Source organism: Luteibacter yeojuensis (genome assembly GCF_011742875.1).
Classification (GTDB): domain Bacteria; phylum Pseudomonadota; class Gammaproteobacteria; order Xanthomonadales; family Rhodanobacteraceae; genus Luteibacter; species Luteibacter yeojuensis.
Genome location: NZ_JAAQTL010000002.1, coordinates 340,274 through 454,520, shown reverse-complemented (window position 1 = coordinate 454,520; position 114,247 = coordinate 340,274). Strand labels below are relative to the sequence as shown.

General features: G+C 67.7%; 104 protein-coding genes, 1 tRNA gene and 1 riboswitch (2 of these 106 cut by a window edge). Of the genes, 60 read left to right on the top strand and 45 right to left on the bottom strand.

Going from position 1 to position 114,247, the window contains the following annotated elements; genetic code table 11:
* Both HBF32_RS16990 and HBF32_RS16985 read left to right on the top strand, forming a co-directional pair.
* On the top strand, positions 1 to 6 hold the 3' end of the coding sequence (locus HBF32_RS16990) for a GNAT family N-acetyltransferase (protein WP_166700967.1). 1,074 nt of this gene lie to the left of the window's left edge; the window shows 6 of its 1,080 coding nt (coding positions 1,075-1,080); its start codon lies off the left edge, out of view; the stop codon is at positions 4 to 6.
* Positions 3 to 878, top strand: coding sequence for an arginase family protein (locus HBF32_RS16985; protein ID WP_166700966.1), 876 nt, complete (start codon positions 3 to 5; stop codon positions 876 to 878). The genes HBF32_RS16990 and HBF32_RS16985 overlap by 4 nt, the downstream gene beginning before the upstream one ends.
* Before the next feature lie 3 nt (positions 879 to 881).
* Here HBF32_RS16985 and HBF32_RS16980 read toward each other — a convergent pair whose 3' ends face one another.
* From HBF32_RS16980 to HBF32_RS16945, 8 genes are read right to left on the bottom strand one after another with little or no spacing between them, the layout of a single operon-like run.
* Positions 882 to 2,096, bottom strand: coding sequence for a DegT/DnrJ/EryC1/StrS family aminotransferase (locus HBF32_RS16980; RefSeq protein ID WP_240148018.1), 1,215 nt, complete (start codon positions 2,094 to 2,096; stop codon positions 882 to 884).
* A gap of 5 nt (positions 2,097 to 2,101) precedes the next feature.
* Entirely contained in the window at positions 2,102 to 2,500 is a 399-nt protein-coding gene (locus tag HBF32_RS16975; protein ID WP_166700964.1) for a DMT family transporter, read from the bottom strand.
* A complete protein-coding gene (locus HBF32_RS16970; protein WP_166700963.1) occupies positions 2,497 to 2,856 on the bottom strand; it encodes an EamA family transporter in 360 nt (119 codons plus the stop codon). Before HBF32_RS16970 ends, HBF32_RS16975 begins: the two co-directional genes overlap by 4 nt.
* Complete coding sequence (locus HBF32_RS16965) at positions 2,844 to 3,698, bottom strand: alpha/beta fold hydrolase (protein ID WP_166700962.1); 855 nt, start codon at positions 3,696 to 3,698, stop codon at positions 2,844 to 2,846. Before HBF32_RS16965 ends, HBF32_RS16970 begins: the two co-directional genes overlap by 13 nt.
* A 47-nt stretch (positions 3,699 to 3,745) precedes the next feature.
* Positions 3,746 to 4,672 (bottom strand): HlyD family secretion protein, encoded by a 927-nt coding sequence (locus HBF32_RS16960; RefSeq protein ID WP_166700961.1) that lies wholly within the window; start codon positions 4,670 to 4,672, stop codon positions 3,746 to 3,748.
* Positions 4,669 to 5,412 carry an ABC transporter ATP-binding protein gene (locus tag HBF32_RS16955; RefSeq protein WP_166700960.1) on the bottom strand — a complete coding sequence of 248 codons (744 nt, stop codon included), beginning with the start codon at positions 5,410 to 5,412 and terminating at the stop codon, positions 4,669 to 4,671. The genes HBF32_RS16960 and HBF32_RS16955 overlap by 4 nt, the downstream gene beginning before the upstream one ends.
* A complete protein-coding gene (locus HBF32_RS16950; protein WP_166700959.1) occupies positions 5,409 to 6,542 on the bottom strand; it encodes an ABC transporter permease in 1,134 nt (377 codons plus the stop codon). Before HBF32_RS16950 ends, HBF32_RS16955 begins: the two co-directional genes overlap by 4 nt.
* Positions 6,542 to 7,867, bottom strand: a complete 1,326-nt coding sequence (locus HBF32_RS16945) for a TolC family protein (protein ID WP_240148017.1) — start codon at positions 7,865 to 7,867, stop codon at positions 6,542 to 6,544. The genes HBF32_RS16950 and HBF32_RS16945 overlap by 1 nt, the downstream gene beginning before the upstream one ends.
* 546 nt (positions 7,868 to 8,413) lie before the next feature.
* Here HBF32_RS16945 and HBF32_RS16940 point away from each other — a divergent pair.
* Positions 8,414 to 11,422: a TonB-dependent receptor gene (locus tag HBF32_RS16940; protein WP_166700958.1), complete on the top strand. Its 3,009-nt coding sequence runs from the start codon at positions 8,414 to 8,416 to the stop codon at positions 11,420 to 11,422.
* A 37-nt stretch (positions 11,423 to 11,459) separates the two neighbouring features.
* Here HBF32_RS16940 and HBF32_RS16935 read toward each other — a convergent pair whose 3' ends face one another.
* Genes HBF32_RS16935 through HBF32_RS16900 form a run of 8 tightly spaced genes read right to left on the bottom strand, consistent with a single transcriptional unit; the run spans position 11,460 to position 19,922 of the window.
* Positions 11,460 to 12,221: a COG4705 family protein gene (locus tag HBF32_RS16935; protein WP_166700957.1), complete on the bottom strand. Its 762-nt coding sequence runs from the start codon at positions 12,219 to 12,221 to the stop codon at positions 11,460 to 11,462.
* A 46-nt stretch (positions 12,222 to 12,267) separates the two neighbouring features.
* On the bottom strand, positions 12,268 to 13,395 hold the full coding sequence (locus HBF32_RS16930) for an NAD(P)/FAD-dependent oxidoreductase (RefSeq protein ID WP_166700956.1): 1,128 nt from the start codon (positions 13,393 to 13,395) through the stop codon (positions 12,268 to 12,270).
* Positions 13,392 to 14,627 carry a dicarboxylate/amino acid:cation symporter gene (locus HBF32_RS16925; protein ID WP_166700955.1) on the bottom strand — a complete coding sequence of 412 codons (1,236 nt, stop codon included), beginning with the start codon at positions 14,625 to 14,627 and terminating at the stop codon, positions 13,392 to 13,394. Before HBF32_RS16925 ends, HBF32_RS16930 begins: the two co-directional genes overlap by 4 nt.
* Complete coding sequence (locus HBF32_RS16920) at positions 14,624 to 15,385, bottom strand: L,D-transpeptidase family protein (protein ID WP_166700954.1); 762 nt, start codon at positions 15,383 to 15,385, stop codon at positions 14,624 to 14,626. Before HBF32_RS16920 ends, HBF32_RS16925 begins: the two co-directional genes overlap by 4 nt.
* An 11-nt stretch (positions 15,386 to 15,396) precedes the next feature.
* Positions 15,397 to 16,242 (bottom strand): MurR/RpiR family transcriptional regulator, encoded by an 846-nt coding sequence (locus HBF32_RS16915; protein WP_166700953.1) that lies wholly within the window; start codon positions 16,240 to 16,242, stop codon positions 15,397 to 15,399.
* A 10-nt stretch (positions 16,243 to 16,252) separates the two neighbouring features.
* On the bottom strand, positions 16,253 to 17,344 hold the full coding sequence (locus HBF32_RS16910) for a dipeptide epimerase (protein WP_166700952.1): 1,092 nt from the start codon (positions 17,342 to 17,344) through the stop codon (positions 16,253 to 16,255).
* 21 nt (positions 17,345 to 17,365) lie between these two features.
* Positions 17,366 to 18,760 (bottom strand): C40 family peptidase, encoded by a 1,395-nt coding sequence (locus tag HBF32_RS16905; protein ID WP_166700951.1) that lies wholly within the window; start codon positions 18,758 to 18,760, stop codon positions 17,366 to 17,368.
* A gap of 13 nt (positions 18,761 to 18,773) precedes the next feature.
* Positions 18,774 to 19,922 carry a DUF819 family protein gene (locus HBF32_RS16900; RefSeq protein WP_166700950.1) on the bottom strand — a complete coding sequence of 383 codons (1,149 nt, stop codon included), beginning with the start codon at positions 19,920 to 19,922 and terminating at the stop codon, positions 18,774 to 18,776.
* 251 nt (positions 19,923 to 20,173) lie between these two features.
* Here HBF32_RS16900 and HBF32_RS16895 point away from each other — a divergent pair, with 251 nt between their 5' ends.
* From HBF32_RS16895 to HBF32_RS16870, 6 genes are all read left to right on the top strand, one after another.
* Positions 20,174 to 21,628 (top strand): transglutaminase-like domain-containing protein, encoded by a 1,455-nt coding sequence (locus HBF32_RS16895; RefSeq protein WP_166700949.1) that lies wholly within the window; start codon positions 20,174 to 20,176, stop codon positions 21,626 to 21,628.
* A gap of 45 nt (positions 21,629 to 21,673) precedes the next feature.
* Entirely contained in the window at positions 21,674 to 24,667 is a 2,994-nt protein-coding gene (locus tag HBF32_RS16890) for a TonB-dependent receptor (RefSeq protein WP_166700948.1), read from the top strand.
* A gap of 108 nt (positions 24,668 to 24,775) precedes the next feature.
* Complete coding sequence (locus HBF32_RS19655; RefSeq protein WP_166700947.1) at positions 24,776 to 27,418, top strand: membrane dipeptidase; 2,643 nt, start codon at positions 24,776 to 24,778, stop codon at positions 27,416 to 27,418.
* A complete protein-coding gene (locus HBF32_RS16880) occupies positions 27,378 to 28,079 on the top strand; it encodes a M15 family metallopeptidase (protein WP_166700946.1) in 702 nt (233 codons plus the stop codon). The genes HBF32_RS19655 and HBF32_RS16880 overlap by 41 nt, the downstream gene beginning before the upstream one ends.
* A 2-nt stretch (positions 28,080 to 28,081) precedes the next feature.
* Positions 28,082 to 29,119, top strand: coding sequence for a serine hydrolase domain-containing protein (locus HBF32_RS16875; protein ID WP_166700945.1), 1,038 nt, complete (start codon positions 28,082 to 28,084; stop codon positions 29,117 to 29,119).
* Between the two features lie 61 nt (positions 29,120 to 29,180).
* Positions 29,181 to 30,797, top strand: coding sequence for an NAD+ synthase (locus HBF32_RS16870; RefSeq protein WP_166700944.1), 1,617 nt, complete (start codon positions 29,181 to 29,183; stop codon positions 30,795 to 30,797).
* Between the two features lie 25 nt (positions 30,798 to 30,822).
* Here HBF32_RS16870 and HBF32_RS16865 read toward each other — a convergent pair whose 3' ends face one another.
* Positions 30,823 to 31,650: an outer membrane protein assembly factor BamD gene (locus tag HBF32_RS16865; RefSeq protein ID WP_166700943.1), complete on the bottom strand. Its 828-nt coding sequence runs from the start codon at positions 31,648 to 31,650 to the stop codon at positions 30,823 to 30,825.
* A gap of 69 nt (positions 31,651 to 31,719) precedes the next feature.
* Here HBF32_RS16865 and rluD point away from each other — a divergent pair, with 69 nt between their 5' ends.
* Entirely contained in the window at positions 31,720 to 32,694 is a 975-nt protein-coding gene (rluD, locus tag HBF32_RS16860) for a 23S rRNA pseudouridine(1911/1915/1917) synthase RluD (RefSeq protein WP_166700942.1), read from the top strand.
* On the top strand, positions 32,691 to 33,446 hold the full coding sequence (pgeF, locus tag HBF32_RS16855; RefSeq protein ID WP_193570543.1) for a peptidoglycan editing factor PgeF: 756 nt from the start codon (positions 32,691 to 32,693) through the stop codon (positions 33,444 to 33,446). The genes rluD and pgeF overlap by 4 nt, the downstream gene beginning before the upstream one ends.
* Positions 33,447 to 33,546: 100 nt before the next feature.
* Here the strand turns inward: pgeF and otsA are convergent, their stop codons facing one another.
* Both otsA and otsB read right to left on the bottom strand, forming a co-directional pair.
* Positions 33,547 to 34,962: an alpha,alpha-trehalose-phosphate synthase (UDP-forming) gene (otsA, locus tag HBF32_RS16850; RefSeq protein ID WP_166700940.1), complete on the bottom strand. Its 1,416-nt coding sequence runs from the start codon at positions 34,960 to 34,962 to the stop codon at positions 33,547 to 33,549.
* The gene (otsB, locus tag HBF32_RS16845; protein WP_338039823.1) at positions 34,959 to 35,744 is read right to left on the bottom strand and encodes a trehalose-phosphatase; all 786 of its coding nucleotides are present in this window, start codon (positions 35,742 to 35,744) and stop codon (positions 34,959 to 34,961) included. Before otsB ends, otsA begins: the two co-directional genes overlap by 4 nt.
* Positions 35,745 to 36,034: 290 nt before the next feature.
* Between otsB and clpB the strand changes: the two genes are divergently transcribed.
* From clpB to queC, 19 genes are all read left to right on the top strand, one after another.
* Entirely contained in the window at positions 36,035 to 38,617 is a 2,583-nt protein-coding gene (gene clpB, locus HBF32_RS16840; protein WP_166700939.1) for an ATP-dependent chaperone ClpB, read from the top strand.
* A 79-nt stretch (positions 38,618 to 38,696) separates the two neighbouring features.
* Positions 38,697 to 39,002 (top strand): FmdB family zinc ribbon protein, encoded by a 306-nt coding sequence (locus HBF32_RS16835; RefSeq protein WP_166700938.1) that lies wholly within the window; start codon positions 38,697 to 38,699, stop codon positions 39,000 to 39,002.
* 160 nt (positions 39,003 to 39,162) lie between these two features.
* Positions 39,163 to 39,714 carry a DUF3011 domain-containing protein gene (locus HBF32_RS16830; protein ID WP_166700937.1) on the top strand — a complete coding sequence of 184 codons (552 nt, stop codon included), beginning with the start codon at positions 39,163 to 39,165 and terminating at the stop codon, positions 39,712 to 39,714.
* An 84-nt stretch (positions 39,715 to 39,798) separates the two neighbouring features.
* Positions 39,799 to 41,571 (top strand): aspartate--tRNA ligase, encoded by a 1,773-nt coding sequence (aspS, locus tag HBF32_RS16825; RefSeq protein ID WP_166700936.1) that lies wholly within the window; start codon positions 39,799 to 39,801, stop codon positions 41,569 to 41,571.
* 13 nt (positions 41,572 to 41,584) lie between these two features.
* Positions 41,585 to 42,211, top strand: a complete 627-nt coding sequence (locus HBF32_RS16820) for an esterase/lipase family protein (protein WP_166700935.1) — start codon at positions 41,585 to 41,587, stop codon at positions 42,209 to 42,211.
* A 148-nt stretch (positions 42,212 to 42,359) separates the two neighbouring features.
* Positions 42,360 to 43,103, top strand: coding sequence for a YebC/PmpR family DNA-binding transcriptional regulator (locus tag HBF32_RS16815; protein WP_166700934.1), 744 nt, complete (start codon positions 42,360 to 42,362; stop codon positions 43,101 to 43,103).
* A 40-nt stretch (positions 43,104 to 43,143) separates the two neighbouring features.
* The gene (gene ruvC / locus HBF32_RS16810; protein WP_166700933.1) at positions 43,144 to 43,665 is read left to right on the top strand and encodes a crossover junction endodeoxyribonuclease RuvC; all 522 of its coding nucleotides are present in this window, start codon (positions 43,144 to 43,146) and stop codon (positions 43,663 to 43,665) included.
* On the top strand, positions 43,662 to 44,261 hold the full coding sequence (gene ruvA, locus HBF32_RS16805) for a Holliday junction branch migration protein RuvA (protein ID WP_166700932.1): 600 nt from the start codon (positions 43,662 to 43,664) through the stop codon (positions 44,259 to 44,261). The genes ruvC and ruvA overlap by 4 nt, the downstream gene beginning before the upstream one ends.
* 2 nt (positions 44,262 to 44,263) lie before the next feature.
* The gene (locus HBF32_RS16800; RefSeq protein ID WP_166700931.1) at positions 44,264 to 46,165 is read left to right on the top strand and encodes a KUP/HAK/KT family potassium transporter; all 1,902 of its coding nucleotides are present in this window, start codon (positions 44,264 to 44,266) and stop codon (positions 46,163 to 46,165) included.
* 105 nt (positions 46,166 to 46,270) lie between these two features.
* Positions 46,271 to 47,311 carry a Holliday junction branch migration DNA helicase RuvB gene (gene ruvB / locus HBF32_RS16795; RefSeq protein ID WP_166700930.1) on the top strand — a complete coding sequence of 347 codons (1,041 nt, stop codon included), beginning with the start codon at positions 46,271 to 46,273 and terminating at the stop codon, positions 47,309 to 47,311.
* Entirely contained in the window at positions 47,308 to 47,712 is a 405-nt protein-coding gene (ybgC, locus tag HBF32_RS16790) for a tol-pal system-associated acyl-CoA thioesterase (RefSeq protein ID WP_166700929.1), read from the top strand. The genes ruvB and ybgC overlap by 4 nt, the downstream gene beginning before the upstream one ends.
* Before the next feature lie 28 nt (positions 47,713 to 47,740).
* A complete protein-coding gene (gene tolQ, locus HBF32_RS16785) occupies positions 47,741 to 48,424 on the top strand; it encodes a protein TolQ (RefSeq protein ID WP_166700928.1) in 684 nt (227 codons plus the stop codon).
* A gap of 14 nt (positions 48,425 to 48,438) precedes the next feature.
* Entirely contained in the window at positions 48,439 to 48,882 is a 444-nt protein-coding gene (tolR, locus tag HBF32_RS16780; protein ID WP_166700927.1) for a protein TolR, read from the top strand.
* Positions 48,869 to 49,810 (top strand): cell envelope integrity TolA family protein, encoded by a 942-nt coding sequence (locus tag HBF32_RS16775; RefSeq protein ID WP_166700926.1) that lies wholly within the window; start codon positions 48,869 to 48,871, stop codon positions 49,808 to 49,810. Before tolR ends, HBF32_RS16775 begins: the two co-directional genes overlap by 14 nt.
* Before the next feature lie 121 nt (positions 49,811 to 49,931).
* Positions 49,932 to 51,248 (top strand): Tol-Pal system beta propeller repeat protein TolB, encoded by a 1,317-nt coding sequence (gene tolB, locus HBF32_RS16770; protein ID WP_166700925.1) that lies wholly within the window; start codon positions 49,932 to 49,934, stop codon positions 51,246 to 51,248.
* A gap of 244 nt (positions 51,249 to 51,492) precedes the next feature.
* Positions 51,493 to 52,002 carry a peptidoglycan-associated lipoprotein Pal gene (pal, locus tag HBF32_RS16765; protein ID WP_166700924.1) on the top strand — a complete coding sequence of 170 codons (510 nt, stop codon included), beginning with the start codon at positions 51,493 to 51,495 and terminating at the stop codon, positions 52,000 to 52,002.
* Between the two features lie 3 nt (positions 52,003 to 52,005).
* Positions 52,006 to 52,854: a tol-pal system protein YbgF gene (gene ybgF / locus HBF32_RS16760; protein ID WP_193570518.1), complete on the top strand. Its 849-nt coding sequence runs from the start codon at positions 52,006 to 52,008 to the stop codon at positions 52,852 to 52,854.
* Positions 52,855 to 52,858: 4 nt separating this feature from the next.
* Positions 52,859 to 53,551, top strand: coding sequence for a 7-carboxy-7-deazaguanine synthase QueE (gene queE / locus HBF32_RS16755; protein WP_166700923.1), 693 nt, complete (start codon positions 52,859 to 52,861; stop codon positions 53,549 to 53,551).
* Positions 53,552 to 53,566: 15 nt separating this feature from the next.
* Complete coding sequence (queC, locus tag HBF32_RS16750; protein WP_166700922.1) at positions 53,567 to 54,250, top strand: 7-cyano-7-deazaguanine synthase QueC; 684 nt, start codon at positions 53,567 to 53,569, stop codon at positions 54,248 to 54,250.
* 22 nt (positions 54,251 to 54,272) lie between these two features.
* Here the strand turns inward: queC and HBF32_RS16745 are convergent.
* The 9 genes from HBF32_RS16745 to HBF32_RS16705 form a co-directional block, all read right to left on the bottom strand.
* Positions 54,273 to 54,348 (bottom strand) — tRNA-Lys (locus tag HBF32_RS16745).
* 56 nt (positions 54,349 to 54,404) lie between these two features.
* Entirely contained in the window at positions 54,405 to 55,349 is a 945-nt protein-coding gene (locus tag HBF32_RS16740) for a VTT domain-containing protein (RefSeq protein ID WP_166700921.1), read from the bottom strand.
* A gap of 82 nt (positions 55,350 to 55,431) precedes the next feature.
* A complete protein-coding gene (locus HBF32_RS16735; protein WP_166700920.1) occupies positions 55,432 to 56,742 on the bottom strand; it encodes a sensor histidine kinase in 1,311 nt (436 codons plus the stop codon).
* A gap of 178 nt (positions 56,743 to 56,920) precedes the next feature.
* Positions 56,921 to 57,916 (bottom strand): phosphate/phosphite/phosphonate ABC transporter substrate-binding protein, encoded by a 996-nt coding sequence (gene phnD / locus HBF32_RS16730; protein ID WP_338039822.1) that lies wholly within the window; start codon positions 57,914 to 57,916, stop codon positions 56,921 to 56,923.
* Between the two features lie 2 nt (positions 57,917 to 57,918).
* A complete protein-coding gene (locus HBF32_RS16725; protein ID WP_166700919.1) occupies positions 57,919 to 58,605 on the bottom strand; it encodes a LuxR C-terminal-related transcriptional regulator in 687 nt (228 codons plus the stop codon).
* Positions 58,606 to 58,693: 88 nt separating this feature from the next.
* Positions 58,694 to 60,616, bottom strand: coding sequence for an ATP-binding response regulator (locus HBF32_RS16720; protein WP_166700918.1), 1,923 nt, complete (start codon positions 60,614 to 60,616; stop codon positions 58,694 to 58,696).
* Positions 60,617 to 60,697: 81 nt separating this feature from the next.
* On the bottom strand, positions 60,698 to 61,405 hold the full coding sequence (locus HBF32_RS16715) for a TVP38/TMEM64 family protein (RefSeq protein WP_338039821.1): 708 nt from the start codon (positions 61,403 to 61,405) through the stop codon (positions 60,698 to 60,700).
* Positions 61,406 to 61,432: 27 nt separating this feature from the next.
* The gene (locus tag HBF32_RS16710) at positions 61,433 to 61,990 is read right to left on the bottom strand and encodes a nucleoside deaminase (RefSeq protein ID WP_166700917.1); all 558 of its coding nucleotides are present in this window, start codon (positions 61,988 to 61,990) and stop codon (positions 61,433 to 61,435) included.
* On the bottom strand, positions 61,990 to 63,717 hold the full coding sequence (locus HBF32_RS16705) for a glutamine--tRNA ligase/YqeY domain fusion protein (protein ID WP_166700916.1): 1,728 nt from the start codon (positions 63,715 to 63,717) through the stop codon (positions 61,990 to 61,992). Before HBF32_RS16705 ends, HBF32_RS16710 begins: the two co-directional genes overlap by 1 nt.
* Before the next feature lie 904 nt (positions 63,718 to 64,621).
* Here HBF32_RS16705 and HBF32_RS16700 point away from each other — a divergent pair.
* Both HBF32_RS16700 and HBF32_RS16695 read left to right on the top strand, forming a co-directional pair.
* On the top strand, positions 64,622 to 64,894 hold the full coding sequence (locus tag HBF32_RS16700; protein WP_166700915.1) for a putative signal transducing protein: 273 nt from the start codon (positions 64,622 to 64,624) through the stop codon (positions 64,892 to 64,894).
* 27 nt (positions 64,895 to 64,921) lie between these two features.
* Positions 64,922 to 65,440: an adenine phosphoribosyltransferase gene (locus HBF32_RS16695; RefSeq protein WP_166700914.1), complete on the top strand. Its 519-nt coding sequence runs from the start codon at positions 64,922 to 64,924 to the stop codon at positions 65,438 to 65,440.
* A 9-nt stretch (positions 65,441 to 65,449) separates the two neighbouring features.
* Here HBF32_RS16695 and HBF32_RS16690 read toward each other — a convergent pair whose 3' ends face one another.
* Positions 65,450 to 66,055, bottom strand: a complete 606-nt coding sequence (locus tag HBF32_RS16690; protein WP_166700913.1) for a hypothetical protein — start codon at positions 66,053 to 66,055, stop codon at positions 65,450 to 65,452.
* 11 nt (positions 66,056 to 66,066) lie between these two features.
* Positions 66,067 to 67,026 (bottom strand): DNA-binding transcriptional regulator OxyR, encoded by a 960-nt coding sequence (gene oxyR, locus HBF32_RS16685; RefSeq protein WP_166700912.1) that lies wholly within the window; start codon positions 67,024 to 67,026, stop codon positions 66,067 to 66,069.
* 148 nt (positions 67,027 to 67,174) lie between these two features.
* Here oxyR and HBF32_RS16680 point away from each other — a divergent pair, with 148 nt between their 5' ends.
* The 4 genes from HBF32_RS16680 (at position 67,175) to HBF32_RS16665 (ending at position 71,782) form a co-directional block, all read left to right on the top strand.
* Positions 67,175 to 67,723, top strand: a complete 549-nt coding sequence (locus HBF32_RS16680; RefSeq protein ID WP_166700911.1) for a peroxiredoxin — start codon at positions 67,175 to 67,177, stop codon at positions 67,721 to 67,723.
* Positions 67,724 to 67,883: 160 nt separating this feature from the next.
* Positions 67,884 to 68,426, top strand: coding sequence for a carboxymuconolactone decarboxylase family protein (locus HBF32_RS16675; RefSeq protein ID WP_166700910.1), 543 nt, complete (start codon positions 67,884 to 67,886; stop codon positions 68,424 to 68,426).
* Between the two features lie 171 nt (positions 68,427 to 68,597).
* Complete coding sequence (locus HBF32_RS16670; RefSeq protein WP_166700909.1) at positions 68,598 to 68,957, top strand: DUF1428 domain-containing protein; 360 nt, start codon at positions 68,598 to 68,600, stop codon at positions 68,955 to 68,957.
* 140 nt (positions 68,958 to 69,097) lie between these two features.
* Entirely contained in the window at positions 69,098 to 71,782 is a 2,685-nt protein-coding gene (locus HBF32_RS16665; protein WP_166700908.1) for a M1 family metallopeptidase, read from the top strand.
* Positions 71,783 to 71,863: 81 nt separating this feature from the next.
* Here the strand turns inward: HBF32_RS16665 and HBF32_RS16660 are convergent, their stop codons facing one another.
* Positions 71,864 to 72,772 (bottom strand): alpha/beta hydrolase, encoded by a 909-nt coding sequence (locus tag HBF32_RS16660; RefSeq protein ID WP_166700907.1) that lies wholly within the window; start codon positions 72,770 to 72,772, stop codon positions 71,864 to 71,866.
* A gap of 38 nt (positions 72,773 to 72,810) precedes the next feature.
* On the opposite strand from HBF32_RS16660, the gene prmC reads away from it, so the two are divergent.
* The gene (gene prmC / locus HBF32_RS16655; RefSeq protein WP_166700906.1) at positions 72,811 to 73,629 is read left to right on the top strand and encodes a peptide chain release factor N(5)-glutamine methyltransferase; all 819 of its coding nucleotides are present in this window, start codon (positions 72,811 to 72,813) and stop codon (positions 73,627 to 73,629) included.
* A gap of 4 nt (positions 73,630 to 73,633) precedes the next feature.
* Here the strand turns inward: prmC and dxs are convergent, their stop codons facing one another.
* Both dxs and HBF32_RS16645 read right to left on the bottom strand, forming a co-directional pair.
* Positions 73,634 to 75,529: a 1-deoxy-D-xylulose-5-phosphate synthase gene (gene dxs, locus HBF32_RS16650; protein ID WP_166700905.1), complete on the bottom strand. Its 1,896-nt coding sequence runs from the start codon at positions 75,527 to 75,529 to the stop codon at positions 73,634 to 73,636.
* Between the two features lie 180 nt (positions 75,530 to 75,709).
* Positions 75,710 to 76,312, bottom strand: coding sequence for an HNH endonuclease (locus HBF32_RS16645; RefSeq protein WP_166700904.1), 603 nt, complete (start codon positions 76,310 to 76,312; stop codon positions 75,710 to 75,712).
* Between the two features lie 274 nt (positions 76,313 to 76,586).
* Between HBF32_RS16645 and HBF32_RS19420 the strand changes: the two genes are divergently transcribed.
* Complete coding sequence (locus HBF32_RS19420) at positions 76,587 to 77,345, top strand: SapC family protein (protein WP_166700903.1); 759 nt, start codon at positions 76,587 to 76,589, stop codon at positions 77,343 to 77,345.
* A gap of 147 nt (positions 77,346 to 77,492) precedes the next feature.
* On the opposite strand, the gene HBF32_RS16635 is transcribed toward HBF32_RS19420, so the two are convergent.
* The 3 genes from HBF32_RS16635 to HBF32_RS16625 all read right to left on the bottom strand — a co-directional run bounded on the left by HBF32_RS16635 (position 77,493) and on the right by HBF32_RS16625 (position 80,464).
* Positions 77,493 to 77,969, bottom strand: a complete 477-nt coding sequence (locus tag HBF32_RS16635; protein ID WP_166700902.1) for a GNAT family N-acetyltransferase — start codon at positions 77,967 to 77,969, stop codon at positions 77,493 to 77,495.
* A gap of 202 nt (positions 77,970 to 78,171) precedes the next feature.
* Positions 78,172 to 79,947: an acyl-CoA dehydrogenase C-terminal domain-containing protein gene (locus HBF32_RS16630; protein ID WP_166700901.1), complete on the bottom strand. Its 1,776-nt coding sequence runs from the start codon at positions 79,945 to 79,947 to the stop codon at positions 78,172 to 78,174.
* Between the two features lie 16 nt (positions 79,948 to 79,963).
* Positions 79,964 to 80,464 (bottom strand): hypothetical protein, encoded by a 501-nt coding sequence (locus tag HBF32_RS16625; protein ID WP_166700900.1) that lies wholly within the window; start codon positions 80,462 to 80,464, stop codon positions 79,964 to 79,966.
* 146 nt (positions 80,465 to 80,610) lie between these two features.
* On the opposite strand from HBF32_RS16625, the gene HBF32_RS16620 reads away from it, so the two are divergent.
* Positions 80,611 to 81,093 (top strand): SET domain-containing protein, encoded by a 483-nt coding sequence (locus HBF32_RS16620; RefSeq protein WP_166700899.1) that lies wholly within the window; start codon positions 80,611 to 80,613, stop codon positions 81,091 to 81,093.
* Between the two features lie 103 nt (positions 81,094 to 81,196).
* Here HBF32_RS16620 and fusA read toward each other — a convergent pair whose 3' ends face one another.
* On the bottom strand, positions 81,197 to 83,236 hold the full coding sequence (gene fusA / locus HBF32_RS16615; RefSeq protein ID WP_166700898.1) for an elongation factor G: 2,040 nt from the start codon (positions 83,234 to 83,236) through the stop codon (positions 81,197 to 81,199).
* Positions 83,237 to 83,538: 302 nt separating this feature from the next.
* Here fusA and HBF32_RS16610 point away from each other — a divergent pair, with 302 nt between their 5' ends.
* Both HBF32_RS16610 and HBF32_RS16605 read left to right on the top strand, forming a co-directional pair.
* Positions 83,539 to 84,552 (top strand): hypothetical protein, encoded by a 1,014-nt coding sequence (locus tag HBF32_RS16610; protein ID WP_166700897.1) that lies wholly within the window; start codon positions 83,539 to 83,541, stop codon positions 84,550 to 84,552.
* A gap of 37 nt (positions 84,553 to 84,589) precedes the next feature.
* Positions 84,590 to 86,593, top strand: coding sequence for a hypothetical protein (locus tag HBF32_RS16605; RefSeq protein WP_166700896.1), 2,004 nt, complete (start codon positions 84,590 to 84,592; stop codon positions 86,591 to 86,593).
* A 141-nt stretch (positions 86,594 to 86,734) separates the two neighbouring features.
* Here HBF32_RS16605 and HBF32_RS16600 read toward each other — a convergent pair whose 3' ends face one another.
* Positions 86,735 to 87,220 carry an RDD family protein gene (locus tag HBF32_RS16600; protein ID WP_240148016.1) on the bottom strand — a complete coding sequence of 162 codons (486 nt, stop codon included), beginning with the start codon at positions 87,218 to 87,220 and terminating at the stop codon, positions 86,735 to 86,737.
* Positions 87,221 to 87,288: 68 nt separating this feature from the next.
* Between HBF32_RS16600 and xerD the strand changes: the two genes are divergently transcribed.
* From xerD to HBF32_RS16575, 5 genes are all read left to right on the top strand, one after another.
* Entirely contained in the window at positions 87,289 to 88,206 is a 918-nt protein-coding gene (xerD, locus tag HBF32_RS16595; RefSeq protein ID WP_338039820.1) for a site-specific tyrosine recombinase XerD, read from the top strand.
* Between the two features lie 89 nt (positions 88,207 to 88,295).
* On the top strand, positions 88,296 to 89,069 hold the full coding sequence (locus HBF32_RS16590) for a DsbC family protein (protein ID WP_166700894.1): 774 nt from the start codon (positions 88,296 to 88,298) through the stop codon (positions 89,067 to 89,069).
* 81 nt (positions 89,070 to 89,150) lie between these two features.
* Entirely contained in the window at positions 89,151 to 93,014 is a 3,864-nt protein-coding gene (gene purL, locus HBF32_RS16585) for a phosphoribosylformylglycinamidine synthase (RefSeq protein ID WP_166700893.1), read from the top strand.
* Between the two features lie 16 nt (positions 93,015 to 93,030).
* Entirely contained in the window at positions 93,031 to 93,885 is an 855-nt protein-coding gene (locus HBF32_RS16580) for a glycosyltransferase family 2 protein (protein WP_166700892.1), read from the top strand.
* The gene (locus HBF32_RS16575) at positions 93,882 to 94,784 is read left to right on the top strand and encodes an EamA family transporter (RefSeq protein ID WP_166700891.1); all 903 of its coding nucleotides are present in this window, start codon (positions 93,882 to 93,884) and stop codon (positions 94,782 to 94,784) included. Before HBF32_RS16580 ends, HBF32_RS16575 begins: the two co-directional genes overlap by 4 nt.
* 40 nt (positions 94,785 to 94,824) lie before the next feature.
* Here HBF32_RS16575 and HBF32_RS16570 read toward each other — a convergent pair whose 3' ends face one another.
* A complete protein-coding gene (locus tag HBF32_RS16570; RefSeq protein ID WP_166700890.1) occupies positions 94,825 to 95,955 on the bottom strand; it encodes an aldose epimerase family protein in 1,131 nt (376 codons plus the stop codon).
* Between the two features lie 130 nt (positions 95,956 to 96,085).
* Between HBF32_RS16570 and HBF32_RS16565 the strand changes: the two genes are divergently transcribed.
* Positions 96,086 to 96,793, top strand: a complete 708-nt coding sequence (locus HBF32_RS16565; RefSeq protein WP_166700889.1) for a FadR/GntR family transcriptional regulator — start codon at positions 96,086 to 96,088, stop codon at positions 96,791 to 96,793.
* A 74-nt stretch (positions 96,794 to 96,867) separates the two neighbouring features.
* Here the strand turns inward: HBF32_RS16565 and HBF32_RS16560 are convergent, their stop codons facing one another.
* Both HBF32_RS16560 and HBF32_RS16555 read right to left on the bottom strand, forming a co-directional pair.
* The gene (locus tag HBF32_RS16560; RefSeq protein WP_166700888.1) at positions 96,868 to 97,074 is read right to left on the bottom strand and encodes a YbdD/YjiX family protein; all 207 of its coding nucleotides are present in this window, start codon (positions 97,072 to 97,074) and stop codon (positions 96,868 to 96,870) included.
* Between the two features lie 9 nt (positions 97,075 to 97,083).
* A complete protein-coding gene (locus tag HBF32_RS16555; protein ID WP_166700887.1) occupies positions 97,084 to 99,159 on the bottom strand; it encodes a carbon starvation CstA family protein in 2,076 nt (691 codons plus the stop codon).
* A gap of 180 nt (positions 99,160 to 99,339) precedes the next feature.
* Between HBF32_RS16555 and def the strand changes: the two genes are divergently transcribed.
* Positions 99,340 to 99,876, top strand: coding sequence for a peptide deformylase (def, locus tag HBF32_RS16550; RefSeq protein ID WP_166700886.1), 537 nt, complete (start codon positions 99,340 to 99,342; stop codon positions 99,874 to 99,876).
* A 96-nt stretch (positions 99,877 to 99,972) separates the two neighbouring features.
* Here the strand turns inward: def and HBF32_RS16545 are convergent, their stop codons facing one another.
* The 4 genes from HBF32_RS16545 to HBF32_RS16530 all read right to left on the bottom strand — a co-directional run bounded on the left by HBF32_RS16545 (position 99,973) and on the right by HBF32_RS16530 (position 104,206).
* The gene (locus HBF32_RS16545; protein WP_166700885.1) at positions 99,973 to 100,356 is read right to left on the bottom strand and encodes a DNA-binding protein; all 384 of its coding nucleotides are present in this window, start codon (positions 100,354 to 100,356) and stop codon (positions 99,973 to 99,975) included.
* 122 nt (positions 100,357 to 100,478) lie between these two features.
* On the bottom strand, positions 100,479 to 101,291 hold the full coding sequence (gene pyrF / locus HBF32_RS16540) for an orotidine-5'-phosphate decarboxylase (RefSeq protein ID WP_166700884.1): 813 nt from the start codon (positions 101,289 to 101,291) through the stop codon (positions 100,479 to 100,481).
* A 148-nt stretch (positions 101,292 to 101,439) separates the two neighbouring features.
* Entirely contained in the window at positions 101,440 to 103,098 is a 1,659-nt protein-coding gene (gene ettA, locus HBF32_RS16535) for an energy-dependent translational throttle protein EttA (protein WP_166700883.1), read from the bottom strand.
* Positions 103,099 to 103,231: 133 nt separating this feature from the next.
* On the bottom strand, positions 103,232 to 104,206 hold the full coding sequence (locus HBF32_RS16530; protein WP_166700882.1) for a hypothetical protein: 975 nt from the start codon (positions 104,204 to 104,206) through the stop codon (positions 103,232 to 103,234).
* Positions 104,207 to 104,432: 226 nt separating this feature from the next.
* Here HBF32_RS16530 and glyA point away from each other — a divergent pair, with 226 nt between their 5' ends.
* From glyA to HBF32_RS16470, 12 genes are all read left to right on the top strand, one after another.
* Positions 104,433 to 105,689 carry a serine hydroxymethyltransferase gene (gene glyA / locus HBF32_RS16525; RefSeq protein ID WP_166700881.1) on the top strand — a complete coding sequence of 419 codons (1,257 nt, stop codon included), beginning with the start codon at positions 104,433 to 104,435 and terminating at the stop codon, positions 105,687 to 105,689.
* Between the two features lie 3 nt (positions 105,690 to 105,692).
* Positions 105,693 to 106,208 (top strand): transcriptional regulator NrdR, encoded by a 516-nt coding sequence (nrdR, locus tag HBF32_RS16520; RefSeq protein ID WP_166700880.1) that lies wholly within the window; start codon positions 105,693 to 105,695, stop codon positions 106,206 to 106,208.
* A 38-nt stretch (positions 106,209 to 106,246) separates the two neighbouring features.
* Positions 106,247 to 107,335 (top strand): bifunctional diaminohydroxyphosphoribosylaminopyrimidine deaminase/5-amino-6-(5-phosphoribosylamino)uracil reductase RibD, encoded by a 1,089-nt coding sequence (ribD, locus tag HBF32_RS16515; RefSeq protein WP_166701101.1) that lies wholly within the window; start codon positions 106,247 to 106,249, stop codon positions 107,333 to 107,335.
* Positions 107,332 to 108,378, top strand: a complete 1,047-nt coding sequence (locus HBF32_RS16510; protein WP_166700879.1) for a Gfo/Idh/MocA family oxidoreductase — start codon at positions 107,332 to 107,334, stop codon at positions 108,376 to 108,378. The genes ribD and HBF32_RS16510 overlap by 4 nt, the downstream gene beginning before the upstream one ends.
* 150 nt (positions 108,379 to 108,528) lie before the next feature.
* Positions 108,529 to 108,678: riboswitch (FMN riboswitch) on the top strand.
* 123 nt (positions 108,679 to 108,801) lie between these two features.
* Positions 108,802 to 109,443: a riboflavin synthase gene (locus tag HBF32_RS16505; protein WP_166700878.1), complete on the top strand. Its 642-nt coding sequence runs from the start codon at positions 108,802 to 108,804 to the stop codon at positions 109,441 to 109,443.
* A 15-nt stretch (positions 109,444 to 109,458) separates the two neighbouring features.
* Entirely contained in the window at positions 109,459 to 110,550 is a 1,092-nt protein-coding gene (gene ribBA / locus HBF32_RS16500) for a bifunctional 3,4-dihydroxy-2-butanone-4-phosphate synthase/GTP cyclohydrolase II (protein ID WP_166700877.1), read from the top strand.
* Positions 110,547 to 111,482: a muramoyltetrapeptide carboxypeptidase gene (gene ldcA / locus HBF32_RS16495; RefSeq protein ID WP_166700876.1), complete on the top strand. Its 936-nt coding sequence runs from the start codon at positions 110,547 to 110,549 to the stop codon at positions 111,480 to 111,482. The genes ribBA and ldcA overlap by 4 nt, the downstream gene beginning before the upstream one ends.
* A gap of 46 nt (positions 111,483 to 111,528) precedes the next feature.
* Positions 111,529 to 111,996 (top strand): 6,7-dimethyl-8-ribityllumazine synthase, encoded by a 468-nt coding sequence (ribH, locus tag HBF32_RS16490; RefSeq protein WP_166700875.1) that lies wholly within the window; start codon positions 111,529 to 111,531, stop codon positions 111,994 to 111,996.
* The gene (gene nusB / locus HBF32_RS16485; protein ID WP_166700874.1) at positions 111,993 to 112,439 is read left to right on the top strand and encodes a transcription antitermination factor NusB; all 447 of its coding nucleotides are present in this window, start codon (positions 111,993 to 111,995) and stop codon (positions 112,437 to 112,439) included. Before ribH ends, nusB begins: the two co-directional genes overlap by 4 nt.
* 72 nt (positions 112,440 to 112,511) lie before the next feature.
* Complete coding sequence (gene thiL / locus HBF32_RS16480; RefSeq protein ID WP_166700873.1) at positions 112,512 to 113,465, top strand: thiamine-phosphate kinase; 954 nt, start codon at positions 112,512 to 112,514, stop codon at positions 113,463 to 113,465.
* Complete coding sequence (locus HBF32_RS16475) at positions 113,462 to 113,959, top strand: phosphatidylglycerophosphatase A family protein (RefSeq protein ID WP_166700872.1); 498 nt, start codon at positions 113,462 to 113,464, stop codon at positions 113,957 to 113,959. The genes thiL and HBF32_RS16475 overlap by 4 nt, the downstream gene beginning before the upstream one ends.
* 23 nt (positions 113,960 to 113,982) lie before the next feature.
* A protein-coding gene (locus HBF32_RS16470) for a potassium channel beta subunit family protein (RefSeq protein ID WP_166700871.1) crosses the window boundary here: on the top strand, positions 113,983 to 114,247 show its start. 704 nt of this gene lie beyond the right edge of the window; 265 of the gene's 969 nt are visible here — the first part of the coding sequence; its start codon is at positions 113,983 to 113,985; the stop codon falls past the right edge of the window.

The window sequence follows — 114,247 nt, the reverse complement described above, 5'->3', positions numbered from 1 at the left end:
CGATGACGGCGCCTGTCGTGCTCGACATCGACCGGTCCGTAGGTCGCCTTGCCGGTGCCCACGTCCTGCCGCTGGGCGAGTGGCAGGAGGCGCTTCGCTTCGGCTGTGCGGTGCGCACGCTGCGGCGTTTCGGGCGGCTGCTGGATGGCCTGCTCCCGGACGAGAGGGCGACCGTCATGCTGGGCAGCGGCGATTTCCACCATCTGAGCTGGCCCCTGATCGCCCGCGTATCCGAGCGGAAGCTGTTCCAGGTGGTGGTTCTCGACAATCATCCGGACAATATGCGCTTTCCGTTCGGCGTGCATTGCGGTTCGTGGGTACGCCGGGTCGCTGCGCTGCCGCAGGTCAGTCACGTGCATGTCGTCGGCATCGGTTCGTCGGATATCGATCGCGAGCATGCGTGGGAGAACTATGCCACGCCGTTGAAGCTCGGCCGGTTGACCTACTGGAGTATCGGTGTCGACGTGTCCTGGGCCAGGCGCACCGGTTTGCGCGACGCGTTTCGCGATTTCGATACAGCCGACGAGCTGGTCCAGGCCTTCTGCGCGTGGCAGGAGCATCGCCTGGAGGCAACCTACCTGTCGATCGACAAGGATGTCTTCGCGCCGGAAGTGGTCACGACCAACTGGGACCAGGGCTGGCTGCGCATCGGGCATGCGCTGGCGATCATCGGAAGCCTGCGCGGTGGCCTGGTGGGCAGCGACATCACCGGCGAGGTGTCGTCGTACCGCTATCGCCGCTGGTGGAAGCGTTGGCTATCGTCCATCGACGCCCAGCCGGCCATCGATCCCTCCGACCTGCCATCGTGCCAGGCCCGCCAACACGCGCTGAACGCGATCCTTCTCGAAGCCATCGCCCGCCGCGTCGAACCCGGTTAGCGATCAGGGTGTCCTCAATGCGCCGGCGATTTCGCTCGCGATGTTTTCGAACAGGTCGTCGTCGAGCCATGGACTGTTCGTGATCGTCAGCGTGCGGCTCGCGAACTCGCGCGCGTTGGGCGTGGCGACCTGGGGTACGCGGTCTTCCAGGTAGGCGTAATCGCCCAGGGCGTGCACGAACAACCGGCTGACCCCGACGCCACCGGTCCAGAGGCGGGCAAGCACCGCGTCGCGGCTCGCCTCGCTCGGCAGGTGGAGGAGCAGGAGCGGCCAGCTGGCTTCGCTGTCGGCGCGCGGAACGAGCACATCGACGGCGTCGATGCGTTGCAGCCGGGCAACCCTCGCGAGGGCCTGTGCGCGGCGTCGCGCCAGGAAGGCCGGCCAGCGCGCCGCCGCGCGGGTTCCCACCCCCTGTCGCCAGCGGCCCACACGGTGCAACGGGATCTTGGGCCCGAAGGCGTCGCCCACCGCCGCCACCGCATCGCCCCGGCGAAGATGGCGCCGCAGCGGATGGCCATAGGCGAGGCCAAGGCCGAGGGGACGATACAACGCCGCCAGTCCAAGCAATTCAACGCAGCGGCGTAGTTCCCACCCCGGATGACGCGGCACCAGCGCGTCGTGGGTCCGGTGCAAGGCCATGCGCAACGACGGATCGCTTGCGACCAGCAGTCCGCCCTCGTAGATGGAGAGTCCCTTGCCCGCCGCGAGGCTGAAGAATCCGATGTCGCCACGCAGTCCGACGCTTTGTCCGCGATCCTGCGCGCCCAGCGCCTGGGCAGCATCCTCGATGACCCACGCTCCCTTTGCATGCGCCACGGTACAGGCCCACGCGGTGTCCGCCACGAGCCCGCCCAGGTGCGTCGGAATGACGGCTAGCGTGTCGGCGGTGCAGGCACGTGCAAGGGCCTCGGGGTCCATGTCGAAATGCCCGGGTCGGGTATCGCAAAGACGCAGGCCGAGACCGAGGGTATGCACCGCGATGGCGACCAGCGGGCAGGTATAGGCCGGCACGACGACGACACGGCGATCCGGTGCCCGCTCCTTCAGCGTGGCCAGGGCGATCAGCAGCGCGGCCGTGCCGGACGACGTCAGCAGCGGCACCGGAATGCCGAGTTGTCCGGCGAGCAAGCCGGGTAAGTCGCCGCGCCTCGGCAGCAAGTCGGTGGCGCGCAGGGGCAGGCCCGCCGACGGGGGAATCTCGTGAAAGCGGCGGCGCATGGTACTCATCCCACCGCGGCAGGCCGGGCCGCGTGCATGCCGCGTTCGGCCAGGCCGAGGCACACGATGCCGGCGACGATCGCCACGGCGCCGACGATCCTCGTCGCCGTCAGCGGCTCGTGCAGCAACCAGACCGACAGCAGCATCACGCTGACCACCTCCAGGTGCGACGCGGCAAACGCCGGTCCGATGGGAGCGTGCTTCAGAAGGCTGATCCATGTGAAGAACGCGCCGAGGTATCCGGTCAGCGCGCCGTAGATCCAGGGTTGCCCGAACACACGCAGCAGCCAGCCCAGGTCGGCCGAAAGGGGCAGGGCGTGTTCGCCGGCCAGCTTGAAGGACAGCTGGGCCAGCGTGTCGAAGCTCATCAGCAGCAGGAAACCGATCAGGTAAAAGCGCTTCATCCACCCACTCCCACGATGGCCACGCCGATGGCGACCAGTCCTGCGCCGACGAGGCGCAGCGGCGTGAGTTTTTCGCCGAACAACATGCGCCCCGCCAACATCACCGCCACGATGTTGATCGAGCCGAGCAACACGCCCTTCGATAGCGGCACGAGCGAGAGGAAGGCGATCCAGACGAGGAATTCCAGGCTGTAACAGCCGATGCCGAGCCAGAGCCAGGGGCGCACGGCCATATGCCGCCAGCGCGCCGCGCCGTCGCCGGCGTCGGGATCGCAGGCGGCGGTCTTGAAGGCGAGTTGCCCGACCGTGTCGAGCAGGAGATTGGCGGCCCATAGCGCGAGGGTCAGCGGCTCCATGGCGCGGGTTCCGTCGGCGTGGGCGGGCTTCCCGGGGGGACGATGGCGTCGAAGAAGCGCACCGAGTGATCGATCAGCATCCGTCGCTGCCGGTCGATCGTGATCATGTGGTAGCTGTCGTCCAGGAGGAGGAGTTGCGCCGGCGCGTTGATATTTTCCATGACGATCTCGGCGTTGCGCACGCTCGCCACGTCGTCGTCGCTGGCATGGGCGACGAGGCAGGGCGAGACGACCTTCGGGAGCTGGCGGCGTACCGTGCCCGATAACAGGTGGAGGTCGGCGAGCGAATGCCAGGGATTGCCGAGCAGGCCGGCGATGGTGCTGTCGCCGCTGCGCATGGCGGCGCTGACCTGCTCGCGCAGGCGTTCGTCGCGCAGGCCGTAGGGGTGCTGTTCGACGAAACTCCGCGTGCGCGCGAACCCGAAGCGCTTGAGCATGGGGAGAAGGAACGAAAGCCGTGCCTGCCAGGGGATGCTCCACCCGTCATAGCGGAAGGTGGCACCGTAGACACCCACCCCGGCGATCTGCCCGGGACGGTCGGCCGCGAGCTTCAGGGCGAGCAGGGCACCCATCGAAAGACCGCCCACGAAGAGGTGGTCGACCTTGTCGCGCAGGGCATCGGCGGCTTTCTCGACGCTTGCGTACCAGTCGCGCCAACCTGTCGCCAGGAGGTCGTTGGTCGTGCCGCAATGGCCCGCCAGCTGCATGCCGTGGACCGTGAAGCCGGCATGGTTCAGGCCTTTGCCGAGCAGACGCATTTCCATCGGCGTGCCGGTCAGGCCGTGGATCAGGAGGACACCCCGGCGGTCGCCTTCCAGGAAAAAATCGGTTTGCCGGATCACCGGGCTACTCCCGCAAGATAGGGTGGAAAGGCTCGCATCGCGTCGTTTCACCGGCCTTTCTTGCGACTGGGGGGCATGGCCGCGCCAAAACGCACGATCACGCGTTCGCCGACGCGCGGCGTTGGCGTGCCGTCAAAGGCGAGGACACATTCGACCGTGCGGCTGTTGGCACGTTTCTCCGGATCGTCTTCCAGCTTGGACGTACCGAACATCGGACCGATCCGCAGGACATGCGCGGGCCATGGCTTGTCCTGGGCACTGGCGTCGGCCGTTACCAGGGCCGGAGATCCGGGCCGCACCGCGTCGACATACGCTTCGCCCAGTTCCGCACGCACGATCCGCGCGGTGCGTGGCAGCAGGGTGAACGAGACGCCGGATTGGGGAGAGACGCTGATACCGGGATGGATGGCTACCCGAACCACGTCGGCCTCGACGGGCGCGCGGAGTACACCTTGCGATGCTTCGAAACGCGCGGCGGCCAGTTTCTGTTCGGCCGCCGCGACCCCTGCCTTGGCCGCCGCGTACTGCCCGCCGAGTTCCCTCGCCGCGTCGCGCGCGTCGTCGGCACTCTGTCCGTCGCCCGCACCGTCGCGTTCCGCCTCGGCGAGACGCCCGGCCCGTCGTCTGGCGCCGGCCAGCCGGTCGCGAAGGAGGCCCAGCTGGGCCCGTGCCTGGTCGACCTCGGCCTGCGCGGCGGCGATGGCGAGGCGGGCGGGTTCGCGGTCCAGCGCGGCCAATACCTGGCCACGCCGCACGTGGTCTCCCTCGTGGACGTCGACGTCGGCCACCACGCCTTCGCGTGGCAGGGTGAGGTCGAGGACGCCACCTTCGACATCGACCCGGCCCCGGGCGACCGCCGCGTAGCGGGGCGCTTCGGCGGGGGCGGCGGTTTCGGCCGGCCGCGAACACGCGCCGAGCAGAAGGGCCAGCAACGAGGCGAATGCCGTGCCGCGACGGAGCGGGAGCGAAATCATGGCGCGGTCTCTACGTCGAAGGAGGCCGGCTCGGCCAGGCGCCGGTCGCTCAGGATGCGGCCGTCCTCCATGGTTAACAGGCGATCGGCGTGGCCGATCAGGCGGGGATCGTGACTGACGCAAAGCACGGTGGTGCCGTGCGTGCGCGCGACGCGATGGAGTATGTCGATGACGATCTGGCCACTGGCCGCGTCGAGCGCACTCGTGGGTTCGTCGGCGAACAGCAGCTGCGGTTCCTTGGCCAGGGCCCGGGCGATGGCGACGCGCTGCTTTTCGCCGCCCGACAGCTCGGCGGGCTTGAGTGTCATGCGCTGGACGAGCCCCACCTCGTCGAGGGCACGCACGGCGCGTACCTTGGCCTGGGCTGCGGACAATCCGAGGTAACGCAGCGGCAGCGCCACTTGCTCGAGGGCGTCCAGGGCCGGAAAAAGATTGAAACCCTGGAAGACGAAACCGGTATGCAGGAGCCGGAAGCGTTCCAGCGCGGTGCGGTTCATCGTGTGCAGCGCGTTCCCGAGCGCGTGGACCCGCCCCTCGTCGGCCTGCTGCAGACCGCTGAGGATGGCGAGCAAGGTGCTTTTGCCGCAGCCGGACGGTCCGGCGACCAGCGTCAGTTCGCCCGCATGAACGGACAGCGACAGGCCGTGCAGGATGCGGGTGGTCAGCTTGCCTGCCAGGAACGATTTGCCCACGCCTTCGGCGCGCAGGGCAACGGGAGGGAGGGACGACGCGGCGGTCATCGGAGCAGGCTCACGGGATCGGCCTGCCTCAGCACGCGGATGGCGGCGAGGCCGGACGCGGCTGCCAGGACCATGACGAGGACGGCGCAGGCCACCGCGGTCGGCAGGTCGAGGGTGACCGGCACATCGAGCGTGCGGGCGAGGCCAAGCAGCGCGGAGCCCAGCGCGCCGGCGCCCAGCATGCCCAAGGCCCCGACCCAGAAGGCCTGTTCCAGCACGATGCGGCGCAAGGCGGATGCGCCGATTCCCAGCGCGTTGAGCGTGGCGTACTCGCGCACGGAGCCGCCGATAGCGGCGACGAGCGTCTGGCTGGTGATGATGGCACCCGCCAGAAACACGGTCGCCGCGAGGAACAGCACGCCGGCACCGGCGCCGGTGTCGAACAGCCAGTAGAGCGCCGAACGGCGGGCGAACGCGCTGGCTGTCCACGCTTCGTAACGTCCGAATGCGGCATCGGTATCCAGGCGTCGCGCTACGGCTCCCGCGTCGGCGGGATCGCGCAGGCCGGCGACGAAATAGGTAGGTCGTCCGCCGTCCTCCGGATCGGCATCGAGCTGGCGTGCCGTGGCGAGCGAACTGACGACGTTGACGCCACCCAGCGCGCGCAATCCGCTGCTGACACCCACGACGCGCACGGTATGCCCGTTGATGGCCGCCGTGCCGCCGACCGCCACGCCGAGCTTGTCGATGTCGGCGCGATCCACGATGACGGCATCCGGCTCGTCGAGGCGCGCGCGCAGACCAGGCGGAAGCACGTGCGCGAACATCAGGCCGTCAGGCCGCGTATCGATGCCGGAGACGAAGACCGATTCGCTGCCGTCTCTGGCGCTTCCCCGCCAGTCCCCATCCAGGCTGAAGAAGGGTTCGACACGGGCGACGGCGGTATCCATCCACAACCGTGCTTCGATATTGGGATCGATGGCGCGGCCAAGGTTGACGCTCTGCGTGCCGGGATACCCCACCCAGATATCCGCGGACGAACCGGTGACGGCGACGGCGGCGGTGCCGAAGATGCCCAGCACCAGGGCCGCCTGAAGCAGTTGCAGCAGGCCCGCGAAGCCCACGGCGACGATGGCGGGCAGGAAGCGGCGCCATTCGTGCAATAACGTCTTGCGTGCCAGGGCGACCATCAGTCGGTTTCCGTGGGCAGGGGCGCTCCCCCGAAAGCCTTGAACAAGGCCACGAAACCAAGCCCGCGGCTCGCCCTGGCCTGGACCAGCGCAAGGGCCGCCTGGTCGTGCGCCAGGCTGCTTTCCGCCTGTTCCATCGGACCGGCCAGCTTCAGTGCGACGCGGCGCACGACGATCGCATGGGCAGCATCGGTCGCCGCCGCGCTCTCGGCCATCCGCTGCTCGTAGTCGGTTTCCCGGCTCAGCCTGCCGAGGGCCGTCTCGACTTCGGCGACGCCGTGGAGAACGGCAGCCCGATAGGCCAGGACGCTGGCCTTGAGCTCATGCGCCTTCGCGTCGGCCGCCGCCGCGCGCATGCCCCAATCGAAGAGCGGTATGTCGACAAGAGGGCCGAGTGCGGGAATCGCGCTGCCGCCGGACCAGTACAGGGAGCCGCCGATGGCGAGACTGGGATAGCGGTTCGCGCGGGCCAGCCCTGCTTCGCCAGCCGCGTGCAGCACGTCGGCTTGCGCGTGCAGGATTTCGGGACGCGAGCGGAGGAGGTCGGCCGGCGCGGCATCGAGGTGCCAGTTCCCGAGCGTCGGCATGGGCGCGGCCTGGAACCAGGCCGGATCGGGTTCCGGCTGGCCGAGCAAGACCGCCAGTTGCTGGGCGCTCGTATCGATCTCATCGCGCGGTTCGACCAGTGCGGCCTCGGCCAGGGCGAGCGCCGCCCCGGCGCGTTGCACGTCGCCTTCGTTCGCCAGGCGCAAGCGCCGGCGCGTCGTCAGCATGCCGTATTGCCGCGCGCGGATGTCGCGAATGCGTGTCAGCCACTCCGCCTGTTCCTGCGCCGCTCGCAAGCTCAGCCATGTGCGGGCGACTTCGGCCACCAACGACACCTGTGCGGCGCGCAGGTCCGAGGCGGCGCCATCCAATGCGCCGCGTGCCACGTGCCGGGTCGCCTCGCCTCGCCCGAACAGATCGAGTTCCCATGTGGCATCGAAGCCGGCCACGAAGGACGAGGACCTGGTGTCGGGATTGGTGAAGTTGTCCGTCCTGGCGTCCAGCTGGGGCCGGAAGCGCGCGTCGGCCGTGCCATGCAACGCACGCGCCGCGCGCAGGCGCTCGATGGCTTCTTCCAGCCCGAGGTTGCTGGCCAGGGCCTCGTCGACCAGCGCGTTCAGCGTGGTATCGCCAAACGCGTGCCACCAGCCGTGCAGGTCGGTGGGGGTGCCGGCGCCCCTTGCGGCATGCCGCCAGTCCGCGGGGGTCGGGGCGTGAAGTTCCGGCACGGGCACGCCGGCGCAGGCGGCCAGGAGGGCCGCCAGGGTCAAGACCAGCATGTTCCGCATCGCCACAGTTCGCATCGCATGATCCGGGAACTCGAGTGCATTGTCGGGGCGATATCTTTCGCGACGGTTCCGCCTCGTGAAATATCGCGGGGCCGGGTCCCTCGCCCCGGCGAGATTCCTTAGCGCAAGCTTCGGCCGCTATGCGGCGGGCGTGGGGCGTCGATATCTTCCATCGAGCCATCTAGACGTCCAAATGCTTGACACGGCCATGTTGTCCCGTGTTACGGTGGCGCACCGCAGCAAAAAACGAGGGGTCGTCATGCGTCACCCTGAACTCGTTAATTCCTACTCCGCGCGCGCGCATCACGCCGCCGCGCGATGTTGTTGTCGTCGCCGCTGATCCAGCGGCGTGGGGCGCTGACCGGCCGCGCCGGGCACGGCGTCTCCTCCTGACTCTGTTTCGATCCATCGACGCCGCGCAGGCGTAACGGGCGGTTGCGCCCGTACACCGGCAAGCCACTGCGATCGACCCATCGCCCTCGCAAGGGGAAGGCGGTGCGGCCGGGGTTTGCCCAACATCCACGATCAAGGGTTTCCATGAACAAGTTGTCGTTGCAGCGGTCGTTGCTGGCCGTCGCGGTGTTTTCCGCGTTCTCGGGGGCCGTGCTGGCGCAGTCCACCACGGGTTCGATCTATGGGCAGGTGCAGGCGGGCGAAGGCGATGTCGTCCGTGTCGTGAACGACACGGGCCTCACGCGCGACGTGCCGATCGACGCGCGGGGCCGTTATTCGGTGGCGCAGTTGCCGTTGGGTACCTATACCGTATCCGTGATCCATGCAGGCGCTGCGGTGCGGAGCCGGGAGAACGTGGCGCTGCGCGTGGGCTCGGGTGTGGAAGTGTCCTTCGCGGCACGGTCGGTGCAGGATCTGGGCGGAGTGAATGTCTCCGCGAACGCCTTGCCGGCCATCGACGTGTCCACGGTCGACTCGCGCACGGTCGTTACCTCGCAGCAGCTGGCAAGGCTTCCGTTGGGGCGCAGCTCCGAAGCCATCGCGCTGCTGGCTCCCGGCGCGGTGAACAATAGCGGCAGCTATACCGGTGCCACCGGCAATTCCCTGGTGTCCTTCGGCGGTTCCGCCGCCAGCGAGAACGCGTACTACGTCAACGGCTTCAACACGACCGATCCATTGCGAGGTTTCGGCGGGATCTCGCTGCCCTATGGCGCCATCGAGCAGCAGGAAGTCTATACAGGCGGGTATAGCGCGCAGTACGGTCGTTCCGACGGCGGCGTCATCAACGTGGTCGGAAAGCGCGGCACGAACGACTGGCACGCCGGTGCGCAGCTTATCTGGGAGCCGAACGGCCTGCGTGCGAAGGAGAAGGACAGCTACTACACGAACGGTCTCCCGCCGCAACCGAAGGCCGGCAACCTCTACGCGCCGAACCGCGCCAACAGCGTAACTTCGACCACGGCGAGTCTTTATGCCGGCGGCCCGCTCATCAAGGACAAGCTGTTCCTCTTCGCCGCCGCCGAGGTGGAGCGGCAGACCGGCGATACCGTGAGCAACGTGACCCTGCCGCAGTCGCCCGACCGTTCCTACCGGTATCAGTTGCCGCGCTGGTACGCGAAGCTGGACTGGAACATCGACGACTCGAACATCCTCGAGGTGACCGGCGCCTCCGACAAGACCGAACGCTCGGGCACGATCTACGACTACGACTATGCGAACCGCCGGCGCGGCGAAAGGCTTTCCGGAGCCAACGACGAAAAGTTCGGCGGCGACGTCTATACGGCGAAGTACACCGGCTACCTCACCGACAACCTCACGATCAGCGCGCAGTACGGCAAGATGCGAACGGTGAACTACGTGGTCCCGTCCGGCTACAACCCGGACGCCGTGTATATCGCCGGCCAGGATTTCCAGAACCCGGCCTATACGGGCGGGGTGGCCCGCGAGAACGGACAGACGATTTCCTCGCTGGCGAACCCGAACCGCGGCAACGAGACGACGAACACCCGCTTCGACATCCACTACACGCTCGGCGACCACACGATCACCGCCGGCATCGACAACCAGCAGGCCCGGGCGCGCGACCAGGGCACGTCGAGTTCCGGGCCGGGCTACATCTGGACCTATGGACAGGGCTCGCCGGACCTTCCGATCTCCACCGGACTCGGCGTGGACGCGCCCGGCAACTATCCCGGTGGCGAAGAAGGCTACTACGTGGTGCGCGGCGTCTCGTCCAGCCTTGCCACGGTGCGTTCGAGCCAACGCGCGCAATACGTCGAGGACGCCTGGCAGGTCACCGACCGCTGGCTGCTGACCCTCGGCCTGCGCAACGACCAGTTCACCAACTACAACGCCGACAGCCAGGTCTACATCAGGCAGACGTCGCCGCAATGGGCGCCGCGCCTCGGCTTCAGCTGGGACGTGAATGGCGACGCCACGTTCAAGGTCTACGGCAATGCCGGGCGCTATTACCTCGGCCTGCCACTGAATCCGGCGCTCAATGCCGCGGGTGGCGCCTTGTCGACCTCGCAGTACTTCACGTACACCGGCATCGCCGCCGACGGCCAGCCCACCGGACTCACGGCGATCGCGCCGGGGGTGCCGGTGTCGTCGAACAACTACTTTGGCCAGCTGCCGGACCCTAAGACCGTGGCGGCGAAGGGCATGAAAGCCGAGAACCAGGATGAGTACATCCTCGGTTTCACCAAGACCTTCGGCACCGACTGGGTATACGGCGCGAAACTCACTTACCGCAAGCTGCGCAATGCGATCGACGATTACTGCGACATCGACCGCATCGTCGCGAAGGGGCAGTCGCTGGGACTGGACATCGACACCAACCAGGTCAACAGCTGCTACCTGTTCAATCCGGGACAGGCCAATACCTTCACGCTGCTGGACACGGCGGGCAACCACGTGGCGGTACCGGTCAGCAACGAGGAACTCGGTTTCCAGGGGCTGAAGCGCAAGTACTACAGCCTGGAGCTTCTGCTGGAGCATCCGTTCGACGGCACCTGGTACGCGCGGGCCAGCTATGTGTTCTCGCGCAGCTACGGCAACACGGAAGGCCAGCTGCGCTCGGACCTCAACCAGACCGCGGCATCGACCAGCGAGGACTGGGACAACGCGGAGGTGATGGAGCACACCAACGGCCCGCAGAGCAACGACCATACGCACCAGTTCAAGGTGTTCGGTTACTGGCAGATCGCGCCGGAATGGCTGGCTTCGGCTAACGTCAGCCTCGTGTCCGGCACGCCGCGGCATTGCCTCGGCTACTACGGCGCGGACCATTCCGATCCCGCCGGCTACGAGGGCGACTACCACTATTGCAACGGCGAGCCCTCGCCCCCGGGGGAGCAGGGGCGGCTGCCGTGGATCCGCCAGATCGATCTCGGCGTGACCTGGCGCCCGTCGTTCGGCGCCGGGAAGCTGGCCTTCAATGCGAACGTGTTCAACCTGCTCGACGAACGCCGCGCGTTGCAGAAGTACCCGTATTCCGAGGCAGGCCCGGGCGTGCCGGAGCCGGCGTATGGCGTGATCACCGCACGGCAGGAACCGCGCTATGGGCGCCTGAGCGTTTCCTACGATTTCTGAGCCGGGGCATCGCCGGCAGAGTCGCTTCCCGCCGGGCCTAATGCCGGTTTGGCGGGAGCCGGCCCTGTCGGCGGTGGGTGTACGCGATGCATAGCAGGATCAGTCCGAGCAACACCGCCGATGCCGAGAAGCGATCGAGCGCAAGTCCTCCATGGCTCACCGGCTTGTCGAGCAGGTCGCCGACGACGGCACCCAGTGGACGGGTGAGGACGAACGCAACCCAGAACAGCAAGGTGTGCGATACCCGCGTCCAGGCATAGGCCATGGCGGCGAACGCGATGAGCGCACCGAACACGAGGGCGGCACCCATGTAGCCGAGACCCATGCTGTCGGCCGTCCAGTCCCCGAGGGCGGTGCCCAGCGTCTGCGAGAACATGATCGTGGCCCAGTAGAAGGCCTCGCTGCCGGGCGAGCCGATCGAATCCACGGCGATGCTGCCGAGGGTGCGGTACCAGGCGAACAGCGAGGCCAGGAGCATCGCAAGCAGTAAGCTCGCGCCACCGGCGTATCCGATGCCAAGCGAGCGGTCGGCAAAATCGGCCAGCGTGGTTCCCACCGTGGTGGTGGCGATGATCGTGGTCCAGTACAGCAAGGGATGGAACCGGGTGGCGCGGATCTGCAGCGTCACGGCGACGACAAAGACCAGCGCGAAGATGCCGGTGCTCAACAGGTATCCGAGTTGCATCGACATGGACACCGCGTCGCCGCCCGTTTCGCCGAGCGTGGTGGCGAGGATCTTGATGATCCAGAAGCCTGGCGTGACCTCCGGTACCTTGCTGACAGTTCGCCTGGCCTGCACGTGACGTCGCCTCGCGGATGTTTTCCGCAAGCCTAAGTCTCCGTCCTTAGATTGGCCCTAGGGACAATCTTGCGTGGCCCAGCAGTTCGGGTGTGATGCCCTGGTCCAGCAGGTGCCATGGCATCGGCCGGCCCAGGATGATCGATGCGCAGGCCTCGGCCATCGCCGCGCTGGTCTGGATGCCGTAGCCGCCTTGCGCCGCGAGCCAGAAGAAGCCCTCCGCATCCGGTGCGAAGCCGCCAACGAGGTCGCCGTCCGCGACGAAGCTGCGCAGCCCTGCCCATGTACGCGTGGGCCGGCGGATCGTCATCGTGGTGGCTTCCTCGATGCGATGGATGCCGAGGGCGATGTCGAACTCCTCGGGCTGCACGTCGTGCGGAAACGTCGGATCGGCGTTCGCCGCCGAACCGAGCAGCAGGCCGGCATCGGGCTTGAAGTAGAAGGTCTCGTCGATGTCGACGACGAACGGCCACGCGGCCGCGTCGATACCGTCGGGTGCCGCGAACGTGAATGCGGAACGCCGGCGAGGTTCGAGCCCGATGGGCGCGACGCCGGCCTTGCGGGCCAGGACGTCGGCCCAGGCGCCGGCGGCGTTCACCACGACGGGCGCGCGCCATGTCTCGTTGACGATCCAGTCGCCGCCCTCGCGGCGGATCGAGGTCACGTCGGTATCGACATGCAGCGCCACGCCGTTGGCCTTCGCGCCGCGCAGGAAGCCCTGGTGCAGTTCGTTGACGTCGATATCCGCGGAGTCGGGTTCGAAGAAGGCGATGCGTGCGGCTTCGGGTCGAAGCACCGGCACGAGATCCAGGACCGCCGAGCCATCCAGCAGGGACAGCGACGGCGTGAACCGGCGGACGGCCTCGTATTCCTCGCGCACGCGATCCGCCTGGTCGGCGCTGCCTATGACGAGCGCGCTGCGCGGCTGGAGGATGGGGTGCGCCGAGAAGCCGGAGGGTGGCCGTTCGAGGAAGGGGCGGGTGGCACGGCTCAGTGCGCGTACCTGCGCCGAGCCATAGCTTTCGCTGAAGTGCGCGGCGGAACGGCCCGTGGTGTGGAAGCCGGCGAACGACTCCCGCTCGAGCACGGCCACACGCGCGTGCGGTGCAAGGAACCATGCCACCGAGGCACCGGCGATGCCGGCGCCGACGACGATCGCGTCCAGGTGTTTCATGCCCTGTCCTTGGCGGATTGGGCGGCGACCACGCTGGTCGCCGCGAGGTCGGCGGTGACGTTGCCGAGTGTCGCGAGGGTGTCGGGCAGCGTATCCACGGCGAGCATCAGCCCGAGCGGACCCACCGGCAATCCCATCGCCTGCGCGACGGGAACGTTGGTCGCGATGAAGGTGACCTGGCCCGGCAGGCCCACCGAGCCCAGGCTGATCACCACGGCGAGCGCGGCGCCCGCCGCCAGTTGGGCGGCGCCGAGGTCGATGCCGAGCGCCCAGGCAATGAAGCTGGCCGAGACGATGTACTGCACGGGGCTGGTGAGCCGGAACAGCGAGACGGCCATCGGAAGCACCAGCGAGGTGATCGCGGTGGGATAACCGAGCCGGCGGTCCGCGCTCTCGATCATTGCCGGCAGCGAGGCCAGCGAGGACTGCGTGCTGAACGCGACGACCTGCGCCGGGGCGATGGCCGAGGCGAAGCGGACGAAGGGTTCGCGTCCCCACACGCGCGCCACGACGAGCATGAGCGCCGTCACCAGGAGGTAGACGATGCATTCCACCAGCACGTAGACGCCGAGCGCACCGAGCATGTGCAGGCCCGCGCGCGCGCAGACGGCGAGGATGAGGGCGAAGACGCCGAAGGGCGCGAGCATCAGCACCCAGCGAACCACGACGATCATGGCGTCGGCGATGGCGCGGAAGAATTCCACGACCAGCGCACGCCGTTCGGCCGCGATGCGGGTCAGCGCGAAGCCCAGGAACATCGCGAAGACCACCAGCGGCAGCATCGCGCTCTCGGCGGCCGCCATCACCGCGTTGGTGGGCACGATGCCGGCGAGCCAGTCGGCCCAGCCGACGGGCTTCGTCGACGGCAGGTGTCCCGTGGCCGTCTCGAGCGCCGCACGCAGCGAATCGCTGCGCGGGAAGAGCAGGAACAGCTCCGGCGCGGCGATGGCGGCGACGGCGGCACCGAGGGCCAGCAGCAGGAGGAACACGACGATCGCGCGACGGGCGATGCGTCCGGAAGCGGCGGCGTCCGTCGCGGTGTTCGCGCCGACCACCACAAGCGAGAGCACCAGCGGTACCACGGTCATCTGCAGGGCGCTGAGCCAGAGCTTGCCCAGCGGCTGCACCGCGTCGGCCACGCGTACGGCGGCCTCGGGTGTCCAATGGGCGAGGGCGATGCCGGCGGCCGCGCCGAGGGCGAGGCCGAGGAGGATGCGTTGGGTCGAGGTCATGGGGCCGGGAGATTCCAAGCTTCGCGCAGTCGCGCGTATTCGGTCTTGGGGAGCAGCACGAAGACGGGCTTCTTGTCGGGGTCGAGCCAGCCCAGCAGGCGTTCCATCGTGGTGTCGGTCATGGCGGTGCAGCCGGCGGTCGGCGAGGTGGGCGACTTCCACAGGTGCGCGAAGATGCAGCTGCCCGCGCCCTTGCGGCCGTCGGGATTGTGCTCGATGACAAAACCGATGCGGTATGCGCGGTCGCCGTCGAAATGCAGGTCGCGACGCATCGGCTCGGTGGCGCCGGCCACCGCCTTCTCGCCGACCTTCTTCGCGTCGACGATCTGGTTGTAGTACGGCGACGAATTCACGTCGACGCAATAATCGGAGGCGGTGAGCCCGCGGTAAGGCAGGGCGGTGGCATTGCTGTCCGCATAGCCGAAGGCTTCGCCGATCCGGAATACGCCGGCAGGGCTGCGCCCGTCGCCTTCCTTCTTCACCGGACCGCCGTGCCCGGGGGGATTGAGACCGACGCCCCAGGCGCTGCCGTGCCGGCCGATCGTGACCTCCGCGGCCGGTCCGACCGGCGTCCAATGCGTGCCTTCGCGCACGTAGGCACGCAGCGTGCCGTGGTCGACGTCCCAGCCGTCGGTGGTCACCACGATCATTTGCCGCGAGACCGACCAGGCGGCCGGTGTCTCGAAGGCGCCCGCGGAAAAGGTCGCGGCGAACGCGAAGAATCCGAGGAGGCGAGGAAGGAGGCTGGGCGGCGGCATGGCGGCTCCGGTCACGGTTCGAGCATCTGGTGGATGCGGTCGAGGTTTTCCACCAGGCGGGCGTGGCGGGCTTCGTCGCCCTCGCAAAGGTGCACGAAGACGGTGTCGAGCAGCTGCTGCACGGTGGACTGGTAGATCAAGGATTGCACGTAGGAGGCATCGTCGTGGGCCGCCACCGCAAGCGAGATGTCGGACAACGCGCGCAGCGGATTGGAAGTATGACGCGTCACGGTCACGACGCGCCCGCGATGTTCGCGGAAATAGCGCGCCACCTTCAACAGCGCGGCATGCTTGCCGTGTTCGGAAAACACGATGAGGAGGTCGCCCGGCGACGACATCGCCACCTGCGCGGCCATGCGGCCGATGTCCACGTGACGGATCGCGACGATGCCCAGGAGGGAGAGGCGCGCGGCGAAACCGCGCGCATGCAACTCGTCCTCGCCCAGTCCGATGAGGAACACCTTGCCCGCCGCGTCGAGGGCGGCGACCAGCTCGCGCAGGGTGGCGGGATCGTTGATCAGGCGCGTGGCCTCTTCGGCGCGCGCCTTGCGCTGCCATAGCGTCGCGCCCAGGGCGTCGTCGCCGGGGCGTTCGGCGTGGGGGGCATCCTCGCCCTCGGCGTCCTCGGTGCGGCCGATCGCCTCTCCGACCGAATACTTGAGATCGGGATAGCCGCGGAAGCCGAGCTTCTGGGTGAACTTCACCACGCTGGACTGGCTGATGCCCAGCGCGTTCGCCAGTTGCTGCGAGGAATAGTCGCGCAGCAACTGGGCGTTCTCGAGGATGAAATCGGCGATGCGCCGCTCCACCGCCGACATGCGGTCGCGCTCGGAGCGGATCTTCACCAGCGGCGACATGGGCGTTCCCTCAGAGGAATTCGAGGCCGCGAATCTCGCGGATGCCGAGGCCCGGGGCGTCGCGGATCGAGATTTCCGATTCGTTGAAGTCGACGCCACCGTCCACCGGGTCGTAAGCGCAGAGCGAAGGACCGTCGAGATCCACCTTCGTGATCACATCCGACTTCGCCACCGCCACGTGGACCGCGGCGGCGACGCTGATGCTGGATTCCAGCATGCAGCCGATCATGCACTCGATGCCGTAGAGGCCGGCGATGTCGGCGATGCGGATGGCGTTGGAGATGCCGCCGGTCTTCATCAGCTTGATGTTGATGATATCCGCCGCGCGCATGCGGATGAGGTCCATCACCTCGGCCGGGCCGAACACGCTCTCGTCGGCCATGATCGGCGTGTGCACGCGCTCGGTGACGTAGCGCATGCCTTCCAGGTCGCGCGCTTTTACCGGCTGTTCCACCAGTTCCAGCCGCACGCCGGCGTCTTCCAGCGCGTGCAGGGCGTAGACGGCCTCCTTCGCGGTCCAGCCCTGGTTCGCGTCGAGCCGGAGCAGCGCACGGTCTTCCACCGCGGCGTAGATCGCGCGCACGCGCTCGATGTCGACGCCGATGTCCTTGCCCACCTTGATCTTCAGCGACTCGAAGCCGCGCTCCACCGCCGCCACGGAATCCGCGACCATCTTGTCGATGTAATCCACGCTGATGGTGATGTCGGTGGTGATCACCGGGTCGCCGCCGCCGAGCAGCTTGTACAGGGGCGCGTCGTAGAGCTGTCCCCAGAGATCGTAGACGGCGATCTCCACCGCCGCCTTGGCGCTGGTGTTCTTCTCCATCGTGCCCTGGATCAGCTTGGTGATCCGGTTGAGGTCGGCGATGTCCTGGCCGATGAGGCGCGGCGCGATGTAGTGACGGATGGCGTCGACGATGGAGCCGTGGGTGTCGCCGGTGATGACCGCCGTGGCCGGCGCTTCGCCGTAGCCCACGCGGCCATCGTCGGTATGCACCATCACCACGATGTCTTCGACCTTGTCGACGGTACGCAGCGCCGTCTTGAACGGGGTCTTCAGCGGCACGCGGAGCATGCCGAAGCGGATGTCGGTGATCTTCATGGAGCCTCGTTGGACAAGGAATCAGCGGATGCGGACGATGCTGGTCATGATGTCGACGAAGGTCTTGTCGTGACCCGACATCATCGGCAGCAGCGGGGTGACCGACACTTCGTTGAGCTTCACGTGGCGCAGGGTGCCGTCGGCCTGTCGATAACTCATGCCGCCCACGTCATGAATGACATAGGGCTGGCCGTCGATCTTGCCGATAACCATCATCACGTGGCCCGGGATGTAGACCATGTCGCCCACCTCGAGCGCCATGGCGGCCTTCAACCGCGCCTCGTGGCTGTCCTTGTCGGTGTACACCGTATGGGCAAGGCCGGGGCTGATGCTCTGGTCCCGCGTGTTGCGCGGCATCTGCACGCCCATGCTGCGGTAGACGTCGGACACGAAGCCGCTGCAGTCGCGGCCGTTGTACGCGTGACCCCAGCCGTAGCGTTCGCCGAGGAACTTGAAAGCCTGGCGCACGATGTTCGCGCGCGTCAGCGGGAGGTAGTCCGCCGAGGAATCCTGGTTGCGCTGGAGCAGGGCCGGATGGAAAGACAGCGCACCCTTCGCATCGCGCACGGGGAGGCTGAGGACCCAGGAGGCATAGGGACTCTGTCCGTTCACCGGCTGGTCGGGCGGCAGCGTGGTGTCCAGGGGCACGCGCGTGCCCATGTCCAGCTGCAGTTCGGACACCGACGGCGCTTCCGGCGTGTACACGGTGCGCGGCTTGGCGCCCGTGATCACGCGATACGGCGTGGCGTCGGCATGGGCGAACACCGCCGCGGCGTCGCCGTAGGCCACGTCGTCGGCGTGGACCCAGGCCGCGTAGCGGGGGCTCACGACGAACGCCCACTTGCCGTCCTTGCTCGTGTGCACGGTCACCAGCGGATCGCCGGGGAACAGCGCGCTCTCCTGGAAGCGGTCGATGTCGGTATCGTCCGCATCGCTGAACACGCGCAGGTCGGTGGGGTAGCCGCGCAGCATGCTGCGCCGGACGGCCATGCCGTAGCGCGGCGCGATCTGGGCAGGAATCGAATCGATGGCCGCGTTCGCCATCACGCCGTCGATCGTCGCCGCCGGTACCGGCTTGCCTTCGACGCCGAAGAGCGGCTTGCCCGGTTTCCTGGTCAGCTTTTCGATCCAGCCCTCGACCTGCCCGCGCGGCAACGTGGCCGGCAGGTGGCGGATGTCGTGCATGGAAGGATCGAGGGTCGCGACGCGTTCGTTCAATGCCGCGATGGCGGCGCGGTCCATCACCACCTTGTCGCCGTCGGTGAGTTTCGCCACCCAGAAGTCCGGGGTGAGCTGCGCGTCCCCGACGCCCACGATGCCGGATGGCGGTACCTTCATCTCCGCCGCAAGGACGGGCGGGGCGGCGAGTGAAAGGGCCAGCAGGGTTGCGAGGACGGTATGACGAAACGTGTTCATAGCGAGTTCCTTGTCAGGAGGCCAGCGCGGATAGCACCGCGGAGACGACCAGGCCGAATCCGGTTCCGAGGATATAGCCGAGCAGCGCGAGCAGGATGCCCACCGGCACCAGCGAACGCGAATACGTGGCGGCCAGCACCGGGGTGGCCGCCACCCCGCCGATATGGGCGAGCGAGGCGATGCCGCAGAGATAGAGGTCGAAGCGGAAGATCCGCGCGGCGATGCAAAGCAGCGACGCGTGGATGGCGATGACGGTGACGCCGGCGAGGAGGTAGACCGGCGCCGCGGCGATGCCGGCGAAGCTGCTCTGCGAGGCGAGCACCGCGACCACCGAGATCAGCAGGGCGCTCGATACCGACTGGGCGCCGGGAAGGCGCGCGAGCGGCGTGTGCGCCGCCACCAGTCCCGCCGTCGTGGCGATGAGGATCGTCCAGGTCGTGGCCGACACCATGTTCCCTATCGGGAGCCTGGCGCCGAGGTTGGCCGAGAGCGTCGATACCAGCACGGCCAGCCCCAGCCAGAGGAGCACGCTGTCGCCCGTGGCGGGTGCCCGGACGGCGGTTTCGGCCACGGTGATATCGGCGCTCGACGTGGCCCGCGTCCAGCGATTGAACGCCGGTGCAAGGCGGGCGACGGAGAACAGCACCACGACCCACATGGAATAGCAAAGAGCGTCGGTGAGCAGCGTCGTTGCGAGCGACGTGTCGGACATCCCGATCGCCTGCTTCACCGCGATCATGTTCGCCGTGCCCCCCATCCAGCTCCCCGAAAGCGACGCGAGGGGCTTCCATTCGTCGCCGGGCATCCAGTGCCGGTAGAGGAGGTAGGTGAGGACGAACGCCGTGAACAGCGCGACCGAGGTGCAGGCGAAGACCGCGAGCACGCGCGGCCCGAGCGCCAGGATGGCGCGCAGGTCGCAGTTGATCATCAGCAGGAAGAGCAACGCGGGCACCATGCGCGCCACGAGCACCTGTTGCGCCTGGTGGATGTCCGGCGAGGCGGTCCATGCGCCGGCCACGGAGAGCGCCGTGACGGTGAGGTAGGTGAGCACGATGGGCGGAAGGATGTCGAAGGCCTTCCAGGCAAAACGGCGCTCGATGGCCGGCCAGAACCCCGCCGCAAGCAGCATCACGGCCAGATAAGGCCAAACCGACTGGATCACGCGTCCCCTCCCCGGGTGGTGTCACGACGGTCGTCAGGAATATCTATTCCTAACGAAGTAGCCCGAAGCATAAATTATTGACCGCGCTTTGCAAGCATGTTACACAGCCAGCACAGCACGTCCATCCACCACGGTTGCATCGGGGATACCGAACGGTGAAAGCGGCTTTACGAAACGCGACGATTCGCTCCGCGCTGGCGGCGTGCCTGTTGGCATCGTCCTCGCTGGTTCCGCCGTCTGCCGACGCGGCGATGCGTCAGGCGACCGGCGAGTCGGGCGGCCTGGTGGGCAGCGACCCTGTCGGCGATGTCCCGTCGAAGCAGATCGATGCGGGCCATTTCAAGGATGCGGAGGCGACCATCGCCAAGGCCCTCGCGCAGCCCGGCCTGACTCCCGCCCAACGCAACACCCTTGCATTCCAGCGCGAGCGCATGCGCCGCATCCTCATCGATTTCACCCTCGATGCCGATGCGGTGAAGTCGCGCCTGCGCAAGCAGATACCCGACCTCACCGACGCCGAGTTCGCCAAGTGGGATGCGGCGGGCCTGCTCGAGAAGCAGACGATCGACGGCCGCACGCTGTATTTCAAGCGCTCCCCGGGCAACCTCTTCCGCATCAGCGCCGAGGCCCGCGCGCGGCGCAGCGACCCGAAGCCGTTCGACGACGGCCCGAACGAGGTCCTCAACGATCATCACCGCGCCGTGCGTGAAGCCGCGCTGGCGAAGCACACCAGCAGCGTGCTCCCGCGGCGCGAGAGCGTGACCCAGGTCCTCACCGTGGAGGCGGACGCCGTGCCGGCCGGCGAGACGATCCGTGCGTGGATTCCCTATCCGCGTGCGATCGAGGGCCAGCAGGAGGACATCCGCCTGGTGTCCAGCGAACCCGCGGGTGCGCGGATCGCCCCGGAGTCGACGATGCAGCGCACCGCTTACCTCGAGAAGAAGGCGGTGGCAGGGAAGCCCACGGCATTCTCGATCACCTACGAGCTGACGCTGTACGCCCGCTACGTCGACATCGATCCCGCGAAGGTCGTTCGTGCGCCGATCACACCCGAACTGGCGCCTTTCGTCGCCGAGCGTGCGCCGCACATCGTGTTCACCGACGCCATGCGCGCCTACTCGAAGCGTGCGGTGGGTAACGAGACCAATCCCTACCGTATCGCGCAGAAGCTGTTCGCCGCCGTTGACACCATTCCCTGGGCCGGCGCGCGCGAGTATTCCACCCTCTCCAACATCGGCGACTACACGCTGCACGCCGGCCACGGCGACTGTGGCGAGCAGACCCTGCTGCTGATGACGCTGCTGCGCCTCAACGGCATTCCGGCGCGCTGGCAGTCCGGCTGGATCTTCTCCGATGGCAAATACAACAACATCCACGACTGGGGGCAGGTGTACCTCGCCCCGTATGGATGGGTACCGATGGACGTGACCTTCGGCCGCCTCGCGGCCGGGGCGAACGCAAAGCCGGGCGACGACAAGCTCGAGTGGTTCTACCTCGGCGGCCTGGACGCCTATCGCATCGCCTTCAACGACGACTACTCGCGGCCGTTCGTGCCGGCGAAGACCTTCTTCCGCTCGGAGACGGTCGATTCGCAACGCGGCGAAGTCGAGTGGAAGGGCGGCAACCTGTATTTCGACCAGTGGGATTACGACTTCCGTTGGCATCGTGTCGACACGCCGGAAGGGGCCGGCGGCACGATGCACTGACGGGGCAGCAGACAACCCGAAACATCATCTTATGGGAGTGGGGAGATGGGGGATATCAAGACGAACCGGCGTGCTTTGCGCCACGGCGCCTTGTGCTTGGCGATCGGACTGGGCCTGGCCGTGTCCGGCGTGGCCTGGGGCGCGAACACCGACGGCTCGATCGTCGGCCGCACCAAGGCGGGCGCCACGGTCACCGTGCGCGACCCGGGTACCGGGCTGACGCGCACGGTAACCGCCGATGCCGACGGCAACTTCCGTTTCCCGTTCCTGCCGGTGGGTCATTACCAGCTGGACAGCAGCAAGGACGGCAAGCCGGTGAGCACCACCACCGAGGTGAACGTGAGCCTCGGTAACGCCACCACGGTGAACCTGGTCGAGCGCAATGCCGCCACCACGGAACTCGAAGGCGTGCAGGTCAGCGCGCCGGTGGTCATCAACGCGGTGGACGTCAGTTCCACCGAAATCGCGACGAACGTCAGCCGCGAGGAAATCCGCCGCCTGCCGGTCGACCAGAACGTGCAGTCCGTGGCGCTCCTGGCGCCGGCGGTGAACAAGGGCAATGCCGGCTTCGGCGGCATCTCCTTCGGCGGTTCGTCCGTCGCCGAGAATTCGTTCTACGTGAACGGCCTCAACGTCACCGACTTCTACAACCGCAACGGCTTTTCCGAGGCGCCGTTCGCCTTCTACCAGGAATTCCAGGTCAAGACCGGCGGCTACTCGGTGGAATTCGGCCGTACTACCGGCGGCGTGGTGAACGCGGTGACCCGTTCGGGTACCAACGAGTTCAAGGCCGGCGCCGAGATGACCTTCGAGCCCAGCGCCTGGCAGGCCACCACGAAAAACCGCTACTGGGACGGCGAGCGCTACATCACGTCGTCAGAGGACCACTACTCGCGCACGAAGATGAACGTGTACGCGTCCGGTCCCATCGTGAAGGACAAGCTGTTCTTCTTCGCCATGTACGAGGCGCGCGGCTACACCCCGCAGAACACCAACGACGAAGGCACCCTGCTCACCCAGAACGACACCGACTCCGGTTTCTGGGGCACCAAGATCGACTGGCACATCAACGACAAGAACCTGCTCGAGTTCATGGCCTTCTCGGACAAGGACCGGAACGAGGGCTCGGTCTATTCGTACGACTTCGCCACGCATACCAAGGGTACGAAGAACGACGTCATCACCAGCGACACGGGCGGCAGGAACTGGAACGGCACCTTCACCAGCTACCTCGTCGACAGCCTGTCGATGAAACTGATGTATGGACGGAACGAGCGCGAGTCCTTCACCCACGGCCTCGCCGACGCCGAGTGCAACCCGGTGCGGATCGACGACAGCGCGGACGCCCCGGATGTGCCGCTGGGCTGCAGTGCGAGCACGATGGTCGAGAAGCGCAACGATACCCGCAAGCAGGGTCGCGCCGACTTCGAATGGACGCTGGGCGACCACCTCGTCCGCTTCGGTTACGACCACGAGGTGGACACCTCGGAATATCAGCGTCATTACCCGGGGCCGGGCGAGTACTACTACAGCATCGTCCATGCCGATCCGGGCTCCACCATCGAGAACGACGGCGTCATGCCGCCCGGCTACGACATGTACGTGCGCCAGCGCCGTTACAACATCGGGGGCACCTTCGAGACGACTAACAACGCGTATTACATCGAGGACAACTGGAACATCACGCCGGACTTCCTGCTGAACGTGGGCCTGCGCAGCGACTCCTTCGACAACAAGACCGCCGAAGGCAAGAGTTACATCAAGGTCGATAACATGATCGCGCCGCGCCTGGGCTTCTCCTGGGACCTCAACGGCGACGGCAGGACGAAGATCTTCGGCAACCTCGGCCGCTATTACCTGCCGGTCGCCAACGTGATCAACATCAAGCAGGCCGGCGGCCTGCTCGACGAGCGCACGTTCTACACCTTCGAGGGCTACCAGATCCTCGAGCGCAACGGATCGCAGTATGCCGTGCCGATCCTCGGCCAGCAGATCGGCGCGGTGGATACGTCGCAGGGTAACGGCACCGTGGGCGACCTGCGTGCCGAAGTCGACAAGAACATGGACCCGGTCTACCAGGACGAGGCCATCCTGGGCTTCCAGCAGATGATCACCGACAAGTGGTCGTGGGGCGTGAGCGGTACCTACCGCAAGCTGCACGACGCCATCGACGACATGGAGATCAGCGCCACGCCGCAATGCGGTGGCGACGGCTACATCGGCTACGTGATGGGCAACCCAGGCCGCAACGTCACCGTCTACGGCGACACCAATTGCGACGGCACGCCGGACGGCTACCTCACCATCGACACATCGAAGCAGGGTTGGGCCTTGTACGACGCCTCGGGGAACTACCTCGGCCAGCGCGGCTGGAAGAAGCCCCGGCGCACGTTCGGCTCCCTGGAATTCCAGGTGGACCGTGCCTGGGACGAGAAGTGGATGCTCAACGCGTCGTACGTGCTTTCGTGGAGCCGCGGCAACGCGGAAGGCCCGGTCAACTCGGACACCAACTTCGACGATACCGGTCGTACCGAGAACTTCGACGACCCGTGGGTGAACCTGTCGGGTGGCTACCTGCCGAACGATCACCGCCACCAGTTCAAGCTGCGCGGCACCTACGCGATCAACAAGCAGTGGCAGGTCGGCGCCGACGTCACGGCGCTATCGGGCAGCCCGATCACCGCCTACGGCGTCGGTAATCCCTACGACAAGACCTCCTACCACAGCTACTTCATCTGCGTGGAGAACTGCGCCGATCCGGTCTCCGAGAACCGCGTGTACGTCGAGTCTTCGCGCGGCGCGAAGCGCACGCCCTGGACCTTCAACCTCAACGCCAGCATCACCTACCTGCTGCCGCTGGACGAGAAGAACAACCTCCGCGTGAAGTTCGCCGTGTACAACCTGCTGAACCAGCAGCGCACCACCGGCGTCGACCAGGACCTGCAGACGTCGATCGGCAGCAACAGCAACACGTACCTGCAGCCGATCCGCTTCCAGCCGCCGCGCTTCGGGCAGCTGACGGTCTCGATCGATTTCTGAGGTTCGATGTAGGAGCCGCCATGGCGGCGAGGGGATCTGCCTCGCCGCTTCATCGCTCCGTGGGCTTCTCGCCGCTGTAGCGGCTCCTACATGTGAAGGAAGGCAGGAATGAAGCGAACCCTCGGCCTGGCCTTGCTCTTCTGCGCGGCGGCGCAGGCGCAGGACCATCCCCTCACCCTGGATACGCATGTCGACATTCCCCTGTCGTACATGCACGACCCCAAGTTCGACGCCGGCAAGGACGGTCCGCTCAAGGTGGACCTGCCGAAGATGCGCCGCGGCGGCCTCGATGCGGCTTTTTTCGTCATCTATGTCGAGCAGGGCCCGCTGACGAAGGCGGGCTATGCGAAGGCCGTGGCGCAGGCGGCGCGGAAGTACGACGGCATCGACCTCATGCTGGCGCGTTACCCGGACCAGATCCGGCTGGCGCGCACGCCGGACGACGTCCGTGCGAACAAGGCCGCCGGGCGCCTGTCCGCGATGATCGGCATCGAGAACAGCTATTCGCTGGGCCACGACCTGAAACGGCTGGACGCCGCCTACGCGCGTGGCGCGCGCTACGTCGGCCTGGTGCATGTGGGCAATAACGACCTCTGCGGCAGTTCCCTGCCGAGCAAGGAACTGGGCGACAAGCCCGACAGCAACCTCGGCCTGAGCGATTTCGGCCGCCAGGTGGTCCGGCGGGCGAACGCGCTGGGCATGATGGTAGACGTTTCGCATTCCTCGGACGCCTGCGTGCGCGACGTGCTGGCGCTCTCCACCGCGCCCATCATCGCCTCGCATTCCTCCGCGCGCGCGATCACCGATCATCCGCGCAACCTGCCCGACGACCTGCTGAAGGCGATCGCCGCCAACGGTGGCGTGATCCAGGCGGTGGCATACAAGGAATTCCTGAAGAAGGATCCCGCCCGCGAGGCGGCCGAAAAGGCCTTGCAGAAGCGCGTGGTCGAAGGAGCCGGCGACAAGGCTTACGACAGCGAGAAGCACGATTACCTGCCTTCCTACATCGAAGGCATGAAGGCGATCCAGCGCGAACATCCGCTGGCGACGCTGGACGATTTCCTCGATCACATCCAGCACATGGTGAAGGTCGCCGGCATCGACCATGTGGGGATCGCCTCCGACTTCGACGGCGGGGGCGAGATCACCGGGTGGATGGATGCGTCCGAGACACGCAACGTCACCGCGGGGCTCAAGCGACGCGGCTTCTCCGATGCGGACATCGCGAAGATCTGGAGCGGCAATCTCTTGCGCGTCTGGGCCGCGGACGAAGCCGCGTCCAGCGCATCGCTGGACACGCTGGTGGACGAGGCCATCGCCCGTTACGACATTCCCGGGATCGCCGTGGGCGTGATCCGGGAGGGGAGGGTGGTCTACACGCGTACGGCCGGCGTGCTGGCCGAAACGGACGGTCGCAAGGTCGACAGCCGCACGTTGTTCAAGATCGCTTCCAACAGCAAGGCGATGACCACGGCCTTGCTGGCGCGCCTCGTGGCCGCCGGCAAGCTGCGCTGGGACGACCCGGTGGTGAAGTACCTGCCGGACTTCCGGATGAACGACCCATGGGTGACGCGCGAGATCCAGGTGCGCGACCTGTTGATCCATAACAGCGGCCTGCGCGAAGGCGCGGGCGACCTGATGCTGTGGCCGGAGCCGAACCGGTTCACGCGCAAGGACATCCTCGCCGGGCTCGCGTACCTGAAGCCGGAGCACAGCTTCCGCTCGCGCTATGCCTACGACAACCTGCTGTACGTCGTCGCGGGCGAAGTGGCCGCGGCGGCCGGTGGCGCTCCCTACGAGACCCTTCTTCGCCGCGAGGTGTTCGAGCCGCTCGGCCTCTCCCGCTGCCAGGTCGGCAGCTGGTCGCGTGACGGCATCGGTAACGTCGCCCAGCCGCACCGCCATGGCGAGCACGGCAACGAGGTGACGAACGCCGACCCGTCGACGATTCCCGCGATAACCTCGGCGGCGGCCGGCGGCGTGCGCTGCGATCTCGACGACATGCTGCGCTGGGCGGGCAACTGGCTGACGCCCGACGCCTCCCAGCGGGCCTGGCTCGATGCGAAGCAGCGCGAGCCGTTGTGGTCGATCCAGAATCCGATGCCGGTCGGCCAGCGCCGCAAGGCCTGGAACGACACCCATCTGTACGGCTACGGATACGGCTGGCGACTCGCGGACGTGGACGGCCAATGGAGCGTGTCGCATACGGGCACGTTGTCCGGCATGTACTCCACGCTCAGCCTGTTGCCCGGGCAGCGCAGCGGCTTCGTGATCATGATGAACGGCGGCGGCGAGGACGCTCGCGACACGCTCGCCGAAGCCATCCTGAAGCGCTTCACGGCCCCCGGGGAGAGACATACGGTAGGCGAGTACGCGGACCGTGTCGCCGCCGAAGCCTCGGCTCCCGGCGCCTCGCGGGCGCCCGACACCTCGTCGCGCGCCGCGGCCTCGGCAGCCGGAGCGAAGGCCCTGCTCGGCGTATGGCGCGATCCGTGGTTCGGCGAGGTGAGCATTTGTCCGGTGCAAGGCGGCGTGGGTTTCGCCGCGGCACGTTCGCCCGTCATGACCGGCACGCTCCAGCGCGTGGGCACGCGTTACCTCGTAGAGTGGAACGGCACGCGGATGGATGCCGAGCCCTGGCTCGATCTCGCCGCGCCCGACCGTCTGCGACTCACCAAGGTCGATCCCGATGCCGACTTCAGCAACGACTATGAAGACCTGGATTTCACTCGCGTGCGCGCTTGCCCTTAGCGCCCACGCGACGGATGCGCCCCCGCGCGTCTCGCCGGCGCGCACGCCCGCGGAAGCCGGCCTGACGGATATCCGGTCGCTGGTGCCGGATATCGCGGAAACCATCCATTACGCGGGCAGCGACAACTTCACCGGCGTCGTCGTCGACGGTTACCGCGCGCCGAAGTGTTTCCTCCGCACGACCGCCGCCGAGGCGCTGGCGCGGGTGGAGAGCGAACTGCGCAAGGAGGGTTACCGCCTGCGGCTCTGGGACTGCTATCGCCCCGCGCGCGCGGTGGCGCACTTCGTCCGCTGGGCGGGCGATCTGTCCGACACGCGGACGAAGGCCGCGCACTATCCGAACCTCGACAAGGACAAGCTGCTGGGCGAATACATCGCGCCCGTCTCCGGGCACAGTCGCGGCGCCACCGTCGATCTCACGCTCATGCATTGCGATGGCGACCGCTGCACGCCGCTGGACATGGGCACGGACTTCGACTTCTTCGATCCGCGCGCGCATACCGCGTCTCCCGGCATCGACGCCGCACAGCGCGCGAACCGGCAGCGCCTGCTCCGCGCGATGGCGGCAGAGGGGTTCGTCAATTACCCGCAGGAATGGTGGCACTACTCGCTGCCGTCCGCCGCGGCCGCCGACACCATCTACGACGTTCCCGTGGAGTGAGCATGCGACCCGCCGTCCTTCTTGCCGCCGGCATCCTGCTGGCCGCCTGTGCCGCCAGGCCGTCGCCCGATACATCGGTGGATGCGCTGATGGCGCGTTACGACGGCCACGGGCCCGGTGCCTCGCTGCTGGTGGTCCGCGACGGCGTGCCGCTGGTACGGCGCGGCTACGGGTTTGCCGACCTCGAAAAGCGCGTGCCGGCATCGCCGCAGACCGACTACCGGCTGGCATCCGTAAGCAAGCAGTTCACCGCCGCGGCGATCCTGCTTCTCGTGCAGGACGGTAAGGTTTCCCTCGACGACCGGGCGCGTCGGTGGCTTCCCGGGCTTCCCCCCGCGGCCGATGCCATCACAGTCGGCCAGTTGCTCAGCCACCAGGGCGGCCTGGTCGATTACGAGGACGTGATGCCGGCGGATACGACCGTTCCCTTGCGCGACAAGGACGTGCTGGCGCTGATGGCGAAGACCGACCACCTCTACTTCGCCCCGGGCACGTCGTATCGCTACAGCAACGGCGGCTACGCCATGCTGGCGCTCATCGTCGAGAAGGCTTCAGGCACGTCGTTCCAGGATTTCCTGCGCGATCGCATCTTCGTGCCATTGGGCATGACCCATACGCTGGCCTACGTGAAGGGAGGCCCGCCCGTTCCCAACCGCGCCTACGGCTATAGCGAGGAAGGCGGCCATTGGGTGCGGACCGACCAGAGCATGACCAGCTCGGTGCTCGGCGACGGCGGCATCTATTCGTCCATCGACGACATGGCGCGCTGGGACGCGGCGCTCTACGGCGACCGGTTGCTCAGCGAATCGTCCCGGGCGGCCGCGTTCACGCCGCACACGCGCACGGACGATCCCACGGTGGAATACGGTTATGGCTGGCGCATCACCGGCGACTCCGTGTGGCACTCGGGCGAGACCATCGGTTTCCGTAACGTGATCGTCCGCTATCCCGACCGCCGCCTGACGGTGGTCCTGCTGACCAACCGCAACGATCCGGAACCCTACAAGACCGCCCTGGCCATCGCCCACCTGTACCTGTAGGAAGGCTTGTTGTGGGTCGATGGCTTATCATGGGGATTCCCCGCGCCCGCACGGATCCCCCATGTCCACGTTCCGTTTCGCCCTGGCCCAGTTCGACTTCCCCGTGGGTGCCGCCGCCGCCAATGCCCGGCGCGTGCAGGCCCTGGCCGAGGAAGCGCGCGATCGCCTGGGTGCCTCGATGATCGCCTTTCCCGAACTCACCCTTTCGGGGTATCCGCCCGAGGATCTCCTGCAGCGCCCGAGCTTCCTCGAGGCCTGCGCGAAGGAACTGGCGGCGCTGGCGCCGCGGATCGAGGGCATTTCGGCGGTCGTGGGCCATCCGGACACGCGGGGGGAGGTGTTCAACGCCGCCACGCTCATCCGCGAGGGCAGGGCGGAATGGACATACCACAAGCAGGCGCTGCCCAATTACACGGTGTTCGACGAGAAACGCTATTTCCAGCATGGCGAGGCCACGCGCGTCTTCACGATCGAGGGCGTGCGCGTCGGCATGCTTATCTGCGAGGACATCTGGGAAGCCGAGCCGGCGGCGCATGCCGCGGAGGCGGGCGCCGAGTTGCTCCTGGTGATCAACGCCTCGCCCTACGACCGCCGCCAGGCCGCCACGCGCGAAGAACTGCTGCGTCGCCGCGCCACGGAGAACGGCGTGCCCGTCGCCTACGTGAACCTCGTCGGTGGCCAGGACGACCTGCTGTTCGACGGCCATTCGCTGCTCGTGCAGGCGGACGGCGAGGTCGCGGCCCGCGCACCCTCGTTCGAGGAAATGCTGCTCGCGGTGGAATACGACAGCGCCACGAAGCGGCTGTCGGCCATCGACTGGCCGGCGCCGGATACGCGTTCGCCGGAGGCGATCATGTATGCGGGCCTCGTGCGCGGCGTGCGCGACTACATCGGCAAGAACGGATTCTCCGGCGTGCTGCTCGGGTTGTCCGGCGGCATCGATTCCGCGCTCACCCTCGCCATCGCCGTGGATGCGCTGGGGAAGGACAAGGTCACCGCCGTGATGATGCCCACGGAGTACACCTCCGGGCTGTCGCTGCGCGAGGCCAAGGCGCAGGCGGAGCACCTTGGCGTCGAATACCACGTGCTGCCGATCGGGGGCATCTACGACGCCTTCACGGGTGCGCTGTCGCCGGTGTTCGCCGGTCGCCAGCCGGACATCACCGAGGAGAACCTGCAATCGCGCACGCGCGGCGTGCTGTTGATGGCGATGTCGAACAAGACCGGCAAGCTGCTGCTCTCCACCGGCAACAAGAGCGAGATGGCCGTGGGCTACGCCACGCTCTACGGCGACATGTGCGGCGCCTATGCCCCCTTGAAGGACGTCTACAAGACCACGGTGTATGCGCTGTCGCGCTGGCGTGCCGCGATCGACGGCGCGATTCCCATGGCCGTCATCGACCGGCCGCCCTCGGCCGAACTGCGCCACGAGCAGACCGACCAGGATTCCCTGCCGCCGTACGACGACCTCGACGCGATCCTCGAGCTGTTCATCGAAGGCGAGGCTTCCGCGGATGACATCGTCGCCGCGGGCCATGACGACGCCACCGTGCGCCGTGTGATCCGCATGGTCTACGTCAACGAGTTCAAGCGCCGGCAGGCGGCACCGGGGCCGCGCGTCACCACGAAGGCCTTCGGACGCGAACGGCGGTATCCGATCACGTCGGGCTGGCGCTAACTTTCCCCGAAGGCCATTAAGACAATTAGTGATGTCCCGAGAACGGGATGGCCTTACGCCAAATGGACGGATGGTGCGGCCAGTTCGGGTCGGTCAGGTACGGGTGGTCCGGGTAGTTCAGGGCCAGCACCTTGCGGGTCTGGTCGGCGAGCGGCTGGCGGTCGAGCGCGATGTAGCTGCGGGTGAGGATGGCCAGCGCGTCGGCGGTCTGCGGCGACTGCTGGTAGTGCTCGATCACGTACTGGGCACGGTCGGCCGAGGCGATGTACGACTTCGTGCGCAGGTAGTACTCGGCCACGTTGATCTCGAACTGGGCCAGCTGGTTGCGCAGGAAGATCATGCGCTGGCGGGCGTCCGTGGCGTACGCGCTGTTCGGGTAGCGGCGGGTCAGCTGGCTGAAATCGTCGAACGCCGTGAGGTTGAAGCCCTGGTCGCGGCGGGTCGAGGCGCTGTTGCCGCGCGACAGGTAGCGCTCGATGAAGCCCCCCGTGCGGTCGAAATTGATCAGACCACGCAGGTAATAGGCATAATCGGCATGCTTGTGGGTCGGAAACGTCTTGATGAAGCGGTTGATCGTCGAGTACGCGTCGTCCGGCTTGTTGTCTTTGTACTGCGCGTAAGCCAGTTCGATCTGCGACTGTTCGTTGATGTCCCCCGACGGGAAGCGCGCGATAAGGCGCTCGTAGGCCTTTTCGGCCGCGGCATAGTCGGAATGCTCCAGCGAATCGTGGGCATTGGCATAGAGCCGGTCGACCGGCATCGTGTCGATCGTCTCCTTCTTGCTGCGGAACATCGAGCAGGCGCTCATCGACAAGGCGAGGACGAGCAGGATGGTGATCTTGGTTGCACGCATTGAGAGAGTTCGGATGCTTGAGCGAAAGGGCATGATAGCCGAAACCGGCCGTGGGCCGGGCGAGGCGGTATGACGACGGTCAGACACGAGGCCACCGTGCCGGTGGCGGCGGCGGGTCGGCGGTTCGACCAGTCCCTGGCGGAGATGTTCCCCGATTACTCCCGATCCCGCCTCACGGGCTGGATCAAGGAGGGCAAGGTGCTGCTGGACAGCGCCCGGGTGGCCCCGCGCCACCTCGTGCGGGGTGGCGAGCAGGTGGTCCTGGAGGCCGAGCTGGAAGCGGAGGTCGACGCCCAGCCCGAGGACATCGCGCTGGACATCCGCTTCGAGGACGACGACCTGATGGTGATCGACAAGCCCGTGGGGCTGGTCGTGCACCCCGGGGCCGGCAATCCGGCGGGTACCCTGCTGAACGCCCTGCTGCACCACAGCCCGGCGCTGGCCGAGCTGCCGCGCGGAGGCATCGTGCACCGTCTGGACAAGGACACTGCCGGCCTGATGGTGGTGGCGAAGAGCATGGCGGCGCATACCGCGCTGGTGGCCATGCTGGCCCGGCACGACGTGCACCGGCAGTACGAGGCCGTGGTGCTGGGCACGATGGTGGCGGGCGGCACCGTGGACCAGCCCATCGGCCGGCACCAGCATGATCGCCTCAAGCAGGGCGTGCGCGACGTGGAGGACGGCGGCAAGGAAGCGGTCACGCACTACCGGGTGCGCGAGCGCTTCCGCGCCCATAGCGTCGTCCAGTGCAACCTGGAGACGGGTCGCACCCACCAGATCCGCGTGCACATGGCCCATCTCGGCCATCCGCTGGTCGGCGACCAGCTCTATGGCAACGGGCTGCGCCTTCCGCGAGGGGCCAGCCAGGCCTTGATCGACGCCCTGCGCGGCTTCCGCCGTCAGGCCCTGCACGCCGAGAAACTGGCCTTCGAGCACCCGGTCACGGGGGAATCCCTCGAATTCGACTCGCCGCGGCCGGCCGACCAGGAGGCCCTGATCGAGGCGCTGCGGGCCGATACCGTCCTGCATCCGATCGAGGACTGAGCATGGCCGGTCCCTGGATCGTGCCGGAGTGGGATGCCCCGGCGAACGTGGGTGCGGCGGTGTCGACCCGGCTCGGGCCGGGACGCTCGGCGCCGCCCTACGACCGGTTGAACCTGGGCTCGCGCTCCGGCGACGATCCGGCGACCGTGGCGGCGAACCGCGACGCGCTGGCCCTCGCCCTGGACCTGCCGGCGCCACCGCTGTGGCTGCGCCAGGTGCATGGCACCGACGTGGCCGACGCGACGGATTCCGTAGCGGTTTCCGGCGGGGAGCCGGTCGCCGACGCCGCGGTGGCGCGGGGGCCCGGCAAGGTGCTGGCGATCCTCACCGCGGACTGCCTGCCGGTACTGTTCGCGAGCGCGGACGGCGCCACGATCGCTGCGGCCCATGCCGGCTGGCGCGGACTGGCCGCCGGCGTGCTCGGGAACACCGTCACGCGGATGGGCGTGCCACCCGAATCCCTGGTCGCATGGCTCGGGCCCGCCATCGGTGGCGCCTCCTACGAGGTAGGGGCCGAGGTCCGTGCGGCTTTCGTCGAGCGCGACCGGATGGCGGAAGCGGCATTCGTCCCGACCCGGCCGGGTCATTGGAACTGCGACCTCTACGTGCTGGCCCGCCGGAAGCTCGCGGCCGCGGGCGTAACGCGGATCAGCGGTGGCGGCTTCGATACCTTCCGCGACGAACGGTTGTATTCGTACCGGCGGGACGGTGCCGCCAGCGGGCGGTTTGCCTCGTTGATCTGGACGCGCTGATTCCTGTGGGAGGCGGCGGCGAGGGGACTTACCTCGCCGCTTCATCGCTCCGTAGGCTTCTCGCCGCTATAGCGGCTCCTACGGGGACCGTGCTACGGGGTCAGGAGACCGTCATCGGCGACGGAATGTAGATCTCCGGTTTCACCTTCGGCGGCTCCGTCAGTGCCTGCAGGAACGCGTTCCGCCAGGTCGTGATGTCGTTGCGTTCGAGCACATCCATCATCGACTGCCAGCGCATGCGCCGTTCCTTCAGGGGCATCTCGAGCGCGCGCTTCAGCGCTTCCGATACCTCGTCCAGGTCCGACGGATTCACCAGCAGCGCGGCGTCGAGCTCCTGCGCCGCGCCGGCGAAGCGCGAGAGCACCAGGACGCCGGGATCCTGCGGGTCCTGGCAGGCCACGTATTCCTTCGCCACGAGGTTCATGCCGTCACGCAGCGGCGTGACCAGGCCCACCTTCGACACCCGGAAGTACCCCGCCAGCACCTTGTGCGCGAAAGACTTGTTCACGTAGCGGATCGGCACCCAGTCGGGTTCCGCGTATTGCCCGTTGATATGGCCCGCGCTGCGTTCGAGTTCGCGGCGCAGCGAGCGGTATTCCGGTACGTCCGAACGCGAGGGTGGCGCGATCTGCAGCAGGGATACGCGGCCGCGCATCTCCTTATGGTCGCGCAGCAGGCGGGCGAAACCTTCGAAGCGCTCGGGCAGGCCTTTGGAGTAGTCGAGCCGGTCCACGCCGATGATCAACGCGCGGTCGTCGATGGAGGCCTTCAGCTTCTCCACGGCGCCGCTGTCCTCGGCACGATGGGCCAGCTCCACCGCCTCGGCGGTGTCGATGCTGATCGGGAAGACGCCGGCGCGGAAGATGCGGCCGTTCGCCGCGCGGATGCGGCCGCCCGTGCGCATCGCGGCGCCCAGTTCGTGCAGGAAATAGTCTTCCAGCGCACGCAGGTCGCGCTGCGTGTGCACGCCCACGAGATCGTACGAAGCCAGGGGTTCCAGGATCTCGCGGTGGCGCGGCAGCGTGATCAGCAGGCCCGCCGCGGGAAGCGGCGTGTGCAGGAAGAAGCCGATGCGGTTCTCCACGCCCAGCTGGCGCAGCATCGCGGCGAGGGGAATCAGGTGGTAGTCGTGGACCCAGACGATGTCGTCCTTGCGCAGCAGCTTCGCCACCCGTTTCGCGAAGATGCGGTTGACCCGCAGGTAACCTTCCAGGTGGTCGCGACGGTAGTCCACGAGGTCGCCGCGATAGTGGAAGAGCGGCCACAGCGCGCGATTGGCGAAACCACTGTAATAATCGTCATGGTCCGCCTTGGACATGTCGATGGTGGCGTAGCTGATGTTTCCGTCCTGGACCTCGTGCAACTCCTTGCCGGTCTCCGCGGCGATGTTGCCGCTCCACCCGAACCAAAGCCCGCCCCTTTCCTGCAGCGCCGCGTTCATCGCGGACGCCAGTCCGCCCGTTTGCGTCTGCTTCGGCAGCGCGACGCGGTTCGATATGACGACTAGACGACTCATTGTCTCCCGGCGGCTCCTTGCGTCAATGCGGTCTTCACGGAATCCAGCCAAGCATGGACATCGGCCGGACTAGACAATGTGAACACGGCGGATGACGGGGTTCTTGCACCAACGCGTACCGACGCCCCGCCGCGTTCGTTCACCATGGCGAAGGCGTGTTCGTCGGTGAGGTCGTCGCCCAGGTATACCGGATGCCGCCCCATGAAAGGTTCGTTGTCGAGGAAGGCGGCCACGGCCACGCCCTTGTCCATGCCGCGCGGCTTGAACTCGTAAACGTAGCTGCCGGGCTGGAGTTCGAAACCGTCGAAACGCGCGGCGATGGCCGGCGCGATACGCTCGAGTTCGGGCGAATGTTCGGGGTGTTCGCGGCAGTGCAACGCGACCGACCAGCTCTTGTCCTCCACGCGTACGCCGGGCAGGCGGTCCGCCACGCCGTGCACCATCGTGCGCAGACGGGCCAGTTCGCCGGCGTCGACCGGCACCGTGGTGGTCCTGCCTTCCGCGTCACGGCGTTCCAGGCCGTGCTGGCCGGCGGCGGCCCAGCCGGGACGGCCGAAGATGCCGTCGAGGCTGGCGATGGCGCGCCCGCTCACCAGGGCCAGCGCGCCACCGAGCACATCGTGGATGGCGTCCAGCGTATCCAGCATGCCGTCCGGCACGACCACGCCATCCGGGTCGTCGGCGAAGGCGAGCAGGGTGCCGTCCGCGTCGAGAAAGAGGGCGGAGGCGGGCGTGACGAGGTCGGCGGAAGGACGAGGCAGGCGGGCACGGGTGGCGGTCACGGCGGTTCCAGGATCGGTTATCCCCTCAAGCATGCACGCCGGACCGTGAAAATACCGCTGGGAGCGGAAACCCCGTGGCAACCGTCGTTGTGGGAGCCGCTTCAGCGGCGATGGGTGCGCGCGGCCTGTTGGCCCGCTGCCGCGGGATCGCCGGCATAGGCGGTTCCCACAAAGACAGTTGCTCCTACCGGGCTCTACCGTTGAAGGTGGGCCCTGCGACCCGCATCTGTGTCGCCAAGGCGGTCGCGGGGAGGGCCCGGGGCGCGCCATGACCTTCGGAGACCACCACGATGCGAATGGACAGACTCACGTCGCGATTCCAGCAGGCACTGGCCGACGCGCAGTCGCTGGCCGTCGGCCGCGACCACAACATCCTCGAGCCGGCGCACCTGCTTGCCGCACTGCTCGACCAGCAGGGCGGATCCACCGCGCCCCTGCTCACCCAGGCGCAGGTGAACGTGCCGGCGCTGCGCCAGCGCCTCGGCGAGATCCTCGAGCGCCTGCCGCGGGTGAGCGGCCAGGAGGGCAACATCAGCCTGGGCAACGACCTGAACCGGCTGCTCAACCTCACCGACAAGTTGGCCCAGCAGCGCGGCGACCAGTTCATCGCCAGCGAGCTGTTCGTGCTCGCGGCGCTGGAGGATCGCGGCGAGACCGGCGGTGCGCTGAAGGCCGCCGGGGCCACGAAGGAGCGCCTCGAAGCCGCCATCGAGAAGCTGCGCGGTGGCGAGAAGGTGCAGTCGGAGAACGCCGAGGACCAGCGCCAGGCGCTGGAGAAGTACACCATCGACCTTACCGAGCGCGCCGAGAGCGGCAAGCTCGACCCGGTGATCGGCCGCGACGAGGAAATCCGCCGCACGATCCAGGTCCTCCAGCGCCGCACCAAGAACAATCCGGTGCTCATCGGCGAGCCGGGCGTCGGCAAGACGGCCATCGTCGAGGGTCTCGCGCAGCGCATCGTCAACGGCGAGGTGCCCGAGGGCCTGCGCGGCAAGCGCGTACTCTCGCTCGACCTGGGCGCGCTGATCGCCGGCGCGAAGTTCCGTGGCGAGTTCGAGGAGCGCCTCAAGGGCGTGCTGAGCGACCTGTCCAAGCAGGAAGGGCAGGTGATCCTCTTCATCGACGAGCTGCACACGATGGTCGGCGCCGGCAAGGCCGATGGCGCGATGGACGCGGGCAACATGCTGAAGCCCGCGCTGGCGCGCGGCGAACTGCATTGCATCGGCGCGACGACGCTCGACGAGTACCGCAAGTACGTCGAGAAGGACGCCGCCCTCGAGCGCCGCTTCCAGAAGGTGTACGTCGGCGAGCCGAGCGTGGAGGACACGATCGCGATCCTGCGCGGCCTGAAGGAGCGCTACGCCGTGCACCACGGGGTGGAGATCACCGATCCCGCGATCGTCGCCGCAGCCACGTTGTCCGCGCGCTACATCCCCGATCGCCAGTTGCCCGACAAGGCCATCGACCTGATGGACGAGGCCGCCTCGCGCATCCGCATGGAAATCGACTCCAAGCCGGAGGAGCTCGACCGCCTTGAGCGCCGCCTCATCCAGCTGAAGATCCAGCGCGAGATGCTGAAGAAGGAGCAGGACGAGGAATCGAAGCAGCGCCTCGCCAACCTCGAGACGGAGATCGACAAGCTCGACCGGGAGTTCTCCGACCTCAACGAGGTGTGGAAGTCGGAGAAGGCCACATTGCAGGGCGCGACGAAGATCAAGGAGCAGATCGAGCAGGCCCGCCTCGAGCTGGAGGCCGCGCAGCGCCGGCAGGACTACGGTGCGATGAGCGAGATCCAGTACGGGCGCCTGCCTGCCCTGGAAGCCCAGCTGGCCGCCGCGCAGAAGGCGGAGAAGCAGGACTTCACCCTGCTGCAGGATCGCGTCACGGCGGAAGAGATCGCCGAGGTCGTGGCCCGCTGGACGGGTATTCCCGTCGCGAAGATGCTCGAGGGCGAGCGCGAGAAGCTGTTGCACATGGAAGATGCCCTGCATGCGCGCGTCGTGGGCCAGGACGAAGCGGTGCGCGCGGTGTCGGATGCCATCCGGCGGGCCCGCGCGGGCCTGTCCGATCCGAACCGCCCGTACGGTTCCTTCCTGTTCCTCGGCCCCACCGGCGTGGGCAAGACGGAGCTCTGCAAGGCGCTGGCCGATTTCCTCTTCGACACGCAGGACGCGATGGTGCGCATCGACATGAGCGAATTCATGGAGAAGCACTCCGTGAGCCGTCTCGTCGGCGCGCCTCCGGGTTATGTCGGTTACGAAGAGGGCGGTTACCTGACGGAGGCCGTGCGCCGTCGCCCCTACAGCGTGATCCTGCTGGACGAGGTGGAGAAGGCGCATCCGGATGTCTTCAACATCCTGCTCCAGGTGCTCGACGACGGTCGCCTCACGGACGGCCAGGGCCGCACGGTGGACTTCCGCAACACCGTGGTCGTGATGACCTCGAACCTCGGTTCGAACCTGATCCAGGAGCAGGCCGGCGACAGCGAGGCCGACTACCTGCAGATGAAGGCCTCGGTGCTGGGCGTGGTGCAGGCGCACTTCCGTCCGGAGTTCATCAACCGCCTGGACGACATCGTGGTATTCCGCCCGCTGGACAAGAACCAGATCCGCTCCATCGCGCGCATCCAGCTCGACTACCTGGCCCGTCGCCTCGCCGACCGCCAGCTGTCGCTGGACCTCACCGACAGGGCGCTGGATCTGCTCGGCAGCGCAGGGTTCGATCCGGTGTACGGCGCGCGGCCGCTGAAGCGGGCGATCCAGCAGCAGCTGGAAAATCCGCTGGCGCAGCGCATCCTGCAGGGCGTGTTCTCGCCCGGCCAGACGGTGCGCGTGGACTCGGACGGCAACCACCTGACGTTCGCGGCGGTCTGAATGCCCTAGGAGCCGCCATGGCGGCTCCTAGGGGAAATCACCATAATTCACCGGCTGAAATCCCCAGGACGCTCCACCCATGCCCATCTACGAATTCCAGTGCCAGGCCTGCGGCCACCGCTTCGACCGTCTGCAAAAGATGTCCGATCCGGATCCGACCGACTGTCCCACCTGCGGCGAACCGCGGGTCGGCCGCCTGCTGAGCGCGCCGCAGTTCCGTCTCGCGGGCAGCGGCTGGTACGAGACGGACTTCAAGAAGGACGGCGACAAGAAGCGCAACCTCGCGGAAGGTTCGTCCGGTGCGCCGGCCGCCGCGCCCGCACCGGCTCCCGCCCCGGCTCCCGCAGCTGCCGCCACCTCGCCGGGCGGCTCGTCGTCCACGTGATTACGGTCCTGGCGCCATCGGCACGGCTTCTCGTCTCGACGGCGGGCCGCGTTGGATGGGGCATCGGTTACTGAATGCCCCCTCGGGTTCTTGCGATCCATTCAATGATCGTTGCGACTTTCTCCGATAAGTTGGGGTCATTCACATCGGAGGTAGGGACATGAAAAGCATCCTGGCTCTGGCCGCGACGATCGCCGTCGGCGCCGCGGCCTTCGTGGCGCCGCACGTCGCGCAGGCGCAGCGCGGTGGCGACACGGTCAATTGCTACAGCGACAACGGCCGCCGATCGTACTGCCGCGTGCCTTGGCGCGATGCCCGCCTCATCCGGCAGGACTCCAGGACGGCCTGCATTCGCGGCCGTACCTGGGATATCGACCGCGGCGGCTTGTGGGTGGACGACGGCTGCCGGGGCATCTTCCAGGAGGCGCGCGGCTGGGGCGGCGGTGGCCGACCGGGTTGGGACGATCATCGGCCGGGTTGGGACGATCATCGTCCGGGCTGGGGCGGTGGTCCCGGCGGCGACGGCCGTATCGTCTCCTGCGACAGCAACGACAACAAGCGCGTCTTCTGCCGTTGGCCCATCGGCCGCGGCGCCCGTCTCGTGGAGCAGACCTCGCAGGCCATCTGCCGGGAGGGCTACAGCTACGGCTTCACCCGCGACGGCATCTGGGCCGACAGGGGCTGCCGCGGCAAGTTCGCCATCGGCCGCTGAGCGCCGTCCGGCGCCTGTTTTCGCCGCTATGAAGACCCCGGCTCGTGGTACGATCCGGGGTCTTTTCCCCAGAGTTCCCAGCGCATGCGCACCCACCTTTGCGGACTCATCGACGAGTCGCTGATCGGCCAGGACGTCACCCTCTGCGGGTGGGTCAATACCCTTCGCCTCCAGAGCCATGTGGCCTTCGTCGACCTCCGCGACCACGAGGGCCTCGCTCAGGTCGTCATCGAGCGCGAGAACGACGCGGCCTTCGCCGTCGCCGGGGAACTGGGCTACGAATTCGTGGTGAAGGTGACCGGCCAGGTCCGCAAGCGCCTGTCGGCCAACGACAAGCTCCGGACCGGCACGGTCGAGGTGCTGGCCGACAAGGTGGAGATCCTCAACGCCGCGCGCGACCTGCCGTTCGCGCTGCATGAGTCGCCGAACGAAGACTTGCGGATGACCTACCGCTACCTCGACATGCGCCGTCCCGAAATGCAGAAGATGATGCGGACGCGCACGGCGCTGGTGCGCGCATTGCGCCGCTACCTCGATGCCGCCGGTTTCCAGGACATCGAAACCCCCATCCTCACCAAGGCCACGCCCGAGGGCGCGCGCGACTACCTCGTGCCCAGCCGTGTGCATCCGGGCCAGTTCTACGCCTTGCCGCAGTCGCCGCAGCTGTTCAAGCAGATCCTGATGATGGCCGGCTTCGACCGCTACTACCAGATCGCGCGCTGCTTCCGCGACGAAGATCTGCGCGCCGACCGTCAGCCGGAATTCACCCAGCTCGACCTCGAATTCGCGTTCGTGGAAGAGCGCGACGTGCAGGATTTCGTGGAGAACCTGATCCGCCACGTGTTCCGCGAAGTGCGCGAGGTGGAGCTGGATGCCGTCTTCCCGCGCATGACCTACGAAGAGGCCATGCGCCGTTTCGGCTCGGACAAGCCCGACCTGCGCATTCCGCTGGAGCTGGTCGACATCGCCGATGCGGTGAAGCACGTCGAGTTCAAGGTGTTCTCCGGCCCGGCCAACGACCCGGCCGGTCGCGTGGCCGCGCTGCGCGTGCCGGGCGCCGCCGAGCTTTCGCGCAAGGACATCGATGGACTGACCGAATACGCCGCGAAGTACGGCGCGAAGGGTCTCGCGTGGCTGAAGGTGGACGATCTCGCGAAGGGCCGCGACGGCATCAACTCGCCCGTGGCGAAGTTCCTCGACGACGCCGCGCTGGCGCAGGTGCTGACGCTCACCGGCGCCGGCACGGGCGACATCGTCTTCTTCGGCGCGGGCGCCTGGAAGACGGTCACCGATTTCATGGGCGCGCTGCGCATCCGGCTCGGCCGCGATCGCGGCATGGTGGAGAACAGCTGGAAACCGCTGTGGGTCACCGATTTCCCGATGTTCGAATACGACGAGGAAGAAAAGCGCTTCGTCGCGCTGCATCATCCGTTCACCGCGCCGAAAGTCGACGACATCGCCGAATTGCGTGCCAACGCGGGTGTGGCGGTGAGCCGCGGCTACGACATGGTGCTCAACGGTAACGAGATCGGCGGCGGCTCCATTCGTATCCACCGTCCGGAAATGCAGAGCGCCGTGTTCGACCTGCTCGGCATCGGCGAGGCCGAGGCGGAAGCGAAGTTCGGCTTCCTGCTGAAGGCGCTGCGCCTGGGCGCGCCGCCGCATGGCGGCCTCGCCTTCGGCATCGACCGCATCGCCGCGCTGATGGCTGGCACCGAGTCCATCCGCGACGTGATCGCCTTCCCGAAGACCACCAGCGCACAGGACCTCATGACCGACGCCCCGTCGCAGGTCTCGGAGCCGCAGCTGAAGGAGCTGCACGTGCGCGTGGCCGCCGCGGAGCCGGCGAAAGCCTGACCCGGATGGCCCGATGACCGCCTCCCCCATTCACGTCCTGCTGCTGCACGGGCTGTGGATGCGCGGCTTCGCCATGGCCATGCTGCACCGGCGCCTCCGCGAAGAGGGTTTCCAGGTGCACCAGTTCGAGTACATGAGCGTGGCCGCGCCGCCGGAACAGGCGATCGCGCGGTTGCGCAAGCGCATCCGTGCGCTGGCGCCGGGGCCCGTCCACGTCGTGGGGCACAGTCTCGGCGGCGTCCTGGCGCTGCTTGCCTGCCGTGACGACGACCTGCCGGAAGGGCGGATCGTCTGTCTCGGCTCGCCGCTCAGCGGCAGCGGCGCCGCGCGCGGCCTCACCCATCGCTGGGGCGGCGACATGCTGCTGGGGCGCTCGAAGGAACTGCTGGAGCATGGCCTCGACCGCTGGGACGGTCGCCGCGAGGTGGGCGTCATCGCCGGCCGCCAGCCCATGGGACTCGGTTCGCTGGTGGGGGATGTGGGCATCGAACACGACGGGACGGTGGGGGTGGAGGAAACCCGGCTCCCGGGCCTCACCGCCCACTGCGTCCTGGAGACGAGCCACACCGGCATGCTGGTTTCGGCCGACGTGGCCCGCCAGGCGGCGCTTTTCCTGCGCGAAGGCCGTTTCGACGCCTGATTCCTGTGGGAGCCGCTATAGCGGCGGGAAGCCCACGGAGCGACGAAGCGGCAAGGCTGGTTCCCCTCGCCGCTATAGCGGCTCCTACAAGAAGGCCACTTCCGCTAGAATCGCGGCCCAGTCCGTCCGGTATGTCCAGGAATCGAACATGGGTAGAGGCCCGTCCATCGAAGGTCGCAAGAACGCCGAAGACGCCAAGCGCGCCAAGGTGTTCACCAAGCTGATCCGGGAAATCACCATCGCCACGCGCGGCGGCGTGCCCGATCCGAACGGCAACCCGCGCCTGCGCGCCGCCGTCGACAAGGCGCTGGCGGCCAACATGACCAAGGACACCATCGAGCGCGCGATCAAGCGCGGCTCGGGTGCCGAGGGCGGCGCGGACATGCACGAGATCCGCTACGAGGGCTATGGCCCGGCGGGCACCGCGCTCATCATCGATTGCGTCACCGACAACCAGACCCGTACCGTGGCCGACGTGCGCTCCGCGCTCAACAAGTTCGGCGGCAACATGGGTACCACCAATTCGGTGGCGTTCCAGTTCACCCGCGTGGGCCAGGTGGTGGTGCACACCGGCGGCGACGCCGGTGTCGAGGCGAAGCTCGAAGAGGCCGCCATCGAGAACAACGCCGAGGACATCGCCATCGAAAACGGCGTCGGCACCGTGCTGCTCGCCTCCGACCCGATCGCCGTCGAAGCCATGCGCAAGGTGCTGGTGGCGGCCGGTTTCGACGTCGAAAGCTCCGACGTCGTGATGCGCCCGAACGGCCCGCTGGTCACGCCGACCGGCGAAGCGCTGGAGCAGTTCGAGAAACTGCTCGAACGTCTGGATTCGCTCGACGACGTGGACGAGGTCTACCACAACGCCGTCCTGCCGGCCGACGACGAGGGCTGATGCCCCGTCGGCCTGCCGTCCTGCGCGCCTGCATCCTGCCATGACCCGCATCCTAGGTATCGATCCGGGTAGCCAGCGCACGGGCGTCGGCGTCATCGACGTGGCGGACGGCGGCGCCGTGAGCCATGTATGGCACGGCGCGCTGGTGGTGGGCGGGGAAGCGAGCTTTCCCCTGCGCCTGAAACGCATATTTGACGAACTGTGCGGCATCATCGGCGAGCACGGTCCGGCGGAAGCCGCGATCGAGCGCGTGTTCATGGCGCGCAACGCGGACTCGGCCCTCAAGCTCGGCCAGGCGCGCGGCGCGGCCGTGTGTGCCGTGGTCAGCCAGGGAATCGTCGTGCACGAGTACGCAGCGACCGAGGTGAAGCAGGCGGTGGTCGGTACCGGCCGCGCCGACAAGGCCCAGGTCCAGCACATGATCGGGATGATCCTCGGCATCAAGGGTCCGCTGCAGGCGGATGCCGCCGATGCGCTGGCGATCGCGATCGCCCATGCGCACACCCGTTCCAGCATCGAACGCGTGGGCATCCCGCGCACCGCATGGAGACGTCGCCGATGATCGGCCGCCTGCGTGGCACTCTCGTCAGCAAGCAACCCCCGTCGCTCCTCGTCGAGGTCGGTGGCGTGGGTTACGAGGTCGACGCCCCCATGTCGACCATCTACGACCTTCCCGCCACAGGCAAGGAAGTGATCCTGCTTACCCATTACGCGGTGAAGGAGGACGGCGTCGCGCTCTACGGCTTCCTGCGCGAGGCCGAGCGGGCGATGTTCCGGCATCTGCTCAAGGTGAGCGGCATCGGCGCGAAAATCGCGCTGGCAGTGCTTTCGGGCGTTGCCACCGACGAGCTCTCGCGGCTCGTCCACGCGGGCGACGTCGTGGCGCTGACCAAGATTCCCGGTATCGGAAAGAAGACGGCCGAGCGTATGGTGGTGGAACTGCGCGACCGCGTGGACGCCGTGGGCGTGCGCCTGCCCGTCAGTACCGTCGGGGGCGAAGCGGCCCCGGTGGACCCCGTGGGCGAAGCAACCGTCGCCCTGCAGCAACTTGGTTACAAGCCCGTGGAAGCGTCGCGGCTGGTGCAGAAGGCGGCCGCGGAAGGCGATTCCGCCGAGGCCATCATCCGCAAGGCGTTGCGCGCGGCGCTCGGAGGTTGAGAGTGAAGACGGAAAACCACACCGAAGACATTCAGCACGCGCACGGCCGCAGGCTCACCGCGCTCGCGCTCGGCGCCATCGGCGTCGTCTTCGGCGACATCGGCACCAGCCCGTTGTACACGATGAAGGAAACGCTGGGAACGCACGGCATGACGCCGCATCCGATGGCCGTCCTCGGCGTCCTCTCGCTGATCTTCTGGTCGCTGATCATGGTGGTGTCGCTCAAGTACGTCACCTTCGTGATGCGCGCCGACAACAAGGGCGAGGGCGGCATCATGGCGCTGATGGCGCTGGCGCAGCGTAGCGTCGCGGGGTCGCCGCGGGCCCGCTGGGTGCTGGCGGCGATCGGCATCTTCGGTGCATCGCTGTTCTACGGCGACGGCGTCATCACCCCGGCGATCTCCGTGCTTTCGGCGGTGGAAGGCCTGGAGGTCGCCGCGCCGCAGCTCGATACCTACGTGCTGCCCATCTGCCTGGTCATCATCTTCGTGCTCTTCGCCGTGCAGCGGCACGGCACCAACATCGTCGGCAAGGCCTTCGCGCCGGTGATGGTGGCATGGTTCCTCGTCCTGGCCTTCCTGGGCCTGCGCCAGATCGTGGCCCACCCGCAGGTGCTGGAGGCGCTGGATCCGCGCTACGCCGTCAGGTTCTTCCAGGAGCACGGCAAGCTTTCCTTCATCGCGCTGGGCGGCGTGGTCCTGTCGCTGACCGGCGCCGAGGCGCTGTACGCGGACATGGGCCACTTCGGCAAGCGGCCGATCCGCCTCGCCTGGTTCTGCTTCGTGCTTCCCGCGCTGCTGATCAACTATTTCGGCCAGGGCGCGCTGCTGCTGCACGACCAGACCGCGATCGAGAATCCGTTCTACCGGCTGGTGCCGGAAGACTGGCTTTACCCGATGGTGGCGTTGGCGACGATGGCGGCGATCATCGCCTCGCAGGCGGTCATTTCCGGCGCGTTCTCGATGACGCGCGAGGCGATGTCGCTGGGTTATTCGCCGCGCATGGCCGTCGTGCATACGTCGCACGAGATGTCCGGACAGATCTTCGTGCCATGGGTGAACCGGCTGTTGCTGGTGCTCGTGTTCCTCGCGGTGCTCGGCTTCCGCTCCTCGAACAACCTGGGTGCAGCCTACGGCATCGCGGTGACCGGCACGATGACGATGACCACGCTGCTGGCGCTGGTGGTGGCGCGCCGCCGCTGGAACTGGCATTGGTCCGCGGTCATCACCGTGGGCATCATTTTCCTCATCGTCGACCTTTCGTTCTTCGGCGCGAACGCGCTCAAGATCGCCCATGGCGGCTGGTTCCCGCTGGTACTGGGCGTGATCATCTTCACCGTGATGACCACGTGGCGCCGCGGCAGGGACCTCGTGGTCCGCGAGATCAAGCAGTCGGGCCTGGCGCTGGAGCCGTTCGTGGCGAACATCGCCGATCACCCGCCGCTGATGGTGCCGGGCACGGCCGTGTTCCTCACCGCGAACCAGAACGCGGTGCCGCACGCCATGCTGCACAACCTGAAGCACAACAAGGTGCTGCACGAGCGCAACGTGCTGCTCACCGTGGAAATGCTCGAGACGCCGGTGGCGGATGACGAGGAGCGGATGGAAGTGATCGAATACGGCAGCGGGTTCTATGGCCTGCAGCTGCGTTACGGTTTCGCCGAGGATCCGAACATCCCGATGTCGCTCTCCCGCGCGGGCGCGCTCGGCCTCGACTTCGACATGATGGACACCACGTTCTTCCTCTCCCGCGAAACCATCGTGGCCGACGTGCGCCGGCCCGGCATGGCCCTGTGGCGCGACAAGCTGTTCGCCTTCCTCGCCCGCAACGCGATGCCGGCCACGGCGTTCTTCCAGATTCCGGGCAACCGCCTGATCGAACTGGGCGCCCAGGTCGAGATCTGAACCCGTCGCTCCTGCGAAGGCAGGAGCACAGCGTCTTCAACGCAGGAGTCGCTGGGTGCCTGCCTCCGCAGGCACGACGACAAAAGCACTGCCATAATGGCCGCCATGTCCGAGCACCGCATCATTTCCTCCGCCGCCGCCATGGACGATGAGGCGCTGGAGGCCAGCATCCGACCCAAGCGACTGGCCGAGTACCTCGGCCAGCGGGCGGTGCGCGAGCAGATGGCCATCTATATCGAGGCCGCGCGGCGGCGGGGCGGGGCGCTGGACCATACCCTCATCTTCGGCCCGCCCGGCCTGGGCAAGACGACGCTTTCGCACGTGATCGCCAACGAGCTGGGCGTGAGCGTGCGCTCCACCTCCGGCCCGGTGCTCGAACGCGCGGGCGATCTCGCGGCCTTGCTGACCAACCTGGAGGCGAACGACGTCCTCTTCGTGGACGAGATCCATCGCCTGTCCCCGGTGGTCGAGGAAGTGCTCTATCCGGCGATGGAAGACTTCCAGATCGACATCATGATCGGCGAGGGCCCGGCGGCCCGCTCGATCAAGCTCGACCTCCCTCCCTTCACGCTGATTGGCGCGACCACGCGCGCGGGCCTGCTCACCGGCCCCCTGCGCGACCGCTTCGGCATCATCCAGCGGCTGGAGTTCTACAGCGTCGACGAACTCACGGCGATCGTGCGCCGGGCGGCGCGGATCTTCGGCATCGAGTGCGACGTGGACGGCGCGATCGAGATCGCCCGCCGCTCGCGCGGCACGCCGCGCATCGCGAACCGCCTGCTGCGCCGCGTGCGCGACTTCGCCGAGGTACGCGGCGACGGACGGATCTCCCATGAACTGGCCCGTGCCGCCACCGACATGCTCAAGGTGGACGCCGAGGGTTTCGACGACCTCGACCGCCGGTTGCTCGGGATCATCATCGAGAACTTCGACGGCGGCCCGGTGGGCGTGGAATCGCTGGCGGCCGCATTGAGCGAGGACCGCGGCACCCTCGAGGACGTGGTCGAGCCTTACCTCATCCAGCAGGGTTACCTGATCCGGACCGCGCGGGGCCGCATGGCCTCGGCCAAGGCCTGGCGGCACCTGGGCCTGACCCCGCCACCCCGCCAGGCGGCCACCCCGGACCTTTTCTCGGACGAGGCATGAGCGTTTTCAGCTGGCCCGTGCGCATCTATTGGGAAGACACCGACGCCGGCGGCGTCGTCTACCACGCCAACTACATCCGTTTCATGGAGCGGGCACGGACCGAGTGGTTACGTGCGCAGGGCATCGACCAGCTCGCCCTGCGCGAGGAGACGGCGCTCGGGTTCGTGGTCCGCGACATGCACCTGGATTTCCATCGCCCGGCCCGTCTGGATGATGAACTCCGGGTCACGGTAAGCGTCAAAGAGCGTCGTTCAGCCAGTATGCTGTTCGGTCAGGAGATTGTGCGAGGGGAGGAGGCACTGGTCCGCGCGAAAGTGCGGGTGGCGTGCGTCAACCTGGACACGATGCGCCCGGCGCAGATCCCCGCGGGCCTGTTCGCCCAAGAATTCCCCATTACCTGAAAGTTACCCGGCGGAGAGCCCTCAAGCGATGAACGGTGGACTGAACATTTTCAAGCTGGTTTCGGAAGCGAGCCTGCCCGTACAAGGGGTGATGCTCCTCTTGCTGGTGTTCTCGTTCCTGTCCTGGGTGATCATCATCCGCAAGTACAGCCAGCTGAAGACGGCACACGACAACGCCGAGACCTTCGAGGACCGCTTCTGGTCCGGCGCCGACCTGGCCGCCCTGTTCCGCGAAGTGGGCAACCGTGACGGCCAGCACGGCATCGAGAACGTCTTCGAGGCGGGTTTCCGCGAGTTCGCCCGCCAGCGCCAGCGCCGCGTCACCGACGCCAACCGCGTCATCGAGGGTTCGGAACGCGCCATGCGCGTGGCCGGTACCCGCGAGATCGGCAAGCTGGAGCAGAACCTGGAGTTCCTGGCCAACGTCGGTTCGATCAGCCCTTACGTGGGCCTGTTCGGTACCGTGTGGGGCATCATGGGCGCGTTCCAGGGCCTGGGCGAGATGAAGGACGTGACCATCTCGGTGGTCGCCCCGCACATCTCCGAGGCCCTGATCGCCACGGCCATGGGCCTGTTCGCGGCGATCCCGGCCGTCTGGGCGTACAACCGCTACGCCAACAAGGTCGAGCGCATCGCGTCGCGCTACGAGGTGTTCCAGGAAGAGTTCTCCTCCGTGCTGCAGCGCCAGATCCATACCGACGAAGCGGCCTGAGCGGAGCGTACGCGATGCGCACTAACTACCGCCGGCACAAGCGGAAACTGAAGTCCGAGATCAACGTCGTTCCGTACATCGACGTGATGCTCGTGCTGCTGATCATCTTCATGGTCACCACGCCGATGATGAACCTCGGCGTGGACATCCAGCTGCCGCAGACGAACGCCAAGTCGCTGCAGGACAAGAAGGACCCGATTGTCGTGTCCGTGGACGAGAACGGGCAGATCTACCTCACGGCCAACGGCGCCAAGCGCGAGCCGGTCAGCGAGGACGAATTCCGCAAGAAGGTCACCGCCTTCCACGACGCGAACCCGGAGCTCCAGGTCCTCGTCGCGGGCGACCAGCGCGTGGGCTACGGCAAGGTCTATTCGATCCTCCCGATCCTCCAGGAGGCGGGTGTCTCCAAGATCGGCCTGATGAGCCAGCCCCAGTCGGCGCAGAATGGAAAACCGTAACGGCACGCCCCGCGCGGTCGTCCTCGCCGCGCTCCTGCACATCGGCATCGTGGCCTTCCTGGGCCTCGCCATCATTCCGTGCTCGGATTACGAGAAATGGGCCGAGGCCATCGGCCTGCCCGCGGAGTGGAATCCTCTGACGTGCCCGGCGCCGCTGGAATTGCCCGGCCAGATCATCGAGGCAACCCTGGTGGGGCCCACCGGCAGTCCGCCGCCGAAGGCGACGAAGGCCAAGCCCGTGCCGAACACCACGCCGCCGCCCCCGGTGGTGCCGACGCCGACGCCGCCGCAGGAAAAACCCAAGGTCGAGACCCTCCCGCCGCCGCCCAAGCAGCCGGACCTCAAGGACCAGGAAAAAGTGGTCGACGACGCGGTGCAGAAGGCCGAGGACGCCAAGCGGCTGCAGGAAGAGAAGCAGCGCCAGCGCCAGGCCGAGCTGGACGCCGAGCAGGAGCAGAAGAAGAAAGAGAAGCAAAAGGAAATCGACGAGATCTTCAAGCAGCTCGACGCCGCGAAGGCCCAGACCAGGAAGGCCGACAGCACCAAGAAGCAGGCCGAGCAGCAGCTGAAAGACCTGCAGAACGCCAAGGACGACGGCCTGCCGGACCTGCCCCCGGCGGATCAGAGGCAGTCGGGCACCAATGGCCGCGACACCGGGAAGCTGGGCCAGTACCTGGCCGCGATCCAGAACTCGGTGACGCAGAACTGGCTCCGTCCGGACAGCATGCCGGCGACCTCCTGCGTGGTGCACATCGTCCAGGTACCGGGCGGCCAGGTGCTGAGCGCCAAGGTCGACGCCAGCTGCCCCTACGACGCCGCCGGCCGCGCTTCGGTCGAAAACGCCGTGCTGCGCGCCCAGCCGCTGCCCTACCAGGGCTTCGAGGATGTCTTCCAGCGCAACCTAACGTTCACGTTCAGGCCGCAATGATGTAGCGCGCCCCGTCCCGGCCCCGTGCCGGGAGGGGCGGTTCAGATTCGGGTCACGCATGACGTGACCGTCGCGTTAACATTTCGCAGTCCCACATACCCAGGTCGCAGTGAACCCGCCCATGCGCAGAACGTTTTCCCGACTCGTCCTCCTCCTCGCCGCGTTGGCCGCCCTCGTGGCCGGCCCCGCCGCCGCCCAGTCGCTCAACGTGGAAATCGTCGGCGGACTGAAGACGGCCATCCCCATCGCCGTCGTCCCGTTCGCCCAGGCGGGCGGTGCGCCACTGCCGACCGACGTCTCCGACGTCATCCGGGCCGATTTCAACCGCTCGGGCAAGTTCCGCTCCCTGGAGAAGAACGACATCGTCGAGACCCCGTCGCAGGGTTCCGACATCAAGTTCGCCACCTGGCGTCTGCTCAAGCAGGATTACCTGACCATCGGCCGCATCAGCGACGCCGGCGGCGGCATGCTCAAGGTCGAGTACGAACTGTGGGACGTGAACCGCCAGCAGAGCCTGCTCGCCCAGTCCTTCACCGCCCCGGCGGGGGACCTCCGCGGTGTGGCCCACCAGATCGCCGACCAGATCTACGAGAAGATCACCGGCGTCCGCGGTGCCTTCTGGACCCGTATCGCCTATATCACCGCCGTGGGTACCGGCAACAACACCACCTACTCGCTGATCGTGGCGGATTCGGACGGCTATAACCCGCAGGTCGTGGCCCGCTCGCGCGAGTCCCTGCTTGGCCCGGCCTGGTCGCCGGACGGCAGCAAGATCGCCTACGTATCTTTCGAGAGCGGCAACTCGCAGGTCTACATACAGAACATCTCGACCGGTTCGCGCAGCCTGATTGCCTCGCATCCGCGCGGCATCAACAGCGCCCCGTCGTGGTCGCCGGACGGCAGCAAGCTGGCGGTGAGCCTGTCCTACGTGGGCAATCCGGAGATCTTCGTCATCGACGTGGCCAGCCGGACCGAGACCCGGGTCACCAACAACTTCGCCATCGATACCGAGCCCACCTTCACGCCGGACGGCCAGAGCATCATTTTCACCTCCGATCGCTCGGGCAAGCCGCAGCTCTACCAGATGCCGGCGTCCGGCGGTTCCGCCCAGCGGCTCACGTTCCAGGGCGGCTTCAACGCCAGCGCCTCCGTGAGCTACGACGGCAAGCAGATTGCGATGGTGCAGGGAAACGGGAACGTGTATCGTATCGCCATCATGGACCGTAGTCTGGGTGGCCAGGTGCGCTTCGTTTCCCCGGGTAACGTGGACGATTCGCCCAGCTTCGCGCCCAACGCCAGCATGCTGCTGTATGCGGCGTCGCAGGGCACGCGCGGCGTCCTGTATGCGGTTTCAGCCGACGGGCTCGTGCGTCAGCGTCTGGTGCTTTCGGATGGCGACGTGCGCGAACCGTCATGGGGACCCTATCGACAGCGCTGATGGCGCGCCCTCGCGGGCGGCGACATGGGCAACGTCCAGGGAAGGGCGCGGCATGTCCGCGCCTTTTCGGCGGACGTAAGGTTTTCTGGCAGCTGCCTCCGGGCGGCTGCCGGAGCGAAGACGCCGGGCGCGGGACAGCGCCCCGTCGGCGTAGATGTAAGTAAAAAAACAGCCGGACAACCGGCGGTGCCTGTCCCGAAACCGAAAACCGACTGTCGGAACTCAACTGTTGAAGGAACGTCCCATGAATAAGACCGTTACCGTCACCCTGGCTGCCCTGCTCTGCGTTGGCGCCGCCGCGTGCTCGAAGAAGAACACCAAGCCCGTCGCCCCGCCGGAACAGCAGCCGGTCGCGCAGACCCAGGCCCCGACCAGCGACGGCAAGTACCAGCCGTCCGATCTCGATACCGATGCCTGCCTCCGTCAGCGCGTCGTGTACTTCGACTTCGACAAGAACGACGTCAAGCCGGAGTTCCAGCAGATCATCGCTTGCCACGCCAAGTACCTGCAGGACCGTCCGCAGTCCGCGATGACCCTCGAAGGCAACACCGACGAGCGCGGCACCCGCGAGTACAACCTGGGCCTCGGCGAGCGCCGCGGCAATGCCGTCTCCAGCGCCCTCCAGGCCGCTGGCGGTTCGGCTGGCCAGATCAACGTGACCAGCTACGGTAAGGAGAAGCCGACCTGCCGTGAGCACAACGAAGACTGCTGGGCCAAGAACCGTCGCGTCGAGATCGTGTACACCGCGAAGTAAGTGATGAAGAAGACTCTGGCTAACAGTTTCACGGCCAGGCTTGGCGTGGCGGGCGCGATCGCGTCCGCCACGCTTTTTGCTTTCCCGGCCATCGCGCAGGACACCCGCCTCAGCCTCGCCGACCGCGTGTCGCGGCTCGAGCAGCAGTCGCAGGCGCAGGCCGGCAGCCTTTCCCTGGTGAACCAGGTCAACGATCTCCAGCAGCAGCTCTCGCAGCTGCAGGGCAAGATCGAGGAACTGCAGCACCAGAACCAGCAACTCCAGGATGCCCAGAAGGCACAGTACGCGGACATCGATTCGCGGCTGGGCCGGATCGAAAAGGGTGGGGCGCCGCAGGGCCAGCAGCCCGCCGCCTCGGCCACCACGCCGGCGCCCACCGCGCCTTCGGCCGCGACACAGGCACCGACTGCCGCCGCGGCACCGGGTCCGGCGCCCGCCAGCAGCGCGCCGGCCCATGCGGACGCCGACCAGCAAGCCGCGTACGACGCCGCCTTCAAGTCGCTGCGTGCCGGCGATTACGTCACCGCTTCCCGCGGCTTCCGCGACTTCCTGGTGAAGTACCCGGACAGCCCGCTCGCGCCCAATGCCTACTACTGGCTGGGCGAGTCGTACTACGTGACGATGAACTACCCCGTGGCCATCGAGGCCTTCCAGCGGCTCGTGAAGCAGTACCCGCAGAGCGACAAGGTTTCCGACGGGCTGCTCAAGGTCGGCTACTGCCAGATCGAACTGAAGCAGCAGGATGCCGCCATCGCCACGCTGAAGCAGGTTTCCGCCAAGTATCCGGGCACGAAGGCCGCCGGCCTCGCACAGGAACGCCTGCGCCGCCTGCAGCGCCAGACGGCCAACTGATCCGATGAACGGCAGCACCGCAACGCCGGCGGATGTTTCGCCGGCCGCGCCCGTCCGGGAGCGGCTGCGCATCACCGAGATCTTCCATTCCGTGCAGGGCGAGGCGGACGCCATCGGCTGGCCCACCGTGTTCGTGCGCCTTACCGGTTGCCCGCTGCGTTGCGTGTGGTGCGATACCGAATACTCCTTCCACGGCGGCCAGTGGCACGACATCGACGCGATTCTCGCGGAGGTCGCCCGGCATGGCGCGCGCCACGTCTGCGTGACCGGCGGCGAGCCGCTGGCGCAGAAGCGCTGCCTGATCCTGCTGCGCAAGCTCTGCGACGCCGGCTACGAGGTGTCGGTGGAAACCTCCGGTGCGCTCGACGTGTCGTCCGTGGACCCGCGCGTCCGCAAGGTCATGGACCTGAAGGCGCCGGACTCCGGCGAGAGCGCGCGCAACCTGTGGTCCAACCTCGACCACCTGCTGCCGCACGACCAGGTCAAGTTCGTGATCGCCAGCCGGGCCGATTTCGAGTGGTCGCGCGACGTCGTGCGCGAGCATGCGCTCGATCGCAAGGCCATGGTCCTCTTCTCCCCCGTGTGGTCGAAGGTCGAGCCGCGCGAACTGGCCGAGTGGATACTCGCCGAACGCCTCCCCGTGCGCTTCCAGCTGCAACTGCACAAGCTGCTCTGGAACGACGCCGCGGGCCACTGATTCCAGGGTAACCGCATGAACGCTCCGAACACTCCCCGCAGGGCCGTCATCCTCGTCTCCGGTGGCATGGACTCCGCCGTCACGATCGCCATGGCGCGCGAGCAGGGCTTCGAGGTCTACGCGCTCAGCGTCGCCTACGGCCAGCGCCATAACTCCGAACTGGAGGCCTCCGAGCGCGTCGCGAACATGCTGGGCGCCGTCAGGCACAAGACCGTTCACGTCGACCTGCGCAGCATCGGCGGTTCGGCGCTCACCGCCGACATCGACGTGCCGGAGGAGGGTGGGGAGGGCATTCCCGTGACCTATGTGCCGGCGCGCAACACGATCATGCTGTCGATCGCGCTGGGCTGGGCCGAGGTGCTGGGTTCCAACGACATCTTCTGCGGCGTGAACGCCGTCGACTATTCCGGCTATCCGGATTGCCGCCCCGCTTTCATCGAGGCCTTCCAGGCGCTGGCGAACGTGGCGACGAAGGCGGGCGTGGAAGGTGCGGGCATCCGCATCCATGCGCCGCTGATGCAGATGGGCAAGGGCGACATCGTGCGGGAAGGCATGCGCCTCGGCGTGGATTTCGCGGCGACGGTCAGCTGCTACAAGGCCGACGCCGACGGGCGCGCCTGCGGCCACTGCGATGCGTGCCGCCTGCGCGCGGAAGGTTTTGCGAAGGCTGGAGTGATCGACCCGACGCGCTACGCCTGATCCAGACGATGGCGGGAGCGAATGGTGGGTCGTGACGGATTCGAACCGTCGACCTACGGATTAAAAGTCCGCTGCTCTACCGACTGAGCTAACGACCCACACGCGAGAACCGGTAAGTTTACGAGGCGAAGGCGGCCCGCACAACCATTCCGGTTCAGGTGCTGAGCACGATGGCCTCGACATCGCCACCTGCCTCGCGCCAGGCGCCCAGGCCGCCGGTGAGTGGGCGGACGTTGGAGAAGCCGAGTTTGCTCAGGCGCTCCGCGACCTTCGCGGCGGATACCTCGTTGGGGCACGAGCAATAAATGACCAGGGCACTGTGCCGGGGCAGGGTGGCCAGTTCCTGGTCGGCGGTGGCGAGGTCGAACAGGCGCGAGCCGGGGATCACGTACGGGTCGTCACGGCGGCTTATGGCCGAGCGCACGTCGACGATCAGCGCGCCGGGCTCGTTAGCCAGCAGCAGCGACAGCTCGTCGACGGAAATCCGGCTCTTGCGCAGCCGCGCCAGGAGCAGCGTGCGGCGCACGTAGCGGAAGGCGATCCACAGCGCCAGGCCGATCGCCGCGACGGCGGCCATACCGATGCCGAACTCGCGAAGCAGCGCCAGCACGGCATCGATCTGCCGGTAGAACAACATGCCGGCCGACAGTCCCACCACCACCCACAGCGCGGCGCCGACCAGGTCGTACACGGTGAAGCGCGAGAAGCGGGTATCGCCCGCGCCGGCGATGGGAATCGCCACCAGCGACAACCCGGGAATGAAGCGGGATACCAGCAACAACTTCACGCCACGCTTCTCGAAGAAACCGCTCGCGCGGCGCACGCAGGTGTCCGGCGACAGCGAGATGCGGCAGAGTCCGTCCAGTACGCGATAGCCGAAGCGGCGGCCGGTGAGGAACCAGGCGGCGTCGCCGAGGAAGGCGCCGGCGAGCGCGGCGAAGAAGGTGCCGATGATCAGCAACGGGTCGCGTGCCGCGACCAGCGTGCTGCCGAGAACGATGAGGGTGGGCATCGCCGGAACGGGCAGCCCGATGGCACCGGCGAACACGCCGACGAACGCCACGATGGGCGCCGTGTCCGACCAGTTGATGCTCGCCACGCCCGTGTTCCTCGAAAGGGGGTTTCCTTGCTCCCCGCAACGATACGCCGGTCGCCGGACGCGCGACAGAGGGGAACCCTTCCTACCAGGCGGAATGCCATTGGAGGGCGGCGGCGTGACGCGCGGCCGGGCCGATGGCCGTGCCTTCGAATTCCGCCCAGAAGAGGCTTCCGCGGCCCGGGCTGGAGCGCACGCCGATCCGGCCGCCAAGTGTGTCCGCGATGCGACGGGCCACGGCAAGGGCGAGTCCATAACCCGGGTGGCCCGGCAGGCGCGTGAACTCCTCGAAGACGCGTGCCTGCATTCCCGGCTCGAGACCCATGCCGTTGTCGCGCACCTCCAGCCGGATGGCGTTTCCGCGGCGGCGGATCGCGACCAGCACGCGTCCGTGCGGGGTGCTGAGCACGGCGTTGGACACCAGCCGGTGCAGCAGTTCGCCGAACAGCGCGGGATCGGTGTGCAGCGGCACGCGCCCGCCGCGCCAGCGCACGTCGACGCCGAGCCGCGCGGCATCCGCCTCGATCGCCGAGCGACCGCGCACGAAGAGGTCGGCGGCGATGAGGTCCACCGCCGCGGGCTCCACCGCGCCGGCGTCGAAACGAGCCATGTCGAGAAGGCCGTCGAGCAGCTCGCCCAGCCGGGTGAGGCTGCTGCGCATCTGACCGAGCACGGCACGCTGGCGAAGATCCTCGCCGGGTTGCATGCCCGCGACGAAGAGCGCGAGTGCCTGCAAGGGCTGGCGGAAGTGATCGCCCACCTGTTCGACGAAGCGGGTATGCCGGGCGATGTCCTGCAGGCGCTGCCGCAACGCTTCCGCCATCGCCGCGTCATGTCGTGCGCGCAGGTCCACCAGCTCGTCGAGCAGCCGGTCGATCGCATGCAGTTCGTCGTCGCCGCCGCGCTCCAGCGCGGTACGCGGATGGAGGATGCGATCGATGCGCGCACGCATCCGTTCGACGGGGGCCAGCATGTCGCGCTCGAGGCCGCGCCGCGCGAGCGCGAAGAGCCACACCACGCCAGTGCACAGAAGCATCGTCATGAGCAATCCCGCCACATGGCGTTCGTGCAGCGCCGTCGCGTCCGTGACGGTCTCGAGCTCGCCCGCGTCGGTGTTCGTCCAGACGTGCAGGTGGCGGCCGGGTGCGAGCCGTCGACCGCTGTCCACGACGAGGTCGCTCGCGTTGTCCCTGTGAAGGATGGCTTCCTGGGTGGGTGCGCTGCGCAACAGGGCGCGGGCGAGCGCGTCGCGCGTGGCGTCGTCGTTCGAGGTTTCGGCGATCGATGCCGCGATGCGTATCGCCTGGATGCTCGCGACAGCGTGGGCTTCCGCAGTCGCGGCGCGCATGTGCAGGGCGCCGAGCATGGCCGCCAGGAGCAAGGCAACGACGGTCATCGGCAGCAAACCTTTGACGATCAGCTGCCTTCGCAGTGACGCAGGCCTTCCTGGCGATCGCGGCGACACGGTCATGAGGGGCCTTAGGGCGCGGAGTCTCATGACGAATCTATGAAACGCGGGGAGGTTTCGCGATAGACAAGGGGAGCTAATCCCGCGGCCTATATCGTCCGGCCTATCACTTCCCTCGCAGGCGCGCGACGAGGCCGTCGTGATCGCTGCGGATCTTGTGGAAGCGGGCATCGCGCGCGCCCTCGCTCACCCATTGCGCGCTGCTGGCGCGGCGCTGCTCCAGCGTGTATTCGATGTCGGCGAAGGGAACGAGCTCGGCGTTTCCCGCGGGGGCGAAGCCGCTGATGTCGTGGATCCGCTTGAGATTGGCTTCCTCGCGCGGGCCGTCCTTGCCCTTGCCGTAGCCCGTGATGAAGGCCGCGACCTGGGCCCGCAAGGTGGCGGGCAGGTCGTTGCGGATCACGATCACCGCGTGCGGGATCAGCGAGGACTTCCACAGGATGCGCAGGCGCGCGTACTGCTCGGGGAAGTGCTGCTGGAAGCGCTCCAGGTCGGCCGTGTTGTTGGTCGCCACGTCCACCTCGCCGTTCGATACCGCCAGCGCGTTGTTCTGGTGGTTGTCGACATGCACGCTGGCGAAGAAGGTGTCCGAATCCACGCCGCGGTTCGCGAACAGCTGCGTTTCGGGAACCAGGTAACCGGATACCGACAAGGCCTCGCCGCGCGCGAAGCGCCACTTTCCGGGGTGCGCGAAGAGCTGGGCGAGGGTGCGCAGGCGCGAATCCGCGGCCACGACCAGCACGGCGTAATAGCCGCGCGATCCGTCGCCGCGCGTGAGCTGCCCGATTACCTGCATGTTCTGCCGGGTGACGGCATCCAGCGCCAGCCGCCCGGAGAGGAAGGCGATGTCGACGCGCTGCTCGCTGATCGCTTGCGCGATGCCTTCGTAGGTGGTGACCGAGACGGGGCGCACCTGGCGGCCGAGCGCCTTCTGCAGGTCGTCCAGCATGGGCCGCCAGGCTTCGAGCGATTCCGCGGGGCCGCCGATGGGAAGGATGCCGAAGGTCAGTGGCGCCTGGGGATCCACGTCGCCGGGCGTCGCGGCGCCGGCCGGCAGGGCGGCGAGCAGGCAGACCAGCCATGCGGCCAGCCAGCCTCGCACGATCAGTCGCCGAGGTGTTGCGCGGCGACGAGGGCCTCGAGCCGGTTGCGCACATGCAACGCGCGGAAGATCGCAGCCAGGTGGATCTTCACCGTGCCCTCGCTGATCTGCAGCTCGCGCGCGATCAGCTTGTTCGGACGGCCCTTCGCGAGGAGCTTCAGGACGTCGATCTGGCGATCGGTGAGGACCGTCGCCAGCCGTTCCTTCGTGGTCAGCCCGTCGTTGCCGTTGGACAGCGCGAAGGTGGGCGCCACGGTCGCGGCGGCCGATTTCATCGCCTCGGGCGGAACGTAGATGCCGCCGCCCACCACGAGGCGCACGGCATTGAGGATGACGTCGGGCGGCGACGACTTCGGGATGTATCCCTGCACGCCGAGATCGAGGACGTGGCGGATCGCCGAAGGATCCTCGGTGCCGGACAGCACGATCACGGGACGGCCGCGCGACCCGGTGTCGTCGCCGGGATCGCGCAGGGCGGCCACGGCGGCCTTGATATGGTCGACACCTTCCGCGCCCGGCATCGCCATGTCGATGAGGGCCACGTCCGGCGCAGGCAACTCCTTGAGCCGTTGCTCGAGTTCCCTGACGCTTTCGGCTTCGACGAAATCGACATCGTCGCCCAGTTCGCGAAGCTTGAGCTTCACGCCCTCGATGATGAGCCGATGATCGTCCGCGATCAGAACACGCATGCCTTTCCTCCGCCCGCCAGGCTTGCGAGCCACCCCGTTGAGGGGACCATAGCCCTACGGGCCCCGGTCGGCAAGCAGGCCATCCGGCTCAGACGGCTGCCCGATGGACAGTCCATGCCGAAACCATTACCTCGTGCAGACGCTCCGGGGATACTGGCTTGAACAGCACCTGGGTGGCCGTCTGGTCTATGTGATGCAGGAACTCGCCTCGGGTCTCGCCCGTGATCAGCACGCGGGCGAACGGCGGCGGATCGCCGGGCCGGCGGCGGTAGTAACGGTCGAGCAGGTCGATCACCTCCATGCCCGTGCCCTCGCGCAGGCGCAGGTCCGAGATGACGATGTCCGGCGGCTGCATCCACTGGTGGACGGCCTCCATCGCCTGCTGGGCGTCCTCGGCGGTCATCACCTCGCACCCCCAACTGCCCAGGAGGTAGCTTATTCCGGCAAGGATGGTCGGTTCGTCGTCGATCACGAGCACGCGCATGCCCACGATGTCGCGTGGCATGCCCGGGTCGACGGCCGGCGCGGGCGCGGCATCCATCATCCCGGGTTGCGCCTCGGGCAGGACGATCGAGAAGAGGGTGCCCTTGCCCGGCCGGGAACGGACGGTCGCGCGGGTGCCGAGCAGGCCGGCCAGCTTCTGTACCGTCGACAGGCCGAGCCCCAGGCCGCGCCGCGTGCCTTCCGGCCGCCCGGTCTCCGGGCCGCCCTCCACCCGGTAGAACTCGTCGAAGATGTGCTGCAGGTGTTCCTTGGCGATGCCCAGGCCGGTGTCCCAGACATCCACGCGAACGCTGCCGTCCTGCCGCCGCCGCGCGCCCACGAGCACGCCGCCGGTGCGCGTGTAGCGCAGCGCGTTGCTCACGAGGTTGTTCAGGATGCGCGCGAGCATGGTGCGGTCGGAGCGCACCCAGAGGCGGGTCGTGCGCACCACGAGACGGAGGTCGTGCTGCTCGGCCACCATGCGGAAGTTCACGCTGACTTCCTCGAAGACTTCGTCCAGGGGCACGTCGCGGATCACCGCGGGCATCGCGCCGGTCTCGAGGCGCGAGAGGTCGAGCAGCTCGCCGAACAGGTGGTCGAGCGACTCGACGCATTCCTGGATGTGCGCGATGCGGTTGAGGCGCACCGGGTCGTACTCGTCCACCGCCAGCCCGGAGGAGAACAGCGTGAGCGCGTAGAGGGGCTGGCGCAGGTCGTGGGACGCGGCGGCGAGAAAGCGTGCCTTGGCCACGCTGGCCGCCTCCAGGGCGGCGTTCTTGCGGGCCAGCTCGTCGGTCGCGGTGGCGATCTCGCGCTCCATGCCGATCTGCGCGTGCAGCAGTTTGGAGGCCGCGCCGTTGAAGCCGCGCTGCAGGTCGCCGATCTCCGTGTCGTCGGTGACCGGGACCACCACCGTGCGGTCGCCGAGGCCCAGCTGGCGCACGGCGATGGCGAGGTTGCGCAGGGGCGCGCTCAGCCAACGCGCCGTGGACCAGCCGATCATCACGGCGATGAGCAGGCTGAGGGCCAGCCAGACCAGCGCGTTGTGCAAGCTGGCTCGCTGCGCCGCGACAGCGTCTTCCACGCTGACGTCCACGGTGACCGAGCCGACCGCGCGGCGGGACAGCGGATCGAGGATCTCGCGGGATACGGTGAGACCGTTGTCGTCGTCGTCGCCGGCGGCGGCGATGGACCCGTTCACGCGATCGGCCAGGATCTCGCCGTCGCGGTCGCTGATGCGCACGCGCGACACCTGCGGCAGCTGCACGATGGACTGCGCGATCCGGCCCAGTTCGCGCCGTTCGCCGGTGCGCAGGGCGTCGCCCGACACTGTGGCGGCCTGTTGCGCGATCGCGTCCGCGGTGGACCGCCCCATTTCGTGCAGGGTGTCCATCTGGTGGCGGGTGAGGAGCGTGACCAGCAGGATCGCGCTGATTGCCGTCGGTACGAGCGCCACGCAGGTCAGGCGCTGCACGAGCGACGTGCGTCGCCAGACTTTTTCCAGCCATGGAGCGGATAGGTCACGCATGCGTTCATTGTTCCCCTGGCGCTACCCGTCCAAAGGCCACGCGAGGGCGTAAGCCTAACGCAGAACGGAGTAGAGGCGGCGTCAGCGCGGACGGCGCAGACGCGTGACCAGGGTGCGCGCGGCCAGGGGAAGGATCGTGAGGATCGCGAAGGCGGCCAGCGGCACGAGGATACGGCCGTCCAGCAGGTTGGCGGCGCTCACCGCCTTGCCGTCCCCCAGCGTCTCGCCGAGCCCCGCCCCCACGGAACTCTCCACGAACAGCGACACCGTGCCGCCGAGCCAGGTGGCGCCGATGAAGAGCCACAGCGGGCAGCGCAGCCAGGCCAGGGCCACCGTCATGGCGCCGAGCGGGACGACGGGCACGAACCGGAGGGCCAGCGTGTAGGTCACGGGATGCGCGGCGAAGCCCTTGCGCAGGCGCTGGGCGAGCAGCGGTGGGTCCTTCCGGCCGGCGCCGAAGGCATAACGGCTGGCGAGGTACAACGCCAGCGAGCCGAGCACGAGCGCCACCGACGAAAGGGCGGTGCCCTCCACGGCCCCGAACAACAGGCCACCGCCCAGCACGAGCAGGATGGTACCGGGCACGCCGGTGGCGATCGCCAGCGCCAGCAGGCCGGCGAAGGCGAGCCGCGAGGTCACGGGGTTTGCGGCGATTCCCGCACGGAGGTGACCCTCCTCGGCAAGCAGACGGTGCGGTTCGAAACGGTCGAGCGCGCCGCTGGCGAACAGCGCGGCGCCTCCGGCGAGGAGAAGGAGCAATGGCAGCAGGGCGCGCCAGCGGCCGGTCACCTCAGGGTGTCCCTGGCGCGCACCGGCTCAATACGCCGGGCCCGATTCGCCGTAGCGGCGCAGCACGGCGCATGCCTCCTCACGGCGGATGTCCCGGCGCACGGCGATGCCGCGGCGCTCGAGTTCGCCGATCCAGTCCGGCGGGAGCGGGCCCTCGTCGAAGGTCGTGAGTTCCTCGACGTCTTCGGCCCGCGCGCCGATCAGCAGTTCGTCGATGCCGGCCCATACCGTTGCGCCAAAGCACTGGCAGCAAGGTTGCGCACTGGTCGCGAGGACGAAGCGGCCACCGTCCTCGTTGAGGCGGAAGCGTTGCAGGCGTAGCTGCGCCGTCATGTATGCCATCATCTCGGCGTGCGCCACGGAAGTGTTGAGCGGCACGACGCGGTTCACGCCGACGGCGACGATGCGGTCGTTGCCGTCGAACACCACCGCGCCGAACGGACCGCCCGTGCCCAGGTCGACGTTGAGTGCCGACAGTTCGATGGCAAGGCCCACCTTGGCCTCGTCGCCGGCGTAGTCCGCCGAGGTGTTCACCGTCTCGTGCACCCAGGGCGGAAGGGTGAGATGGACCTGCGCGTACAGCATCAGGCCTGCTTCGCCCAGGAGTCGCGCAGGGTCACCACCCGGTTGAATACCGGCGCGGCGTGCGTATGGTCGTGCATGTCGGCGACGAAGTAGCCGAGACGCTCGAACTGCACGCGGTCCTCGCGCGCGGCGCCCGCGGCGGCCGGTTCCACGTAGCCGTGCGCGATGTGCCGCGAGTGCGGATTGATGTGGTCCTTATAGGTCTTGCCGTCGCTGTCGTCGTCTGGATCGGCCAGGTCGAACAGGCGATCGTAGAGACGAATCACGGCCGGCACCGCATCGCGTGCGCTCACCCAGTGGATGGTGCCCTTCACCTTGCGGTCCGCGCCCGGCATGCCGGTGCGCGACGCGAGGTCGAGCGTGCAGCGCAGTTCCACCACGTCGCCATCGGCGTTCTTCACGACCTCGTCGCAACGCACGATGCCGACGCCGCGCAGGCGCACTTCGCCTTCCGGCTTCAGGCGATGGAAGCCCTTCGGCGGCACTTCGGCGAAGTCGTCGCGTTCGATCCACAGTTCGCGCGAGAAGGGCACGCTGCGTGTGCCGAACGACTCGTCCTTCGGATGGTTGGGGAAGGTCAGCGACTCGGCATGCGCCTCGTCGAGGTTGGTGATGACCAGCTTCAGCGGATCGATGACCGCGAGGCGGCGAGGCGCGGTGCCGTCGAGGTCGTCGCGCACGGCGCCCTCGAGCACGCTCATGTCGATCGTGCTGTTCTGCTTGCTGACGCCGATGCGCTCCCAGAACAGGCGGATGCTCGCGGGCGTGAAGCCGCGGCGGCGGATGCCGGCGAGCGTGGGCATGCGCGGATCGTCCCAGCCGTCCACGAGGTTTTCGGAGACCAGGGTGATCAGCTTGCGCTTGCTCATCACGGTGTAGTTGAGGTTGCCGCGCGAGAATTCGATCTGGCGTGGCTTGCTCGGTACCGTGGGCAGACCCGCGGCGAGCAGTGGTTCCCACAGCTCCGGATCGTGCGCGAGGTCCACCTTGTCGACGCACCAGTCGTACAGCGGCCGGTGGTCTTCGAATTCCAGCGTGCACAGCGAATGCGTGATGCCTTCCAGCGCGTCGGAAAGGGAGTGCGCGAAGTCGTACATCGGATAGATCGGCCACGCGTCGCCGGTATTCTGGTGGTGAACCTTGCGCACGCGGTACAGCGCGGGATCGCGCAGGTTGATGTTGCCCGACGCCATGTCGATCTTCGCGCGCAGCGTCTTGCTGCCGTCCGCGAACTCGCCGGCGCGCATGCGCCGGAACAGGTCGAGGTTCTCCTCGACCGAACGCTCGCGGTACGGCGAGTTGCGGCCCGGCTCGGTCAGCGTGCCGCGGTACTCGCGCACCTCGTCCGCGCTGAGGTCGTCCACATAGGCGAGGCCGAGACGGATGAGCTTCAGCGCCGACCGGTAGAACACCTCGAAGTAGTCCGAGGCATGGCGCAGCTCGGCCCACTCGAAACCCAGCCAGTTCACGTCCCGCTGGATGGCCTCGACGAACTCGAGGTCTTCCTTCGAGGGGTTGGTGTCGTCGAAACGCAGGTTGCAGATGCCGCCGAATTCGACGGCGAGACCGTAATTGAGGCAGATCGACTTGGCATGGCCCAGGTGCAGGTAGCCGTTCGGCTCCGGCGGGAAGCGGGTACGGATCTGCGCATGCTTTCCGGAGGTTACGTCTTCACGGACGATCTGGCGGATGAAGTGCTGCTGCAGGACGGGCGTTTCGGTCGACATCGCGAAGGGGCTCGGAGGTGGGGCGCGGTAAACCTCCGAGTTTACCTCTCTTGGAGGCCTCTTGCGGTTTCCGTCGCCTCGCTGGAAAGGCTCGTCGGCATTTGGGGCCGATGGGGGGCTCCGGCTCGGCTCTCGCCATCGTGGGGGCTGGCACACCGTGGTGCCCGGCAGGAGGCGCCGGGCCAAGCCCCTCTGCGCTCAAACATGCGGTCGCAAGCGACCGAACTCGCTCAGAGGGGCTTGGCCCGACACCTCTCGGATCACTGGGATAACGGGATGGGCGAGCGAAAAGCGGTCACCCGGCCCCGATGGCTGCTATCGGGGATTCGCAGGCAGCGCGGCTGGCGATAGGGCGAACGGCGCCGCTTCTCATGTTGATGACCGAGCTTTTTTGTAGGAGCCGCTATAGCGGCGAGAAGCCTATGACACGGTGACGCCGTGAGGCGGGTTTTCCTCGCCGCTATAGCGGCTCCTACAAGGTGTGGCTCGCATGGTTTGGATCGATTCCTTGGAGGGACAAGACGATGTCAAGGGTGATGGAAGGACGGAAAGTGCTTTGGGCGATTTTCAGGGTAAGGAGAGAGCGGACGAACTGTCGCTCCTGTACGAGCACGGCCCAGATGACAGTCGCACCGTTGGGTGTGCCGGGCTCGCCTGCAAGCTTGTGTCACGTCCGGAGGAGTCGTCGGGTGTCGTTGTTGGAGCGATTCCGCAGGGAGGCGATGGCCGGACGAGGACTTAGCGACAACAACGGCGCCCGACGGCTCCACTCCGCCACCCAGGGGCGCGAACAAAACGCGATGGCGAAGCGAGCCGGACCCACCGAGGGCATCGCCGGGCAGCGGCGTCGTCTTCCAACGCGCGGCGCTTGCCGAATGGGCTGACGGCGGGGTAGCTTGCAGCCATGCGCATCGCCTACCACGCCGAATCACTGATCGACGCCCATCTTGTAAAGGATGCGTTGGAGCGTGCGGAGATTCCGGCGTTCATCGCCGGCGAATTCCTCACCGGCGCGGTGGGCCAGCTGCCCGCCCGCGACTTCCTGGCGGTGATGGTCCCGGACGGTGCCGCCGAAGCGGCGGAGGGCATCGTCCGCCGGATCGATGCCCAGCTGGCCGCGGCCCGCAAGGCCGCGGCGTCCGACGACGACTTCGGCGCGGTTACCATCCCGGCCTGATCGCCCGCTCCACCTTCCAGGATCCCCATGCAGGCCATTCTCGACCTCGTCCGCGACGTGCCGGACTTTCCGCGTCCCGGCATCATGTTCAAGGACATCACGCCCCTGCTCGCCGATGCGGCGGCATTCGGCGGTTGCATCGACGCCCTGTGCGAGCCCTGGCGCGAGCAGGGCGTTGGCGCCGTCTGCGGCATCGAATCGCGGGGATTCATCTTCGGTGCCGCGATGGCGCGGGCACTGGGGGCCGGCTTCGTGCCCCTGCGCAAGGCCGGCAAGCTGCCGCCGCCGGTGATCGGCGTCGACTACGGCCTGGAGTACGGCCTCGACCGCCTGGAGATCGGGACGCATGCCCTCGCCCCGGGCGAAAAGGTGGTCGTGGTCGACGACGTGCTCGCGACGGGCGGCACGCTGGAGGCCGGGCGCCGGCTGGTGGAACGGTTGGGCGCCGAGGTCGTCGGTGCGAGCGTCGTGATCGAACTCGCGGGGCTCAACGGCCGTGCACGCTGGTCGGGCGACCTGCCGCTGCACGCCCTCATCGGGTACTGAGGCGGCCGGTCACTCGGCGGTGGCCTCGTCTCCCCTCAGGCGCTCCACCAGCACGATCTCGCAGCCGCCCGCGCCGGTATCGTCGCGCGTCAGCGACGTGTTCCAGTGCCAGCCGTCGTCGCGCTTCACGTCGACGAGGAAGCCCTCGAAGTGGATGACCTGCCCGGGGCGCACGTCGCGCAAGGCGCGGGCGGCCGTGTCGTTCGCGGGAATCATGTGCATGTTCGCGCTGGAGTCTTCGATTTCATGGCGCGGGATGGGGAACCGGTCCGTGTACCAGTAGTAGAAGCGGTTGGACTGCGAGATGCGGATGCGGTCCAGTACCGCGCTGTCCGACATGCGTCCCCAGCCCATGGCGAGGTCGGTCGGCGCGATGGGTGCGAGGTCGTCCAGCTGGTAGTCCTCGCGCGACAGTACGCGGCCGGTCATGGCGAAGGTGGCGCGCGTGCTGAGCGTGAAGTGCCCGCGACGGAGCGTCGCGCCCGCGTCGAAGGTCTCCTGTGCCGGCTGGTCCGCCGCGAGGATGCCGGGTGTGTTGTGGAAGGGCCGGTGCTTCCACCAGGAGTGCGCGCCCCAGCCACAGAGCAGGAGCAGGACGACGAGCCAGAGACGCATGGAGCGAACCGTTAAGACGATGGAGGGGCAACGTGCGGCGTGGCATCCGGTTGACCCGTGGCGCAGCCATTGGCACTGAGCAGATGGGCGGGGACGTCGCGGATCACCGCCGCCAGCGCCTCGAAGAACGGCGTCATGGCCGAACTCTTCCGCCACAGCATGGCGATGCGCCGGCTCGGTGCCGGGGCGTCGAATTCCACGAGCTGGACATTGGCCGACTGCGCGATGGGCGGCTTGACGGCCAGCGCGGGCAGGAGGGTGATGCCGACGTTCGCCGACACCATCTGCCGCAGCGTCTCGAGGCTGGTGGCGCGGAAGCCGGATTTCTCGCCCGCGCCGGCCATGTGGCAGACCTCGAGCGCCTGGTCGCGCAGGCAGTGGCCGTCCTCGAGCAGGAGCAGGTTCTGCTCCGAGAGGTCTTCCATGCGCAACTTCCGCCGCGAGGCGAGCGGGTGCCCACCCGGCACGGCCAGCAGGAACGGTTCCTCGAATAGAAACTCCGTGTGCAGGGAATCGTCGTGCACCGGCAGCGCGAGGATGCCCGCATCGAGGGTGCCCTCGCGCAGCATGTGCAGCACCTGTTCGGTCTTCTCTTCGCGCAGCAGCAGTTCCAGCCGCGGAAACCGTTCGCGGAGGCGCGGGATCACATGGGGCAGGAGGTAGGGGCCGAGGGTGGGGAAGATGCCCAGGCGGATCGTGCCGGATTCGGGATCGCGCGTGCGCTGGGCGATCGACTTGATCTCGTCCACCTGGGAGAGCACGGCCCGGGCGCGGCGGGCGATTTCACGCCCCGTTTCCGTGAGGAGGACCTTTCGCGGGGTACGTTCCACCAACGCCACCCCCAGTTCGTCCTCGAGCTTGCGGATCTGGGTGGAGAGCGTGGGCTGGCTGACGAAGCTGGCTTCGGCGGCCCGGCCGAAATGACGGTACTCCGCCAGGGCGACGAGGTAGGACAGGTCACGCAGATTCATGGCGGCTGCCTCGAAGGGGCTTCTGATAGATGCAGCCTATCACATTCATGCCTACAATCGATTTGGAATATATGTACCAGGCCGGTAAGCTTTGTTGGTCAAGTCCGACCCAACCCCCTTTTACCCAACCCTCAACGGAGAGTCTTACATGCTGAGCATTGGCGACAAGTTCCCCCAGTTCAACCTCAAGGCCGTGGCCGGCGGCCCGCTGGCTACCAAGATCGAGGACGCCTTCGTCGACGTGACGGACAAGTCCTATGAGGGTAAGTGGAAGCTTGTCTTCTTCTATCCGAAGGACTTCACCTTCGTCTGCCCGACCGAGATCAAGGGCTTCAGCGACCTGAACGAGAAGTTCGCCGATCGCGACTGCCAGATCCTGGCCGCGTCGACCGACTCCGAGTTCGTCCACCGCGCCTGGCGCATGGACCACGCCGACCTGAAGGACCTGACCTTCCCGATGCTGGCAGACATCAAGAAGGAGCTGTCCGCGGCTCTCGGCATCCTGACCGATGAAGGCGTTGCCCAGCGTGCCACCTTCCTCGTCGATCCGAACGGCGAGATCCAGTTCGCCTACGTGACTGCCGGTTCGGTCGGCCGCAACCCGGACGAAGTGCTGCGCGTCCTCGACGCCCTGCAGACCGACGAGCTGTGCGCCTGCAACTGGAAGGCCGGCGACGAGACCCTGAAGGTCGCCTAAGCAACAGGCTTCACCAAGTCCCCGCCGCGTTCCCTCCCTCCCTCGCGCGGCGGGGCACCCTCCCTTCTTTCCCTTCGCGTTCCCACGTGAACCGGTGCCCGCAGGTGCCGAGACATTCCGTGCCTCTTTCCCCTTAAGCCACAAAGATGAAGGTACATCCATGAGCGTCGCCGATCTGCGCAGCAAGCTTCCCGAATACGCGAAAGACCTCAAGCTCAATCTCGATGCCGTACTGAGCGAGCCGGGCGCCCCGGGCCTCAACATGGCGCAGATCGCGATGGTCGCGCTGGGCTCGGCGTACGCCTCCCGCTTCAAGCCGCTGACCGAGGCGATCGCCGCCTTCGCCGCCGAACACGCCACGCCCGAGCAGTTGACCGCCGCCAAGGGTTCGGCCGCGATCATGGGCATGAACAACATCTACTATCGCTTCCAGCACCTCGTCAGCCACCCGGAATACGAGACCATCCCGGCCAAGCTGCGCATGAATGTCATCGCCGGGTACAAGGGCGACGCGAAGAACGATTTCGAACTCGTCTCGCTGGCGGTGTCCGCCGTGAACGGCTGCGGTTTGTGCATCGACTCGCACGATCGTGTGCTGCGCGAAGGCGGCATCGGCGTGCAGGCGATCCAGAGCGCGGTGCGCATCGCGTCGGTGATTCACGCGGTGGCGGTGGTGCTGGAGCAGGCCGACGCGGCCGGCTGAAACGCTACCCTGTAGGAGCCGCTATAGCGGCGAGAGCGATCTTGCGGCTTCGTCGGGAGATTTCCTCGCCGCTATAGCGACTCCTGCATGCGATATGCGAGGCCGCGTCTTAACGCGGCCTTTCTCATTCATGAGCGACGCTCCCGCGACATCCACGCGCGGAGGCTCCCCATGAGTTACGTCGACGGTTTCGTCGCCCCGGTTCCCATGGACCGGCTGGCCGATTACAAGAAGATGGCTCGCAAGGCTGGCAAGATCTGGATGGAATACGGCGCGCTCGCCTATTCCGAATGCGTGGCCGACGATGTGAAGCCAGGCAAGGTCACCTCGTTCCCGCAGTCGGTGAAACTGAAACCGGGCGAGGTGGTGGTGTTCTCCTGGATCGTCTACAAGAACCGCCGCGACCGCGACCGCATCATGCAAAAAGTCATGTCGGATCCGCGACTTGCGGAATACGCGGAGCCCAAGGCGCTGCCCTTCGACGGCAAGCGGATGTTCTTCGGCGGCTTCAAGCCCATCGTGGAATTTTGAGTAGGCTTTGACGCACCGCGGCAAGGGGATTCTGACGAAACTCGCTCAGAGTCCCCCTTGGGGGGTGCCTTCTGGCACTGTGTCGAAGGTCACCCCTGTTCGCAGGATGCAGGGATTACCCCCAGGGAGTCCCACCCGTCATGCGTCGTTTCGTCCGTCCTCTCGTCCTTACCGCGCTCGCTGCCTGCTGTGGCGCCGCGCTTGCCGCCGGCTCGGACGCCGCGCCGCCGCTCGGCCACCTGCCCACCTGGGCCCAGCCGGAGTCCTACAAGCTCTCGTTCAAGGTGGACCCCAAGCAGGAGAACTACTCGGGTTCCTCGACGATCCGCATCAAGCTCACCCAGCCGACCGACTTCGTCTGGCTGCACGGCAAGGACCTGAAGGTCTCCAAGGTCACCGTGACCGACGCCGCCGGGAAGACCTATCCGGGCAAGTACGTTGTGGCCGCCGAGAAGGAAGGCGTCGCCAAGGTCGAGCTGGGCGCGAAGCTCGAAGGCGAGATCACCCTCGCGATGGCATTCACCGCGCCGCTGAACAAGCAGCTGCAGGGCCTGTACAAGGTTTCGCACGAGGGCGTGCCCTATGCGATGACGCAGATGGAGCCGGTGTCGGCGCGCTACGCGTTCCCGGGCTTCGACGAGCCGTCGTTCAAGGTGCCGTTCGACATCAGCCTTACCATCCCCTCGGACGACCAGGGCGTGGCCAATACCGCCCAGATCAAGGAAGAGAAGGCCGGCCCGGGCTGGAAGACGCTGACATTCTCGACCACGAAGCCGCTGCCGACCTACCTGGTCGCCTTCGCCGTGGGCCCGTGGGACGTCGTGAAGGGCCCGGACATCGCCCCGACCCAGTACCGCAGCACCGCCACGCCGCTGCGCGGCATCGCCGCCAAGGGCGAAGGCCACCGCATGCAGCACGTGCTGGGCGAGACCAGCTCGATCATTCACACGCTCGAGGACTACTACGGCTTCGGCTACCCGTACGACAAGCTCGACCTGCTGGCCGCACCCGACTTCAGCGCGGGCGCCATGGAGAACGCCGGCCTCGTGACCTTCCGTGACTGGCTGCTGCTGATCGACCCGGATTCGGCGGCTCAGTACGTGCGCGGCTCGTTCAACGTCAATGCCCACGAGCTGGCCCACCAGTGGACCGGCGATACGGTGACCATGAAGTGGTGGGACGACATCTGGCTCAACGAAGCCTTCGCCACCTGGATGCAGCAGAAGGTCACCATCAAGGTGCACCCGGAATACCGCGCCGACCTCGACCGCGTCCGCGGCGCGCAGGGCGCGATGAACAACGACAGCCTGGTCAGCGCGCGCAAGATCCGCCAGCCGATCACGGGCAATGGCGACATCGAAACCGCGTTCGACGGCATCACCTACCAGAAGGGCGCCGCGGTGCTCGGCATGTTCGAGGGCTATGTCACCGAGCCGGTGTTCCAGAAGGGCATGCGCGCGTACATCCAGAAGCACAAGTTCGCCAACGCCACGGCGGACGACCTCATCGATGCCATCGCCGAGGCCGCCGGCCAGGGCGATGCGTTCAAGAGCGCTTTCCGCAGCTTCCTCGACCAGTCCGGCGTGCCGTACGTGGCCACCGAGGTGAAGAACGAAGGCGGCAAGACGGTGCTGCACCTCTCGCAGAGCCGCTACCTGCCGCTGGGCAGCACGGGCGACGCCAAGCGGGTGTGGGGCGTGCCGATGTGCGTGCGTTACGGTACCGAAGGCGGCGGCAACAAGGTGAAGTGCGAGCTGTTCGACAAGGCCACGGGCACGATGGTGCTCGACGGCGCCGCGAAAAACAGCTGGGTGCTGCCGAACGCCGACGGCCGCGGTTACTACCGCTTCGCGCAGAGCAAGGCCGATCTCGCCGCGCTGACGAAGGTGGTCGGTACGTTGACCGACGCGGAACAGCTGGCCTATGCCGACGCCGTCCGGGCCGGCTTCCAGCACGGCGAACTCGATGCCGGCGACGTCCTGGCCGCCTACAAGCCGCTCACCGCATCGAAGACCCGCGAGGTCTTCACCGCGCCGCTCGGCACGTTCCATTGGATCCTCGCCAACGAGGCCCAGACGGACGCGCAGCGCGAACACCTGCGCAAGTGGGCCGCCGACGCCTACCTGCCGAAGCTCCAGGCACTCGGCTACCGTAAGAAGGCCGGTGAGCCCGACAACGACACGCTGACCCGCACCGTGCTCGCGGGCGTCCTGGGCGACAAGGACATCGGCGTCCCCGAAGTGCGTGCCGAACTGCTGAAGCAGGGCGACGCCGCGCTGAAGACGAAGGACGGCCACCTCGACCTCGAGGCCGCCGATCCCGACCTCCTCGGCACCGCGCTGGGCGTGGCGGTGCAGGAACGCGGCGCTCCGGCCGTCGACGCGATCATCGCGGAGATCCCGAAGACCTCCGATCCGGCCAAGCGCAACGCGATGCTCTCGGCGCTGGCCGAGATCAAGGATCCGGCGCTGGCGAACAAGGCCCGCGACTTCGCGCTGGGCAAGGACGTGAAGGTCGGCGAGATGGCGATGGTGCTGCGCGGCGGCCGCGACACGGAAGCCTCGCGTGCGCAGATGTGGAAGTGGTTCACCGCGAACTACGACAAGATCGTGGGTCGCACGGGCAGCTTCGCGGGCGGCAGGCTCCCGGCCCTCGGCGGCGGCGGTGGCTGCTCCAAGGCCGAAGCCGATCGCCTGAGCGCGTTCTTCAAGCCGCGCATGAGCCAGGTGAGCGGCGCCGAGCGCGGTCTTGCCCAGACCAGCGAGGAAATCCTGCTGTGCTCCGCACAGAAGGCCAAGCAGGACCCGAAGGCGATCCTGCGCTAAGCGTCGGCGTTCTCGAGTAAAGAAAAGCCGGGCGAGAAATCGCCCGGTTTTTTTTTACGGGAGTCTTTTGTGGGAGCCGCTTCAGCGGCGATCCCGCGGCAGCGGGCAATCTTGTCGCGAGTACCCATCGCCGCTGAAGCGGCTCCCACACAAAGCACGAACGAAATTCGCTACATCGCGGAGCACCGGCGCGGTGCGATGCAGCGGCCCCAAGGCGAAGACGAGGCCTTCGTGTCCCAGGCGGGGATACAGTTTCAGTTCCACCGGTTCGCCCATCTGGCGGAACCGGCCTTCCATGGATATGGCTTCCGAGGGAAACACCTCGGTGTCTTCCTCGCCTTGCAAAAGAAGCGCGGGAGGCTCGTCGCCGTCGACGAAGTCGATCGGTTGCGAGCGTGCCTGCTCCTCGGGGGAGTTGCCGAACATCGCCACGTAACGGGGCTCGTCCAGGGGAAGGAACGCATAGGCCCCCGCGACCCCGACGAAGCCGGAAAGGTCGCGCGGCTTCATGCCGACGGTGGCCAGCCATTGCTTGTCCGTAGCCAGCATCGCGGCGATATGTCCGCCCGCCGAGTGACCCATGACGAACAGGCGCGACGGGTCGCCGCCGAACTCGGCCGCATGGTCGCGCGCCCATCGCACGGCTTCCGCACCGTCGCGAAGGAAGCCGTCCATGCGCACGGCGGGCCAATGCCGGTAGTCCGGAATCATCGCGACGATACCCTGCGCCGCCAGTGCCTCGCCTATCCAGCGATACCACTGCCGCTTTCCCGTCGTCCAGTCGCCGCCGTAGAAGTAGACGACGACGGGAGCGTGGACGGCGTGCGGCGGCGCATAGACGTCCAGCGCGAGCCCGTGCGCCGGATCGAAGACATTGTCCGGGCGCGCGACGACGTCCGCGATGGGCTGCACCAGGTTCACCGCGCCGAAGAACGTGGCATGGCAACCGGCGAGCAGCAGGGTGGCGAGGACGAGGACCGATGCGCGCATCGCGGCATTGTAGGCGTGCGGGCTACTAGAATGGCGGCATGACCGATATCCGTACGATCTTGCGCGATGCCGGCGTTCGCCTGGGCGATCGCCTCGAAGCCGAGCTGTTGCTGGCGCACGCGCTGGGCGTGGATCGCGCGTGGTTTTTCGCGCATGCGGAGGACCGGCCGGACGCCGCCGCCGTCGAGCGATTCGAGACCCTGGTGGCACGTCGCGTGGCCGGCGAACCGGTGGCTTACATCCTCGGTCGCCGCGACTTCTGGTCGCTTCCGCTGGAGGTGACGCCGGCGACGCTGATACCGCGTCCCGAAACGGAACTGCTGGTCGAGCTGGCCCTCGAGCGTTTGCCCCGGGGTGGAAGCGTGCTCGACCTGGGCACCGGCAGCGGCGCCATCGCGCTGGCCCTGGCGAACGAGCGTCCCGACATCGAGGTCGTAGCCGTCGACGCGAGCGCCGCGGCGCTCGCCGTCGCCCGCCGTAACGCGGAGCGCCTCGGGTTGGCGCGCGTCGCGATGCGGGAGAGCGACTGGTATGCGTCGCTGGACGATCGCCGCTTCGACGTGATCGTGAGCAATCCTCCATACGTGGAGGCGGGCGATCCGCACTTGCGGCAGGGCGACCTGCGTTACGAACCGGCGTCCGCGCTTGCCTCCGGTATCGACGGCCTGGACGACATGCGGCGCATCGCGGACGGTGCGCGGCGGCATCTGCGCAAGGACGGATGGCTGCTTGTCGAACACGGGTGGAACCAGGGCGATGCGGTGCGCGCCCTGTTCAGGCAATCGGGTCTCTCCCATGCCTTCACGGCGCAGGACCTCGAGGCCCGCGACCGCGTCACCGGCGCGCAGGCCGACTGAGGAACTAGCCCGCGCTGGCCACCGGCGAAGCGCAGAACTGCGGGAAGCGATTACGCACCGCGTGACGGATCTGCGGCAGGTCGAGCCCCGCCATCGTGAGCACTTCCTCGCGGCTGCCGTGTTCCAGGTACGCGTCGGGCAGGCCGAGGTGCTGGATGGGCAGCGTGACGCCATGCGCGGCGAGGCACTCGGCCACGCCCGCGCCGGCGCCGCCCGCGATGGCGTTGTCTTCGATGGTGACGAACGCCTTGTGCGAACGCGCCAGTTCGAGGATGAGCGCCTCGTCGAGCGGCTTCACGAAGCGCATGTTCACGAGCGTGGCGTCCACCTCGGCGGCGATGACCGCGGCAGGCGCCAGCATCGTGCCGAAGGAGAGGATCGCCAGGCCATGGTGGCCGCGGCGGCGCACCTCGGCCTTGCCGATGGCGTAGGTGTCCAGCGTGGCCGCCAGCGGCGTGCCCGGGCCGGTTCCGCGCGGATAGCGCACGGCCGCGGGGCCGTCGTAGCGGAAGCCCGTGCTGAGCATGGTGCGGCATTCGTTCTCGTCGGCCGGCGCCATGATCACCATGTTCGGCAGGCAGCGCATGAACGAGAGATCGAAGCTTCCCGAATGCGTGGCACCGTCCGGACCGACCACGCCCGCGCGATCGATGGCGAAGGTGACGTCGAGGTTTTGCAGGGCCACGTCATGGATGGCCTGGTCGTAGGCGCGCTGCAGGAAGGTGGAGTAGATCGCCACCACCGGCTTCGCGCCTTCGACGGCCATGCCGGCCGCGAGCGTCACCGCGTGTTGCTCGGCGATCGCCACGTCGAAGTAGCGCCGCGGGTATTCCTTCGAGAAACGGACCAGCCCCGAGCCCTCGCGCATGGCCGGCGTGATGCCGAGCAGGCGCTCGTCCACGGCGGCCATGTCGCAGAGCCAGTCGCTGAAGACGTCGGTGTAGGTGGGCTTGGCCGGAGCGCCCTTCTTGACGACGCCGGCCACGGGGTCGAACGGACCCACGGCGTGGTATTCGATCTGCGCCTTTTCGGCCGGTTCGTAGCCCTTGCCCTTGGTGGTCATCACATGGAGAAGCTGTGGGCCGGGGAGCGCCTTCACCGTTTCCAGCGCGTTCACCAGCTGGGCCATGTTGTGGCCGTCGATCGGACCGGTGTAATGGAAACCGAGTTCCTCGAACAACGTGGACGGCACGAACATGCCCTTGGCGTGTTCCTCCCAGCGCTTGAAGAAACGGCCGAAGAAGGATTCGCGCGGCATCGCCTTCTTCGCGCGTTCGCGCCAGGCGTTGAGCGTGCGGCTGGACATCGCGCGGGCCATCATCTTGGTCATCGCGCCGACGTTTTCGCTGATCGACATGCCGTTGTCGTTGAGGATCACCAGCATGTTCGGCTCGATGTCGCCGCCGTGGTTCAGCGCCTCGAAGGCCATGCCGGCCGTCATCGCGCCATCGCCGATCACCGCCACCACCTTGCGCGGGTCGCCGCGGCGCTGCAGTGCCACGGCCATGCCGAGGGCGGCGGAAATCGAGGTGGACGAGTGGCCGACGCCGAAGGTGTCGTACTCGCTCTCCTCGCGACGCGGGAAGGGGGCGAGGCCGTCCTTCTTCTTGATCGTCGTGATCCTGTCGCGCCGCCCGGTGAGGATCTTGTGCGGATAGCACTGGTGGCCGACGTCCCAGACCAGGCGGTCGTGCGGGGTTTCGAACACGTGGTGGAGGGCGACGGTGAGTTCCACTACGCCCAGGCCCGCGCCGAAATGACCGCCGGACGAGGCCACGGCCTCGATCAGGTAACGGCGCAGTTCGTCGGCGATGGCCGGCAGCTCTTCCGTCGGAAAGCGCCGGAGATCCTCCGGCGATTCGATCTGCGCCAGATAGGGGTAATGGGAGAGGTCGTTCATTCCCGTATTGTTCGCCTCCAAAGGAGGCAGGGCAAGGGACAATCGATGAATGGCAAGGGGCGGGCCGCCAAAAACGCCAACCAGTGCAGGGCTGTGGGAGCCGCTATGGCGGCGAGAAGCCGACAAGGCGGAGAAGCGGCACCGACCGTGGTCGCGGTGGCGGGTAGCCTGGCCCGGCCGCTAGGCCGGCCGCCGGTCCCGCGGCAGGTGGCTGACCAGGAATTCCATCTGGTCGGCCAGGATGTTGCGGTTGGAGAGGATCAGGTGCTCGACCCAGCTGGGCCGGTAGGGGACGGCCAGGAGCGGCATGTTGGCCTGCTGGGGGGTGCGGTTGCTCTTGCGCAGGTTGCAGGCCAGGCAGGCGCTGACCACGTTCTCCCATTCGTCGGCGCCCTTCCGGGAGAGGGGCACCACGTGGTCGCGGGTGAGCTCGTGGCGGGTGTACTGGTGGCCGCAATACAGGCAGACGTGCCGGTCGCGGGCGAACAGGGCGGTATTGGTGAGGGCCGGAGCCGGGTCGATGGCATGCTCGCGGCAATGCCCGGTGCTCGCCACGATGGGGTGCAGCTCGAGGCTGCTGCGCAGGCCGCTGGCCCGGCTGATGCCGCCGCGGACGGTCACGCAGGGGTCGCCCAGGGTCCAGGCGACCACGCCGCGCACATAGAGGCAGACGGCGTCCTGCCAACTGATCCAGTCCAGGATGCGGCCTGCCGCATCGAGGGACAGCACCCGCGTCGCATGCAACGCGGCCACCCTCGGCAGGTCGTCTTGGAGCACTTCCATCGTCATCGGGTCTCGTCCTTCACATAAGCGAAAGAGCGTTCCAGCAAGCCGAACTCCGTGCGGATCGGAAAATCCGACCCCTCGCCCCGCGAGGGGCTTCCACCCGAGCATAGCCGATAATCGTGAAGGAAAAACATTCGGTCGGTACGCTTCTTGCGGGGGCTCCCCTGTCATTTTCTACTGCTATAGTGGGGGTTCGCATTCGAAACCCGGCGGGTTTGGAAGGGGGGCCGGGGTGGCTTCCCAGGTCCGGTGGGTCCATGAGGGTTACACAGTGGCAGAAGTGCTTTTCTACGAGCGTCCGGTTCCCCTGAACCGCACCGCCCATCGCGACCTGCGTCTCAAGGCCGTGAACAACATCCGTTTCGCCGCCACCGCGCACTCCGTGCCGCTGACCGGCGTGGAATTCGCGCCGGCCGCGCGCGACTTCCCGATCCTCTTCGCTGGCAACACGATCGAGGAAGCGGGCCCGATGGCCCTCCTCGGCCTCCGCCAGGGCGAGAACCTGCTGGTCGGCGACAACGGTTTCTGGGAGCAGGGCCTCTACATCCCGGCCTTCGTCCGGCGCTATCCGTTCGTGCTGGCCGAGAAGCCGGCCGGCACCGAAGGCGACGACTTCACCGTCTTCCTCGACGAGGCCTATGAAGGCTTCAACAACGAAGAAGGCGAACGCCTGTTCAACGACGACGGCACCGACGCGCCGGCGCTGACCAACGCCGTGAACTTCCTCGGTGAATTCCAGGACCACGTCGCACGCACGCAGTGGTTCATGGGCAAGCTGCGCGAGCACGACCTGCTCGAGCCGCGCACCATCACCCTGCAGAAGGAAGGCAAGGGCATCAACCTCAACGGCCTCTTCGTCATCAACGAAGAGAAGCTGCGCGCCCTCGACGAGAAGACCGCCCAGGAATTCCTGCGCGAAGGCGCCCTCGGCTGGATCTACGCCCACCTCGTGTCGCTGGCCAACATCGACCGCATGGCGGCGCGCCTGGACAAGCGCGAGCAGCAGGAAGACTCCGCGAAGAAGTCCTGAGTTTCCCAGGCTTCGTAACAGAAAAGCCGCCCTTGGGCGGCTTTTTTGCGCCGTCTTGTAGGAGCCGCTATAGCGGCGAGGGAACCTTGCCTGGCGGCTTCCGCTCCGTCGGCTTCTCGCCGCTATAGCGGCTCCCACAGGGAAGTTCTACCGAACCGGTTTGGCCAGGCGCATGAGGTCGGTGTCGAAACCGTGCTTCACGTACATGTCGCGCGCCCGTTCGTTGCCGGGGAACACCGCCAGCGTGACGAACTGGCAGCGGTGTTCCTTGGCCCATGTGTACGCGTGGTCGAGAAGGAACTTGCCGGCGCCGGCGCCTTCGTATTCCTCCGCCACCGCGATGTCCGAGATGTGGCAGTTGTCGCGATGGGTGAAGAAGTCTTTCGTCTTCTGCAGGTGCACGAAGCCCACGGGATCGCCGTCCTCGTTCTCCGCCACGAAGATGTAGCTGTTCGAGGGCTGCTCGTCGAGGTGCTTCACGAGGTCGGCCTCGATGCCCTTCAGGCAGTCGGTGCGCGTGCGCCCGTTCGGAAGCGGAAAGTCGACGAAACGGTGGAGCAGGCCGAGGATGAATTCGTCGTCGTCGCTCTCGGCGAGTCGGATCAGGAACGGGGAGTCACTCATCGTATCGGGCACCGTCTCGGTGGAAGGTCCGGGCAGAACCTTTTTTCTACACCTTCACGCGGGCCGGGGAAAGCCCCTCCCGAAAGGTAGGGCTTTCCTTGTAGGAGCCGCTATAGCGGCGAGAAGCCAACGGAGCGACGAAGCGGCAAGGTAAGCCCCCCGCCGCCATGGCGGCTCCTACAGAAAGTCGCACGGAGCCGGATCAGAGCAATTCGGGCAGCGTGGCCACGCCCGCCTCGATCGCGGCCTTGTGCACGTGGATGCGCGGCAGGATGCGGGCGAAGTAGAAACCGGCGGTATCCCGCTTGGCCTGGCGGCGCTCCGTGGAGAGGTGGGAGCCTTCGGCGGCGAGGACGCTCCGGGCCCAGAAATAGGCGAGGGTCACATAGCCGGAAAAGTACAGGTAATCCACGGCGGCGGCGCCCAGTTCCTCCGGGTTGGCCTGCGCGGACTGCGCGACGGCCTGGGTCAGGTCGCCCCAGGTCTTCGCCGCCACGGCCAGGGGGCCGACGAAGGCCTTCACCGCATCGTTGCCCTGGTTGGCCTGGCAGAAGGCCGATATCTCGCCGAGGAAGTGTTTCAACCCGGCGCCTTGCAGCTGCATGATCTTGCGGCCGAGCAGGTCGAGGGCCTGGATCTGCGTGGTGCCCTCGTACAGCGTGATGATGCGGGCGTCGCGCACGAACTGCTCCATGCCGTGCTCGGCGATGTAGCCATGGCCGCCGAAGATCTGCAGGGCTTCCTTCGTGCACTCCTGCGCGGCCTCGGTGAGCAGGCCCTTGGCGATGGGAATGAGGAAGGAGAGCAGCTCGCCGGCCGTCTTGCGTTCCTGCGCGTCGCCGGCGCGGGCCTCGATGTCGGCCTGCAACGCGGCATAGGCCGCGAGCACCCGGCCGCCTTCCACGAAGGCGCGCTGGGTCAGCAGCATGCGGCGCACGTCCGGGTGCGCGGTGAGCGGGTCGGCCGGTTTATCCGGTAGCCTCGGGCCCGACAGCGCGCGCATCTGCAGGCGCTCGCGGGCGTAGTTGAGGCTGTTCTGCAGCGCCCGCTCGGACACGGCGAGGCCCTGGATGCCCACGGCGAGGCGCGCCGCGTTCATCATGGTGAACATCGCCATCAGGCCTTTGTGGGGCGGGCCGATCAACCAGCCTTCCGCCTCGTCGAAATTCATGACGCAGGTGGCCGAGCCCTTGATGCCCATCTTGTGCTCGATGGCACCGGCGGCGACGTGGTTGCGTTCGCCCATGGTGCCGTCCTTGCCCACGCGGAACTTGGGTACCACCAGCATCGAGATGCCGCGGCTGCCGGCGGGCGCGTCGGGAAGGCGCGCGAGCACGAGATGCACGATGTTCTCGGCGAAATCGTGTTCGCCCGCGCTGATGAAGATCTTGGTGCCGGTGACGCGGTAGCTGCCATCGGGATTCGGTTCGGCGCGCGTCTTCAGGAGGCCGAGGTCGGAGCCGGCCTGCGGTTCGGTCAGGCACATCGTGCCGGTCCAGCGTCCTTCCACGAGCGGCCTCAGGAAGACGTCCTTCTGCCAGTCGTCGCCGTGGTGTTCCAACGCGTCGGTGGCGCCATGGGAAAGCAGCGGATAGATGCCCCAGGCGAGGTTGGCCGAGTCGATCATTTCCTTCGTCAGCGCGCCCAGCACCGCGGGAAGGCCCTGGCCGCCGAAGGTCTCGCGCGCCGTGAGCCCGGCCCATCCGCCCTCCGCGTACTGGCGGTACGCTTCCTTGAAGCCGGCGGGCGTGGCGACCGTGGCGGTGGCCTTGTCGTAGTGGCAGCCCTCGGCGTCGCCGGAGGCGTTCAATGGCGCCAGCACCTGTTCGTTGAAGCGGGCGGCTTCGTCCAGCACGGCGTCGAGGAGGTCGCGCGTATGCGCTTCGCCGCCTTGGAGCCGGCCGAGCACGGCTTCGGCGCCGAGGACGTCGTAGAGCGCGAAGCGCATGTCGTCGAGTGGAGCTTTATAGAGCGTCATGGAGAGTCCTGTGGGCTCAGGGCGAGCGGTAGGTATCGGGAATGCCGGGCACGGGCGAGAGCCAGCTCTTGCCGCGCACGGGATACGAGTGGGATTCCTTTTCCTTCTCCGGCGTGGCCGTGATCCGGCCGTCGATGCTGTACGCGAGGGCGCCCGAACTGCCCTTGGCGGCAAGTTCGGCGAGCGCCTTCGACATCTCGGCCGTCGGCAGCAGGTCGATGGAGGCGACGTCGGCGGCGAAGGAGGGGATGTCCTGGTCGACCTTGGCGTCGAGCAGCACGCCACCCAGGTCGCCCACCCGCAGCGTGCCCTGGAATGTCTCGAAGGACATGCCGCCGTAACTGTTGTTACGGATCCGCAGGGTCACGTGCCAGGGGCCGCCGGGTTTCGCCGCCACCTCCTGCAGGGTCACCGTGGGTGGGAAGACGCTTTTCTTCGCGGGGCCGCAGGCGACGAGAAGGGCGAGGCCGGCGAGCAGCACGGCACGGATGAGCGGGTGGCGGACGATCGAAGTCATTTCCATGGCTTCCTGCAAGGGTCGAACAGTCGTTCGATGGTAGCGCCCGCGACGCCCCGTGCGCGAGCCGCCCGTTTCAAACGCGGTTCCCAAGCGACGATCCAGCAGGCATCATCGCGGATTATTCCCCTGCATCAGACTTCCCAATGACCCGACGCATCGCCGCAAGACGTTCGCCCATCCATGGAAATGGCGTTTTCGCCACCGCACCGATCAAGGCCGGCGACGAAGTCGTCGAATACAAGGGCGACCGCATCACCCACAAGCAGGCGGACACGCGATACGGCGACGGCGGCGAGACGGGCCACACGTTCCTCTTCACGCTCAACGATCGCTACATCGTCGACGGCAACAGCCATGGCAATGTCGCCCGCTGGATCAACCACGGCTGCGACCCGAACTGCCAGGCGCTGATCGAGGAAGCGGTGGAAGGCAAGCCGTCGAAGCACGACCGCGTGCTGATCGAGGCGATCCGCGACATCGCCCCGGGCGAGGAGCTCGTCTACGACTACGGCATCACGCTCGACATGCCGCACACGGCCCGCCTGAAGAAGATCTGGGCCTGCCGCTGCGGCTCGCCGAAGTGCATCGGGACGATGCTGAAGCCGAAGCGCAAGTCGGCTGGCTGATCCCTCGTCGGCGTCTTACCTGTAGGAGCCGCTATAGCGGCGAGGGCAATCTTGCGCATACCGCAAGGTTTCCTCGCCGCTATAGCGGCTCCTACAAGGACAGTCAGTCCTCCTCGGCCTTCGGCTTCCACGCTTCGGAAAGCTTCTTCTGCACCCCCGGCGGCACCGTGTCGTAATGGCTGAACGCCATCGCGTACCGTCCCAGCCCGCCGGTCGTCGCCTTGAGTTGCGTGGGATAGTCGATCAGCTCCGCCAGCGGCACGCGCGCCTTGATGAGCGTTTCGCCGCCACGTAGCGAATCGGTGCCCATGATCTGCGCACGCTTCGAGGCGAGGCCGCCGGTAACGTCGCCCACGTAGTGGTTCGGGATCGACACCTCGAGGTCCACCACCGGTTCCAGCACCAGCGGACGCGCGCGCGACACCGCGTCGAGGAAGGCCTTGCGTCCCGCGCTGATGAAGGCGACCTCCTTCGAGTCCACGGCATGGTGCTTGCCGTCGTAGACGACCACGCGCACGTCCTGGATCGGATAGCCGGCGATCGCCCCCGTGTCGAGTGCCTGGCGTACCCCCTTCTCGATGGCGGGCATGAACTGCCCCGGGATCACGCCGCCCTTGGTTTCGTCGTCGAAGACGAAGCCCGCGCCGCGTTCCAGCGGCTCCACGCGCAGGAACACTTCGCCGAACTGGCCCGCACCACCGGTCTGCTTCTTGTGCCGATGGTGTCCTTCGGCGCCGGCGCCGATCGTTTCGCGGTAGGCGATGCGCGGCGGATGCGTGATCACGTCCACGTCGTAGCGCGACTTCATCCGCTCGAGCATGAGTTTCAGGTGCAGGTCGGACAGTCCGCGCACCACCGTCTCGTTGAGTTCCTTGTGGTGCTCCACGCGGAAGCAGGGATCTTCCTCGGCCAGCTTGGACAGCGCCTGCGAGAGCTTCTGCTCCTGGCCCTTGTGCGCGGGTTCCACCGCGAGGCCGTACATCGGGGCCGGAAAGGCCGATGGTTCCAGATGGATGCGGCCCTCGTCAGCGGCATCGTGCAGCACGGCGTCGAAGTGGATGTCGTCGATCTTCGCCACCGCGGCGATGTCGCCCGGCAGCGCCTCGTCCACTTCCACATGCTCGCGCCCTTTCAGGCGGAACAGGTGCGCCACCTTGAACGGCTTGCGCCCGTCGTCGACGAGCAGTTGCGAATCCTTGCGCACGGTGCCCTGCCAGACGCGGAAGATGCCGAGCTTGCCCACGAAGGGATCGTTGACGATCTTGAACACGTCGGCGACCACATGCTTGTCCGCGTCGGCGGCCACGGCGAAAGGCGTGCCGTCGGCATCGCGGAACGGCGGTGGATTGGTCTCGCGCGGGCAGGGCAGGATGCGCTCCACCAGTTCCAGCAGCTCGTTCACGCCGACGCCTTCGCGCGCGCCGGTGAAGACGATCGGCACGAGGTGACCGTCGCGCAGGCAATGCTCCAGCGCGTCGCGGATCTCGGTGGGGGTGAGGGACGATTCGCCCGCTTCGAGGTAGTGCTCCATCACCTCGTCGTCGATCTCGACCACCTGGTCGATGATCCGCTGGTGCGCTTCGCCCGGCGAGGAGAAGTCGGTGTCGCCCGCCGTCTGGAAAAAGGCATCGCGTACCGAATGTCCTTTCGAGGCGGGCAGGTTGAGCGGGAGGCATTCGTTGCCGAATTCCTCGCGCAACTCATCCACGAGTGCGGGCAGGTCCACGCCGTCCGCGTCGATGCGATTGACGATGATGATGCGGGCGAGGCCGCGTTCCTTCGCGTACGCCATCATGCTGCGCGTGCCGTGCTCGATGCCGTTGGCGGCGTTGACCACGATCGCGACCGTGTCGGCGGCGGCAAGGGCGGCGAGCGCGGGGCCGCGGAAGTCGGCATAGCCGGGCGTGTCGAGCAGGTGGATGCGATAGCCGTTGCGCTCGATGGAGGCGATGGAGGCGTCGATCGAATGACCGCGCGCCTTTTCCATGGGATCGGTATCTGAAACGGTACTGCCGCGTTCGACGCTGCCCGTGCTGGTCAGCGCGCCGCCGGCGTGGAGCATGGCTTCGAACAGGGTGGTCTTGCCGGCTCCGGCGTGGCCGGCGAGAGCCAGGCTGCGGATGCGTTCCGTGGATGGCGACACGATGCGACCCTCCTTATGAGGGGGCGGCGTGGAGGAACGCGGCGTCATGATCGGCGTCGCCTTCTCGCACACCTCCCCGGCGTGACGATGGCGGGCCGTCACGGTCGTCCGGATTCCGGACGGTCATGGCGGTGGTTTCGGGCGGGGCCCGGCCCCAAGCCTTCTCCTTCCGGCCGTCAGAATCAAGGGTCTTGGGAATCTTCTGCCGTCGGCACGGTCACAGGCGGGGGCTTACGCTGGGTTTAGCGGATCGCCGCTAAGCTGTCCGACTTTCCCCAAGCGGCCTACAGGATCCTCGCAGCGTGCAATACCCCGGCAAGGCGCCACCGCCGTTCGTCGAGCCCCACCGGCTGGAGCCGGAGGACTCGCCGCGTTCGCGCGGGCTGGCACCCATCGACGCCGCCACGCTGGTCGCGCTGTACGCCATAGGCCGTCGTCCGCCGCCGCGCGAGCGCGTGCTGCGCATCCTCGCGATGGTCGCCGCCATCGTCCTGCACATCCTCCTGGTGCTGTTCGTCCGCTACGAAATGGCGCCGCGGCTGCCGGTCGGCCATGTGCCGCCGGTGGATCGCGAGGACGTGCTCGAGGTACGTTTCATCGAACCGGCGCAGCCCGCCCCGCCGGTCGCCGCGCTGCCCCCGCCCGTGACCGAGCCGCCGCCGAAGGTTCGCTCGCCGGAGGCCACACGGCCTGAGCCGCCACGCCCCAAGGCACCGCCGAAGGAGCCGTCCCAACCTCCCGCCGAGGACGCCGCGCCCGCGCCGGAGGCACCGCCCCAGCGCCCCGCGATCTTCGGTGCCGACGGCAGCATCATCATGCCGACGCAGAAGCGGGACGGCACGACGCAGGCCGATTTCGTCGCGCGCAAGCCTACCGACGACAGCGGAATCATGTCGCACAAGACCACCGTGACTTACACACAGACGCGCTTCGAGGGAGCCTGGGCGCCGCGTGACGAAAATGTCTTGAACAAGGGCCTGCGTCGCGCGATGGAGACCACGACGCTGAAGAAGACCGTCGACCTGGGTCACGGGGTCAGGATCAAGTGCGCCACGGTGTTCTACGTGCTGCCCGTGGGTTGCGGGGGCGAAGACCCGTCGAAGGCCGCGACGAAGGACGGCGACGCGCGCCTCAACATGGCGCCGGCGAACCCGCTCGTCAAAGACCTTCCCGGTCAGCCCGTGCCGCCGACCGAGGCCCAATGCATCGCGGCGTTCCGCGCCGACGACCGGTTGCCGCCGGGTTGCCCGTCGGATATTCCGCTGAAGGCGATGGACCAGGAGAACGCCGAACGTGAAAGGCGTACGCGCAAGTAATTGTGCCGCGCTGCCGCAGCATGGACACTAGCGTCCGATGCCGAAGACGTTCCAACCGGACAGCGATCGCCCGATCGCCGCGAACTCGCTGCCCGTTTCGCCGCGGGAGGCGGCGATGCGCGCGTTGGTCTACCGGCGCCGCCTGCGCGAGAAGCCACGCGATCGCCTGCTGCGCGTCATGGGGTGGGTCGGCACCATCGTGGTCCACCTGGTCTTCCTGTTCGGGATGATCCTCGGGCCAGCGTACGACGTGCTGCCCCCGCCGCCCGAGAAGCCGGACGAGAACGCGCTGCTGGTGCGGCTCATCGACAAGCCTCCGCCGCCCGTGCCGCCGGTGCGCGGCACGCCGTCGAAGGCGCCCGTGGCAAAAACGCGCTGGAATACCGCGCGGTCCAAAGCGAGCCGGGCCGCCAGCGGATCGCGCGCCGCCGCGGTGGCGTCCGCCGCGAAGCCGCTTCCCGCGATCGCGGTGCCCGCCGCGAAGCCGCCCCGGGTGAAGCCCGACGTGAAGCTGAGCGCGCCGCCGCCGAGCATCGTCGCCGTGGCCGAGCGTCCGCTCGCCCAGCCGAAGGCGCCGCCCTCGCAGCCGGAACTGGAGAAGGTGCCGGTGCCGACCCAGGCCCCACCGGATCTCGCCGTCGATACGCCGAAGCCCGAGGTCGTTCCCCCGCGCTTCCAGCCGGAGCCCGTGCGCAGGGCGCAGGTCGAAGGCACCGCGCCGATGCCGCCGCCGGCGTCGTTGGCGCTGCCGGAGACTCCGGCAGCGCAGATGGCCGTTACGCCCACGCCGCCTACGATCACCGCGGAGCGCACCGCGCCCGTGCCGACGACGGCGATCACGCCCGCGCCGGTGCCTCGCCCGGAAGTGGAAGAATCCTCCGCGCCGGCTACCCCGCAGGAGGCGCCCCTGCCCGAGGTGGCGGCGGCGCCGACGGCGCCGACTCCGGACCTCGCCCTCGATACCCGTCCGGTCCCGCCGAAGGTCTCGGTGGAACCCGTACAGGCGCCGGCCGTCGTCGCCACGGCCGAACTCGAGGCGGTGCCGTTGCCCGACGCCACGCCGCGGCCGACCGTGTCCGCGCCTGCCGCCGCGGACGTGCGTCCCACCGTGCAGGCGCCGGCGGTGACGCCGGGCGACATGCAGCGTCCCGTGGCCGGCGTGGATACCGCACCGGCATTGCCGGGGCAGGCGCCAGGCGACATCGCCGCGGGCGAATCGACGGCGCAGAACGCCGCCGAGCAGGGCAAGGCCGACGCCGAGCGCGCCACCGGCGAGACCCAGGGGCCGCCGGCCGAACCCATCGTTCCCGGCCAGACCACGGCGCAGGCCTCGGGTTCGAACACCCCGGAGGCCGCCGCGGAAACCGGCAAGCCGGGAGCGGCCAGGGGCGTCGAGGAAGGCGAGCGCCTCACGGGAGCGAACGGCAGCTCGCAGCGCGCCGACGGCGTGGCGGGCGGGCAGGGCGACAAGACCGGCCAGGTCGGCGGCGCCTACGTGGAGTTGAAGCCGCGCGGCAACCTGGTGTCGCAGTCGGGTTCGCGCGTGCACATCGAATACAAGGCCACGCGTTTCGAAGGTGCGTGGACGCCCAAGGGCGAATCGTCGGTGGACACCGCGATCCGCCACGGCGTCGAGGCGGCCACGGTGCATCCCACGATATCGCTGCCGCGGGGTATCCGGCTCAACTGCACCGCGGGTCCCGGCAACGTCGGCGACAAGGGCGGCGCGATGAAGGCCGTGTCCCTCTTCACCTTCGGCTGCTCTGGCGGCGACCAGTCGCAGCCGGCGAGCCAGGAGGAGCTGGCGAAGGTCCAGACCATGGCGCCGGCGAAGCCGCTCGCGGAGAACCTGCCGCCGGCGAACAGCGCCACGGTGGCCGCCGCCCCGGTGGCGCTGGACAACACGGCGCTCTGCGCCACGGCTCGCGTCACCGGTGGCCCACTGCCGGCGGGTTGCGAGGGCTCGATCAAGATCAACGTGCCGGTCCCGTCCGCTAACGCCGGCTCATGGGTCCCCGCCAGCGACCAGTTCACCCACTGACGCCTGCCGCCGTCCACGTCAGGCCTGGCCTTCCACGCCGCCAGGCCTGGCCTGTAGGAGCCGCTATAGCGGCGAGGGGGCTCGCCTCGCCCCTTCATCGCTTCGTGGACCTCCCGCCGCTATGGCGGCTCGTACCGTTGACTACGAAAGGTTTCGGATCTCGGTGCCGGCCAGCATGTCGTGGACGGCGCGGCGGCGACGGTCGACGAAGGCCGGAAGCAGCAGCGCCGCCCAGCCCGCGATGGGCGCCCACAAGGCGATCTTCAACGACGTCAGGGGATAGAGCGTCACGAGCAGCAGCGGCAGCGCGGTCACGGCCAGGCGCACGAAGCCGCGCCGCCATGTGGCGGGCCTGCCCTGCGTGTCGGTGACGCGGATGCGCCACGGGCGCATGCCGAGGGTTTGTCCCCCGCGCACCCACGAAACCAGGAAGTAGGTCCCGACGACGAGTCCCTGCAACGGCTGGTACCACCACGCCAGGAGATGCCCTTTCGCGTCGAAGAGGGAGCCTCCCGTCGCGAACTGCGCGAGCAGGCCGACGACCATGACGATGGCAACCACGGCCAGCGCGTCGTAGACGATGGCGGCGAAACGGCGCCAGGCGGGCGCAGGCATGGTCGTTGTCATCGGGTTCCCTGATTCCGTCATCCTTCCATTGTGCACAAGCTCGCCGGCAAGCGTGCGACCATGTGACCGTGAACGAAGCCCTCCCCGCCGAACCCTCCACCGACGATTCACGCCTCATCGAGCGCTTCATCGAGCGCGTATGGGCCGAAGACGGTCTGGCCGACCGCACGCTGGAAGCGTATCGCCGCGACTTGCAGCAGCTCGCGCGCTGGCTTGCCACGCGCGGGCGCTCGCTCGGGAGCGCACGGCGCGACGACCTTTCCGCGTACCACGGCAGCCAGCCCGTCTCGGTACGCAGCATGGCGCGGCGCCAGTCGGCGTTCCGGCGCTTCTACGCGCAGCTGGCCCGCGACGAAGGGAAACGCGAGGATCCCACCCTCCTGATGCAGCGGCCGCGGATGCCGCGCAGCCTGCCCAAGGCGTTGGCCGAGCGCGAAGTCGAGGCACTGATCGTCGCCCCCGACACCTCCACGCCCCTGGGCATGCGCGACCGCGCGATGCTCGAATTGATGTACTCGTCCGGCCTGCGCGTTTCGGAACTCGTGGACCTTCCGCTGGCCGGCCTGAACACCCGCCAGGGCGTGCTGCGCATCACGGGCAAGGGCGGCAAGGACCGTCTCGTGCCCGTCGGCGAGGAGGCGCTCGCGCATGTGGAAACCTATCTGCGCGAGGCGCGGCCGCTGCTGGCCGAAGGACACGGGCAGCCGGTGGCGCTGTTCCTGTCGCGCCGGGGCGCCGCGATGACCCGGCAGATGTTCTGGACGCTGGTGAAGCGCTACGCGGTGCAGGTGGGTATTCCCTCGAGCCGCGTGTCGCCCCACGTCTTGAGGCATTCCTTCGCCACCCACCTGCTCAACCACGGGGCCGACCTGCGCGCCCTGCAGATGCTCCTGGGCCACAGCGCCCTCAGCACCACGCAGATCTACACCCTGGTGGCGAAGGAAGGGCTGAAGCGGCTTCACGCCCAGCACCACCCGCGGGGCTGAGGCGTGCCACAATCGAGGGAACCGAAGGCGCGCCCCGTGTTCCAATCGAGGCCCCGCCTTTTCCCCCGGTGACTGATGGAGTGGTACCGATGTTGAAGAAAATCCTGTCCACGGTGGCGCTGTTCGAAGTGGCGCTCCTGGCCGGCGCATTCGCCATGACGGCCCAGGCGGCCGACAACGAGAAAGCGGTGCGCGATGCCGTCGAATCCCTCGGCCCGGGTATCAAGGTCGACAGCGTCGCGCCGGCGCCGATGGCGGGCTTCTACCAGGTGGTGGCCTCCGGCCGCATGGTCTACGTGAGCGCCGACGGCCATTACATGCTCAACGGCAACCTCATCGACCTCCAGGCGAAGACCGACCTCAGCGCGGCCAGTTGGGCGGCCACCCGCAAGGCGGCCCTGGCCAAGGTGCCGGCCTCGCAACGCCTGATCTACGCCCCGGACAAGCCGAAGCACACCGTCACCGTCTTCACCGACGTGGACTGCGGCTTCTGCCGCCAGCTGCACGCCCACATCGACGAGTTCAACAAGAAGGGCATCGCCGTCGAATACGTGTTCTGGCCGCGCGAAGGCATCAAGACCACGGCGGGCAACGACACGCCGTCGTACACCAAGGCCGTGTCGGTCTGGTGCAGCGCCGACCGCAAGAACGCCTTCAACGAGGCGATGAAGGGCGCGACGCCCAAGGCGGCCACCTGCAGCAACCCGGTGAAGGACGATTTCGAGCTGGGCGAGCGCCTGGGCGTGAATGGCACCCCCACCATCGTCACCGAGAACGGCGACGTGGTCGGCGGCTACGTCACCCCGGCCCAGCTGCTCCAGGCCCTGGAGGCCCCGGCAGGCACGGTCGGCCGCGGCGGCTGAAGCGGCTGCCCCCCTCCCCACAGATGTTGCCTCGCAACATCATGTAGAATAGGCGTTTTCCTTCTGCGCCTATTCCCCCGCATGATCGCACTCGACGGGCAGAGCGCCCTCTCGCCTTTTCGCCTCGAACGGCTGAACGCCCACCTGGATGCCCTGCATCACGGGACGCGGGTGCAGGCCGCATGGTTCACCTATTTCGTCGACGCCGACACGGCGCCGGAAGGCGACGCGCGCGCGCGCCTGCTCGCCGTGCTGGAAGCGAAGGGTGGTACTCCCGAGGAAGCCACCTTCTGGATCGTGCCGCGCCTGGGCACCATCTCGCCCTGGTCGAGCAAGGCCACCGACATCCTCCACGGCGCGGGGTTCGACGTGCGCCGCGTGGAGCGCGGCACCGCGTGGCGCGTCACCGGCATGCCGGCGGCGGACCATCCGTCGCATGCCGCCGTGATGGCCGCCTTCTGCGATCCCATGGTGCAGTCGCCGCTGGACGCGCTCGAACAGGCGGGCGAACTGTTCCTCGCCGGCGAACCGGGGCCGCTCGGCCGCATCGAGCTGGGCGACGATCCGCGCGCCGCGCTGTCCGCCGCGAACGTCGAACTCGGCCTCGCGCTGGCCGACGACGAGATCGACTACCTCGCCGCGCGTTACGCCGAGATGGGCCGCGCGCCCACCGATGCCGAACTGATGATGTTCGCGCAGGCGAATTCCGAGCACTGCCGACACAAGGTGTTCAACGCCACCTGGACGCTCGACGGCGCGAGCCAGGACTCGTCGCTGTTCGGCATGATCAAGAACACGCACCAGAAGTCGCCGGCGCACACGCTCTCCGCGTACCACGACAACGCCGCGGTGATCGAGGGTTACGAAGGCAAGCGCCTGTTCGTGAGCCCCGAGGACGCCGTGTTCCGTACCGTGGCGGAAGCGGCGCCGTACGCGATCAAGGTCGAGACGCATAATCACCCCACCGCCATCGCCCCATGGCCGGGTGCGGCCACCGGTGCCGGCGGCGAAATCCGCGACGAGGGTGCGACGGGTCGCGGCGGCAAGCCGAAGGCCGGCCTCACCGGTTTCTCCGTGTCGCACCTGCGCATTCCCGGCCTGCCGCGTCCGTGGGAGAAGGAGCGTCCGCTGCCGCCACGCATGGCCTCGGCCTTCGAGATCATGCGCGACGGGCCGCTCGGTGCCGCCGCCTTCAACAACGAATTCGGCCGCCCGGCCCTCGGTGGCTATTTCCGCACGTTCGAGCAGGAGACCGGCGACAAGGGCATTCGCCGCGGTTACGACAAGCCGATCATGATCGCCGGCGGCCTCGCCGCGATCCGTCCGGGGCACGTGGAGAAGCGCAAGGTCCGCGCCGGCGACAAGGTGATCGTGCTCGGCGGTCCCGCCATGCTCATCGGCCTCGGCGGCGGTGCCGCCTCGTCGGTGGCTTCCGGCACGTCCAGCGCCGAGCTCGACTTCGCCTCCGTGCAGCGCGACAACCCCGAGATGGAGCGCCGCTGCCAGCAGGTCATCGACGCGTGCTGGGCGCGCGGCGACGCCAATCCCATCGTGAGCATCCACGACGTCGGCGCGGGTGGCGTGTCCAACGCCATTCCCGAGATCCTCAACGATGCGGGCGTCGGCGGCGTCATCGATCTTTCCAGGCTGCCTACCGACGACCCGAACCTCTCGCCGATGCAGCTGTGGAGCAACGAATCGCAGGAGCGCTACGTGCTCGCCATCGGCAACGAGGACCTCGCGCTGTTCGAGGCCTTCTGCGCCCGCGAGCGGTGTCCGTTCGCCGTCGTCGGCGAGGCCACCGAGGAGCCGCGCCTGGTCGTGCACGATCCGCGCAGCGACACCACCGTCATCGACCTGCGCATGGACGTGCTGTTCGGCAAGCCGCCGCGCATGCACCGCGACGCGAAGCGCGTGAAGCCGCGCGTCGACCTCGTCGCCGACCTCACCGGCATCGGCATGGACGAGGCGCTGATGCGCGTCCTGCGCCTCCCCGCGGTGGGCAGCAAGAACTTCCTCATCACCATCGGCGACCGCACGGTCGGCGGCCTCAACGCGCGCGATCCCATGGTCGGTCCCTGGCAGGTGCCGGTGGCCGACGTGGCGGTCACGATGACCGACTTCGAGGGTTACACCGGGGAAGCCATGGCGATGGCCGAGCGCGCCCCGGTGGCGCTGCTTTCCAGCGCCGACGCCGCGCGCATGGCGGTGGGCGAGGCGCTCACCAACCTCGCCGCGGCGCCGATGAAGCTCGACGAGGTGCGCTTGTCGGCGAACTGGATGGCCGCCGTGAACCATCCGGGCGAGGACGCCGCGCTGTTCGACGCCGTGAAGGCCGTCGGCATGGAGCTGTGCCCGGCGCTCGACATCTCCATTCCCGTCGGCAAGGACTCGCTGTCCATGCAGACCGTGTGGACCGACGACGACGGCAGGAAGCAGAAGACCATATCGCCGGTCTCGCTCGTCATCACCGGCTTCGCGCGCGTCGACGACGTGCGCCGCACGCTCACGCCGCAGCTGAAACTCGACCGCGGCGACACCGACCTGTGGCTGATCGACCTCGGCGCGGGCCGTGACCGTCTCGGCGGCTCGGCGCTTACCCAGGTGTTCAACCGCGGCGGCGGCGTGCCGCCGGACCTCGACGATCCGAAGCGCCTGCGTGCGATGTTCGAGCTGATCCAGGAGGCGAACCGCGCCGGCCTGCTGCTCGCGTACCACGACCGCTCCGACGGCGGCGTCATCGTCACGCTGCTGGAAATGGCCTTTGCCGGCCGTTGCGGCCTCGAGCTGCGTCTCGACGGCTGGGCCGACGCGACGCTGCGCGCCCTGTTCAACGAGGAGCTCGGCGCCGTCGTGCAGGTGGCCTCCGCCAACCGCGAAGCGTTCGAACAGCTGCTGGTGAAGTACAACCTCGCCGGATTGACGCACAACGTCGGCCGTCCGAAGGAAAAGCTCGGCATCAAGCTCCACCTCGGCGGCGAAACCCCGTTCAAGTGGAACTGGACCGAACTGTTCCGTGCGTGGAACGAGACCAGCCACGCGATGCAGCGCCTGCGCGACAACCCGCAGAGCGCCGACCAGGAAAGCGAGTGGCGACTCGACGATGCCGATCCCGGCATCTCGCCGAAGCTCGTCTTCGATCCGGCCGAGGACATCGCGGCACCGTACATCGGCAAGGGCGCGCGTCCGCGCGTGGCCATCCTGCGCGAGCAGGGCGTCAACGGCCAGGTGGAAATGGCGGCGGCCTTCGGCCGCGCCGGCTTCGATGCCGTCGACGTGCACATGACCGACCTCGCCACGGGCCGCCATCACCTGAAGGACTTCATCGGCCTCGCGGCGTGCGGCGGATTCTCCTACGGCGACGTACTCGGTGCCGGCCGCGGCTGGGCGACCTCGATCCTCTACAACGACGCGTTGCGCGAACAGTTCGCCCGCTTCTTCGAAGACGGCACCCGGTTCGCCCTCGGCGTGTGCAACGGCTGCCAGATGATGTCGGGCCTCAAGGACATCATCCCGGACGCGAAGCACTGGCCGCAGTTCCTGCGCAACCAGTCGGAGCAGTACGAGGCGCGCCTCGCCACGCTGGAGATCCTCGACTCGGGCAGCATCTTCTTCCGCGGCATGGCCGGCTCGCGCATTCCGGTGGCGGTGGCGCACGGCGAAGGCCGCGTGCACTTCCCGATGGTGTGCAGCCCGTCGAAGAGCCATGCGGCGGCGCGCTTCGTGGACAACCGCGGGAAGCCCACCGAAAGCTATCCGCTCAACCCCAACGGTTCCCCAGGCGGCCTGGCGGCCTTCACCGCCGCGGACGGCCGCGTCACGATCATGATGCCGCACCCGGAACGCGTGTTCCGTAGCGCGCAGCTGAGCTGGCATCCGGAACAGTGGGGCGAGGATTCGCCGTGGATGCGCATGTTCCGCAATGCACGCGTGTGGGTAGGCTGAGCACGGTCGTCCCGCGATGGATACCGTCCCCCTCACCAGTATCGTCATCGTCCTCGCGGACAGCGGTCCCTTCACGCGCGAATGCGTGGAGCACGCGCTCGCGAGCGACGTGCCGGTCGAGGTCGTCATCGTCGACAACGGTTCCACCGACGGCGTGCCGGAGGCGCTCGACCGCGCCCATGCGGATGACGATCGCGTGCGCGTCGTCTACAACCGGGCCAACCTGGGGTTCGGTCCCGCCGTGAACCGCGGCGCCGCGCAGGCGCGCGGCGAGCGGCTGCTCGTGCTCAATCCCGACTGCCTCGTCGAAGCGGACACGATTCGGCGCATGGCGGCGCATATCGATGCGCACACGGGCATCGTCGGCGCGGTGGTCTGCGATGCGGGCGGCCGTCCCGACCCGGCATCGCGACGGCGCGACCCGCTGCTGCGCCGCTCCCTCGCCACCAAGCTGGGACGCGGCGGCGACGCCGGCATCGACATCCACGGCCCCTTGCCCGACGGCGCGGAAGAGGTCGAGATCGTTTCCGGTGCCATCGTACTCATGCCGCGCACCGCCTTCGACCGCCTGCACGGTTTCGACGAGACCTTCTTCCTGCACTGCGAAGACATGGACCTGTGCCGCCGCGCGCGCGACGCCGGCTACAAGGTGCTGCTCGCGGGCGACGTGCGCGTCCTGCACGGCAAGGGCGGCTCGAGTCGCCACCGGCCCGTGTTCGTCAGCCGGCACAAGCATCGCAGCATGTACCTGTGGTTCCGCCGGCACGACCCCGCCGCGCGTCATCCGTTGGTTCGTGCCGCGGTGTGGCTCGGCATCTGGGCGCATTTCCTGCTGAAGATCCCCGGCCAGCTCCTGCGGGAGCGCCGGTGAGCCGCGCGACGCGCGGGGGCGGGCTCGCCACGCTCGGCCTGCTCGCGGTCACGGCCATCTGGGGTTCCACCTTCGTGCTCATCAAGGACGTCGTGGGCCGGATGCCGGTCGCGGATTTCCTTGCGGTGCGCTTCGTCATCGCGGCGGCGGCGATGCTCGCCCTGTTCGCCCTCCCGCTCGCGAGGCTGGGACGCACGCAGATGCTGCGCGGCCTCGCCCTCGGCGTGCTTTACGGCGTGGCGCAATGGTTGCAGACCGAGGGCCTGGCGCGTACATCGCCGAGCGTCAGCGGTTTCGTCACCGGCATGTACGTGGTGATCACGCCCATCCTCTCCCTGCTGCTGTTCCGCCAGCGCATGCCCTGGACGACCTGGCTGGCCGTCCTGCTCGCCACGCTGGGCCTGGGGGTGCTGGCGCTCAACGGCTTCGCGGTGGATGCCGGCGTGCTGTTGACGCTCGCTTCGGCGGCGTTGTACGCGCTACACATCGTGGGACTCGGGCACTGGTCGAAGCCTGGCGACGCGTTCGGCATGTCGGCCATCCAGATGCTCGGCATCGCCGCCGTCTGCGTCGCGATCACGTTGCCGCATGGCGGCCCGGTGCTTCCGCCGGACGCGAAAGCATGGATAGCGGTGCTTTACATGGCGCTTCTGGCGGGTGCGCTGGCGATGCTCATACAGACCTGGGCCCAGGCGCACATGCCCGCCACGCGCGCGGCCATTGTCATGACCACCGAACCGGTCTTCGCCGCCGGTTTCGCGGTGCTCCTCGGCGTGGATACGCTCACGGGCCGCATGCTCGGCGGCGGCGCGCTCGTGCTCGCCGCGATGTACATGGTCGAACTCGCGCCACGCTTCCGCCGAAGCAAACCGGCGGAAGCGCTCCACCACGAGGTGTGAGGGCCTGCTGCGGGCCCCCAACCGCTGTCCCCGGCGTGTCCTATCGCGCGACCGAGAACTTGTAGACCATCAGGTTCCGATACGTCTGCCCCGGAGCGAGGCGCGCCGAGCCGAACGACGGCTGGTTGGGCGTGTCCGGAAACAGCTGCGGTTCCAGCGCGAACGCATCGCCCTGGCGATAGATGCCCCCCGACTTGCCCGACGTCGTGCCGTCGAGGAAGTTGCCCGAATAGAACTGCAACCCCGGTTGCGCCGACCACAGCGAGAGCACGCGTCCGCTCTTCGGATCGCTCACCCTGGCCACTTCGCGCGGCTGGGTGGCTTCCTTTCGCGAAATGACCCAGTTGTGATCGTAGCCGCGGCCGAAGACGAGCTGCTGCTCCTTCGCGTCGCGAATGTCGCGGCCGATCGGCTTGGCCTTGCGGAAATCGAAGTCCGTGCCGGCCACGCTGCGGATCTCGCCCGTGGGAATGGCCGTGGCATCGGTGGGCAGGTAGGCATCGCCGGCGATCGTCAGCCGCTGGTCCATGACGCTGCCCGAGCCTTCGCCGGCGAGGTTCCAGTAGGTATGGTTGGTGATGTTGACGATCGTCGGCGCGTCGGTCGTCGCGGTGTACTCGATCGTCAGCTCGTTCTTGTCGTCGAGCGCATAGGTGGCCGTGGCGGTGAGCTTGCCGGGATACCCCTGGTCGCCGTCGGGGCTGACATAGGTGAGGGTGACGCTGGGCCGGGCACCGGACACCACCTTGTCGACCGTCCAGACAACCTTGTCGAAGCCGGTCTTTCCGCCATGGAGCGAATTCGGCCCGTCGTTCACGGGCACCGTATACGCCTTGCCGTCGAGAGTGAACTTACCCTTCGCGATGCGGTTGGCGTAGCGGCCGACGGTGTCGCCGAAATACTGGGGCTTGGCGAAGGTGCCCTTGAGGTCGGGGTAGCCGAGTACGATATCGCCGGGCTTGCCGTTCCGGTCGGGTACGTCCAGGGCATAGAGCGCCGCACCGAGCGAGAGGATCTTCGCGGTCATGCCGTGGCCGTTGGTAAGGGTCACGAGGATGACTTCCTTGCCGTCGGGCGTCTGGCCGAAAGAGGTTTTCGATGCTTCGCCGGCGGTGGCGCCCGCGCTGGCAGCCAGCAGGATCGTGGCCGCCAGGCTCGTGCCGATCTTCATTGCGGTATCTCCGGTCGGATGGATCGGGGGACCACATCACATTTGTTGGACAATTGACAAGCTGCGCCGCGTCAATGTCCGCGGCCGGGCTGCGGCTAGGATGGATCACGGGAATCTTGGGAGGAGTGCCATGGCGTCGAAAACGGGCGGTGCCCGGAACCTGCACATGCAGGTGGTGGAGGATCTGGGCGAGTCGATCGTGGGTGGCCTGTTCCAGCCGGGCGATCCGCTGCCGGGCGAAGCCCAGCTGGCGGGGCAGATGGCGATCAGCCGGACGGTGTTGCGAGAAGCGCTGAAGGTACTGGCGGCGAAGGGCCTCATCGAGACGCGACAGAAGACGGGCATGCGGGTGCGCGACCCGCGTTACTGGAACCACCTCGACGCCCACGTCCTATCCTGGCGCTGCGCCTCCATGCCGACGGACGACTTCGTCGAGAAGCTCGTGGAGATGCGCGAGATCGTGGAGCCCGCGGCGGTGATGGCCGCGGCGCGCCGTCGCGACCAGGCGCAACTGGAAGCCATCGGGGAGGCGCTCGAGGCGATGGAAGATGCGCAGACGCTGGACGATTGGGCCGCCGCCGATCTCCGTTTCCACGAGGCGGTGCTCATGGCGACGAACAACGAACTACTGAGTTCGTTGTTCTCGGTGATCGAGACGGCGCTGGGCACGTTCTTCGTGATGTCCGCGCGCACGGCGAAGAACTTCAAGTATTCCCTGCCGCACCACCGCGCGGTTTACGAAGCCATCCGCCGCCGCCGTCCGAACGAAGCCGCCGCAGCGATGCACACAATGATCGCGGATTCCCGCGCGAACATGCGCAAAACCCGCCGCCGCTGACATATCGCCCGTCGTCCCTGCCTGCGCAGGGGCGACGGGGCCACGCGTAGGCAGGGGCGACGGGGTGGGGTGGGTCAGCAGCAGCGGCCGCCTGTGCCGCGATACCTCGCCTCCTGGCGCTCGCGGAAGAACTCCCCGTAACTCGGCACGGGGCGTTCGGGATGGTGCTCGCGCAGGTGCTTCACGTAGACGTCGTAGTCGGGTACGCCGCAGCAGAGGCGGGCGGTCTGTACCGCCCATCGCCATAGCGAGCGCGGTGCGGCCGATGCGTTCGTTTCCATGGGACCTCCTTATTGCGTCACGCTCGACAGCGCGACGTACGGCTCTTCGTGCGCGGTCGGGTGGTTGACGCGCCAGGCGCGGACGATGGAGCGGAGCGAGAAGAAAAGCATCGTCAGCACCAACAGCATGAACAGCGCGGTGAGCCCCATGTCCACGTAGTTGTTGGTAACGATCCGCTGCATCTCCGCGACGTTCTTGGCGGGCGCGAGCAGCGTGTTCGAGGCCATCGCGTCGGCGTATTTTTGTGCGGCGGCGGTGAAGCTGATCTTGTCGTCGAAGATTTTCTGCCAGCCGGCCGTCAGCGTGCAGACCACCAGCCACGTCGCCGGAACGGCGGGCACGAGCACGTAGCGCTCGCGCTTGAGCTTCACCGTGACCACGGTGGCGAGCATCAGCGCGATTGCCGCGAGCATCTGGTTCGCGATGCCGAACAGCGGCCACAGGGTGTTGATGCCGCCGAGCGGGTCGACGGCGCCCTGGTACAGGAAGTAGCCCCACAGGCCCACGCAGATCACGGTGGCCACGATGTTGCCGATCCAGGATTCCGTATGCTTCAGCGGGGCCCAGGCCATCCCGGCCAGTTCCTGGATCATGAAGCGGCCCACGCGGGTGCCGGCGTCCACGGTGGTCAGGATGAACAGGGCTTCGAACAGGATGGCGTAGTGGTACCAGAGCGCCATCATGCCTTCGCCGGGCATGATGCCGTGGAGCAGCTGCGCCATGCCCACCGCGAGGGTGGGGGCGCCGCCGGCGCGGCCGAGGATAGTGCCTTCGCCGATGTTCCGCGCGGTGTCGGTGAGCTCGGCGGGGGTGACGAGGAATCCCCAGGTGCTGATCGTCTGCGCGGCCTGTTCCGCCGTGGTGCCCACCAGCGCGCCGGGCGAGTTCATGGCGAAGTACACGCCCGGGTGCAGCGACGCGGCGGCGATGAGCGCCATGATCGCGACGAAGGCCTCCATCAGCATGCCGCCGTAGCCGATCAGCCGTGCCTCGCCTTCGTTGGCGAGCAATTTGGGCGTGGTGCCCGAGGCGATGATGGAATGCCAGCCGGACACGGCGCCGCAGGCGATGGTGATGAACAGGAACGGGAACAGGTTGCCGGCGAAGACCGGGCCGGTACCGTCGATGAATTTCGTGACGGCGGGCATCTGCAGCGTCGGCGCGGCGAGGAAGATCGCCAGCGCGAGCAGGAAGATGGTGCCGATCTTGAGGAAGGTGGACAGGTAGTCGCGCGGGGCGAGCAGCAGCCATACCGGCAGGACCGAGGCGAAGAAGCCGTAGCCGATCAGCAGCCAGGCCAGCGCCTTCGCGTCGAAGTCGAAGAGGGCGGCGAGGGCGGGCGTGTCGTTCACCGTCTTGCCGTACCAGATCGACGCGAGCAGCAGGACCAGGCCGATGATCGACACCTCGAGGATGCGGCCGGGACGGATGAAGCGCAGGTACACGCCCATCAGGAGGGCGATGGGAATCGTCGCGGCGACGGTGAAGGTGCCCCAGGGGCTGTGGGTGAGGGCTTTCACCACGACCAGCGCCAGCACCGCCAGCACGATCATCATGAGGACCAGTACCCCGACCATCGCGATGACGCCGGGCAGTTCTCCCAGCTCCTCGCGCAGCATGTGCCCGAGGGAGCGGCCGTCCCGCCGCAAGGAGAGACCGAGGATCATGAAGTCCTGTACCGCACCGGCGAAGACCACGCCGACCAGGATCCAGAGGGTGCCGGGCAGGTAACCCATCTGCGCGGCGAGTACCGGACCGACCAGGGGACCGGCACCGGCGATGGCGGCGAAGTGGTGGCCGAACACCACCCAGCGGTCGGTGGGCACGTAGTCGAGGCCGTCGTTGCGCAGGACCGACGGCGTGGCGCGCGACGGGTCGAGCTGGAGCACCCGGTTGGCGATCATGCGGCTGTAGAAGCGATAGCCGATGAGGAAAACCGCAATGGAGGCCGTGACCAGCCAGATGGCATTGATCGGTTCGCCGCGCCGGAGCGCGATGACGCCGAGGCACCAGGCCCCGACGATGGCGATGGCGGCCCAGAGGATCTTGCCGGCCGGGCTGGGTTTGGGAATGGCGCTGTGCATGGTTGGACTCCCTCGCGGATAGCCCAAGGGTCGTCCCGGCCGCCTTGGGGGTCAATGACCGCGGGGGCTTACGGGTATTAGCCATTGGTCGAATGGCCGAAGGCGCGAAACCCTTCGGAGGCTTGAGCCGGGGGCGTTCCGGCGCCATGCTGAGAGCATCCCCACACCCCCGGAAAACGCATGATCCGCGAGATCCTGAAGATGGGAGACGAGCGCCTTTTGCGCATCGCTCCGCCCGTGCCCGACGCCATGTTCGGCTCGGCCGAGCTCGACGAGCTTATCGCGGACATGTTCGACACCATGGCAGATGCCGGCGGTGTGGGCCTGGCGGCGCCGCAGATCGGCGTCGACCTGCAACTGGTGATCTTCGGCTTCGACAGCAGCGAGCGTTACCCCGAGGCGCCGCCGGTGCCGCGAACGATCCTGCTCAACCCGGAGATCGTGCCGCTCTCCCAGGACATGGAAGAGGGCTGGGAGGGCTGTCTGTCGGTGCCCGGTTTGCGCGGCGTGGTTAACCGCTATTCCCTGATCCGATATCGCGGCGTCGATCCGTCCGGACAGCCGATCGACCGTACCGCGGAAGGCTTCCATGCCCGCGTGGTGCAGCACGAATGCGACCACCTGATCGGCCGACTGTATCCCTCGCGCATCACCGACTTCACCCGTTTCGGGTTCACCGAGGTGTTGTTTCCGGGGATGGACGTCGGCGACGACTGACTTGTGGGAGCCGCTATGGCGGCGAGGGGGATTCGCCTCGCCGCTTCACCGCTCTGTTGGCTTCTCGCCGCTATAGCGGCGCCTACAGGGCGGCGCTTAGTCGGCGTCCGCCAGCGCTTCGATGATGACCAGCAGGGCCTTGCGGCGTTCCTTCGGCATGCGGCTCACGAGGCCGACCAGGCGCAGCTGTTCGCGGGAATCGGCCCGGTACAGGGCCGGGCTTTCGCGGACACCCGTCGCGCCGTTCGGGGAGCCCCGGCCGGTGGCGAGCCATTCGAAATTGACGCCGAAACGGATGGCCATGTCGATCTGGCGTTCCAGTTCGGGCAGGCCGAGATCGCTGAGCCATTTACGCGCGGTTTCCCGACTGACGTCGAAAAGATCGGCCAGCTGGGTGATTCGGCCGCGGCCTTTCTTGACGCCGGCCATGTCCAGCGCGACATGCAGGCGTTGTGAAAAACCTCGGTTAGTGGGGGGCATAACAACTCCGGTGGAACGCTTGAGCGCTACTGGTCGAGTATTGTTCGATAGCGCGGAGCGGGAGCGTGACGCTTTTGCTGTTGCCAACTCGTCCAATTTGCGACTGCTTTCGCCTTTCCGTCTCAATGGCGGAACGAGTTGGTCAATTTTCTCATTTCTTCCGTCGCGCGATGTGCTAGGTCGGCAAAATCCGAGCCCGAGCCAGCGTAAAGGATCGCCCGCGAGGAGGAAATCATGAGCCCGGTGCCGTCGGCCGTGCGGCCGTTCTTCATCACCGCTTGCACGTCACCGCCCTGGGCGCCGATGCCGGGCACGAGAAGCGGCATGTCGCCGACGGCGGCACGCACCCTGCCAAGCTCTTCGGGCCAGGTCGCGCCGGTCACCAGCGCGCAGTTGCCGTTTTCGTTCCACTCGCGTGCGATGGTTTCCGCCACGCGCAGATAGAGTGGCTCGCCGCCGCAGTCCAACGCTTGGAAATCCTTGCCGCCGGGATTGGATGTCCGGCAGAGCAGGATCACGCCCTTGTCGGCGCGCTCGAGGAAGGGCTCGATGGAGTCGCGGCCGAGGTACGGGTTGAGGGTGACGGCGTCGGCGGCGTAGCGGTCGAAGGCTTCCGAGGCGTAATGCTTCGCGGTCGAACCGATGTCGCCGCGCTTGGCGTCGAGGATGACCGGGATACCGGGGTGGCGGTCGTGGATATGGGCGATGAGCCGTTCCAGGACCCCTTCGGCGCGCTGCGCGGCGAAGTGGGCGATCTGCGGCTTGTAGGCGCAGACCTGGCCGGCCGTGGCGTCCACGATGTCGCGGCAGAAGGCGAAGATGCCTTCGTTGCCGGAGAGACCCGCGGGCAACCGGCCCGGTTCGGGATCGAGGCCCACGCATACGAGCGAGTCGTTGCGGCGCCAGGCGTCCTTGAGGGCGGTCATGAAGGTCATGGTGGTGATGCCTCTGCCGAGCGACCCTTAGGGGCCGGGATAAAAGGCGCCTTTTGCAGGAGCCGCCATGGCGGCGAGGGGAATAATCCTCGCCGCTTCATCGCTCTGTGGGCTTCTCGCCGCTATAGCGGCTCCCACAGTAAAGGTGTCAGACCAGCTTCTTGTATTTCACGCGCTTCGGGCCGGCATCGTCGCCGAGGCGGCGCTTCTTGTCGGCCTCGTACTCGTTGTAGTTGCCCGGGAAGAACTCCACGTGCGAATCGCCTTCGAACGCGATGATGTGCGTGGCGATGCGGTCGAGGAACCAGCGGTCATGCGAGATGACCACCGCGCAGCCGGGGAACTCCAGCAAGGCGTCTTCGAGCGCGCGCAGCGTTTCCACGTCGAGGTCGTTCGACGGCTCGTCGAGCAGGAGCACGTTGCCCCCCTGCAGCAGCGTCTTCGCCATGTGCAGGCGGCCACGCTCGCCGCCGGACAGCTGGCCGACGATCTTCTGCTGGTCGGTGCCCTTGAAGTTGAAGCGGCCGATGTAGGCGCGCGACTGGATCTCGAAGTTGCCGATGGCGAGGATGTCCGAACCGCCGGACACTTCCTGCCACACGTTGTTCTTGGCATCGAGCGCGTCGCGCGACTGGTCGACGTAAGCCAGCTTCACCGTGTGGCCGAGCTTGACCTCGCCGTCGTCCGGCGTTTCCTTGCCCATGATCATCTTCATGAGCGTGGACTTGCCGGCGCCGTTGGGGCCGATCACACCGACGATGGCGCCGGCCGGGATCCTGAACGAGAGGTCCTCGATCAGCACGCGGTCGCCGAACGACTTGGTGACGTTCTTGAACTCGATCACTTCCTGGCCCAGCCGCTCGCCCGGCGGGATGAAGATCTCGTTGGTTTCGTTGCGGCGCTGGTACTCGACCGAGTTCAGCTCCTCGAAGCGGTTGAGGCGGGCCTTGCCCTTGGACTGGCGACCCTTCGATGCGGAGCGCACCCATTCCAGTTCCTTCTGGATGGCCTTCTGGCGGGACTTCTCCTGCTGCGCTTCCTGCTTCAGGCGCTCGTCCTTCTGCACCAGCCACTCGGTGTAATTGCCCTTCCAGGGAATGCCGCGGCCGCGGTCGAGCTCGAGGATCCACTCGGCGGCGTTGTCGAGGAAGTAGCGGTCATGGGTGACCGCGACGACGGTGCCGGGATAGTCGTGGAGGAAGGTTTCCAGCCAGTCGACCGATTCGGCATCGAGATGGTTGGTAGGCTCGTCGAGGAGCAGCATGTCGGGCTTGGACAGGAGCAGGCGGCAGAGCGCCACGCGACGCTTCTCGCCGCCCGACAACGGTCCGATCTTCGCGTCCCAGGGCGGCAGGCGCAGCGCATCGGCGGCCACTTCCAGCTGGCGCTCCAGGGCATGGGCGTCGTTCGCGGCCAGGATGCCTTCGAGGCGCTCCTGTTCCTTCGCGAGGGCGTCGAAGTCGGCGCCTTCCTCGGCGTAGGCGGCATAGACGTCCTCGAGCTTTTTCTGCGCCTCGAGGACTTCGGACACACCTTCCTCGACGGCCTCGCGGACGGTCTTCTCCGGATCGAGTTCCGGTTCCTGCGCGAGGTAGCCGACCTTGATGCCGGGCTGGGGGCGGGCCTCGCCCTGGAAGTCCTTGTCGACGCCGGCCATGATCCGCAGCACCGTGGACTTGCCCGCGCCGTTCAGGCCGAGCAGGCCGATCTTGGCGCCGGGGAAGAACGAGAGCGAGATGTCCTTGATGATCTGGCGCTTCGGGGGAACGATCTTGCTCACCCCGTTCATGGTGTAGATGTATTGCATGGAGGCTCCGTCAGGCGATGCCGCGCCCCCGGGCGGACGCGCGCCGGGTGGGCAAACGCCAATTATAGCGGGTTCCCGTTGCAGGCACCGCCCCCGGTTGGGCGCCCGGCGGCCACGGCCGCCGGGCGCCGCGTCACCGGCCGGACCGGTCGTGCACGTACCGGCGGATGCGCTCGTTGTTCGCCTCCGAGTAGTACTTGCAGGAGAAGGCGCCGATGAGGTTGTCCATCATGTTGGTGATGCAGAAGAATTGGCGCTCGGCAAGCTCATGGGTCGCATCGAGCAGGTGGCCCACTTCGTGGGCGAAGATGTGCCGGTGTCCCCGGTTGCTGACGATGGCGGCACCGTATGGCGGCACAGCGCTGCCGAGCGTGCCGGATGCCCAGTTTGACGGAGGGCGGTCGACGAACAGGACGTACTTGGTCAGGGGCGTGGTGGCGACGCCATAGGCCTGGAGGTGTTCGGCCCCGCGCCGGGCAACCTCGCCGATGCGCTCCACGTCGGTTCCCGCGTCGTAATCCATGTCGGTGAGGCCTGGCACGTTGTCCCGCAGGGACACGCGGATCGGGACTTCGAGCTTGACATTTTCTTCCAAGTCATTGATCCACCAGCCAACATACCAATTGAGAAACTTGGCGTGATCGTTCTCGCCTGCCGTCTCATGCAGGAAGATCCAGACATCGAGCGCGGGCGTATAGGCAGCCTTGCGGGTCGCGCCCTTGCCGCGCGAGGCGAGGGGCGGCATGCCGGCACGGCGGTACTCGCGGTCGATGGGGGCGCCGGCGCTCGCGGACGGCGGATCCTTGTCGTCCTCGGCCAGGGCGATGTCCAGGGTGTCGCCCAGGCGCACGATCGTCCCAGGCCGTCCGTCGATCTCGGCGAGGAACATCCTGCCGAGGCCGCTGCCCGTATCGAGGTGGGCACGAAGCTCGCCGATCAGCCGGATGGCCTGGGTGCCGTCGTTCGCCGGGGTGGGAAGGTTGAATTGGCTGGGCAGGCCGCCCGCGGCATGGGTATCGAAGATATCGACGCGACGGTCGAGGGCGTGGGTCGGCGCGCTGGCGACGATCAGCCATGCCAGGAGCATGGCCAGGTGGGCTGCTTTCACGGCAGAGTCCTTTCCGTGGTGCTTGTAGGGGAGGGCTGGGGATGGCCCGAGGGGAAGCCTAGCGTCGGCGAGCCTGTATGGGCTGTCAGGCCTTTCCGAGTCCGAGGTCAGGGATTCCGGAATCGCCCGCCCCGGCGCCCAGCGGCCCTGCCGGGCCTCCAGTGACCGCAACCCCCGTCGGGCGTTACACTTTCGGCCTTTCCCCGCCCACTTCCACGAGGTCGAGATGTTCCCGAAGGATGCAACGATCGCCGGCTACGACGACGAACTCGCCAAGGCCATCGCCGACGAGTCCCGTCGCCAGGAAGATCACGTCGAACTGATCGCCTCCGAGAACTACGCCAGCCCGCGCGTCATGGAAGCCCAGGGCTCTTCGCTCACGAACAAGTACGCCGAGGGGTATCCCGGCAAGCGCTACTACGGTGGCTGCGAGTACGTGGACATCGCCGAGAAGCTTGCCATCTCGCGCCTCAAGAAGCTGTTCGGCGCCGACTACGCCAACGTGCAGCCGCATTCCGGCTCGCAGGCGAACCAGGCGGTGTACTTCGCCCTGCTGCAGCCGGGCGACACCATCCTCGGCATGAGCCTCGCCCACGGCGGCCACCTCACGCACGGCGCGAAGGTGAACCTCTCCGGCAAGATCTTCAACGCGGTGCAGTACGGGATCGATCCGGATACCGGGCTCGTGAACTACGAGGAGATCGAGAAGCTCGCGCTGGAGCACAAGCCGAAGATGATCGTGGCCGGTTTCTCGGCGTATTCGCAGGTGCTCGACTGGGCGCGCTTCCGCGCCATCGCCGACAAGGTGGGCGCGTACCTCTTCGTCGACATGGCCCACGTCGCGGGCCTCGTCGCCGCGGGCGTCTACCCGAACCCGATCGAACACGCCCACGTGGTCACCTCCACCACGCACAAGACCCTGCGCGGCCCGCGCGGCGGCATCATCGTCGCCAAGGGGCTCGGCGAGGAACTCGAGAAGAAGCTGCAGTCCATCGTGTTCCCCGGCATCCAGGGCGGCCCGCTGATGCACGTCATCGCCGCGAAGGCGGTCGCCTTCAAGGAAGCGCTGGAGCCGTCGTTCGCGGCGTACCAGCAGCAGGTGGTGAAGAACGCCAAGGCGATGGCGAAGACCTTCATCGAGCGCGGCTACAAGATCGTGTCCGGCGGTACCGAAAACCACCTCATGCTGATCGACCTGATCGGCCGCGAAGTCACCGGCAAGGACGCGGAAGCCGCGCTCGGCAAGGCGCATATCACGGTGAACAAGAACGCCGTGCCGAACGACCCCCGCTCGCCCTTCGTCACCTCGGGCCTGCGCGTCGGCACCCCGGCCATCACCACCCGCGGTTACGACGAGGCGGCGACGGTGGAACTGACGCAGTGGATCTGCGACGTGCTCGACGCGCCCGCCGACGAAGCGGTGATCGCCGCGGTGCGCGCGAAGGTCACGGCGCAGTGCGCGAACTTCCCGGTTTACGGTTGATCGATGCATTGTCCGTTCTGCCAGCACGAAGACACGCGTGTGATCGACTCCCGCCTGACGGAGGATGGGAGCACGGTGCGTCGCCGTCGCGAGTGCCCGCAATGCGGCGAGCGCTTCAACACGTTTGAAACCGCCGAACTCAAGCTTCCGACGATCGTGAAATCCGGCGATCGTCGCGAGCCGTTCGACGAACACAAGCTGCGCGTGAGTTTCGAGCGCGCATTGCAGAAGCGCCCCGTGGCGAGCGACGCGGTGGATGCCGCCGTCCGCGCCGTCATCAACGACCTGCGCCGTAGCGGCGAGCGGGAAGTACCGTCCCGCCAGGTGGGCGAACTGGTGATGCGCGAGCTGAAGAAGCTCGACCAGGTGGCTTACGTGCGTTTCGCGTCCGTGTACCGCCGCTTCGAGGACGTGCATGCGTTCCGCGAGGAGATCGAGAAGCTGGAGCGCGACCTGCCGTCGCTGGAAGGTCTCCAGCTGCCCTTGCTCGAAGCGGCGCGGCGCGGACGCAAGCCCTGATGTCGCGCCCCTTTTTTCCGGCCATGGACCACGTCCATATGGCGCATGCGCTGCGTCTCGCCGAAAAGGGCCTGTACGGCACGCAACCCAATCCCCGCGTCGGGTGCGTCGTCGCGCGCGGAGACACCGTGCTCGGCACCGGCTGGCACCAGCGCGCCGGCGAGCCGCACGCGGAAGTCTTCGCGCTGCGCGAGGCCGGCGAGGCCGCTCGTGGCGCCACCGCGTACGTCACGCTGGAGCCCTGTGCCCACCACGGCCGCACGCCGCCCTGCGCGGACGCGCTGATCGCCGCCGGGGTGGGGCGCGTGGTCGTCGCGCACGAGGACCCCTTCGACAAGGTCGCCGGCGCGGGCATCGAGAAGCTTCGCGCCGCCGGCATCGGCGTGCAGGTGGGGTTGATGCGCGATGCCGCGCACGAACTCAACATCGGGTTCTTCAGCCGCATCCAGCGCGGCCGTCCGTGGGTGCGGGTGAAGCTCGCCATGAGCCTGGACGGCCGTACCGCGCTCGCCGACGGCTCGTCGAAATGGATCACGGGCGAAGGCGCGCGCGCCGACGTGCAGCGCTGGCGCGCACGTGCCTCGGCGATCCTCTCGGCCAGCGGCACCGTGCTGGCCGACGACCCGCACCTTACCGTGCGCCTGCCCGGCGACGAGCGCTTCGTGCCGCCGTTGCGCGCGATCGTCGACACGTCGCTGCGGACGCCGGCCGGTGCCAGGGTGCTGGACGGGACCGCTCCCACAGTGTTGCTGCACGCGCCGGACGCACGGGTTCCCGCCCATCTCGCCGACATGCCGCGCACGGCGGTCCGCCGCGCGGATGGGGGCATCGACCTGCATGCGGCGTTGCACTGGCTGGCGCTGCAGGACGTGAACGAAGTGCACGTCGAGGCCGGTCCCGCGTTGTGCGGCGCGCTGCTTGCCGCCGGCCTCGCCGACGAGTTGCTCGTCTACATCGCGCCGATCCTGCTCGGCGACCGCGCGCGCCCCATGCTGCACCTGCCGCCGCTGGACGACATGGCTTCGCGCTGGAAACTGCAGACGGTGGATCGCCGGCAGGTGGGCGACGACATGCGCCTGCAACTGCGCCCCACCTCCGTCGCCCCTGCGCAGGCAGGGGCCCAGTGACTCCCTCTCGGCGGCGCCTTGCCCACGTCCGCTGGGGTATCGTCGGCTGCGGCAATGTCACCGAGGTCAAGAGCGGTCCCGCGTTTGCCAAGGTGCCCGACTCGTCGCTCGTGGCCGTGATGCGCCGCGACGGCGAAAAGGCGCGAGACTACGCGCGCCGCCACGGCGTGCCGCGCTGGTACGACGATGCCGCGGCGCTGGTCGCCGATCCCGACGTGGATGCGGTGTACGTCGCCACGCCACCGTCCAGCCATCGCGAATACGCCCTCATGGCCATCGCGGCCGGCAAGCCCGTATACGTCGAGAAGCCGATGGCGATCGACCATCGCGAATGCCAGGACATCGTCGCCGCCGGCGAAGCCGCCGGTGTGCCGGTGTTCGTCGCGTACTACCGGCGCATGCTGCCGCGCTTCCGTCGCATCGCGGCGCTGCTCGCCGAAGGGGCCATCGGCACGCCGCGCATTGCCTCCGTGCTGCTCCACCATCCGTTCGAGGCCCGCTACGCCGATCCGGCGAACCTTCCCTGGACGGTGCGGCCGGAACTGTCCGGCGGCGGCATCTTCGTCGACATCGGTTGCCACACCCTGGACATCCTGGACTTCCTGCTCGGCCCCATCGCCGACGCGCGGGGAATGACCGCGAACCAGATGCGGGCCTATCCGGCGGAAGACACCGTGGCCATGGCATTCCGTTTCGAAAACGGCGTGCTCGGCACTGGCCTCTGGAACTTCGGCGCGGACCGTCGCGAGGATCGCGTCGAGATCGTCGGCGACGGCGGCCGGCTGGTGTTCGCCACCTTCGGCGACGGCCCGATCCTCCTCGAGGCCGGCGGGCGCCGCGAGGAGATCCGCATCGCCAACCCGGAACACATCCAGCAGCCCCTCATCGAGACCATCGTGGCCGAGCTGACGGGGAAGGGGACCTGCCCCTCCAGCGCCCGCAGCGGCGCGCGCACGAGCTGGGTGATGGATCGGGTCCTCGGGACCGGCCGCTCTTCCTTGCAGGCGCCGCTGTCCTTCCCGCTTCTGCAGGAGCCGCTATAGCGGCGAGAAGCCGACGAAGCGGTGAAGCGGCGAGGCACGTTCCCTCGCCGCTATAGCGGCTCCTACAAGGTAGGTAGCGGCTCCTGCAAGGAGGCAACGTTCGTGGCGTGGTATCCTCCGCCAGCCTGCTCCCCGGGAGCAGGTCTTCCACAGCGTCTTCAGGGCGGGGCGAAACTCCCCACCGGCGGTAGGCTCCCGCGAGGGAGCGAGCCCGCGAGCGCTCCCGGCGACGCCGGGGGGTCAGCAGATCCGGTCCGATGCCGGAGCCGACGGTCACAGTCCGGATGAAAGAAGACGGCGTTCGTCCGCTCCTCCCCGGGAGCGAGGCGAGGCCTTGCCTTGGGGCGTTTTTCGCTCACCACTTGCGGGAAACGACCATGAAAATCACATACCAGACGGCGTCCGCCCAGGGAGGCCACTGACATGTTCACCGGCATCATCCAGTCCGTCGGCCGCATCGCGCGGCTCGAACCCCGTGGCGGCGACGTCCGCCTCACCGTCGACACCGCGGGCCTCGACATGGCCGACGTCGCCCTCGGCGACAGCATCGCCGTGTCCGGCGTCTGCCTCACCGCGATCGCTGTCGACAGCGCCAGCTTCGCCGCCGACGTCTCCAACGAAACCCTCGCCCATACCACGCTCGGCAAGCACAAGCCGGGCGACCCGGTGAACCTCGAAAAGGCCCTGCGCCTCGCCGACCGCCTGGGTGGCCACCTCGTCTCCGGGCATGTGGACGGCACCGGCAAAGTGGTCTCCATCGTGCCGGATGGCCGCTCGCTGCGCTGGACGTTCGAAGTGCCCGCCGGGCTGGCGCGCTATATCGCGCACAAGGGCTCGGTCTGCATCGATGGCACCAGCCTCACGGTGAACGAGGTGGACGGCCACCGCTTCGGGGTGAACCTTATCCCGCATACGGTGGAACATACGGCATTCTCGGCGCGCCGCCCCGGCGACGCCGTGAACATCGAGGTGGACGTGGTGGCCCGCTACGTTGAACGCCTGCTGGCCAGCGGCGACAGTCCGCGCCTCGACGAGGCGTTCCTGAAGCAGCACGGTTTCGCCTGAGAGGAGCTCCGGAACATGTCGTTCAACACCATTCCCGAGATCCTCGAGGACCTGCGCAACGGGCGCATGGTCGTGATCCTCGACGACGAAGACCGCGAGAACGAAGGCGACATCGTCATGGCCGCGGAAAAGGTGCGGCCGGAGGACGTCAACTTCATGGTCCGCGAGGCGCGCGGACTGCTGTGCCTCACGCTGACCGAACAGCGCACGCGCCAGCTCGGCCTGAAGCCGATGGTCAGCGACAACAATTCGCCGTTCCATACCAACTTCACCGTCTCGATCGAGGCGGCCGAAGGCGTCACCACGGGTATCTCCGCGCACGACCGCGCGCGCACCGTCCAGGTGGCCGTGGCGAAGAACGCCGGCCCCGGCGACATCACCATGCCGGGACACGTCTTCCCGCTCACGGCGCAACCGGGCGGCGTGCTCACGCGTGCCGGCCACACGGAAGCGGGCTGCGACCTGGCCGCCCTCGCGGGGCTCGAACCGTCCTCGGTACTGATCGAGATCCTCCACGACGACGGCTCCATGGCCCGCCGCCCCGAGCTGGAGGCCTTCGCCGCGAAGCATGGCCTGAAGATCGGCACCATCGCCGACCTCATCCGTTACCGCATGGAAACGGAGAAGACGGTGACGCGCGTCCACGAGGAAGCGGTGGATACCGAATTCGGGCGCTTCCACCTGGTCGCGTTCCGCGACGCGATCCGCAACGGCCTGCACATCGCGCTGGTCCGCGGGAACGTCGACGACGGCCAGCCGGTGCTGACCCGCGTGCACGTGCGCAACACGTTGTCCGACGTGCTCCACCTGAAGCGCGACGACCTGGGCCAGACCGTGACCGACGCCCTGCGCCGGATCGATGCGGAGGACCGCGGCGTGTTGCTGGTGCTGTCCGGCGAGGACACCCCCGATGCGCTGCTCGCCCGGCTCAAGCGCGATACGGCGCCGATGCCGGCACCGAAGGACGACCAGGAGTGGCGCCAGCTCGGCCTCGGCGCGCAGATCCTCGCCGACCTGGGCGTGACCCGTCTGCGCGTACTCGGCACGCCCCGCAAGTTCGTCGGCATCGCGGGCTTCGGCCTCGAGGTAGTGGAACAGGCAGGATGACGACGCCCGGCTACGACATCCGCCTGATCGCTCCTTCCGGTTATCCGCATACCCCCGAGGCCATGCAGCGCGGCATCGCGCGGCTCGAGGCGGCGGGGCATCGGGTGCACGGGAAGGGCGTCCTCGAGCGGCGCGACCTGCGGTTCGCCGGCACGGATGCGGAGCGTGGCGCCGATATCAACGGTCTCGCCGACCCGTCGCGCCCGTTGCCGGATATCGCGCTGGCGATCCGTGGCGGATACGGTGCGCATCCGCTCCTGCCGCTGCTCGACTACGTGGGCCTGGGCGCGCGCCTGCGCGGGGCGCCCGTCGCGCTGGTGGGCCATAGCGACTTCACCGCCCTGCAGTGCGCCCTGTACGCGAAGAGCGGTGTCGTGACCTACGGCGGCCCGATGCTTGGCGCCGACTTCGGCGCCGCCGAGCTGGATCCCCTTACCTGGGAACATTTCTGGCACACCCTGGCGAACGGGGAAGGGCAGGCCGAATGGGCGGCTCCGGGCGCCCCGGAACTCGAAGCGGAGGGCACGCTCTGGGGCGGCAACCTCGCCATGCTCGGTGGCCTGGTGGGTTCGCCGTATTTTCCGCGGATCGAGGGAGGGCTCCTCTTCGTCGAGGACATCGCGGAACCGCCCTACCGGGTGGAGCGCATGCTCTACCACCTGCTCCACGCCGGTGTGCTGGGCACGCAGAAGGCGCTCCTCGTGGGCGACTTCACCGGTTATCGGATCTCGGCGTACGACAACGGCTACGAGGTGGACATCGCCCTCGACCGCATCGCTTCGGCCGCCGGCATCCCGGTGATCCGCGGCCTGCCGTTCGGCCACGGACCGGCCAAGTTCACCCTGCCGTTCGGCGCCCCGGCCCACCTTGCCGTCGCAGGCGGGCAGGCCAAGCTTCGCTTCAGCGGCCACCCCCGGCCGAAAACCCCGTAAAATGTCCGGCCGCGCGGCGGCCGATCCGCCACAGGACTTTCCGAGAATGAAGATCATCGAAGGCGATTTCGCCACTCCCAAGGGCCGCTTCGCCATCGTCGCGGGCCGTTTCAACGCGTTCGTCGTCGATTCGCTGGTCGAGGGCGCACGCGACCAGCTGCGTCGTCACGGCGTGGCCGACGACGCGATCGATCTCGTCCGCGTCCCCGGCGCTTTCGAGATTCCCCAGGCTGCCAGCAAGATCGCCCGTTCCGGCAACTATGTCGCCGTGATCGGCCTTGGCGCCGTGATCCGCGGCTCCACGCCGCATTTCGATTTCGTGGCGAGCGAAGCCGCCAAGGGCATCGGCCAGGCCGCCTACGATTCCGGCATCCCGGTGGCCTTCGGTGTGCTGACTACCGACAGCATCGAGCAGGCCATCGAGCGTTCGGGCACCAAGGCCGGCAACAAGGGTGCCGATGTGGCCCTCGTCGCCATCGAGATGGTCAACCTCTACGCGAAGCTCGATCGATGAACACGCCTCCGCACGGCATCGACCTCGCCGCGCGCTCGCGGGCCCGCCGCCGCGCGCTGCAGGCGTTGTACGCGTGGCAGGTGGGCGGCAGCAAGATGGCCAGCGTCATCGATCAGTTCCGCCACGAGCAGGACATGGAAGTGGCCGACCTCGAGTACTTCGAGGACATCCTCCGCGGCGTGGAGCAGCACGTGAAGGAGCTCGACGACGGCATCAAGCCCTTCGTCGACCGCGAGGTGGCGCAGATCGATCCCATCGAGCGCGCCGCGCTCCGCATGGGCGCATACGAACTGAAGTACCGTCCGGACGTTCCATACCGCGTCGTGATCAACGAGGCGGTGGAAGCCACGAAGCGCTTCGGTGCCGACCACGGCCACAGCTATGTGAACGGCGTGCTCGACAAACTCGCGACGCATTGGCGTACGGCCGAAAAGCGATCCTAGGGACATACCCGGTGGGGAGCGCGCCAGCGCGCGTCCCACGACCATGGCTCTCTCTCCATTGAAGGGAAACGCATGGAATTCGATCTGATCGAACGGATCCGCCGGCACACCGAGGTCAATCGCGACGACGTCGTCGAGGGCATCGGCGACGATGCCGCCATCGTCGCCGTGCCGTCCGGCCGCGAACTCGCCATCGCGGTGGACACGCTCGTCGAGGGCGTGCATTTTCCGGCGGGCACCGCGCCGGCCGATATCGGCTGGAAAGCGCTGGCCGTGAATCTCTCCGACCTCGCCGCGATGGGCGCCACGCCCGCGTGGGCGCTCCTCGCGCTCACCACGCCGGACGGCGACGAAGCCTTCTTCGACGGCCTCGCGCGCGGCTTCGCGGAACTCGCCACGCCCTACCGGCTCGCGCTGGTCGGCGGCGACACCACGCGCGGTCCGTTGACCGTCACGGTGGCCGTGCACGGTTTCACCGCACCCGGCGAGGCGCTGCTGCGCTCGGGTGCGAGGGTGGGCGACGTCGTGATGGTCACCGGCACCCTGGGCGATGCCGCCGCCGGTCTGCGCTGCCTCGCCGAACCGGATGCCTCCGCCTATGCCGCGCTGGTCGAACGGTTGAACCGGCCGACGCCACGCGTGTCGGCGGGGCAGGCGCTTCGCGGCATCGCCACGGCTTGCATCGACGTCTCGGACGGCCTCGTCGCCGACCTGGGCCATATCTGCGCGGCCAGCGGCGTCGGTGCCGATATCGACGCGGAGATGCTGCCGCGGTCTTCCGCGTTGCTCACCCATTTCGCCGATGCCGATGCGCTGGACTTCGCGCTGGCCGGCGGCGACGACTACGAACTCTGCTTCACCGTACCCGCCGATCGCGCGGGCGAGGTCGGTGCCACGCTGGCCCGTCTCGGCTGCGGCGCCGCGCGCGTGGGTCGCATCGTCGAAGACGCGGGCGTGCGCGTGTTCGATGCACGGGGCAACCTCTACGAACCGGCGCGCGCCGGCTGGAACCATTTCGCCGCATGAGCACGAAATACGTCCTCGATCCCGCCGACCGCCGCCGGCTGCTCGCCTCTCCCGCAGGATGGCTCGCCTGCGGTTTCGGCTCCGGACTGACGCCGAAGGCGCAGGGCACGTTCGGTTCGCTGGCGGCGCTGCTGCCGTGGCTTCTGCTGCGCGATCTTCCCGTGGCCGGGTGGCTCGCCATCGTCGTCGTCGCCTTCGCGATCGGCGTGTGGGCGTGCGAGGTCGCCGGCCGCATCCTCGGTGTCGCCGATCATCGCAGCATCGTGTGGGACGAATTCGTCGGCCAGTGGATCGCCCTGCTCCCCGCGCTGCTGGCACCGTGGTGGGCCGTCCCTTGCGGCTTCCTGCTGTTCCGCCTGTTCGACGTCTGGAAGCCGTGGCCGATCGGCTGGCTCGACCGGCGCATGAAAGGCGGCCTCGGCGTGATGGTCGACGACGTCGTCGCCGGGATTTTCGCCGCCGTGGTGTTATGGTTGATCGTGCGGGCAGCGTGATTGAAGAAAAGGAGTGCAAGTGTATGGAATACCGTAGCCTCGGCTCGACCGGTCTCAAGATTTCCGCGTTTTCCTTCGGCGCCTGGGTCACCTTCGGGCGGCAGGTGGGCCGTTCCGCCGCGCGCGACCTCATCGCGTGCGCCTACGATCGCGGCATCAACTTCTTCGATAACGCCGAGACCTACAACGCCGGCGACGCCGAGCGTCTGATGGGCGACGTGATGGCCGACCTGCGGTTGCCGCGGGACGGCTATTGCGTATCGAGCAAGGTGTACTTCGGCGCGGTCA

Coding starts and splice junctions, on each gene's coding strand:
- HBF32_RS16985 (WP_166700966.1), top strand. CDS start 3: ATGACGGCGCCTGTCGTGCTCGACATCGACCGGTCCGTAGGTCGCCTT.
- HBF32_RS16980 (WP_240148018.1), bottom strand. CDS start 2,096: ATGCGCCGCCGCTTTCACGAGATTCCCCCGTCGGCGGGCCTGCCCCTG.
- HBF32_RS16975 (WP_166700964.1), bottom strand. CDS start 2,500: ATGAAGCGCTTTTACCTGATCGGTTTCCTGCTGCTGATGAGCTTCGAC.
- HBF32_RS16970 (WP_166700963.1), bottom strand. CDS start 2,856: ATGGAGCCGCTGACCCTCGCGCTATGGGCCGCCAATCTCCTGCTCGAC.
- HBF32_RS16960 (WP_166700961.1), bottom strand. CDS start 4,672: ATGATTTCGCTCCCGCTCCGTCGCGGCACGGCATTCGCCTCGTTGCTG.
- HBF32_RS16955 (WP_166700960.1), bottom strand. CDS start 5,412: ATGACCGCCGCGTCGTCCCTCCCTCCCGTTGCCCTGCGCGCCGAAGGC.
- HBF32_RS16950 (WP_166700959.1), bottom strand. CDS start 6,542: ATGGTCGCCCTGGCACGCAAGACGTTATTGCACGAATGGCGCCGCTTC.
- HBF32_RS16945 (WP_240148017.1), bottom strand. CDS start 7,867: ATGCTGGTCTTGACCCTGGCGGCCCTCCTGGCCGCCTGCGCCGGCGTG.
- HBF32_RS16940 (WP_166700958.1), top strand. CDS start 8,414: ATGAACAAGTTGTCGTTGCAGCGGTCGTTGCTGGCCGTCGCGGTGTTT.
- HBF32_RS16930 (WP_166700956.1), bottom strand. CDS start 13,395: ATGAAACACCTGGACGCGATCGTCGTCGGCGCCGGCATCGCCGGTGCC.
- HBF32_RS16925 (WP_166700955.1), bottom strand. CDS start 14,627: ATGACCTCGACCCAACGCATCCTCCTCGGCCTCGCCCTCGGCGCGGCC.
- HBF32_RS16920 (WP_166700954.1), bottom strand. CDS start 15,385: ATGCCGCCGCCCAGCCTCCTTCCTCGCCTCCTCGGATTCTTCGCGTTC.
- HBF32_RS16915 (WP_166700953.1), bottom strand. CDS start 16,242: ATGTCGCCGCTGGTGAAGATCCGCTCCGAGCGCGACCGCATGTCGGCG.
- HBF32_RS16910 (WP_166700952.1), bottom strand. CDS start 17,344: ATGAAGATCACCGACATCCGCTTCGGCATGCTCCGCGTGCCGCTGAAG.
- HBF32_RS16905 (WP_166700951.1), bottom strand. CDS start 18,760: ATGAACACGTTTCGTCATACCGTCCTCGCAACCCTGCTGGCCCTTTCA.
- HBF32_RS16895 (WP_166700949.1), top strand. CDS start 20,174: ATGCGTCAGGCGACCGGCGAGTCGGGCGGCCTGGTGGGCAGCGACCCT.
- HBF32_RS16890 (WP_166700948.1), top strand. CDS start 21,674: ATGGGGGATATCAAGACGAACCGGCGTGCTTTGCGCCACGGCGCCTTG.
- HBF32_RS19655 (WP_166700947.1), top strand. CDS start 24,776: ATGAAGCGAACCCTCGGCCTGGCCTTGCTCTTCTGCGCGGCGGCGCAG.
- HBF32_RS16880 (WP_166700946.1), top strand. CDS start 27,378: ATGAAGACCTGGATTTCACTCGCGTGCGCGCTTGCCCTTAGCGCCCAC.
- HBF32_RS16875 (WP_166700945.1), top strand. CDS start 28,082: ATGCGACCCGCCGTCCTTCTTGCCGCCGGCATCCTGCTGGCCGCCTGT.
- HBF32_RS16870 (WP_166700944.1), top strand. CDS start 29,181: ATGTCCACGTTCCGTTTCGCCCTGGCCCAGTTCGACTTCCCCGTGGGT.
- HBF32_RS16865 (WP_166700943.1), bottom strand. CDS start 31,650: ATGCGTGCAACCAAGATCACCATCCTGCTCGTCCTCGCCTTGTCGATG.
- rluD (WP_166700942.1), top strand. CDS start 31,720: ATGACGACGGTCAGACACGAGGCCACCGTGCCGGTGGCGGCGGCGGGT.
- otsA (WP_166700940.1), bottom strand. CDS start 34,962: ATGAGTCGTCTAGTCGTCATATCGAACCGCGTCGCGCTGCCGAAGCAG.
- clpB (WP_166700939.1), top strand. CDS start 36,035: ATGCGAATGGACAGACTCACGTCGCGATTCCAGCAGGCACTGGCCGAC.
- HBF32_RS16835 (WP_166700938.1), top strand. CDS start 38,697: ATGCCCATCTACGAATTCCAGTGCCAGGCCTGCGGCCACCGCTTCGAC.
- HBF32_RS16830 (WP_166700937.1), top strand. CDS start 39,163: ATGAAAAGCATCCTGGCTCTGGCCGCGACGATCGCCGTCGGCGCCGCG.
- aspS (WP_166700936.1), top strand. CDS start 39,799: ATGCGCACCCACCTTTGCGGACTCATCGACGAGTCGCTGATCGGCCAG.
- HBF32_RS16820 (WP_166700935.1), top strand. CDS start 41,585: ATGACCGCCTCCCCCATTCACGTCCTGCTGCTGCACGGGCTGTGGATG.
- HBF32_RS16815 (WP_166700934.1), top strand. CDS start 42,360: ATGGGTAGAGGCCCGTCCATCGAAGGTCGCAAGAACGCCGAAGACGCC.
- ruvC (WP_166700933.1), top strand. CDS start 43,144: ATGACCCGCATCCTAGGTATCGATCCGGGTAGCCAGCGCACGGGCGTC.
- ruvA (WP_166700932.1), top strand. CDS start 43,662: ATGATCGGCCGCCTGCGTGGCACTCTCGTCAGCAAGCAACCCCCGTCG.
- ruvB (WP_166700930.1), top strand. CDS start 46,271: ATGTCCGAGCACCGCATCATTTCCTCCGCCGCCGCCATGGACGATGAG.
- ybgC (WP_166700929.1), top strand. CDS start 47,308: ATGAGCGTTTTCAGCTGGCCCGTGCGCATCTATTGGGAAGACACCGAC.
- tolQ (WP_166700928.1), top strand. CDS start 47,741: ATGAACGGTGGACTGAACATTTTCAAGCTGGTTTCGGAAGCGAGCCTG.
- tolR (WP_166700927.1), top strand. CDS start 48,439: ATGCGCACTAACTACCGCCGGCACAAGCGGAAACTGAAGTCCGAGATC.
- HBF32_RS16775 (WP_166700926.1), top strand. CDS start 48,869: ATGGAAAACCGTAACGGCACGCCCCGCGCGGTCGTCCTCGCCGCGCTC.
- tolB (WP_166700925.1), top strand. CDS start 49,932: ATGCGCAGAACGTTTTCCCGACTCGTCCTCCTCCTCGCCGCGTTGGCC.
- pal (WP_166700924.1), top strand. CDS start 51,493: ATGAATAAGACCGTTACCGTCACCCTGGCTGCCCTGCTCTGCGTTGGC.
- ybgF (WP_193570518.1), top strand. CDS start 52,006: ATGAAGAAGACTCTGGCTAACAGTTTCACGGCCAGGCTTGGCGTGGCG.
- queE (WP_166700923.1), top strand. CDS start 52,859: ATGAACGGCAGCACCGCAACGCCGGCGGATGTTTCGCCGGCCGCGCCC.
- queC (WP_166700922.1), top strand. CDS start 53,567: ATGAACGCTCCGAACACTCCCCGCAGGGCCGTCATCCTCGTCTCCGGT.
- HBF32_RS16735 (WP_166700920.1), bottom strand. CDS start 56,742: ATGACCGTCGTTGCCTTGCTCCTGGCGGCCATGCTCGGCGCCCTGCAC.
- HBF32_RS16725 (WP_166700919.1), bottom strand. CDS start 58,605: ATGCGTGTTCTGATCGCGGACGATCATCGGCTCATCATCGAGGGCGTG.
- HBF32_RS16720 (WP_166700918.1), bottom strand. CDS start 60,616: ATGCGTGACCTATCCGCTCCATGGCTGGAAAAAGTCTGGCGACGCACG.
- HBF32_RS16710 (WP_166700917.1), bottom strand. CDS start 61,990: ATGCTGTACGCGCAGGTCCATCTCACCCTTCCGCCCTGGGTGCACGAG.
- HBF32_RS16705 (WP_166700916.1), bottom strand. CDS start 63,717: ATGTCGACCGAAACGCCCGTCCTGCAGCAGCACTTCATCCGCCAGATC.
- HBF32_RS16700 (WP_166700915.1), top strand. CDS start 64,622: ATGCGCATCGCCTACCACGCCGAATCACTGATCGACGCCCATCTTGTA.
- HBF32_RS16695 (WP_166700914.1), top strand. CDS start 64,922: ATGCAGGCCATTCTCGACCTCGTCCGCGACGTGCCGGACTTTCCGCGT.
- HBF32_RS16690 (WP_166700913.1), bottom strand. CDS start 66,055: ATGCGTCTCTGGCTCGTCGTCCTGCTCCTGCTCTGTGGCTGGGGCGCG.
- oxyR (WP_166700912.1), bottom strand. CDS start 67,026: ATGAATCTGCGTGACCTGTCCTACCTCGTCGCCCTGGCGGAGTACCGT.
- HBF32_RS16680 (WP_166700911.1), top strand. CDS start 67,175: ATGCTGAGCATTGGCGACAAGTTCCCCCAGTTCAACCTCAAGGCCGTG.
- HBF32_RS16675 (WP_166700910.1), top strand. CDS start 67,884: ATGAGCGTCGCCGATCTGCGCAGCAAGCTTCCCGAATACGCGAAAGAC.
- HBF32_RS16670 (WP_166700909.1), top strand. CDS start 68,598: ATGAGTTACGTCGACGGTTTCGTCGCCCCGGTTCCCATGGACCGGCTG.
- HBF32_RS16665 (WP_166700908.1), top strand. CDS start 69,098: ATGCGTCGTTTCGTCCGTCCTCTCGTCCTTACCGCGCTCGCTGCCTGC.
- HBF32_RS16660 (WP_166700907.1), bottom strand. CDS start 72,772: ATGCGCGCATCGGTCCTCGTCCTCGCCACCCTGCTGCTCGCCGGTTGC.
- prmC (WP_166700906.1), top strand. CDS start 72,811: ATGACCGATATCCGTACGATCTTGCGCGATGCCGGCGTTCGCCTGGGC.
- dxs (WP_166700905.1), bottom strand. CDS start 75,529: ATGAACGACCTCTCCCATTACCCCTATCTGGCGCAGATCGAATCGCCG.
- HBF32_RS16645 (WP_166700904.1), bottom strand. CDS start 76,312: ATGGAAGTGCTCCAAGACGACCTGCCGAGGGTGGCCGCGTTGCATGCG.
- HBF32_RS16635 (WP_166700902.1), bottom strand. CDS start 77,969: ATGAGTGACTCCCCGTTCCTGATCCGACTCGCCGAGAGCGACGACGAC.
- HBF32_RS16630 (WP_166700901.1), bottom strand. CDS start 79,947: ATGACGCTCTATAAAGCTCCACTCGACGACATGCGCTTCGCGCTCTAC.
- HBF32_RS16625 (WP_166700900.1), bottom strand. CDS start 80,464: ATGACTTCGATCGTCCGCCACCCGCTCATCCGTGCCGTGCTGCTCGCC.
- HBF32_RS16620 (WP_166700899.1), top strand. CDS start 80,611: ATGACCCGACGCATCGCCGCAAGACGTTCGCCCATCCATGGAAATGGC.
- HBF32_RS16605 (WP_166700896.1), top strand. CDS start 84,590: ATGCCGAAGACGTTCCAACCGGACAGCGATCGCCCGATCGCCGCGAAC.
- HBF32_RS16600 (WP_240148016.1), bottom strand. CDS start 87,220: ATGACAACGACCATGCCTGCGCCCGCCTGGCGCCGTTTCGCCGCCATC.
- HBF32_RS16590 (WP_166700894.1), top strand. CDS start 88,296: ATGTTGAAGAAAATCCTGTCCACGGTGGCGCTGTTCGAAGTGGCGCTC.
- purL (WP_166700893.1), top strand. CDS start 89,151: ATGATCGCACTCGACGGGCAGAGCGCCCTCTCGCCTTTTCGCCTCGAA.
- HBF32_RS16580 (WP_166700892.1), top strand. CDS start 93,031: ATGGATACCGTCCCCCTCACCAGTATCGTCATCGTCCTCGCGGACAGC.
- HBF32_RS16570 (WP_166700890.1), bottom strand. CDS start 95,955: ATGAAGATCGGCACGAGCCTGGCGGCCACGATCCTGCTGGCTGCCAGC.
- HBF32_RS16565 (WP_166700889.1), top strand. CDS start 96,086: ATGGCGTCGAAAACGGGCGGTGCCCGGAACCTGCACATGCAGGTGGTG.
- HBF32_RS16560 (WP_166700888.1), bottom strand. CDS start 97,074: ATGGAAACGAACGCATCGGCCGCACCGCGCTCGCTATGGCGATGGGCG.
- HBF32_RS16555 (WP_166700887.1), bottom strand. CDS start 99,159: ATGCACAGCGCCATTCCCAAACCCAGCCCGGCCGGCAAGATCCTCTGG.
- def (WP_166700886.1), top strand. CDS start 99,340: ATGATCCGCGAGATCCTGAAGATGGGAGACGAGCGCCTTTTGCGCATC.
- HBF32_RS16545 (WP_166700885.1), bottom strand. CDS start 100,356: ATGCCCCCCACTAACCGAGGTTTTTCACAACGCCTGCATGTCGCGCTG.
- pyrF (WP_166700884.1), bottom strand. CDS start 101,291: ATGACCTTCATGACCGCCCTCAAGGACGCCTGGCGCCGCAACGACTCG.
- ettA (WP_166700883.1), bottom strand. CDS start 103,098: ATGCAATACATCTACACCATGAACGGGGTGAGCAAGATCGTTCCCCCG.
- glyA (WP_166700881.1), top strand. CDS start 104,433: ATGTTCCCGAAGGATGCAACGATCGCCGGCTACGACGACGAACTCGCC.
- nrdR (WP_166700880.1), top strand. CDS start 105,693: ATGCATTGTCCGTTCTGCCAGCACGAAGACACGCGTGTGATCGACTCC.
- ribD (WP_166701101.1), top strand. CDS start 106,247: ATGGCGCATGCGCTGCGTCTCGCCGAAAAGGGCCTGTACGGCACGCAA.
- HBF32_RS16505 (WP_166700878.1), top strand. CDS start 108,802: ATGTTCACCGGCATCATCCAGTCCGTCGGCCGCATCGCGCGGCTCGAA.
- ribBA (WP_166700877.1), top strand. CDS start 109,459: ATGTCGTTCAACACCATTCCCGAGATCCTCGAGGACCTGCGCAACGGG.
- ldcA (WP_166700876.1), top strand. CDS start 110,547: ATGACGACGCCCGGCTACGACATCCGCCTGATCGCTCCTTCCGGTTAT.
- ribH (WP_166700875.1), top strand. CDS start 111,529: ATGAAGATCATCGAAGGCGATTTCGCCACTCCCAAGGGCCGCTTCGCC.
- nusB (WP_166700874.1), top strand. CDS start 111,993: ATGAACACGCCTCCGCACGGCATCGACCTCGCCGCGCGCTCGCGGGCC.
- thiL (WP_166700873.1), top strand. CDS start 112,512: ATGGAATTCGATCTGATCGAACGGATCCGCCGGCACACCGAGGTCAAT.
- HBF32_RS16475 (WP_166700872.1), top strand. CDS start 113,462: ATGAGCACGAAATACGTCCTCGATCCCGCCGACCGCCGCCGGCTGCTC.